The following is a 115343-nucleotide window of genomic DNA, read 5'->3' on the forward strand; positions in this document are numbered from 1 at the left end:
ATGAAAACGCCAAACCAAATGCACAGAAAAGCCCGCTGCCAAAAGCAACGGGCTTAACCTAAAACCGTCAACGTATTTTAGGACGGGTCAATTCGTCTTGTTCGGCCCCGTTGGGATAAAGCCGTTTCAGTTGTTTTATCCCGCCTTTATAGGAATAGGCCTCATATCCCGCTTTTTGCATGCGTTCGGCCAGAACAGCTGATTGTGTGCCATAGGGACAGTAGAGAACATAAGGCTGGGTTTTCTTCAGTTCTTTCAGCTTGTTCATCAAACGACCAGCGGAATAGTTTTCAGCACCGGGCACATGCCAGTCGTCATAAAGGCTTTCCGGCTGGCAATCGATGATGATGGCTTTCTCGGGGATTTCCTCGATAAAGACCGCGTGCTGGGCAACGTCTTCGTCGCGCACATCATACATGTCATAGATTTTGGCATTATCAACTGCATCAACCAGAATGGACATGTCCATTTTTTCTTCCTGCTTCTCAATCGTCTTGCGACCGGATTTGACAGCAGGGCGACGTTTGTTGAGTGCGCAATACTCAGGGATTTTTTCAGACAGTTTATCAGTGCCGATCATACGGGCATCAGAAATAATTTGTTCCTTATCAAACCCGATCAACGGGCGCAGAACAGGGATTTCAGCCACTGCATCGATGGTATTTAGGTTTGAAAGGGTCTGCGATGATACCTGACCCAGTGCTTCACCTGTCACCAAAGCGTCGCCACCAATACGCTTGGCGATCTCATCACCTGCACGATACATCTGGCGCTTCAGGATCACCTGCCACCATTCAGGCGCCGTGTTTTTGCGAAGGTCATTGATGACGCCTTCGAAATCTACACAATAAAGCTTCGGGCGCGTGCCTGTGGCCCAGCGATCACACAGCACTTTGGTGATCTCAACCACCATGCGCTCATAGGCGCCACCCGCCAGATTACAGAAGACAAATTCGTTGGTTGCGCCGCGTTTCATCAGATACCAGGCGGCAACTACGCTATCAAACCCACCGGAGATCAGTGTGACAGCTTTGCCCTGAATACCAAGCGGGAAACCGCCAGGACCTGTGATTTTTTTGGTGTAGAAATAAGCGAGATCACCTGCAACGTCAGCTTTAATCAGAATTTCCGGGTTGCTCAGGTCCACTTTTTTGGCGTGCTTATTCAGCATGCCACCGATCTGGCGTTCCATTTCAACCGAGTTGTACTTTTTCTTCTGTCCCAGACGTTTGATACGTACCGCATATGTCTTGCCAGCCACCAGGTCTTTATAGAGCTCTACTGCGGCTTCTTTATGCGCTTCCAGACCGCCATCAATGATTTTGTCGATGGGGGAGTAGGATGCAACGCCAAAGGTGCGTGAGATGACATCTAATGCCGTTTCCTGATCAGTTGTATGGACCTGCATGCGGCCTTCATGGTTAATCAGGTCAAATTCAATCCCGGCAACGCGCAGGCCTTCTGACAGATTGTCATAGAGCTGTTTCTGGAACTTACGGCGCGTAGACGGCGCTTTTAACAGCATTTCGGGGGCAAGACGCACGATAATGACATGCGGGTAACGTGTGGACACTTCCATGACGCACTCTTTCAAATATAATAAGTGTTGGGGTGTGCGCGCCTTGTACTCTTAACCCTTGTGAATGTCAACTGAACTGACTTTCGCAAAAAAACTGTGTTTTTATAAAGGGTCTGTCAGGTATAAAAAAATAAGGAGAGAATATAGCTAATCACGACAATAGGGTATCCAAACTTTGTGTATTTATTGGGTTTACCGCTTTTGTTTAAAAAGCTTTCAATCGCGAAAACGATAGCGATTAAAATCCCAAATACGATTTCAATTACAATTTCATTTACGATTTCGTTTTCTGTCATAGTGTGGATTAACTATTTTCAGTTAGTTTCTGAACATGTTTGGGGCCGTGAGGTCTATTAATCAACCAAACTGCCCCACAGGTCGTAGTCTTCAGCATGTTCCACCTTAACGCGGACGATCTGACCCGGTTCGAGGTCGCATTCGCCGTTGATATAGACTTCACCATCAATTTCCGGTGCATCACCCTTGGTGCGCCCAATAGAGCCTTGGTCGTCAACCTCGTCAATAATCACCTCAAGGGTTTTACCGATCTTGGCCTGCATGCGTTCTTCTGAAATCTGGCGTTGGAATTCCATCAGGCGGTTCCAGCGTTCTTCCTTTACGTCTTCCTCAACTGGGTCGGGCAGGTCGTTGGCGGCGGCACCTTCAACAGGTTCAAACTTGAAACAGCCAACGCGGTCCAGCTGGGCTTGTTCCAGCCAGTCCAACAGATATTCAAAATCTTCTTCAGTTTCCCCGGGGAAGCCGACAACGAAGGTAGAACGAAGCGTAATTTCCGGACAAATCTCGCGCCATTTTTTGATCCGTTCCAACAGTTCAATCTGATTGCCAGGACGTTTCATCAGCTTCAGGATTTTGGGGGAGGCATGCTGGAAAGGGATATCCAGATAAGGCAGCACTTTGCCTTCGGCCATCAAGGGGATGATGTCATCAATATGGGGGTAGGGGTAGACATAATGCAAGCGTGTCCAGACCTTCAAATCCCCCAATGCGTTACAGAGATCATACATCTTTGTGCGCACGGATTTGCCGTAGAAATCATCTTCGGCATACTTCAGATCGGACCCATATGCACCCGTGTCCTGGGAGACCAGCAAGATTTCGCGAACACCATTCAGCGCCAGACTTTCGGCTTCTTTCAACACCTCACCAGCGGGGCGGGAACGGAGTTTACCGCGCATGCTGGGGATAATGCAGAACGTGCACTTCTGATTGCAACCCTCTGATATCTTTAAATAAGCGTAGTGTCTTGGGGTCAGTTTAATGCCACCATCCGGCACCAGGTCCATGAAGGGATCATGGGCAGGCGGGGAAACTTCATGTACTGCTTTAAGAACGCTTTCATATTGGTGAGGTCCACTAACAGCAAGCACGCCGGGGTGGATTTCGCGAATGCCTTCTTCGTCCACACCGAGACAGCCCGTCACGATGACTTTTCCATTCTCGTTCAAGGCTTCGCCAATGGCATCGAATGATTCCTGTTTGGCGCTGTCGATAAAGCCACAGGTGTTCACGATGACCGCATCCGCGCCGTCATAGGTGGGGGAGATTTCATATCCTTCTGCACGCAATTGTGTGAGAATACGTTCTGAATCAACCAGTGCCTTTGGGCAACCCAGGCTGACAATACCAATCTGTGGAATGTGCTTGCTCATGGCCGCCTATATAATCATTCAGGCCTTACAAGTAAAGAACTGTGAACTAATTCTGTTCTTTCGCTGTGGCATGGTTAATATGGCTGATCAACTTTACAAATATGCGAAGGTTAAACGGATGAAGCTGGTTCGATTTGGTGATAAAGGGGTGGAGAAGCCTGGGATTATTGATGCTGTCGGAAATGTACGCAGCCTGGAAGGTCAAGTCCGTGACATTGATGGTGCGACTTTGTCAGAATCTGCTTTGAGCAAGATTTCTTCGATTGAGCTGGATAGTCTGCCCATCGTTGAAGGTGAAAGGCTTGGCGTGCCGATAGCAGGGATTGGTAAAATCATCTGCATCGGTCTTAATTATTCAGACCATGCGGCAGAGGCCGGGATGGAGGTCCCACCAGAACCTGTTATCTTTACCAAGGCGACAAGCGCGATTAATGGCCCTTACGATAATGTGTTGTTGCCCCGTGGGTCGGAAAAGACCGACTGGGAATGTGAACTGGCCGTCGTGATTGGTAAGGAAGCCAAATATGTCGCTGAAGAAGACAGCTTTGATTATATCGCTGGCTACACCATTTTGAATGACGTATCCGAACGAGCCTACCAGATTGAACGGGCAGGGCAGTGGGTCAAGGGAAAATCCTGTGATACCTTTGCACCCATCGGGCCATGGCTGGTCACCAAGGATGAAGTACCAGATCCGCAGAACCTGTCCATGTGGCTGGATGTAAATGGCACGCGTTTTCAAGAAGGTACAACAAAGACCATGGTCTATGGTGTGCGTCATCTGGTCAGCTATCTGTCGCAGTTTATGTCCTTGCAACCGGGCGATATTATTTCCACCGGGACCCCACCAGGTGTGGGCATGGGGCAAAAGCCACCTGTATATTTGAAGGCAGGGGATGAAATGACCTTGGGTATTCAGGGGTTAGGTGTGCAAAAACAACGGGTTATCGTAGACTAAAACCAAGGGACTAATCTAAAAAGATAGTTGATTGGGACCCAAGCCATCTATACTGTCAATATTTAACAAAAAACAACTGTTCTTTAGAATGATTGAAAGTTGCTAAATGGTGTCTCAGGTCCTTACAAACTTTATCAAAGAAATTGATATCGTTGATTTGCTTTTGTCGCGCAAACATGCGGCCTATTTGACGCGCCATCGCATGGACAATATCAATTCGCGCATCCGTATTGTCGCGGCAGCTTTTTCCGTTTTGACCCTGTTGTGGGCTGTGGTGGATTTTATCAGCCTGAGTGTCCAGGATTTTTATCTGCTGGGTCTATTCCGTTTGTTTGCCGCCGGCGTTTTTGCCTGGCTGGCTCTACGGCCACAGGGATATAATGAGAAATGGGAAACGCTGGCGCTTCTCGCCTTGCTGATGTCCATGCCCATGTTGCTGTTTATCGTCGCGAAATTTATTTTTAATGACGCTGATCTGAATACGATGGGGGAGATCAACGCCCTGTTGTATAAAGCGTTGCCCTATGTCGTTTTGGCAGGCTTAAGCATCTTTCCCCTTGTGTTCCTTGAAGGGATTACCTTCGGCTTTGGGATTTTGTTTTGGGCAGTGATGGGGGCCTGGGCGGGCGGCGGATCAACATGGCCGACTTTACTTTCTGACTTCTGGACTTTGTCTTTGGCCTTGGGCGTTTTTCTAATCGCCGAAATGATGCAGTTGACCTATATGAAGGCCTTGCTGGGTCATGCAAATCACGATCCATTGACCGATGCGTTGACGCGTCGTAGTGGTGGTGAAATGATCAGTTTTCATTTTCGGGTTTCTGCAGAAAAAGAAGGGCCACTGACCATTGTCTTTCTGGATATGGATAATTTTAAAAGTATCAATGACATTTACGGTCATGAGGCAGGAGATCAGGCGCTGATCAAATTGGTGGCAGCCTTGCGAGATCATTCCCGTCGCGGGGATGAGATTATCCGCTGGGGTGGCGAGGAATTCCTGATGCTTCTGCCTGAAACCAATGCGGAAGGGGCGGAAATCCTTCTGAAACGCTTGATGAAAGACTGGTTGGGGGACCGTCCGGATGGTGATCCGATGACGGCCAGTATCGGGTTTGCCGAACGTATTTCAGACAATGTGGAAGATTGGGAAGACCTGATCACGCTGGCTGATGAACGTATGTATGAAGCCAAGCAATCCGGCAAAGCCCGTTGCAAAGGCCCTGGTGAACAAACAATCTTGCCGCAAGTTGTTTAATCAATCCCGTCTTTTTTGCGCAGGTCTTTAATCTCTTTTTCCACCCGTTCTTTCAAAACCGGATTGGTTTCATATTCATATCCCAAATCTTCAAAACTTGGGACTTTATCCGGCGCATCGGCGCGTGGGTCATGTTTTTTGGCAAACTCATTTTCCACGTTGAATTTACCGAGGCCTTCTTCCAGCAGTTTTTTGATATGATCATCACCACTCATATTTTGAAAAACTCCTCTACAATGGAAATCTGCGCGGAATTGTTAAAGGCAGGGGCATGGCCGCAGCCCGGGATTTCCACCAGTTGTGCCTTTGGGCCAACCTCGGTCATTTTAACAGCCCATTCTGGCAACAATAAATCGGATATCGCACCGCGCAGGACAAGGGTAGGGCAGTCGATTTTTTCATATCGATCCCAAAGGTCATAGTCACTGGGGTGTTGAATAAACTGCTGCACGATCTTTGAGTCATAATGCAGTGTGGTCTTACCTTCGCCTGTGCGACGATAAGAGGTTTCCAGCATCAGGCGCCATTGATCGTCAGTCAGATGGCCAAAGGGCACATAGATGGTGCGTAGGTAATCTTCCAGCTCACTCATGGTGTCAAAGGTCGCTGGGCTTCCGGTATAAGTCAGGATACGATCCACCGCAGGCTGGGACAATTCCGGGGCGATATCATTAATGATCAGATGATTGATATTGGCTTTCAAAGGACCGGAGGCTAAACGCATTCCCAACGCCCCGCCCATGGAGGTACCGAGATAGTCAAAATTAAAGAAGCCAAAAATCTCACAGATTTTAAGGGCGATCTTTTCATAAAAATCGAAGCAATATTCTTTTTCTGGATCACTTGCCCATTGTGACAGGCCACGTCCCAATGTGTCGGGACATAGGATACGGTATTCCTTCGACAGTTCTTGGGCGATATGGTCAAAGTCCCGTCCGGTTCTGGCAAGCCCGTGCCACATCAGGATTGATTTTGGATTATCCACGCCCCATTCGGTCACATGAATTTCATAACCTTCTACATTGATGTAATGGGAGACGGGCTCTTTTTGTTCAAACATATACTTTTCCTGTCGGCTTGTTTGATTATATACATAACAAAGATAACAGAAGAGGCAAAGCAATGAGCGCGACAAAAATAATTTCGGCGGCAGGTTTGGAACATGTTCTGGAGAATACAGGAACGTTAGACGTCTACACTCCGATTAACGGATCAAAAATCGCATCGGTCAGCGAAACATCACCTGATGATATGAAGGATGTTATCGCGTGCTCTCAAGCTGCCTTTAGAGCCTGGCGCAATGTGCCTGCACCAAGGCGTGGTGAACTCGTGCGTTTGCTGGGTGATGAGCTGCGTGCCAATAAAGAGGTGTTAGGCAAATTGGTTACGCTGGAATGTGGCAAGATTTATCAGGAAGGCCTGGGTGAAGTTCAGGAAATGATTGATATCTGTGACTTTGCTGTTGGCTTATCGCGACAGCTTTATGGCCTGACCATCCATTCTGAACGTCCTGATCATAAGATGATTGAAATGTGGCACCCCATGGGGCCTTGTGGTGTGATCTCTGCCTTTAACTTCCCGGTCGCTGTTTGGGCATGGAACGCAGCGCTTGCCCTTGTCTGTGGTGACCCGGTGATTTGGAAACCTTCTGAGAAAACACCGCTTACGGCTCTTGCTTGCCAAAAGATATTTGAAAGCGCCCTTAAACGATTTGGGGATGCACCAGATGATCTGTTGCAGGTCGTTGTCGGTGGCCGTGAAGTGGGCGAAGCTTTGGTTGCTAGCGAAGATGTGCCGATCATAAGTGCGACGGGTAGTACGGCGATGGGACGTAAAGTCGGTCCTGTGGTGGCCGCAAGGTTTGGACGATCTATACTGGAGCTGGGTGGCAACAACGCGATGATTGTTACTCCATCGGCTGATCTGGATATGGCCGTGCGCGCCATTGTCTTTTCGGCAGTTGGAACCTGTGGTCAGCGATGCACGACCTTGCGTCGCCTGATCGTTCATAATGATATTCGCACAGAATTGGTCGATCGACTTAAGAAAGCCTATGACAGTATTCTTATTGGTGACCCGTTGGATCAATCCCATTTGGTTGGGCCGTTGATTGATGAAGATGCGTTCAATCAAATGCAAAAGACACTGGAGACTGCGAAATCGGAAGGTGGCGTGATCAATGGAGGCGATCGATTGGACCAGCCAGGTGCATATGTGCATCCCGCCCTTGTTGAAATGCCGGGCCAAACGGATGTGGTGAAAACTGAAACCTTCGCACCGATCCTCTATATTATGGGCTATGACACGCTGACAGAGGCAATCGAAATGCAGAACGGTGTGCCGCAAGGGTTATCATCCTGCATCTTTTCAACAGATGTTCGTGAAACGGAAAGCTTTATTTCTGCCATCGGGTCAGATTGTGGCATTGCCAATGTCAATATCGGACCCAGCGGGGCTGAAATCGGTGGGGCCTTTGGCGGCGAGAAAGAAACAGGCGGTGGACGGGAGTCCGGATCTGACGCCTGGAAATCTTATATGCGGCGTCAGACCAATACGATCAATTATTCAAGTGAACTGCCGCTTGCGCAAGGGATCAAGTTTGACCTTTAAGCGCAAAAAAGGCTTCTTGCCGGTTGAAGCAAGAAGCCTTCGTTTGGGGACGTTGCTTAAAGTCTAGGGAATGACAGCAATAATGAAAAATCCTGGGTGTGCAGAATGGGGAAGCGGAAATTTCTAAAGCAGCTGTCAATATTTAAACAACTTGGCTGCACTCTACCAACCTTCCTGCTGGTTGAAAATCGCCAGCAATGCGTACAGCCAATACGCAATAGTGGGTAGTAGGCAAATCGCCAAACCGTGTTATGGTATCAACAGGATGATTAATCGGTTGATTTCATGTTTCGTTTAAAGATCTTACTGCTTGCTGTCTTGCCGCTGTTTTTCGCGGTCAGTACGATTATATTTATTTTGTACTTTCAATCGGAAGATATGATTGAAGAACAGCTGCATCGCGTCGAAACCAATGTGATTTCCGCCAAGGCCGATGAATTAAAGGCCTATATGGATATGGCGCTGACAGCCGTTGACCATGTCTATAAAAATGCCAAAGGCGATGATGAAGCAGCAAAAGAACAGGTGAAAGCCATTCTCCATGACCTTACATATGGAAAGGATGGCTATTTCTTTGTTTATGCTGGTGATGGAACCGGGCTTGTCCATCCTGGTCAGCCAGAGATCGTCGGTCTGAACTGGTGGGGCCTGCAGGACAGTAAAGGCCGCATGGTTATTAAAGAACTTACAGAACGGGCGCGTAAAGGCGGCGGATATTACCGCTACCTTTGGGAAAAACGATCCAGCGATGTGGTTGCTGAAAAAATGAGCTATGCGGTTATGTTGGAAAAATGGGACTGGATGATCGGGTCTGGCATTTATCTGGACGATATCTATAAACAGATTGAAGCGCGAAAATCTGAAATCAAAGACCGCATCCGTAAAGCCTTCACCCTGATTTTCTGGATTGCGATTTTTGCCCTAACCAGCGTGTTCCTTTCCGGTCTGGTCATTCATTCCAACGAACGCAAGCTCGCCGATAGAAAACTGAAAGAATTGACCCAGCGGATCGTTGAGTTTCAGGAAGAAGAACGTGGTCGTGTTTCACGTGAACTTCATGACGGGATCAGCCAGATTTTGGTATCCGTTAAATATTCCATCGAACTGGCCATTGATAAAATCCATAAAGGATCGGATGACGCGATCACGCCCATGGAAAAGGGCGCAAAAGGGTTGGCAACTGCAATCGGCGAAGTCAGGCGCATTTCACGTGACTTGCGTCCCAGTGTTCTGGATGACATTGGTCTTTCAGCGGCCCTAGATAGTATGAGCCACGAATTTGGCGAACGCACAGGCATTAATGTGTCGTTCAGAAAACACCCCTTCACCAAATTGTTGGGGCAAGAAATCAAAACAACATTGTTCCGCATTGCGCAGGAAGCCCTGACCAATATCGAACGTCATTCCGGTGCCTCGCGCGTTACCATTGAGCTGGTCAAGCGCGTGGACGGCATTCGTATGATCATTTCTGATGACGGTGTCGGGTTTGATGTGCTTCGAATTGAAGGGCGTAAAAACGCTTTTCAGGGTATTGGCTTGCGAAACATGCAGGAACGGTTAGAATTCCATGGGGGCGAATTGACCGTGTGGTCGTCGCCCGATAAAGGAACGGTTGTTGAAGCCCGTCTACCAAACAGCGTACTAATGGCAGAATAGATAATGACGATTGATGATGTAACGAAAATTCGGGTTCTTCTTGTTGATGACCATCCTTTGGTTTTGGATGGTATTCGATCCCGTATCGAATTGGACGAAACCATCGAGGTAATCGGGGAGGGATCAAACGGAGAAGAAGCTTTGGCCCTGGCGGCGGAAAAGTCCCCCGACGTGGTCCTGATGGACATCAGCATGCCTATTTTAAACGGCATAGAGGCTGCTGAACGATTTTCCGTAGAACAACCGGGCGTGCGTTTATTGATGCTGACCATGCATGATAACCGCGAATATATCACCAAGGTCCTGAAGGCTGGAGCCAAGGGCTACATCCTGAAAGATGTTTCGTCCAACGAGATGATTTCAGCCATCAAGGCTGTCTTTGAAGGGAAAACCTATTACAGTTCTGGCGTGACTGATATTTTGCTGAATGAGGGTACCTCAAAGGAAGTGCCCTTGACGGATCGCGAAAAAACTATCCTGCGCCTGTTGGCTGAAGGCAACAGCAACAAACACGTGGCGCGCGAATTGGATATCAGCGTCAGAACCGTTGAGACCCATCGTCGTAACATCAAACGGAAATTGAACGTTAAAACATCTGCAGGTCTGGTTAAATACGCCATCGAAAATGGTATCGTTGAAATTTAATGCGCAGTATATTGTGTCAAGACTTTGGCGCACTGAAGTTGAAAACTGAGAATAAAGATCGAAAGATAGACGACGATGGTCACCAATATTCCTGATATGGAAGAAATTCTGGCGCAGATGAAAGACAAGTTTCTGGAAACGGCGCAGGAAAAGCTTGATCGCCTGAACGAGATTCTCCAGGAATTTGAAAGAGGGGCAGGTCAGGATCGGGCCTTGCAGGAAGAATATTTACGCGAAATCCATAGTCTGAAAGGGATGGGCGGCACCTTCCAGATGCCTCTCGTGACAAAGCTATGCCATAATTTTGAAGCCTTTTTGGAAGGTGAAACAAGCTATACGACAGACTTGGTCAATGCTTCCCAGCTTTATGTGGATCGCCTTTCTGACCTGATTGAAAGTGATGAAGGCGACAATGAAGGTGCGCTTGATCAATGGCTGCAGGGGCTGCCACAACGCGGTGATGCTTTGGGGAATAGTGAAGAGGCAATCGGCCTGTCTGCTTTAGTGGTGACAAATGATGATCATGAAATTGCGGTCATCAAAGAAAATTTTGAAAGCAATGGCATTCAGGTCCATGGGTTGAAAAATCCGTTTCATGCCTATGAAGTCGCCCTGACTAAAAAACCGTCTGTGATCATTGCCAGCCAGACTCTTCGGGAAATGGACGGGGCTGAACTTTTGCGTTCCCTCGGCGCGATGAAGACCTTGTCCAAGGTGCAGTTTGCGATGATTTGCCCGGATCGACGTCAAGCCCTTCAGGAAGAACTGAAAGGTGTTCATCTTCTCTCGCAGAAAAAACTGGATGTGGACGTAATGAATTTTCTCGCAATTGCTGTTACAGCCTAGAAATCATTTCAATTTTTGTAACTAGCCTGCTAGCATATCTGAAAATATAGTATGAAAATGCCTGCACAGATGAAATACAGGGTGCGCAGGCCTTTTCTGGCAGGAGAGAAACATGAGCGAAGCCTTTGAAATTAAGGTGGAAAATGATCAGGTGGTGTTGAAGTTACAGCCTATTTTGGATATGGCTGTGGCAGATGACTTTCTTGAATCCTTAAAGTCATGTCTTTCCAAACATAAAAATCTTACCCTCGATAGTTCTGACGTTGAACGTGTTTCAACACCTTGCATTCAGGTTTTGCTTGCTGCTGGTTTTAAAGTTGAAAAAGCAGGTGGGCGATTTTCAATTGAAAATGTGACCTCTGTTTTTGAACGGGGCATGACTGAATTGGGCGTGTCGGACTGTCTTAATAACTGGAGAAAAAATTAATGGGTTTGCGTGTATTGGCAGTCGATGATTCCAAGACCATGCGTGATATGGTCGGGTTCACTTTGCGTAACGCCGGACATGACGTTCTGGAAGCAGGCGATGGTGTGGATGCTTTGGACAAACTGGGCGATGACCGTGTGGATTTGATTATCACAGATGTCAATATGCCGAAAATGGATGGTATCACCTTGATTAAGGAACTGCGTAATCATGGTGTCCATAAATCAACGCCGATCCTGGTTCTGACAACAGAATCAGATTCCAGCAAAAAGAACGAAGGACGTGCGGCCGGGGCAACAGGGTGGATCGTAAAACCTTTTAGCCCGGAAAAACTTCTTCAAGTCGTTTCAAAAGTCTGTCCCTAAGCCAATCCCCGAGAAAGGTACGTAACGCCAGTGCCTCAAGATTTTAATCTGGATCAATTCAAAGTCACCTATTTTGAAGAATGTCACGAATTGCTGGCATCTGCAGAAGAGCATATGAGTGTTCTTCAGGCAGAGCTTGCAGACGTGGACGTTGAGGTCCTGCATGCAATTTTCCGCTGTGTACATTCCATTAAAGGCGGGGCAGGGGCGTTTAACTTTACTGATCTTGTCTCTTTCTCACATATCTTTGAAAGCTTGTTGGATAAGCTGCGCGAAGGTGATATCCAAATCACTGAACAATTGGGTGAAACCATCATTGCGGCCAACGATGTTTTGGCTATTCTCGTTCAGATGGCGGAAGACGACCTGGAAGTCGATCCGTCCATTTGGAAATCAGTTGCAAATGATCTGGAAGCCTTGGCAGAAAACAAACCTGTTGAAACGGTTGTTGAAAAAGCCACTGCTGCTGCCCCTAAAGTCACTGACTATAATCTGACGCCAGAGGAAGAAGAAGAACAGGGCTGGGGCCTTTTTATTGATGAAGATCCACCCGAGGCATTGGACACTGTCGCAGCACCTGAAGACGATTTCAGCCCAACCTATCGTATCAAATTTATCCCGGAATCCCATCTGCTTCGTTTTGCAAACGAACCCTTATTGCTGGCGCGAGAGCTTGGAACGCTTGGTAAGTGTGTATCCAAAGCCGATATATCGCGCCTGCCGGATCTGGATCAGATTAATTCCGATGAAGCCTATCTCAGCTGGACGTTTGAGTTGGAAAGTGACTGTTCCAAAAAAGACGTCGAAGAAGTCTTTGAATTTGTCGTCGATGATGCAGAGCTTGTGATCGAAAAAATAACGACAGGTGAGAAAGTGGCTGAAACATCTGTCGAGCCTGCCCCAAAAGAAAAGGCAAAACGTAAACCAAGGGCGAAAAAGAAAAAAGAAGAACCAATCGCTGCGCCCAAGGTGGAAGAAACCCCGCCTGTTCTTGCCATTGGAGAGGCAAAATCTGTCGAAGAACCCGCCAAAGCCCCTGTTGTTCAGCCCGAGCCCAAGAACGCTGTTGAAGCTAAACCAGCGGCAAAAGATGAACCCAAGGTTTCTTTGTCCGGTGCCGGCAAGATTTCATCTATTCGGGTTGAACTGGACCGGGTCGATCGTCTGGTCAACATGGTGGGAGAACTCGTGATCAGTCAGGCCATGCTTAAGCAACAGGTGGAAGATTTACAGCAGGGCGCAGGGGCCATGATGGCACAGCGATTTGACGACCTTAGTGCACATACTCGGGAACTGCAGGAAAGCGTGATGGCTATTCGCATGCAGCCCGTAAAATCGGTCTTTGCCCGTATTCCTCGGTTGGTGCGTGAACTTTCCGGTAAGCTGGATAAGAAGATCGATTTGATCACCCATGGAGAAATGACCGAAGTAGATAAAACGGTCATTGAGCAATTGATGGACCCCTTGATCCATATGATTCGAAATTCCGTCGATCATGGCATTGAAACGCAGGAAGAACGCGCCTTAACCGATAAGCCAGAACGCGCCAGTATTACCCTGAGTGCCGAACACCGCAGTGGCCGCATTCAGATTGAAATTGCCGATGATGGCAAGGGGATCAACCGGGAACGCGTGGTTCAAAAAGCAATTGAGAAAGGCTTGCTGCCTGAAGATCATGACCTTTCGGATGAAGAAATTGACAATCTGATTTTCGCCCCCGGCTTTTCAACGGCCGAAGAAGTCAGTGACGTTTCTGGTCGCGGTGTGGGCATGGATGTCGTACGGCGAAATATCGTCAGCTTGGGCGGGCGTATTTCTGTCTATTCTGAACCGGGCGTAGGCACACGTTTTTTGATGTCTCTGCCGCTGACATTGGCCGTACTCGACGGGATGATCGTTAAATGCGGGGATGAAAAATACATCATTCCGTTGACAGCAATCATTGAAAGTATTCATCCCACCGAAGAAGAACTGCAGCCCCTGATGAATGGCGGGGTGGTTGCCTCTGTACGCGGGGAATATATTCGGATCGTTAATCTTTATCGGCTTTTCAATGTGCGTAATGCCATCAAAAATCCGGCGGAAGCACTGGTCGTTATCGTGGAAACCGAACGATTTGGTTATGTCGGGATTATGGTGGATGAACTATTGGGTCAACAGCAGGTGGTGATTAAAAGCCTGGAAGAGAATTATGACCCGATTGCTGGAATTTCGGCCGCTACGATTTTGGGTAATGGCAAGGTTTCCCTGATTTTGGACGTAGATGGTCTGGCTGAGATGGAACATGGCGCGGAGCGACGCCGATCTTATAAAAAACTGGAACAACAGGTTTTATTGACTGGAGAACAACCTCATGGTTACGACTGATAACGGTCTGACACCGACACAGGGGCTGGGAAAGGATGTTGTTGAAACATCATCTGATCCCCTAAGCCAATATATTACCTTCACCATCGGTGAGGAAGAATATGGTGTTGATATCATGGCTGTACGCGAAATTAAGGCTTGGACAGAAACGACACACCTGCCAAATACGCCGGAATTTATGCGCGGCGTTTTGAATCTGCGTGGCCTGATCGTTCCGATTTTTGATCTGAGATGCCGATTTGGCAGAGGTCTGACCGAAGCGACCAAGATGCATGTTGTGATTATTGTTAAAGTCGAAGATCGGCTTGTTGGTATTCTGGTTGATACGGTTTCAGACATTATCAGTATTTCAAAACCACAAATTCAGCAGGTCCCGAAAATGGATCGCAATATTGATGACGAATTTTTAAGTGGCCTTGTAACGGTGGAAAGCCGCATGGTCGCCTTATTAGATGTAGAATTACTTTTTAAACCACAATCGATTGAAGCAGGGATCGCCTTGGGCGAAGCGGCAGTAGGGGATCAGGACAAATGAACGATATGAATTTACCAAAGACTTCTTTTTGGCAATTGTCACGCAAAATCCCCCTTGTGATTGTTGCAACGTCAGCTATCAGTGCGTTGTTGATTATTACATTCGCGCTGATCAAGGTTGAAAATATAGAAGAAGAAAATATCCATAATAATTTCGAGGTTCTGACCCAGCAACGCTTGGCGGAAATGGATAACTATTTCGACGGTATTCGAACAGACCTGACGATTGTGGCCAATGCGCCGATGACACAAAAGGCTCTGATGGCCTTTTCTCGTGCCTGGTCGATGTATGATGGCGATCCGATGGATGATCTGCCAAAACGCTACATAAATGAAAACCCGTTTCCCAAAGGGGATAAGCATAAGCTCGATTTGCCTGATGGCGACCAATCCGCTTATGGTCAGGTGCATAACACCTATCACCCGTGGTTTCGCCAATTTCTTGAAGAAAAAGGCTATTACGATATCTTTTTGGTGAATGAAGAAGGCAAACTTGTTTATTCCGTCCATAAAGAAAAAGACTTCGCTACAGATCTGGTGAACGGTCCCTGGAAAGAAACTGATCTGGCGTTGGCATATTCAAAAGGGATTTCTCTCGCCAAAAATGAGCAGATTTTTTTTGATATCAAACCTTACAAGCCAAGTGGCGAGCTTCCTGCCAGTTTCATTTCCCAGCCGATTGTCATTGATGGGAAAGCAAAAGGGGTCCTTGTTTTCCAAATGCCAATTAGTCGCTTGAGTGCAGTCGTCAGTAGATCATTCGGACTTGGTGAAACCGGTGAAGCTATGTTGGTGGGTACAGACGGGCTGGCACGCAATAAATCGCGTTTTCAGGAAAAGGGCGATAATGAACAACGAAAAGTTCGCGGCAGTTTTGTATCAGAAGCCTTGCTTGGCAGAACCGGTATTACGAAGGAAGAGTTTGACGGAAAATCCCGTTATGTCGGTTATGCGCCCTTTGACTTCTTGGGTGCAAAATATGCCCTGGTTGTCATGCAAGACTATGACGAAGTCTTTGAACAGGTCGAAAAAATCCGCACCAATCTGATCCTTGGGCTTGGTATCATTATCGCCGGTGTGGTTGTTATTGGCTGGTTGGTCGGGCGCAGCATTTCCCAACCCATCTCCCGTCTAAGTATCCTTGTCGGGGAGCTGGCCCGTGGTGGTGCACGTTCCATCGAAATGCAGGATCGCGGTGATGAACTTGGTGATATGGCGCGTTCGCTTAACCAGATTTATGGGATGAGCATTGAAAATAAACGTATTCGTGCCGCCCTTGATAATGCGACCACCAGCATCATGGTAGCAGATTCTGATCGCCGCGTGATCTATATGAACCCCGCCGTTGAGATGTTGTTTAGGAATGCGCAGTCTGAAATTCAGAAAAGTATTCCACACTTTAATGTTGATAATATTATTGGCCAGTCTATTGATTCTTATCATAAAAATCCGGGTGTTCAGGCTGAAATTCTTCAAAACCTGACAGGTGTGCACACAACCCGCATGAAGTTGGGTTCTCGTACGTTTGACCTGTCTGCTGCTGCTGTACGTGGCAGTGATGGGGAGCGTCTTGGCAGTGTTGTCGAATGGACGGATATGACGGAAACCCTCGCCAAGCAGGAAGAAGAGCGTCAGAGGTTTGAGGAAAACTACCGTATTCGTGTCGCCCTTGAAAATGCCAATACGAATGTGATGGTGGCAGATGCAGATCGTGACGTTATCTTTACCAACAAAGCGCTGCAGCGCATGATGTCGAAAGCAGAGACCGAAATCGCGAAAGATATTCCAGGCTTTAAAGCTGCAGATATTTTGTCTTCTTCTATTGATCGCTTCCACAAGAATGCTCATCATCAGGCAGACATTTTGGATAAACTGACCGACGAACATCCGTTCCAGCTGAAACTGGGCGCGCGAACATTTGATTGTGTGCTGAACCCGATTGTGGATGACCAGCAAAATCGTTTGGGGTCAGTAATCGAATGGCTGGATGTCACCGATGAACTTCTTGTTCAGCAAGAAGTGGACCGGGTGGTGCGTGCTGTTGTAAATGGTGATTTTTCCAAGAATATTTCCCTGGAAGATAAAGACGGCTTTATGCTGGGGCTGGCACAGAGCATTAACAATTTGAAAGATACCGTTAGTGGGGTCTTTGATGAAATGTCCACATCCCTGTCATCCCTTGCCAAAGGGGATCTGCAGTACCAGATTGAAACCGATTATGCCGGGACGTATGAGTCTCTGAAACAGGACACAAACCAAACGTCCAGCCGCTTAAAACAGATCGTGAGCGACATCATCATTGCCTCCAATGAAATTGCAGGGGCATCTACTGAAATTGCGTCCGGTTCGATTGATCTTTCACAACGTACGGAAAACCAGGCCTCCAGCCTTGAAGAAACAGCTGCGTCCATGGAAGAGATGTCAACGACTGTTAAACAAAACGCCGACAATGCCCAACAGGCCAATATGCTGGCCATGAAAGCCCGTGAAGTGGCAGAAGAGGGTGGCGGTGTTGTGGAACAGGCGGTGACCGCCATGTCATCTATTGAGAAATCTTCACAAAAAGTATCCGATATTATCGGTGTAATCGATGAAATTGCCTTCCAGACCAACCTGTTGGCCCTGAACGCAGCTGTGGAAGCTGCACGGGCTGGGGATGCGGGTAAAGGATTTGCGGTTGTGGCATCTGAAGTTCGCACCCTTGCACAACGTTCAAGTGAAGCGGCCAAGGATATCAAAGGATTGATCTTGGATAGTAATTCGCAAGTTCGTGATGGTGTGGAACTGGTGGGTGAAACAGGTGCTTCCCTTGCCAATATTGTTGAATCCATCAAACGCGTGGCTGACATTGTATCTGAAATCGCTGCGGCCAGTCAGGAACAGGCCTCTGGTGTGGGTGAGATCAATGCGGCTGTCACACAGATGGATGAAATGACCCAGCAGAACGCTGCCCTTGTGGAAGAAAGTTCGGCCAGTGCCCGCTCACTGGAGGAACAATCTGAAAAAATGATGCGTCTGATGTCTTTCTTCGATATCGGTGAAGAAGTGGTGAAAAATAAAGTGGTTGTAGATACGTCTGCATCCAGACAAGAAATTACCAAGACCATCGAAAAACGTATTGAAACCATCCAGGCACCGAAGAATAACTCCGATACACCGGACGATGCAGATTGGGAAGAATTCTAGGATTTTTGCCATGTCGGAAAACAAAGTTAAGCTTGTCGATAAGACCAAAAAGGCGAAGAAAGATAAACCGGAACGCAAAGTCCGGTTTATCATGAAGCCGCGTGAAAAAAAGCGCGAGTTTCCCTTTACCGATGATGATTTTTTGACGTTGTCTGATCTGGTGCACCAGAAAACCGGGATCGTTCTTAAAAATCATAAAAAGGACATGGTCTATGGACGCCTTGCGCGTCGATTGCGCAAACTTGGCATTCAGTCATTTTCCGACTATCTGCACTATTTGGGCGGGGCGAAAGGGGAAAGCGAGATTAGTGGTTTGATCAATGCGATCACGACTAATCTGACCCGTTTTTTCAGAGAACCGCATCATTTTGACCATCTTTCCGGTATGGTCCTGCCTGAAGCCTTAAATGCCATCAGATCAGGTCGCCAGGACCGCTTGCGTATCTGGTCTGCCGGATGTTCATCCGGGGAGGAACCCTACAGTATCGCCATGCAGTTGGATCGGGCGATTAAAGAACGGGGGCTGGATGGGATTGATGCAAAAATCCTGGCAACAGACCTTGACACCAATATGTTGGAGCGCGGAAGGAAAGGTGATTATCAGAAACGCCATTTCGAAAGCCTGCCGGAGGAATATCACAATTACCTGGAAGAGATACCTACCCAAGACGATAGGTTACATGTGGCGACAGAATTGCGTCGTTATATATCATATAAGCAATTGAATTTATTGGGTGAATGGCCGATGAAAGGGCCCTTTGATGCGATTTTTTGCAGAAATGTAATGATCTATTTCGATAATAAAGATAAATTGGCTCTTACGAACCGATTGGTCGATTTACTAAAGCCCGGTGGCTGGCTGTTTATTGGTCATTCCGAAACCATTTTGACGGCGGAGCATTCACTGGAACTTTATGGACGAACCATCTATCGCAAGAAGTCTTAGGGTCTTTTTTGATGAACGAAAACACAGAAGTATCAAGAAAATACTGGGACCCGACGTTTAAGCATTTTGCCGTGAAGGTTGGGCCGGGTGATCATTATGTCACCAAAAAAGAAGATGAAATGTTGGTGACAACTCTGGGGTCCTGTATTTCTGCATGTGTACGTGATACGGCCTTGGGCATCGGAGGCATGAACCATTTCATGCTGCCTTCAAGCGATACGGGGAATTGGAGCGGTGTAAGCGCTTCCATGCGTTATGGCAACTATGCCATGGAAGTGTTGATCAACGATATCCTGCGCATGGGCGGGGCGCGCAATAGACTGGAAATCAAGGTTTTTGGCGGGGCCAATATGTTTGAGTCGTCCATGCTGGTGGGGACCAAGAATATTGAATTTGTCGAAACCTATTTGCGAATTGAACATATGGCGGTGTCTGCACAGCATCTTGGGGGCGAACAGGGACGCAGGATCATCTTCTTCCCGCAAACAGGGAAAGTGAAGATGAAACTGCTGGATCAACAGGATAATGCCGCAGTCATTGCCGAAGAACAGACATTCAAGTCTGAGATTGAGAAGACGGAGATTGAAGGTTCGATTGAACTCTTCTGACGGGAGAAACAAAAAGCATGTCCAAACACATTAAAGTGTTGGTGGTTGATGACAGCGCGCTTATGCGCCAGCTGTTGAGTACCATTTTGGAAAATGACCCCGACATTGAGGTTGTCGGTACTGCGCCTGACGCCCATAAGGCACGTGAACTCATCAAGAAAACCAATCCAGATGTAATTACGCTAGACGTCGAAATGCCGAAAATGAATGGCATTGATTTTCTGAAGAAGATCATGAAATTGCGTCCAATGCCTGTCATTATGATCTCAACCCTGACGCAACAAGGTGCCGACGTTACCTTTGAAGCGCTTGAAATCGGTGCAGTTGATTTTGTCAGCAAGCCGCAGAATGACTTGCAACAGGGCATGGTTGAAATCTCCGGTGAGATTATCAGCAAAGTAAAAACGGCTGCTATCGCCAACGTTATCTCAAGTCTGCATGATGTAGTGACACCGCCAAGCCTGTCTGTAAGTGGTCCTAAATCCACTACTGAGAAAGAGTTGATCGTCATTGGGGCGTCTACGGGTGGGGTAGAGGCTTTGCGCACTATCCTGCAGCCATTGCCCGAAGATATGCCGCCCATCTTCGTGGTGCAGCATATGCCGAAGCAATTTACAGGGACTTTTTCCAATCGGCTGAATAATCAATGCCAGCTAACGGTTCATGAAGCCGCTGACGGGATAATTGCTGAACGCGGCAATGTCTATATTGCACCTGGGGATAGCCATCTACAGGTGACAAGTGTTCATGGGAAATTGATGTGCTGCCTGGATAAAAGTGAACCCGTTGGCGGGCATCAGCCATCAGTTGGTGTGCTGTTTGATTCCGCACTCAACGTGATACCATCCAAAACCATTGGTGTGATGCTCAGCGGCATGGGCCGTGATGGCGCAGATGCCATGTTACGCCTTAAGATGGCTGGGGCAACCAATATCGGGCAAAATGAAAGAAGTTGTGTGGTTTATGGTATGCCGAAAGCAGCTTTTGAACGAGGTGCCGTGGATTATGTTGCTGACTTGAACGATATTGCAGAAATGCTTGTCAAACTAAGCCGTGGTGCATAATGAGAGATAAATCAAACAACAGCGCCGTGGATTTTCTTGCGCATTGGTGCCGACTGTCAGAAGTTCAGCAACGTGCACTTTTGGCTCTTGCACGGGAGATGGAAACGGCTTCGTCACTGGTCGAAAACAGTATGGAAGGTTTAAGTAGCCGTTTTCTCGAACTAGCACAGATCGCACAAAACCAGTCCAATCGCATCCAAGCTTTTTCTGAAGAACATGCTGATAGTGGGATAGCGGCAACGACCGTACCTTTGTCCGTTTTTATGACCAGTTTGCTGGATGATTTCGACAGCGCTGTAGCAAAAGGGGATATTGATCGGGTTCGCACAAAAATGCAGGAAATGATCGCAAAAAGTCATAAAGTTGAAACGGCATTGGCGCAATCTGAAAATGAATGTACAGAACTAACAAAGGCGATTGAAGATATCGTCACGAAAATCCAGTTTCAAGATCGCACCAGTCAGCGTCTTTCCACCATCGGCGATGCGATAAAATCGGTCAGCGCCATGATGAAGGAAATGGAAGACGAAACACTGGAAAATGTGGAAATCTCCCCACAAAAAGATGAAGAAGATATCTGGATTAAAGAATTAGTTGCAAAAATACAATTAGGCGAAGTTCGTGAACGTTTTATCAAGCATGCATTGTTCGATAAATGTGACGACCTTTTTACCGACACCGAAGAAAATTCTTCTGAAGTGGACCATTCAGAAGCGTCCGATGACATAGAGTTGTTCTAAAAAATAGTTTGAAAAAGAATGGTTTCGTCTATTGCCTAACGCCTCTCAATAGATAATAATCACAGTCACATGAGAGGGAGAAAACATGGAAGAAGTCGTCAAATTTGATGAAATTGCGGATTGTAAAATCCTTATTGTTGACGACGTTGCCGTTCTCCGCACTTTGATCAAAACATGCTTGCAAAAAGCTGGATATATGAACCTTCATACCGCAGAAAGTGGTGATGATGCGCTTGCTATGCTGGAAGAGCTGAATCCAGATCTGATTATTCTGGATATCGTGATGCCGGGGACTGACGGCTTTGAAGTCTGTCGCCAAATTCGCAATAATCCAACTTATGCCCATATGCCGATTTTGATCCAGACCGGAATGGAAGCTACACAAGAACGTGCAGAAGTTTTTGAGGTTGGCGCAAACGATCTGATTTCCAAGCCTATCAATGTCTATGAGCTTGTCGCCCGGGTAAAACTGCAGTTACAAAACCTGATTCTGCAACGCAAGGAAAAAGCCTATCAGACGCGCATGGAAGCAGAGTTAAATTCAGCGCGTGTGATCCAGGAAAGTTTGTTGCCTAATGCCGACCTGATTGCCCAGGTTGAAGAACAATCGGGCCTGATGATCCAAAATCATTGGAAAGCATCTTCTGAACTTGGGGGGGACCTTTGGGGCCTGCAGCAGATTGATGACAATCGGGTAGGGTTCTTTATTATTGATTTCTCCGGTCATGGTGTTGTTTCCGCGCTGAATACATTCCGCCTTCACACGTTGATCAACGAAAGCAATCTGGATTGGGGCAATCCCAAAGAATGTTTACATGCGGTGAATGCTCACCTGGCAAAAGTCTTATCACCTGAACAGTTTGCAACGCTTTTCTGGGCGGTGATTGATCAGTCCGAAAATACGCTGACTTATTCCTCTGCTGCTGCACCACCTGTGTTGATCGGCATCAACAATGATGTAGACGGCATTCGTTTTCTTGATACGGCTGGGCTGCCCGTGGGGATTATTACCACTTATGACTATGAAAACCATGTGGTCGATTTTCCGGAAAACAGCTTTATTTACGTTTATTCTGATGCACTGATTGAATCCCCGGATGCTGATGGCGCCATGTGGGAAGAAGTAGGTTTGATGGAACGCGCAAAGAAATATGCCAAGGACGGATTTGAAAATATCCAGCCAGCCACACTCGCGGAATTTCTGGAAACAGCCGTGCGACCAATCCCGGACGATTTAACCACTGTCAGCTTTGTCAGAAAGTAGGGAATCTTAAAGATTTACGCTGGCCGTAACTTGATTGCCTTTTTCATTATAGATCACTGAATCAAAACCCATATTGATGGCAATAGCGATGCCGCGACCATGTTTTTCACTATGGTTTGACGGATCTTTTTCAACATATTTGCGCCAGTCAAATCCGTCACCCTGGTCTGTGACGATAATGTCGATACGTGTTTCTGTGCGATCAAAGCGGATTTCAACAAATCTGTCTTTATAGTCATCCGAAGCAAGTCGCTTATCGATTTCTTCGTTCCAGGTGCCTTTTTCCAATAAGGTGGATTTCAACTGATAAGAAATTCCCAGATTGCCATGTTCAATTGCATTGACAAGAATTTCAGAAAGACCAAGGGCAATTATGCCGGGTTCAGGACAGGCCAGCGACAACATGGTTGTTAAGGCTTCAGCCTGTTGCAGGGTTTGTAGACGAAATTTACCGGATTTAATCAATCCAATTGCAGATGTGCGTGATTTAACGTCAGATAACAATGCCTTATAACGTTTGAAATCGGCAAGGGCGGCATCAACCGTATGGCAAAGGGTCCTCTGGTCCAATGGCATTTCCAGAACGTGAAAGAAAGGTTGCCGCGAAAACTGATCAGCCATGGAAACGTCTTCAAGGATACCGATAAAAGGGACGTATTTTGCCTTTTCTTTTCTTTTAAGTTTTCGGAGGTCGCGATCAAAATCGGGATTGTCCGGTGATATGGAAAAGATGACAGTATTGACACTAAATGTGTCATCTTCCAGCAATACCTGTGCATCATCTAAACTGCATACATGCCGGATGGCGTAATTTTCCGGATCGAGATAATCCAGAACATCTTCTTTGACAGCGTCCCTATCCGCCACCAGAACTGTAACCAGTTCACCCATAAACCTAAGTTCCCTAATTTTTTCTTATCGTTACCTTTTTTAGCCTGCCTGATCAAAGGCCAATTCGCAATGATTTTTTGTGTGATCACGTGTTGTTCTGACGTCCGGTTCGTGCTTATATCAAATTATTGATTCTCAAATCGGCTTTGACATCTCAACAATGGGCAAAATGAGACAGGATACTGAAATTAAGACGACTTTTTATATCACGGCCGTTGCTGTCTCTGCACGTCTTGCTTCCGTCTTAAAAGAAGCCAAGAATATCTCCCTCGAAGCAATGAACGCCAAAGCCCTTGTTGCAAGGGCTGGGGAGAATGTCCGCACTTTCAAGCCCATTACCGACTTTATGGTGGAACTGGCCAGTGACACCATCCGTTTGGTGGAAGATATCAATAGAGAAGCTCTGATGATCTCCAAAGCTTCCCTTATCGCCTTGCGCGGATATGAAGCAGTTAATCATTTTTCTGTTGCCAAAGTGCGCGCCAAAAATGCCCTTTACCGCGATAGTTTTGAAGGCCCCTTGCAGGAATCTGAGCGGGATCTAATTGTTTTTAAACAGAATTTATTGCGCAATATACGCCGATTAAATGAATTGCTGGAAGAAATCGAAACCCGCATGCTCGCCGCTAATGTTGTAACCTCAACATCACGGCTGGAAGCAGCGACGGTTTCCACCCTTTATCGATCAAACTTTGAAGCGATTGTCGAAAAGTTTGAAAATGCCGCCAAGAATATCCGCACGACCGTCCGCGACTGTCGCAAAGTGCTGAATGAACGATAAGAATTTTTAGCTAAGGTATTATAAATGCAAACGATTAAGCTTTATGAAGGCGCATCCCATGAATGGATTGTATTTGGCCGTGATCCTGAAAAAATCGACAAAATCGTAGATACCAACCAATATTTGATTAAAACCCCGCGTGAAGCCATTCTGCTTGACCCCGGTGGGATTGAACTGTTTTCGTCTATGCTGGCCGCTGTGGTTCATTATATCCCGGTGGAACAAATCACCCATTTGTTTGCCTCTCATCAGGACCCTGACATTATTTCTTCCCTGGGGCTGTGGGACAAAACGCTACCCACAGCCACATTGCATGCACCTTGGGTGTGGGAAGGCTTCTTGCGTCATTATGGCTGCAACAACATCACTTATGATCCCATTGCCGATGAAGGTGGGACCTTGAAATTTGACGGGTTGGAAATCCAGTTTATTCCGGCTCATTACATGCATGCCTCCGGGAATTTCAGTGTCTATGATGAAAAAGCAAAAATTCTCTTTAGTGGTGACATTGGCGGCGGGCTGAATGGCCCGGATGACCCGCTGTTTGTTGAAGACTTTGACGCCCATATTCGCCAGATCAAAACCTTCCATCAACGCTGGATGCCATCTGAGAAAGCCAAGCAGGCCTGGATCAGCCGTGTGCGCAAATTGGATATCGATCTTTTGTGCCCACAACATGGGGCAATATATCAGGGAGAAGACATAAACCGCTTCCTGAATTGGCTAGAAGATATCGAAGTGGGAACGGCCCTAAGAATTTCATAAATCAGGTCGATTTTTTGTATACAGGTACCTTGGGGACAGGGTAAGCTATTGAAACTTAGACCCATCTGGATGACGTTTATGGACAAACAACTGCGTAAAATAATGTATGTCGAGGATGAACCCGACATTCGTGATATTGCGAAACTGGTTTTGGAAAATGTCGGCGGATTTGAGGTCTGCGTCGTAGAAGGCGGTCAGCAAGCCCTGGATACGATCGAAAGTTTTGCCCCTGATATGGTGCTTCTGGATGCCATGATGCCCGGTATGGATGGGCCAGCCACTTATGCCGAGATTAGAAAGCTGGATCGTTTCAAAAATACACCCGTCGCCTTTTTAACGGCCAAGCTGATGCAAAGTGATATCGACAGCTTTCATGCGATGGGGGCGGTTGGTGTGATTGCAAAACCGTTTAATCCAATGGAATTGTCACAGGAAGTCAGTGCGCTTTGGGAAAAAGCCTAAACTTCGGTTGCGATTAAACGAGCCGCTTCTTGATAAAGGACACGTGCTTCCTCGTCCGTTTTTGGTGGTTCCATCATTTTGAGCTTTTGTTCAAACGCCTTTAGAACGCGACTGGTTTCGTCAAAGCCAAATGTACCGGAACTGCCTGCAAGCTTGTGACAAACGGCCATTAATTGCTCAAATCTATCCGCGCTCTCCCAGCCTGAAATGTCTGCGGCTGTTTGCTGAAGGCGTATCTGGAAGTCTTTTTCCATTTTCTTTAGCAGTTGACGCGTCTTTTCATCCATATGTCGATGTCCCTTTGCTTCTGGGGATGTTTGTTATTTTCATTTTCCCGAAAGGTTGGATATTTTAGCTGTCAATTCGCTTTCGGTAAATGGAAATGACGCTATAAGGTATTAAAAATTAATAATATTTCCCTTAAAGCCTGATTTTGGAAAAAACAATTGCGCATTTCTCAATTTTCTATGCTAGCATCTTTCTAAAGAAAGCTCTATGCGAGCGCATAACAAAGGTTAGGGGGCAAACATGTCTGATGCAACTTCTCTAGAACCGGGTGCCATCTTTGAAGCAAATAAAGTCCATATCGAAGCACCTTCGAACTGGCTAAAACAAGGCTGGCATGACTTTAAGGAAGCGCCCGGGGTCGGGCTGACTTATGGTCTGATTTTTGTCCTGTCCGGTTATGCACTGTTTTGGGGGCTGCAAGCGCTTAAACTTACCTATCTTATTTTGCCTTTTTCCGGCAGTTTTATACTGTTTGCACCCTGGTTGGCCCTTGGTCTCTATGAAGTATCGCGCCAGAGGGAAAAAGGTGAAAATCCAACTTTTATGAGCACGTGCAACGCCTGGCGTCAAAGTCCGCGTCGTTTGGGTATCATGGCTTTTGTGCTGTTGATGTTTATGCTGATCTGGACGCAGGTCGCGGTCGTACTTTACGCCCTGATGATGGGAGATGCATCGCTTTCTCTGGAAACCATTAGCGCCGATATCTTTACGCGCACAGACGGACTTGTTTTCCTGGCAGTTGGTTCCATGGTTGGTCTGATCTTTGCGGCTATCGTGTTCCTGCTGACAGCCGTGTCTGTACCTATGATTTTGGATCGCCAGACGGGCGCTTTTGAAGCCATGCAATTCAGCTTTCAAACCGTGATGAAGAACAGCCATGTAATGTGGAGCTGGGCTTTCACCATCGGGATTATCGCCTGGTTTGCGATTGCGACGTTTTTTATTGGTTTGATCGTTGCCATGCCTGTCCTGGGATATGCCAGCTGGCATGCATACCGCGATCTTGTTCCAGCAGAATAACAGGTTTTAACCGCAGTGCCTTTTTCTAAAGAAAGTAACAAAGTCGTTGCACTTTGGTTGTTTGCTGTTGCCGGGATGGTCTTGGTGATGGTCGTTTTGGGTGGATTGACCCGATTGACAGGGTCTGGTCTGTCCATGGTGGATTGGCGTCCCATTACCGGGTGGTTGCCGCCCTTTACGACTGAAAGCTGGCAGGCGGTGTTTGATCTTTACAAGCAGTCCCCGCAGTACCAAAAGATCAATTACGGCATGAGCCTGGCGGAATTTCAGAATATTTTCTGGCTGGAGTTTTTCCACCGTTTATGGGGTCGTATCATTGGCTTGGCTTTTGGTTTGCCGCTTGTGTATTTTCTGATGCGCGGCTGGATCACGAAATCCATGCGTCTCCCTTTGATTGGGCTGTTTTTCTTAGGCGGCGCGCAAGGCCTGCTCGGCTGGTACATGGTCAAAAGCGGGCTTGTGGACCACCCAGAGGTCAGCCAGTACCGATTGATGGCGCATCTGGGGTTTGCGTTCGTTCTTTATGCAGCGCTGATCTGGACAGCTCTGTGTTTTTATAGAAAACAATATAAACACAATTTTAACCTGAAAGCCGTCGGGTTGTGGGGCGTTAGCTACATCACTGTATTGGCAGGCGCTTTGGTGGCTGGACTGGACGCAGGCTTGACCTATAACACCTTCCCGCTGATGGACGGCGAATTGATCCCAACCGGTTTGTATGAACAGGTTCCTGCTTACCTGAATCACTTTGAAAATATTACCACGGTCCAGTTTCAGCATCGTGTACTGGCAATCCTGACCTTTATTTTAATGACGGCTTATTTCCTGCGCCATAAACAGGAAAGGATCGTGCAAATCAGTTTTGCATTGATCACTGTGCAAGTCATTCTCGGGATATCAACACTGTTGTTGGTGGTTCCGCTTTCGCTTGCTTCCCTTCATCAGACCTTTGGTCTTTTGTTCTTTACTGCCGTAACCTGGCTTAACTTTGAAATGCGACATAATGGAAATTCTTGACATTCTTCCCCACTTTCAAGCGTCTCTAAATGCGATCTCCCTGATCCTAATCACACTGGCTTTTCTGGCTGTGAAATCAGGGGATAAAGAACGTCATAAAAAATTGATGATTTCAGCCTTGGCGGTTTCGACGATCTTTCTCATCTCCTACCTCTATTACCACGCCCATATCGGTCACGTGCCGTTTAATGGGGAAGGGGGCATTCGCTCTGTCTATTTCACCATTTTGTTTACCCATATTGCCTTTGCTGCACTCGCGCTTGTGATGATCATCATGACCGTGCTTCGCGCAATCAAAGGGGATTTTATCCGTCATAAAGCTATCGCCAGATATACTTTTCCTGTCTGGGCCTTTGTTTGCGCGTCTGGCATTGTGGTCTATGTGATGGCCTTTCACATCTATGGGGCCGCATGACTTTAAAGCAGGAATGTAAAGCCTGGACGGTTTTGGCCACCGGTGCGCTAGCAATCGCCGGTGTCTTTGCCTTGCTGCTTGTGTTTTCAAGAACACCCGGTGTTCAGGATATTTTGCCCTGGCCGTGGAAAAGCTTTTTCCATAAAGGGCTGGTCACCCATGTGATCTTTTCATTCGTTGTCTGGTTTCTTGCAACCATGGGCGCACTTTGGAGTTACCGTTTAAGCGATCAAAAAAGTTCAGGCCTTGGAAAAATTGCTATTGGTCTTGCCCACCTTGGTTGTATCGGATTAATCCTGCCCGCCTTGCTTGATTTAGGCACGGCAGAACTGAATAATTATGTCCCTGTGATGAACCATTGGCTCTATTACACAGGGTTAGTCCTGTTGTTCATTGCTTTGGCTCTTATTGCCCTTCGTCAGATTGTCACCACGACAGGTCTTGACGGCTACAAAGTCTGCGCCGTTCTTTATCTGATTGCACTTGCCTGCTTTGGTCTGGCGTATTTCTACCTACCAGAAGGTTTAACCGATCCGACCTACAATGAACGTCTGTTCTGGGGTGGGGGACATGTGCTGCAATTTGTCAATACAGCACTGTTGTTCCTGACGTGGAAGGTGGTGGTAAAAAATGTTGAATTGCCTGCACGCTATCTAAACACCTCTCTCATTCTCCTGCTGATTTTTGCGCTGCCAGCCCCCGTGATTTATCCATTCTTTGATATCCTCGGGCAAATCCATCGTGATTTCTATACAGAGATGTTGCGCTATGGCTTAATCCTGCCATCTCTGATCGTTTCTTTCTGCCTTTTTCAGGTTCTTTTGTCTAAAGAAGCGGGAAAACTGGATCGATTAACGCAGCAGGCACTTTGGTTATCCCTTGTGACCTACAATCTGGGTGGGCTTTATGGGCTGATGCTGGATGGCACGGATACGCGCGTTCCTGCGCACTATCATGCGGTGATTGGCGGGATCAATCTGTCCTTTATGATTTTCTATCACCGTATCATTTTACCTTTTATCGATATCCAGACGAAAGAAGGCAAAATCTTTAAATCCCAATATTGGTTCTACGGTCTTGGTCAAATCATGCATGCAAGCGGGATGTTTCTGGCGGGCAGCCAGGGTGTGCCACGTAAAACCGCAGGCGATGCGCAATCCCTTGATAGTATAGAAAAAATCCTCAGCATGGGACTGATGGGTGTGGGCGGAATTGTGGCCGTGATCGGTGGCGTTTTATTCGTCGTGTTGACCATTCGCGCGATGTTGAAAGGAGGGCATAAGCATGAAACGATATGACGCTCTTTTCCTCACTATTATTGTGGTCGCAGCCGCCATCATGGGATGGAAACTCGTAGGCAGTTTGTCCGCTGACCAAATGGGGTTGGAAGTCCGTGCGCTGACATCTCTGGAATCTTTTGAAGACCGGGCTGAAAAAAATAAGCCGGATCAAAAAGATATCTATCTTCTGGCCCGTCAGTGGGAATGGAGTTCAGAAATCACCGTACAATTCGGTCAGGAATATGTTTTACACCTGGCGACGGGGGATATTCAGCATGCCTTCCACCTACCCAAAGAAGCGACCGGAAGTTCCATCGACATATTGATCCAGCCGGGTCGGGAATATCTTTTAAAACTGCCAAAAATGAAGCCCGGCGCATATGCCATTGGCTGCACGGAATATTGTGGGATTGAACACAATAAAATGCGTAGTAAATTGATCGTAAACGAATAACCGAGCAAAAAGATCAAATTTCCCTTTGGACTTATTCTAATTTAAGGCTATCATCCCCTTAATAAAATTATAATAAACCGTAATAACAAGGGGTTTATTCCATGGGAGGATACATTCAGCTCGCCAAACCACGTATTGGTGTGATGATTGCTCTAACCGCTGTAACCGGATATCTGGCGACAGTACAACAAGGCCAAATCGACTGGGGTCATTTGGGGTTGCTGGTTGTTGCCATGATGATGGGTTCAGCGTCATCAAGTATTTTTAACCATTTCTATGATCGTGACATTGATCGGCTGATGACACGGACCAGTTCGCGTCCGTTTGCACAGCGTCGTGTCAGCCGTCCGAATCTTGTCTTGTGGGTGGCCGCAAGTCTTTTGATTGTCGGCTGTGGCATTGCGACTTACGTGTTTAATCCTGTAGTGGCAACGCACCTGTTCCTGGGGGCGTTTTTTTATGGGGTTGTCTATACGATCTGGCTAAAACGCCGCAACTGGCTGAACATCGTTATCGGTGGTTTGGCCGGAAGCTTTGCTGTTATGGCAGGTGCGGCAGCGGTCAATCCAGATCAATGGTTATTGCCGACGCTGTTGGCGTTGGTTTTGTTTTTCTGGACACCATCACATTTTTGGGCGTTGGCAATTCGCCTGAAAGATCAATATGCCGCAGCCGGGGTACCCATGTTGCCCGTGGTTGTCGGTAATGTGGTTACCGCACGATATATTCTGATCAACACCATCTTGTTGGTCGCTTCAAGTTTATTGCCTTGGTTCCTTGGTGAACTCGGCAATATCTACGGGATTGGGGCACTGTGCCTCGGTGCCTATTTTCTGAAATGCAATTGGGATTTGATCAAGTCGTCAGATGAGATGACCGCAATGACCAACTTTTTTGCATCGATGAAATATTTAGGAGGTCTTTTCCTCGTCGTCATTATGGACGTGCATCTGCCCATTTAGGCAGATGGTTCGAATGACAGCATAAAGGCGAAAAAGGCTTTTATATATTTATCTTTAACGACATGAGGGAGGGGAAAACTGAATGTCGGGTGAAAGTTCACACGCTCACGAGCACCATTGGGAATGGAGTCAAGCTCCGTTCTGGGTTGTAACTGGCGTCTTCTTTCTGGTTCCTTTAACATTTGCCGCCTATTTCCAATATGAAGATCCGCTGCTGGCAGCGATCTTTGCCGGAATTGGGACGCCTATGTTGCTTGCTGGTATTTCCATGTGGGTTAACGAAGGTCTGACGGTCAAGCCGTTGATTGCAGATGTTGCCGGGGTCGGACTTCCGATCTTTATTGTTTCGGAAATTTTTATCTTTCTGTCTTTCTTTGCAACCTATTGGATGATGCGCCTTGGCGCTGAGTCCTGGCCGCCAGCAGATACACCGGAATTTCCGGTGGTTTTGCCGTTGATTATGACGGTTGTTCTTGTCGGTTCTTCCGTGACCATTCATGTTGCTGAAGAAAAATACGCACATGACGACCAGGCAGGTTTTCGTAAATGGTTGATGATCACGATTGCACTGGGACTGGTGTTTGTAGGGATGACTTTCTACGAATATAACCACCTGTTCTCAGTTGGTTTCTATCCGGACACCAACGCTTTCGGGACAATCTTCTTTAGCTTGACGGGCTTCCATGCTTCCCACGTTATCGGTGGCTTAGGTATTTTCATCTGTGTTTTAATCCCTGCCTTTAAAGGGATGACAAACAAGACGTTTATTACCTGTGCTTCGGTTTATTGGCACTTTGTCGATGTGGTGTGGTTCTTCGTCGTGTCACAGATTTATTTCTGGTAAGCGAAAGAGAAAGCAATCATATGCGTATTTCGATCTTTGCGATGATGGTATCTGCTTTGCTGTTGGGGACATTTGCCCCGGCGCAGGCAACACAGACTTTTAAGGTACCTGAGTCAGAAATCGACCCTGAATCTTTACGGATCAATGAAGCAAAAGTCTTGGGGTTAAAACCCAAACGTGACTTTTCATTTATTGATCAGAATGGCGATACTTTCACGTTTCAAGATCGTGCAGGTAAGCCATTGGTTTTGGTAATGTCCTATTTCACCTGTGATGGTGTTTGTTCCAATGTCAATATTGACCTGGGCGAACGTTTGTCAGAGCTGGAAAAAACAGGGCGTCTAAAACCGGGTCGTGACTTTGATGTGGTAACAGCCTCGTTTGATAAAAACGATACCCCTGAAACCCTGAAAAAATTTCGCAAATATGTGGGATTGGAACAAAATGTAGCTGATGGATGGACCTTTGCTGTGGCAAGCCCAGGCCAGAACATCAAGGATTTTACGGATCGATTTGATTACCGTTTTTTCTGGTCCGCACAGGACCGTACATTCTTCCATCCCACGGTTTATTTGGTCCTGTCGCCGGAAATGCGACTGGCCCGGATATTATACGCACATGACATTGACGTTAGCGATATTGAGCTGGCCGTCTTGGAATCACGCGAAGGCAATTTCAAACCCAGCGAGATCATCAATTATGCCGTCTCCTTATGCTACAGCTATAGCTACAAGGAAGGCAAATATGTTTTTAACATCCCCATGTTCGTCGGAATAGGCTCACTTATCCTTGGGGTAAGTGCCTTTGGAACAACAGTTCTGGTCTATAAACGGCGACAAAAGAAAAGGGAGGAGATCACATGAGAACGTATTTAAGGAAAGCCCTGCTGAGCGCCATTGGCGTTGGTGTGGCTATGCCTGCGTTCGCAGATGAAGAGGGGTCCGTTCGGAACCCCGCCGTCGATTGGGACATACTGTGGGCTGACATTATCAGCAGTATTACCTTTATTGGCGTTGTATTCAGTATTGCCGCGATTTGGATGTTGTTCAAATATCGCGCAAAAAGCGAAGATGAAGTTGGCCATGCGCCAAAACTTTCCAAAGCAGCAGCTTTGGGCTGGGTATTAATCCCCGCAGCCCTGTTTATGGCAGAAGATTTCTATCTGTCAGCAAAAGGCTGGGTACTGTGGAATGATTACCGTCGTATCCCGGATGAAGCACAGGAAATCCGCGTAACAGCGTATCAGTGGTACTGGGAATTCGATTACGGCGATGACATCGTGAGTGAAGAGCTGGTTCTTCCACAAGGTAAACCTGTTGTCTTGCGTATGACCTCTGAAGATGTGCTGCATTCATTCTATATTCCTGAATATCGCGTTAAGGAAGACGTGATGCCAGGCCGCGTGACCTATGTATGGTTCAACCCGGTGAATAAGGGTGAACATATCTACACCTGTACCGAATATTGCGGGACAGCACATGCGGAAATGGCAGCAAACATCCGTATCGTTGATCAGGAAGAATATGACGCCTGGTTTGCACAAACCAAGGAAGAAGCCAAGGCTGCTTCCGTTCAATCAAACACTCAAGGTTAGGAAAGGACGCGAAAGATAATGACAATGCAGACTTTCAAAGAGTGGTTTTTCACAACAGACCATAAGCGGATCGGGATCATGTATCTGGTCGGTTCCATGGCAGCCTTTGTGGTTGCCGGGCTTATGGCCCTGTTGATCCGTCTGGAACAGTCCAATCTTGGCCCGACCATTACGGATAACCCTAATGACTATAACGAATGGCTCTATTTCCATGGTGCGGCCATGGTACTGGCCTTCCTGATCCCAGGATTGACCGGATTTTTTGCCAACTACTTCCTGCCTTTGATGATCGGTGCACAAGACGTGGCTTTCCCACGGATTAACGCCTTTTCAATCTGGCTGTTTTACGGTGCGATTATTCTGGCGCTGTTAAGCTTTGTGATCCCTGATCCGCCAGACGTCATGTGGACGGGCTATCCGCCTTATTCCGTTGCGACGACGGGGAACACGGCCTTCTATGTCTTTACCGTGCACTTGCTGGGCTTTAGCTCAGTCCTTGGCGCAGTGAACTTCCTGGTGACTGTGATCTATATGCGCGCACCTGGCATGGGCTGGAACCAACTGAACGTCTTTACATGGACAACTGTTGCAGCTTTTGTTCTACAACTGGTCTTCATTCCTGTACTGGCTTCGGCTGTGACTATGTTGCTGTTTGACAAATATCTCGGCACCAGCTTCTTTAATCCGGAAGCGGGTGGGGATGTGCTGTTGTATCAGAACTTGTTCTGGTTCTACTCGCACCCGGCCGTATACGTTATCTTCCTGCCTGCTTGCGGTATCCTGTTTGAGATTTTCGCAACCATGTGTAAGAACCGTGTCTTTAACTATAAGGCATGTGTCTATGGCGGTATCTGGGGCATTGTTGGCATTTCCGGCTTTGTGTGGGTTCACCACCTTTATGTATCCGGTATGCCAGACTGGCTGCGGATCGGTCAAATGGTGACGACGCTGCTGATCTCGGTGCCTGTGGGGCTTATGGTGATGTCCATGTGGGGGACTCTCTATCGTGGTGCAATTACCTACAATACGGGCATGCTTTATGCGGCTTCCTGTCTCTTTCTGGTTCTGTCCGGTGGTTTGACAGGTATTCCGCTTGCCTTGACAGCGATTACCGTTCACCTGTCTGAAACATCCTTTGTGCATGCGCATTTCCACTTCATTATGGCGATGTTCTCTGCCTTTGCGATGTTTGCCGGGATTTATTATTGGTTCCCGAAAATGTTTGGCCGTTATGCTGATGGCCCGTGGGCGACAACAGGCTTTATCCTGAATATCGTCGGGGTACATGTGACCTTTATTCCGCTGTTTATCATCGGGGTTGAAGGTATGCCACGCCGTTATTGGGATTATCAGATGTTCCCGCAGTTTGAACCTTATCATCAGGTTGCAACAGTGGGTGCGTTTATGGTAGCTGCTGGTATGGCTGTTACGATCCTGAACTGGGTTGGCAGCGCGCTTAAAGGAAAGGTTGCACCGGAAAATCCATGGAAATCCTGTTCTATGGAATGGACCCACGCACCAAACTGCCCGCAGGCTGGTAATTTCCCGAACCCACCATCGGTTACGGACGAATGGTCCCCATATGGCTATGAAGACCGTGATGCCAATATGGCAGCAACAACTGATCCCGGGTTTCCCACAAATGCAAAGCCGGCTGAATGATTATGAATGAAGCAATGAGTGAAAAACCAAAACTTCCCTCTAAAGGTAAAATCGGCCTCATTCTGGCTGCGATTGCCCTGACGGCTTATGTCGGTGTTTATGTCCGGGTCTATTTCTTCGGACCATAAATATCTGCATTTAAACAAAGAAAAGCCTCTGTGTTCAAAAGGATACAGGGGCTTTTTGTATAGTGTCATTCCTGCGAAGGCAGGAATCTTTTAGTGAAACGAGATCCCTGCCTTCGCAGGGATGACGCAATCAATTCAGTCAAAATGACTTTCTTCTTTCTTCGGCATGAAGTTCTTTTTCTTCGCAACTTCCTCAGCTAGCAATTCCTTCTTGGATAATTTCCCAATCATAGTTTTTGGCAACTCATCCCTGAATTCGATTTCAGAAGGGCGTTCGATGGGAGAGAGATATTCATGCAGGAAAGCCTTTAATTCAGCTTCGCGTAATTTGCATCCCTCTTTCAGCTTCACAAAAGCTTTTGGCGCCTGACCTCGGTATTCATCTTCAATGCCAATCACGGTGACTTCTGCCACGTCGCGGTGCTGCATGATGGCTTCTTCTACATGACGGGGATAGACGTTATAGCCCCCACATAAAATTAAATCCTTGGCGCGATCGACTAAAAAAATATAACCATCGCCATCCATATAACCGATATCCCCGGTCTTCAGGCTTTTGTGATGAAAGGTTGCTTCGGTTGCACCTATACGGTGATAATACCCCTTCATTACTTGTGGCCCAATGATGCAAATCTCACCTTTTTTGCCCGGTTCAACCGCTTCATAAGGCGGCATCATGTCGCGCACAATAATTTGGGTGGAGGGCAGAGGGATACCGATGGATCCTTCCTTTGAAACCCCGCCAATAGGATTGCAGGTGGCAACAGGGGAACATTCGCTTAGGCCATATCCTTCCACAAGGCTACATCCTGTCAGTTCTTCAAACTCTGTGCGTGTTTTAAGGGGTAGGGGAGCACCGCCTGAAATACAGTAGCGGATGGAGGTCAGATCATAGTCCCTGATCTTTGGATGTTGGGAAATGGCGTTATAGATCGTTGGGACAGCAGGAAACAGTGTTGGTTTTTTCTCATTAATCAGGTCCAGCACTTCATCCAGTTCAAATCTGGGCACCATGATCAGTTCCATCCCTGATGCTATCCCCAAGTTAAGCACAACTGTCATGGCAAACACATGGAAGAAAGGCAGAACACACAGCATACGTTCCTGGCCTGGTGTCAGATCACACAACCAACCGCGCACCTGACGCAAGTTGGCAACAAGATTGGCATGGGTTAAGACGGCCCCTTTTGGGACGCCGGTTGTCCCGCCTGTATATTGAATGACCGCGATGTCATGGTCCGGATCAATCTCTACCGGGTCCGGCAAGCCGTCATTCTGAATAAGCTGATCGAAGGAATAATGTTGCAGGTCATGATCAAATTTGGTCAGTTCACTACGCTTAAAGATATTGAACAACACGCTTTTGACGGGGGGTAGAATATCGGTCATGGAACAGACAACAACCTTCTTAACGTCCGCCGCTTCCATCAGATGGGTCACCTTCGGATAAAGCTGTTTCAAATCCAGTGTGACCATGATTTCGGTCTCGCTATCCTGTGCTTGAAACTCCAGTTCTTTGCGCACATAAAGCGGATTGTAATTCACCACTGTCCCACCAGCTGTGAGGATGGCGTAATAGCAGATGACATAATAAGGACAATTGGGCAGGCACAGGCCGACCTTTACCCCCGCCTTTACCCCCAATAACTGAAAACCTTTAGCCGCACGCCCCACAAGGTCGCCAATTTCGGCGTAGGTATATTTCTTATCCAGAAAATCCAGACAGCCATGGTCTCCAAAATTGATCACTGCGTCTTCGAAAAAGGCGTGCAAGGGGCGGGGATCGACATTGATTTCATGAGGCACATTATCGGCGTAAGATGATAACCATGGTTTAGTCATTGTTCAGGCGCTCCTCTATCAAATCGATGAAATCAAAGATGTGCTGGCGGGTTTGTCCGATATTTTCAGTAATGATCCCATGGCGGGTGGAAGGTACCATATGAACCTTCGGCGTTGTCCCCACCATCTGTTCACGGATCAGATTAGCACTTTCAGGATTGACCACTTTTTCTTCATCGCCCTGGATCAGCCAGCTTGGGCAATTGATCCGTTGTAGGTTGTCTTCCATTTCTGCCACAAGCAGGCGCAGTTCATGAAGCGCACGTACCGGGATATGTTTGTAATTGATGTTGGGATGTTCTGACTCATTGATGATATAGGGCAATATACCTTCTTGGGCCGCAAGCCACTTTGCCAGGCGGTTGGCGTGATGGATCAAGGGCACAAACACCAGATTTGGATTACTGAATTTAAGCGGCGTGCTGACGGCGCAGATACCCGCCAACTTTTCGGGACGGTCTGCGGCAAAGCGAAGGGTCAGGGCACCACCTGTTGAAAATCCAACGATGGCGATATGGTCGGAACAACTGGATAGAATTTCATAGCCCCGTTTAACCGAACGCATCCAGTCCTGCCAGCTTCGATCGCGTAAATCACAGGGCGAGGTGCCATGACCTTCCAGTCGTGCACCATAGACCGTATGGCCCCGGTCCAGAAAATCATCACCCAGACCGCGCATTTCTGCGGGAGAAGCCAGAAAACCATGAAGCAACAAGACGGCTGTGCGTTTGGCCCGTGCTGGATCAGGTTGCAGGAAAAAGGGTCTCCCATCCTGCGTTGCCGTTTCTTGCTGGTTTATCTCATCAAATTCAGCTTTTGAAAACTGTTCTTTCGCCTGTTGATGGGCATGGAGTTCATCTTCATGGAAATAACGTGCCCATTGTTGCGGCTTCAGCGTTAACTGGTTACTGAGTGCACGTTCAAGGGCCGTATGCACGCCTTGAATGGAGGCACATTCATTGGCATAAACGCAGATTGGATTTTCCATACGGACAGAATGAAAGTCATGTTCTTCACGTAGCTTGGCCAGGAAAATGATCTGTTTATTTTCCACATTTAACAAGCCAGCTTTTTGTGAAGATTTCAGGAATTGCTTGAATTCAGGACAGCTTCCATCATGTATGCCGCGATAGGTGTCTGCCTTTAAGAGGGAGCGATGCAGGTAGATCCGGTTTTCATGACTGACATAACGCGCCATTAAATAGAGGATGCGCAGAAATTCTGACTGCACCATCCGCTCAATCCCCTGATCAATCAGATGGAGGATCAGAATAGACGCTAAATGAGATAGATTGATGGTCACCAGCCCATACATTTGATGCATGGATTGATCGCGCAAAGCTTCGGTTTTTTGTCGTAATGCCCGCGCGATGAATTTGTCGCGCAGGCTTTCTGTTACTGTCCCGATGTTGAAAAGTTCAGCCAGACTGCACATCCCGTTGGTGCATCTGGTGAGTATCAGTTTTTCCAGCCAGGAAAGATAAGTACCTGATTGAATAGGGTGCCCCATCCGGATATCCATATCAGTGTGTTTTAAAACGATATTTCCTTCGATTAATAGCTCTTCAGCATATTTGGGGGAAAGGTTGCCATTTAAGCGTTCCACACTGTCTTTCAGGAAATTATCGGTGATCCGGATCGGATAAAAAGTAATATTGCTGGGCACCAGTTGGGTGGGTTCTGAACATCGCTGGATCAGGGTATCAATGCTGTTTAACCCCAATTCTCTTGTGAAGTTTTCCAAAAGTTTATGATCCGTGGTGTTCAGGACGGCCTGTTTATAGATATCCAGCATTAAAGCAAGACGGGCTGCCCCTGTGTGATGTTTTCTGCGTTCTTCTGCACTGGGGGAGTAGACCGAATAATCCCCGGATGACGACATGATCTTCTTGTCTTTCACCATTCCACCTTCTGGGAAAATGATGATCTTGCGACCCTTTAGGATATCACGCGCAAGGAAGCTTAAAAGCCCCGGCATATCGTTGGGCACAGCGCCCACAGCATAGAGATAGTCGGTAAAACGATCGTTACCACCAAAGAATTCACTGGCAGCCACAGATCGGCAATAGGCCTTTTGTTCTTGATAAATCAGGTATTGGGGAATAAACGTTTCAAAACGTGCAAAATGATTGAACAGGAAGATATGGCCGCGTTCAACCTGATTGTCATCGGCATGGAGTTTGATATTAACGCCCAACATCCGTTTGACTGTCGAAAAGGCCCGAACAGACCAAGCGTATGTTTTTCTGTTTATTTTGGGCGGGCTGAAATGGTTCATCTCGCTCACCTTGCAATGGTTCCCCATAAATCTGATGTGGGGGCTGTTGGTAGAAAAACAACATATTTTTGAAAGAGATAGCCGTGAGTAAGCTTGCCTCACCCGAATTGAATTGGAAAGACGGAAAAACACCTGTTTCCGGGCGTTTTGATGACGTTTATTTCTCCGTTGATGATGGGATGGCGGAAACAGATTATGTCTTCGTCAAAGGCTGTGGCTTGCCAGAAGGGTTTGAAGGCAAGGATCACTTCGTTGTGGCCGAAACGGGCTTTGGCACTGGGTTGAACTTTCTTTCAACGTTAAAGGCCTGGCGCGAGAGTGGAACTGACTGCCAACTGCATTTTTACTCAGTTGAAGCTTATCCGCTAACCAAAGGTCAATTGAAACAGGCCTATCAGAATTTCAAAGGCCTTGAAGATGAAGCAGAACAGTTGATCTCGGTCTACCCGCAAATCACCCCCGGCTTTCACCACGTTCTGCTTGAAGGCGGCAAAGTTAAACTGACCCTGATGTTTGGCGAAGCTGCTGAGATGTTTTCACAGATGAATGGCAAGGTCGATGCCTGGTATCTGGACGGTTTCGCCCCTGCCAAAAACCCGGAAATGTGGCGCGCTGAAGTCTTTGAACAGATGGGGCGCCTGTCTGATAAAGGCACCGTTCTTTCAACCTTTACCGCAGCTGGCTTTGTGAAACGCGGGTTGATTGAAGTCGGTTTTGAGATGTGGAAACGCCCCGGCTATGGTCGCAAGCGTGAAAGCCTGCAAGGAAGTTTTCAAGGCGACTATACCAGATCTAAATTAGCTTGGTACGAGCGTTCTTATAAACCAAGTGGTAAAAAGAAAATCGCTGTCATCGGGGCAGGGGCTGCGGGCTGTATTGCGGCACAACGACTTGTGGCGGACGGCCATGAGGTCATCGTGTTTGAGAGAAACAGCCATGCAGGATCAGAAGGATCAGGCAATAAAATCGGCCTGTTAAATCCCAAGCTGTTTCTGTCGCAGGAAGGGGCGGATCGGTTTAATACGGTTGCCTATCTGCATGCGGTTCGGTTCTATGAACAGTTTGTCCAAACTCCCTGGCATGGTAAACGCGGCCTGTTTCAGATGGCCAAGGATGATGGGCAGGATGAAAAATTCAGAAAGCTGGTTGAGCTTGAAGTCCTCCCGAGCAACGAGATTTCTTATCTGGAAGCTGATGAGGCCTCAGAACGGCTGAAGATGAAAGTCGAACGCGGCGGAATCTGGTTTGAAAACAGTGGCTGTATCGAACCTTCCAAACTCTGCCAGATCGTGGCGGATACATTGAACGTCCGATATGATTGCGCCATCACCAAGATGGAACAATCGGATGATGGCTGGACACTTTATTCTGATGAAGAAATCGTTTTTGAAGGCGATTGCGTTATCATCACTACGGCCGGGGAAAACCAAGCGCTGAACACATATAGCGAGCTTCCCATGCAACCGCGTCGCGGTCAGGTCAGTTATGTAAAGGCCACAGAAGAAACAGAAAAACTGGAACATGCGCTGTCTTACGGTGGCTACATGCTGCCTGCTAAAGACGGTGTGCACGTGGTCGGTGCGAGCTTTGATTATTGGACCGATTTCTTTGATCACTCCTACAAGGATGTGAAAGAAGAAAGCCATGACTTTAACCTGCAGACTCTTTCCATCATCCGCAATATCGATGAGGTGGAAATCGTTGGGGGCAGGGCGAACGTTCGGGCCATGACGGCAGACCATTATCCGATGGTCGGGCCTGTTTTCTCGCAGGATTGGTACATCCAGGAATATCAAGGGATGAGCCACGGGCCCAAATATAAACAGTTTGCACCTGCTGAATATATCGACGGACTTTACACCATCTGTGGGCTTGGGGCACGTGGGGTGCAGACAGCGCCCTTGCTGGCCGATATCCTTTCATCCTATATTTCAGGAACACCGTGTCCGGTCGAAAATGCGGTTCGTGAATCTTTGCATCCGGCTCGTTTTCTGATGCGCAAAATTATCAAGGGAAAGCTATGACGCTGAAACCAACCGTTGTCTCACCCGCCACCATCAAAAGCCGTCGCCCTTTAAAGGACCGCAACATGCCTGCAAAGATGATGGTGATTGATTGCAAAAACGATACGCAGTGGAACGCCATTCACGCACTGGAAGTCAACGGTGTGGTTCTACGCCGACGTCCCATCCGTGCGATTGAAAGCTTTCTGGACGGGGCAACGGGTGAAGTTTTTGCAGAACATGAATTCGTCTGTGTCCAAAGCCGTCTACGCTCTGAGCTGAACAAACGATTGGTGCTGGCGAATGAAGAAGATGAGATGCGCCGCAAATTTTTGGTCAATGACATTACAAGCTGGGTGCGTGTCCTGATCCGTCAATCACGCTCACGCGATTTTCTCTTTAAGCTGAATTCACACCTGCCATCGGATTTCCATGCTGACCCTAACCAGTTAAAAATGCTGGTGACTTATCGCGCACAAAAAATCACATTTCGCCAACCCAAAGATAAGGACGAACGCGATTTTAGCCCCTATGGTGTGGCGTTATTTAGGGGGCAGGCCTATCCGACGCCTGTTGAATGGCGTGCAGAAACATCGTCAGATAAAGCCTTTTACCTGACGATTGAACCTGCCAGCCGACGCATGCGCCGCTGATTATTTCTTTTTGTAAAGCTCGTCCGGGGAAACGATTACATCTTCCACGACTTCAACCTTGCCATCACGTGCGGCCCATGAAAAACAGCTGCGACGGCCAGTGTGACAGGCAACGCCCGTCTGATTGACTTTGACAACCACGGTATCCAGGTCACAGTCGGTACGGAAATCAATCAGTTCCTGCTGCTGGCCGGAGCTTTCGCCCTTGCGCCACAATTGCGCGCGGGAACGGGAATAATAGCAGACACGACCTGTTGTCAGGGTTTCTGCCACGGCTTCCTTGTTCATCCAGGCCATCATAAGGATTTCACCCGTGTCATGCTGCTGTGCAATCGCCGGAATGAGGCCATCGCTATTGTATTGCAGCGCTTCAACGATATCTTGTGGGGTATCTGTCTTGGAACACATGGTAAAATCCATTAAAAAAGTGACTTATCGGGGGAACTGTTCTAATAGGACAAGAATGTTTTTGAAACAAGGTAAAAGACCATGGAACTTGCTTTTCAGGATATGGGCGATGGTGAACCCGTTGTCATCCTTCACGGACTGTTTGGTGCAGCAAAAAACTGGAATTCAATTGCCAAGCAAATGGCGCGCAGCTATCGCATATTGACAGTTGATTTGCGCAATCACGGATCAAGCCCGTGGACAGATTCCATGACCTACGTGGAAATGGCAGAGGATCTTGTTGCATTTCTGGATCAACGCGGATTGGACAAAGCCCATATCGTCGGCCATTCCATGGGCGGCAAAGCAGCCATGACCCTGGCGTTAAAAGCACCAGAACGGGTTAAAAGCCTGGTGGTTGCAGATATTGCGCCTGTTAAATACCCCAACATGGTCTTTAAATCTTATGTTGATAAACTTTTGTCGGTAGACCTTTCATCTGTGTCGCGTCGCGCCGAGGTCGATCCGTTGATTTCGGATGTGATTGATAATCCGGGCGTGCGTGCGTTTTTGTTAGGGAACCTTGAAACAACATCAGAAGGTTTGCGATGGCAGGTAAACCTTGAAACGCTGGGGAACGAGATGGATAAGATCGCAGGCGTCCCAGCTTTGCGTGTTGATGCAAAATACGAAGGCGAAACCTTGTTCATCAATGGCGCAAATTCTGATTATATTCAACGCAGCCACCATCAATTAATCAAGCATCTCTTCCCGAATGTGGACTTTCATGAAATCGCTGATGCAGGCCACTGGGTTCATGCCGAAAAGCCCCATGATTTCATGAATGCATTAAAAGACTTTCTGCCATGAGTGATGATCTGAACACCCTCTATAGACAGTATGTATCCGGCCTTGAAGGGAAGGGCTTGAAGCGATCTTTGCGTACCGTTGGTCCGTCCAAAGATGGACGCACTGTCCTTGAGGGACGCGAGATTATCAATTTTTCGTCCAACAATTATATGGGGCTGGCGCAACATCCGTTTTTGATGGAACGCGCCAAACAATGGACGCAAGATTGGGGCACAGGCTCCATGGCGTCACGTCTTGTTTGTGGGACGATGGAACTGCATGAACGGGTGGAACAGCGCTTGATTGAAGCAAAGGGTGGAGAAGCAGCCCTGATCTTTAATTCTGGCTTTCAAGCGAATTCCGCCATTCTCGCCAGCCTGTTTGATAAAGAGGTCTTGGGTGAAGAAGCACTCGTTTTCTGTGACCGCCTAAATCATGCCAGCATGCATCATGGGCTGAAAGCAGGCGGCATCCGCCAGATCCGCTATCGCCATAATGATCTTGATCACCTTTGTGACTTGCTGGAAAAAAACAAGGATAAACCCGGGCAGCGGTTCATCCTGACAGAAAGTGTCTTCAGCATGGATGGTGACCGTAGTGATGTCGATGCGTTGATTGAGATAGCTCAACGTTACAACGCTAAACTTTATATCGACGAAGCCCATGCCACAGGTGTGTTGGGCGAACATGGCTATGGGCTATGCGCAGGCAAAAATGTTTCGTTTAAGATGGGGACCTTTTCCAAGGCGCTTGGTGGGTTCGGTGCTTATCTGGTCTGTTCAAAAGCAGCCAAGGATTATCTGATCAACCGATGTGCAGGGATGATTTATTCTACATCCTTGCCACCTGCTGTTCTAGGCGCAATGGATGCAGCGCTTGAATTGGTGCCTAGTCTGGATGAGGTGCGCGAAAGGTTGCTTGCGAATGCCGAAAGGGCGAGGGCAAGCTTTATCCAAAGTGGGTTTGATGTGGGTGATTCATCCACACAGATTATCCCGTTGATGGTTGGGGAAGAGGAAAAGACATTGCAAATGGCAAAGGCGCTTGAGGCGGAAAACATCCTCGGCATCGCCATTCGCCCGCCGACCGTTCCCAAAGGGACGAGCCGCATTCGCTTTGCGCTAACAGCTGCGCACCATGATGAAGATATTGATCACCTGTGCGATGTAATTCGGACGTTCGGCAATGGCTAAGCTTGTTTTTGTGCATGGCTGGGGGTTCGATCCCTCCTTCTGGGACGAAATAATCCCTGCTTTTTGCGATCATGATGTCCAATGCATTGATCTTGGTTTTTATGGCAATGAAAAAACAGATTTACCCGATGAAGCGGTCTATATCACTCATTCTATGGGGCTTGCCTGGGTATTGCAAAATGCCAATCAGATCAATGGGCTGATTGCAATCAACGGATTCACCAAATTTTGTCAGGCTGATGATTGGCCCGCTGGTGTACCAGAGCGCATGCTGACCCGTATGATCCGACAATTTGACAAAGCACCGGATGCGGTCTGGGCGCAATTTATGACAAACAGTGGTGTTAATGATCCGGTCTGGTCGGACACAGCTGATATCCAGGGCATGAAGGAAGGCCTGGCATGCCTTTTGAACTGGGATGTTCGTGATCTCTATACCTCATTGCAGTGCCCCAAAATGATCCTGTCATCAAGAAATGATCAGATTGTGCCGGAAAAATTATCACTTGCGGCTTTCCCTGAAGACATCATCTGGTATAAAGAGGCAAATCACGTGCTTGTGCTAAATCAGGCCGGGGAAACGATCCGTCATATTCAAAGATTTCTGGATAGCTTGTAAGTGAACAAATCCTACATAAAACATTCCTTTGGGAATGCGGCGCAGACCTATGACCAGCAGGCACCTGTCCAAAAATGGACAGCGGGTTTTTTGGCCGATTACGTGCGCGACTTGAATTTAGGCGTTGATATCGACTGCCTTGAAATCGGTTGTGGCACGGGGTTTCTGACACAGGAAATGGTCGATCTGTTCCCCAAAGCCAAATGGATGATAACTGATCTTTCCGATCAAATGATTGCAACCTGCCGTGATCGCATTGGTGATGGGGTGACTTATCAGCAAATGGATGGCGAATTCCCAAACATTGAAGGCAAGTTTGACCTGATCGTCACCAGCCTGGCTGTACAGTGGTTTAGTGATTTGGAGGCTGGCCTTGGCCGACTTGCAGGGCTTCTAAAACCGGGCGGGCATCTGGTCTTTACCACCCTGGGCAAAGACAGTTTCTGTGAATGGCGTGATCTGCTTGTAAAAGAGGGGCAGCCTGTGGGTTTACATGACTACCCAGATTTGAACACAATTTTATCTTATCAGTTCAATGACTGTGCTGCGGTGATGCAGTCGCATGCGAAAAAACAGAATTATGAAAATGGTCTGGCTTTTTTGCGTGCCTTGAAACTGATCGGTGCACAGGCACCACGCAAAGGCTACAGCCCTATGGGACCTGCGGCCCTAAAGAAGGTGCTGGCAAAGCTGGAAGATAAGACGGACTGTTCGATGACATATGAAATTCTGATCGGTGACGTCCATAAAGGAATGAATATATGACCACCTATTTCGTAACCGGGACAGATACGGACGTTGGAAAGACCGTCGTTTCCACACTTCTTGTACGTCAGTTGAATGCCTATTACTGGAAACCGGTGCAAAGTGGCACAAACGATATTGAAGATAAAAATGAAGTTCAGCGCTTGGGCGGAATTTCAGATGATCGCATTCTGCCTTGTGGGTATGAACTGACAGAGCCATTATCTCCGCACGAGGCTGCCCGTATCGATGGTGTGGAAATCGATCTAAACAAGATCGAAAAACCATCCGTAGATGGTGACTTGGTGATCGAAGGGGCAGGGGGTGTTCTTGTTCCCTTAAATGACGATACTATGATCATTGACTTGATTGAAAAGATGGATTGCGAAGCCATTGTAGTAGCCCGCAGTGGTCTTGGTACGATCAATCACACCTTGCTGACCCTTAAGGCTTTGCGTGATCGCAATATTGCCATCAAAGGTGTTGTCTTGAATGGTCCTTTGAATGAGAAAAACAAAAAGGCCATTGAACAATTCGGTCAGGTGCGTATTGTAGGGGAAATCCCGTATATAGAAGACGGGGACTTTAAAAAGTTAGAACATGCTATTTTTGATTTATAGTCAGATTTAGTGTTAAATTGTCGATACCGAATAAAGCTACGTAAGGGATAAGGGTAAATGAAATTTCTGTTGGCAGATGACCATGGTCTTTTCCGCGAAGGGATCAAGCTCATTTTCAATAAACTTCAACCCGATATTGAAGTTGTGGAAACAGAAAACCTGCCTGATACCGAAAAGCTGCTAAACAGCGACGTAGCCTTCGACATCATTCTGCTGGACCTGAAAATGCCGGGTGTGCATGGTCTGGATAGCGTCGAAAAAGTCGTCAAGCTAGCTAAAAATCAGCCTGTCGTGGTTATGTCTGGCGCATATCGTCGTGCCGATGTTTTGTCCTGCATTGAAAAAGGTGCTTCCGGCTTTATCCCGAAAACCCTTGGGGGACAGGCCATGATTAACGCGATTAATCTGGTTTTGAACGGTGAAAAGTTCATCCCGTCTGTGATCTGTTCTACTGACGCAGAAGAAGAACAGGCTGATGAAACCGATATGTCCCTGTTCAATGATCTGACAGCGCGCGAACGCGAAGTGTTGAAATATCTTGTTGAAGGTCATTCCAACAAGGTGATCGCGAATATTCTGGAACTACAGGAAGTGACCGTGCGTGCGCACTTAAAAGGCGTTTTTCGCAAACTGGGTGTTTCCAGCCGAACGCAAGCTGTTGGTTTGTCTCTAAGACGCGGCTTTAAAGGCTAAGTGCCTGATTAATTGCTTCCAGAATCTGATTTTTATTTACAGGCTTTCTCAGTGCGAGAAGGGCACCCGCTTCCAGGGCTTCTTCTGACATATTCTGCTGACCAACGCGCGCCCCACCGGTTAGAGAAATGATAGGTGTTTCAATACCTGCATTTCGGATGTTGCGAATAAAGAGAACACCATCCATTTCCGGCATGACCAGATCAGTCAGGATAATGTCGAATGTTTCATTTTGACAAATTGCCAATGCTTTGATCGCTGACGGAGATTCCATAACGTTAAACCCGCTTCTCTCCAACACCATTACCAAAGCGTCACGCACCAGGTCTTCATCATCAATAATCAATACTTTTGTGTTCGTCATGATTTAATCTCTACCTCCAGCGGAAGATAAATTGAGATGCACGCGCCACTGTCTTTGATATTTTTCGCTTCGACAAAACCACCATGTTGAGTGGCGATCCGTTCCACAACTGATAAGCCAAGGCCAGAGCCATCGGTTTGAGTTTTGGTTGTAAAGAACGGGTCAAAAATTTCATCGATATACCTCATATCAATGCCGGGGCCGTCGTCTGTTACACTTATTCTTACATAGCGACCTTCCGGGATTTCATGACGCCGGATCAATGATGACTTTTCATCAATATCAAATGCTTCGGTTTTAAAGACAATCTTACCATTTTGCTCACCAATGGCCTGTGCGGCATTGGTTCCCACGTTCATAACAATCTGGTGAATTTGATCAGGGTCAGCCATACATCGAAAGGTGTCATCACTATAGATTTCATCAATCACAATCGTATGAGGGACGGATGAACGCAAAAGCTCCAGTGTTTCATTGATCTCATGACGCAAATCCAACAGAAGAAAGCTGCTTTCTTCCGGTTTTGTATAGTCCAGAATACGCCCGACCAGACGACGTGCGCGTTGAGCTGCCTGATTGATGTTGTTCAGGTTCTTTTTTAGAAACGGGTCATCTTCTGCATCTTCCATCAAAACTTCACTGACGAGAAGAATAGGGGAGAGCAGATTGTTAAAATCATGGGCAAGACTGCCCGCCAACTGGCCCATCAATTCCCGCTTCTGAGCCTGATAGAGCTGCTTTTGCAGTTGAAGACGATCTTCTTCACCTTCACGCACATCCGTTAAATCATAAGCCGTGACGATATAGCGTAGATTATTTTGTTCTTCATATCGTGCCACGTTAAACCCGGTGGGATGAAGCTGACCATCCTTGGCCGTCAGATATCCCTCCATATGCATGGAAGAACGCTTGGGCGTCTTGTTTAGAAGATCAATCGGGCTGACATCCAGGTCAAAATCCGCCACATCTAGAAATGTCGCATTTAAAATTTCTGATCTTTTCATCTGCAGGGTTTCACAGATTTTTGGATTTGCGGCCAGAATGACATTCTGTTCATCCACCAACAAAATACCTTCGCGGGCTTCGTCCACCAGACTGCGATAACGTTGTTCACTGCGTTTAAGGGCATTTTGCGCCTTATGCTGGATACTGACATCATGCAGAATAACCACAAGCATTTGTTCTGAGGCAATATCGACCGGACGGCCTGTGACTTCCACGATTGTACATTTATTGTTTTTACCGACGACGGTGCTTTCAACCAATTCAGTCTGACCCCACAACATAGCCTGATAATGCCCCATCATGGCTTCCAGCATGCCGGGTTCGTGAATGTTATCAACGCTCAGTTGGGAAATTTCATCCTCTGTCGTTTCCAAAATCTCTGCTGCTTTTGCGTTGCCTTCCAGGATTTGTCCTTCCTGAGAAATCAGAATGATGGCGTCCCCCGCACTGGCCATAACGCCCCGGTATTTCGCCAGTGTATCCAGCAGAGATTCCCGTTCTGCGGAATCAATTGAAATATCCTGGATATATCCTTTGATTTTCCCGGTATTATCCATCGCATTGGCCATCAACAGGATGGGGATTTCACGACCGCGCGCTGAAAGGATTTTACATCGCGTTCGGATAGACGGACCGTCCCGGGTGAGGTCGTCAATTAACGAATTAATGCGGCCTTGATCAACTGGATGAATAAAGCTGATCAGTTTCTGAAAAGTAATTGGCTTACCAAATTCCTTGATTTCAAATATTTTTAAAATCTGATCTGACCACCAAAATTCGCCATTCTCAACATCCCATTCAAAGCTGCCAATCTGTGCGTACTCTTCAAGATGCGCATGACGTCGTTGAAGAAGGGAAAGCGCATAGTCATCTCGTAAATCAGAGGTAGTGTGATTGTTTGGCTTCTTATTCATATGAATGATTTTTTGGGACAATTAAAAATAAACACAATTATTTTGCAGAAATACGTATCTCTTACTTGGCGGTCTTGAATTCACAGTGTAGCTTATAGAAAAAGGTCACGAAAGGGCACTTATATGATTTTCCGGTTTACTCCGGTTGTTTTATTCTTCTTCTTAGGCGCGTTGATAAGCGTTGGCAGTTTTTTGCTTTGGACGTCTTATCGAAATGCAGACAATGCCCTTCAGTTTGAGCAACTCCTTCTTCTCGAACAAACCCACGAATTAGCAGAACAACACTTTAATTATCGGCTGCGTGAAAGCCAACGCATGCTGGAGATTTTGGCTTCCTCAAAGAATGGGGAAGATCAGCTTTTCTCCAATGATACTTTGCAAGATATGGCTTGGGATTTCGTCGTTACCCTTAAAAAGCCGATCAATGAAGACCCCACAGTAACAAACACTTATGGCTTCATCACGGATCAGATTGAAGTCCTCCTTCCGCTCAATAAACGCTGGGTATTGGAAGAAACCAAGCGTGGTCCAAGCCTGAGCTATCAGTTCCAGACCACCTACGAAGAAAATGGGTCGGTCAAAGGTGTGCAGATATTCAAGGCTGGTATCTATCTAAAAAACAACAGCCCACTTTTAAGCGAGATGCGCACAGCCAGCCGGGCGAATTCACATCAGTTGGTTCTTAACAAAAAGTCAATTGGTGCTTCTACTTCCCTGGAACCAGGCGTCAAAAAAGTTAATGAACAGACGCTAAAGTCATTAAGCCCGGTCTTTTCGAGCGATGAGCATCCTTACAGTGGGGACGCACGCCCACTTCGAATTAAAAATGGCCCAAAAGAGCTGATGCTGATTTCTGTGATCAATTCCCAAGGGGTTGAGAGCTTTGGAGAATCTTTTGAAGATTCGATCTTGTTTGGTACCCAGTTTGTTTTGTTTATCGGTTTGGTTGGCACCCTGATATTTCGTCAAATCACACAACGTTCCCTGAATAACCTTTTGAGCTTTGCCAAATCCGTCCGTTCGGGGGAAAGGCAGGTAGATTACAAAGCAGGCGCAATAGAAGAATTTAATGATGTTGGCAATGTCATGACAGACATGATCGATCATTTGTCTGAGCAGGCCAAATATATCACTGATCTGGTGGAATCAACAAATACGCCAACCTTCGCCTGGAATGAACGCGACGAAATTACGCTTTATAATAAGCGGGCAGCAGAGATATTTGGCGACAATGCGACTCTGTTACAAATTCATGCCTTTTTTAGAAAGCAGAATAACCTTCAGGTCATTCAGGCCATTGAACAAACAAAGTCCGGTAAGAATGTCAGTTCGCTTGAAACTATCCTGACTATTTCCGGGCGTTCCAAACATATCATTTGGAACATGTCAGCTTTGCATGATCGCAGTGGTAGACTCATTGGCGGTATCGCACAAGGGCAAGACGTTACAGACCGTCGCCTGGCTGAACGTCGCCTGCGTCTTTCTACAAAAGTGTTCGACAGCACGGTTGAAGCCATCATGATCACGGACGATAAAGGCGACATCATTGATGTGAACACCGCCTTTAGTGACATCACCGGGTATGCTCGCGAAGAAGTGATCGGGCAAAATCCACGCATGATGAAGTCCGGTCGCCATTCGACTGAGTTTTATCAGAACATGTGGCGTGATCTGAATGAAAACGGCCTGTGGCGGGGCGAAATTTGGGATCGTCGTAAAAACGGTGATGAATTTCCCAAGATGCTTTCCATTAGTGCATCCAGAAATGAGAGTGGCCGCGTAACCAACTATGTTGCTGTTTTCTCTGACATCACCAGCACCAAAGAGAATGAACATAAGCTGGAACAGTTGGCTCATTTTGACCCGTTGACTGGCTTGCCGAACCGCGTTCTGTTTCAGGATCGTCTTTATACATCACTCGCCAGATCAAAACGCGACAAGGAACATATGGCCGTCCTGTTTGTTGATCTGGATCGCTTTAAGCAGGTGAATGACTCCCTTGGGCATAGGGTAGGGGACTTGTTGTTAAAAGAAGTTTCCAAACGCCTGCAAACCAGCGTGCGTGAAATTGATACGGTTGCTCGTCTTTCCGGGGATGAATTCACTGTTATTCTAACTGACATTACATCAGGCGAGGATATTGAGATCGTCGCATCACGGATCGTGAAATCTGTTGGTGCACCTTATTTCTTTGAAGGGCATGAACTGTTTATTTCTGCCAGTGTAGGGATTGCGGTTTATCCAACAGATGGCGACAGCAGTGCCGATTTACTGCGAAATGCCGATGTAGCCATGTATCACGCCAAGGAAAAAGGCCGCAATAATTATCAGTTCTTCGACGTAGCGATGAACGATCAGGTTCAAAACCAACTGTCGCTGGCGAATCAACTGCGTATGGCATTGAACAAAAATATGATTACGCCCCATTATCAGTTGAAAGTCGATTGTTCGACCGGAAAACCTGTTGGGTTGGAAGCGCTTGCCCGTTGGACTGATGATTTTGGTAAACAGATTTCACCTGTCGAATTTATTGCCTGTGCAGAAGAAAATGGACTGATTGTTCGTCTTGGGACCTCCATCATCCGTCAAACCTGCGTGCAGGCGCGGATGTGGCAGGATATGCAGTTTGACTTTGGCTCCGTTGCCATCAACCTGTCGGCACAGCAATTCCGTGATCGCAACCTGATCAACGATATTCGTGAAGCCATGAGTGATAATCGCGTCTCACCTGACTTACTGGAAGTGGAAGTCACCGAAAATATGATGATGGAAGATGTGGAAGGTGCCATTCAAATCTTGAATGACCTAAAAGAAATGGGCTTGAAGATCTCTATTGATGATTTCGGGACAGGCTATTCGTCGTTGAACTATTTGAAACGCTTCCCTGTTGATACATTGAAGATTGACCGCTCCTTTGTGCGTGATCTTAAGCCGGGTAATGACGATGCCGCGATTGTTTCTGCTATCGTGTCCATGGCGCATGAACTTGGTATCGATATTGTGGCAGAAGGGGTGGAGAATATGGAGCAGGTGGAATTCCTCAAATCCATTGATTGTACCATTGTGCAGGGCTTCCTATATGCAAAACCATGTCATGGCGGAAAAGTGCCTTTGATGTGGACACACGTGGAAGACAACTTTTCATAATTCTTGCGCATCAGCGTCACAAAACTGTAACGAAAGTGACATATAGTGCCGCACCATCGCAAAATTAAAGCTTAAGAGTATTCACAGTGTTGTTTCGCAAGAAAAAAACCGTTCCTCTTCAAAGGGTTCAGGAAAAAAAGGAGTCTTCTGCCATTGATGACAGTGGGGCCGTCATCGCCGCTTTGGCAGATCCAACCCTGATCCTGAATAACGAAAGAGTTGTAAAGCATGCAAATCAGGCTGCCTTAAATCTGTTTGGGCGCGTTCTGATTGGAAGAAATATCGTTCAATGTCTGCGACAACCCCATGTGATTGATGCAGTGGAAAAAGTTTTTGCGAGCAAAATGGACTGGGTTGGCGAAGTCAAATTCCCGGCACCCGTTCAACGTCATCTCAGCCTACATGTCGCGTTGATCGGCGACGGGGAAGGGGTGGTTTTAACAGTGCGTGATACAACGATCGTAAAACGTACAGAAGAAATGCATTCTGACTTTGTGGCGAACGTCAGCCATGAACTTCGCTCTCCCTTATCCGCCCTGATGGGCTTCATTGAAACACTGCAGGGTCCGGCACAGGATGACCGTGAAGCACGGGAACGTTTCCTTGGGATTATGATCCAGGAAGCCAACCGGATGGCGCGTCTTATTGATGACCTGCTTTCCCTGTCACGCGTTCAGATACAGGAACATGTCGCCCCAGATGATGATGTGAACCTGACCGTCGTATTGCAAAACATCGTAGACATTTTGTCCTTAAAGGCTGAAAATCGTCAGATGAAGCTGCATCTGAATGTGACAAATAATCAGGAATATTGGGTGCAGGGTGATACAGACCAAATCACACAGGTCTTTCAAAACCTGATAGACAACGCGATTAAATACGGCAAAAAAGACACGGTTGTTGAAATTGATGTCAAAACGCTGGATCGTATGCCGGACCGCAACGTGCCTGCCATCGCAGTTGATGTACGCGATTACGGCGAAGGGATCGAGGAAGAACACATCCCGCGTCTGACTGAACGCTTTTACCGTATTGATAAAGCCCGTTCGCGCACATTGGGCGGGACCGGACTTGGTTTAGCAATTGTGAAACATATTATTGCACGTCACCGTGGCCGCCTGCATGTAGAAAGTAAAGTGGGGCTGGGGTCTATCTTTACTGTGATCCTGCCTGCAAAAAATTAGGTTAAAATCAGTCGCTGTCATCAAACTGTAACACTTCCGTCATAAAACTGTTTTGGACAAAAACTAGGTTGTTCGCACAGGAAAGAGGCAAAACGTCATTTCCTAACGAAACACCGTTTCACGTTTTTATTTATTTTGGAGATACTCCTTATGAGCATTAAGAAGACGCTTGCTGTAGCAGCTTTCGCTTCTGTTGTAGCCGCTGGCGCTGCTGAAGCACGCGATCAAATTCGTATCGTTGGTTCTTCTACTGTATATCCTTTCGCAACTTCTGTTGCTGAAACTTTCGGTAAAAGCACCAGCTTCAAAACGCCTGTTATCGAATCTACTGGTTCTGGCGGCGGTTTTAAGCTGTTCTGTGCTGGTGTTGGTGAAGAACACCCAGATATCACAAATGCCTCTCGCGCTGTGAAAAAATCTGAAATCGAACGTTGTGCTAAAAACGGCGTAGACAAAATCACTGAAGTAAAAGTTGGTTACGACGGTATCGTTCTTGCAAACTCTAAAAAAGGCAAGCAACTGACTATCACTCGTAAGCAGATTTTCCTGGCTCTGGCTAAAGACGTGCCAAACGCTGAAGGCAAACTGGTTCCAAACCCTAACCAGAAATGGTCTGACATTGATCCTTCTCTGCCAGCAACTAAAATCGAAGTTCTCGGCCCACCACCAACCTCTGGTACACGTGATGCATTCGCTGAACTGGCTCTCGAAGGTGGTTGTAAGAAATTCCCAGCAATCAAAGCTCTGAAAAAGGGCGATGAGAAAATGGGCATCAAAAAAGACAAGAAACGCTACAAAGCGATCTGTCACTCTGTTCGTGAAGACGGCGCATACATCGACGCTGGTGAGAACGACAACCTGATCATCCAGAAACTGAACGCTAACCCTAACGCTTTCGGCGTGTTCGGTTTCTCCTTCCTAGACCAAAACTCTGACTCAGTTCAAGGTTCTGTAATCGACGGCAAACTGCCTGAGTTCGAACTGATCGCTGATGGTTCTTACCCTGTATCTCGTCCTCTGTTCTTCTACGTGAAGAACGCTCACATCGGTCAAGTACCAGGCATCCTGGAATACCTGGCTGAGTTCACAGCTGACAAAGCTTGGGGCGACGAAGGTTACCTGACAGACAAAGGTCTGATCCCAATGCCACAAGAAGAACGCGCTAAATACAAAGCGTCTGTAAAAGCACTGGGTGCTGGCAGCTAAGCCAATTGTTGAGGAAGCGGCGGTCTTCAAAAGCCGCCGCTTTTTCGCGTTTAAATCCTTTTTTTTAAGAAGTTGTGACAGCATACATGCAAACCACGATTTTTACATTTACCGTCCTGCTTTTAGCCCTGATCGGCTATTATATGGGACGTTCGCGCGCTGTAAGTACAGTGGGCGGAGATATTCGTAAATTACACTCTCTTCCACGCCACTATGGATATTTTGTTGCCATCTGGTGTGGCGTTCCAGCCTTGGTTCTTTGTATCCTTTGGCTGGCGTTTGAGCCACAAATTGTAAACTCACTTGTCCTAAGCGGCGTGCCGAATATTCCGGCTGACGCATCAAGTGCAAAGATCGCCCGTATCTTAAGCGATATTAAGTTCCTCGCCATCAATGGCACAGGCGCTGCTGCGAGTGATCCGGCGATGGTTGCTGCTGCTGAACATTATAATCATCTAAAAAATGTCGGAACGGCGTCTTTGGCTGTTGCGATCATCGCATTCTCCATTCTGGGGCTTGTTATTGGTAACCGTCGCGTTGGCCAAGACTTAAAAGCGCGTAACCAAGTGGAAAGCATGATCCGCTACGTGTTACTGGCGTGCTCAATCGTTGCTATTTTGACAACGATCGGCATTGTAGCTTCCTTGCTATTCGAAGCCATTCGGTTCTTCGGCAAAGTTCCTTTCACCGACTTCCTGTTCGGTCTGGAATGGAGCCCACAAATCGCGCTGCGTAAAGACCAGGTAGCAAGCCAAGGGTCCTTCGGTGCGGTGCCAATTTTTGCGGGTACCATGCTGATCTCTTTCATTGCCATGTGTGTGGCGGTGCCAATCGGTTTGCTGTCAGCCATTTACATGTCGGAATACGCAAGCCCGAAGGTTCGCGCGTTTGGTAAGCCAATGCTGGAAATTCTGGCGGGTATCCCAACCGTGGTATATGGCTTCTTCGCTGCATTGGTTGTGGCACCAACGATTCGAAATTTGGGGGATAGCTGGGGTCTGGAAGTTTCTTCTGAAAGTGCACTGGCAGCCGGTCTGGTTATGGGAATCATGATCATCCCATTCGTGTCTTCCCTTTCTGATGACGTTATCCGTGCGGTGCCACAGGCCCTGCGTGATGGATCATATGCCTTGGGTGGGACGAAATCTGAAACCGTGACACAGGTTATCCTGCCTGCCGCACTGCCCGGTATTGTCGGTGGTGTGATGCTGGCGATTTCGCGTGCCATCGGTGAAACCATGATTGTGGTGATGGCTGCAGGTTTGACCGCAAACCTGACCGCAAACCCATTGCAGGCTGTAACCACTGCGACTGTACAAATGGTAACCTTGTTGGTTGGTGACCAGGAATTTGACAGCCCCAAAACACTGGCGGCCTTCGCCCTTGGTCTGGTGCTGTTCTGCGTAACTTTGTGTTTAAACGTTGTCGCCCTGCGCGTCGTTGCAAAATACCGAGAAAAATATGACTGAGTTAAAAGAATCAATGAAAAAGGCGCATGCCCGTTTGAAAAAACGCCATGCTGCAGAAGCCCGCTTCAAAGCCCTTGGGATCGGTGCGCTTTGCTTCGCCTTCATGTGTGTGGTGATGCTTTTCTCAAGCATTATTTCCAACGGGTATACGGGTTTTCGTCAAACCTACGTTCAGATGGATTTCTATCTGGATGAGTCTGTCATCGACCCGGAAGGCAAGCGTGAAGAGACCGCTTTGCGTCATGCAAACTATTCTGCCATCGTAAAAGCGTCCCTTCGTGAAATGTTCCCGGATGTAAAGAAACGCCGTGACAAACGTACACTTTATGGTCTGGTGAGTTCCAGTGCTGGCTATGACCTGCGTGACCTGGTTGTTTCAAATCCGAGCCTGATCGGTACCAAACAGACCGTTTGGGTGATGACTTCTGATGAAGTGGATATGCTGGTCAAAGACGTATTTAAACGTGACGAAGATGAAAGCACACGTCCGATTTCCAATATGGAAATTGCCTGGGTTGAAAAGTTTGAAAACGAAAACCGTGTTGAAACACGCTTTAATACAAACTTCTTCACAGCAGGGGACTCACGGGAACCAGAACAAGCGGGTATTCGTGGTGCTCTGGTTGGTTCTGCCTTAACCATGCTGGTGACGCTGGTTCTGTCCTTCCCGGTTGGGGTGGCTGCGGCCATCTATCTGGAAGAGTTTGCACCAAAAAACAAATTTACCCATATCGTTGAAGTCAACATCAACAACTTGGCCGCTGTTCCATCGATTGTATTTGGTCTGTTGGGGCTGGCGATCTTCCTGAACTTGTTCGGGATGCCGCGATCAGCACCTGTTGCCGGGGGCTTTGTACTCGCCCTGATGACTTTGCCGACAATTATTATTGCATCACGCGCTGCCCTTAAATCCATCCCGCCTTCCATCATGGAAGCAGCGATCGGGGTAGGGGCATCAAAGATGCAGGCTGTATTCCACCACCAGCTGCCACTGGCACTGCCAGGCATCCTTACAGGTACCATCATTGGTATGGCGCAGGCCCTTGGTGAAACAGCACCCCTTCTTATGATTGGTATGGTGGCTTTTATCGCCGACGTACCAGGCACGCCGTTTGACCCTGCAACAGTGTTACCGGTTCAGGTTTATCTTTGGGCAGATAGCCCAGAACGTGCCTTTGTAGAAAAGACTTCTGCTGCTATTATGGTGTTGCTGGGCTTCCTCATCACTATGAACGCCTTGGCGGTCCTTCTGCGTAAAAAGTTAGAACGACGTTGGTAATAATGGAAACGAAAGCTATGAAACCAATGACTAAAGAGAATGCAATTGATATCGACAACACTGTTAATATCAATAACGAGATGACTAAGCCTGAAGTAACTTCCCTGGAAATTCCAGCAGACGAAGTCAAAATCAAAGCAGAAGACGTCCGCGTTAAATATGGTGAAAAAGAAGCTTTGTTCGGGATCAACCTTGATATTCCGAAAAGTAAAGTAACCTCCTTCATCGGCCCGTCTGGTTGTGGTAAGTCAACCTTCCTGCGTTGCCTGAACCGTATGAATGACACAATCGATGGCTGTTCTGTTTCTGGTCAAATTCACATGGACGGTGTTGATATCCTGTCCAAACAAGTTGACACAGTTTTGCTGCGCGCTCAGATCGGTATGGTTTTCCAAAAGCCAAACCCGTTCCCGAAATCCATTTATGACAACGTAGCTTACGGACCGCGTTTGCATGGGATCGGCAATTCTAAATCCGAAATGGATGAAATTGTTGAAACCAGCCTGGAAAAAGTTGGTCTTCTTAAAGAGGTCAAAGACCGCTTGCTGGAGCCTGGTACAGGCCTTTCCGGTGGTCAGCAACAGCGTCTGTGTATCGCACGCGCTATTGCCGTTGACCCGGAAGTTCTGCTGATGGATGAACCCTGTTCTGCCCTTGATCCGATTGCGACAGCAAAGATTGAGGAACTGATCGACGAACTGCGTGGGTCTTACACCATCGTCATCGTGACGCACTCCATGCAGCAAGCTGCCCGTGTTTCTCAACAAACTGCTTTCTTCCACCTGGGTAACCTCGTGGAATATGGCGAAACAGAACAAATCTTTACTTCACCACAGGATGAGCGCACCAAAGGCTACATCACTGGTCGTTTCGGATAAGGTTGATAAATGAATACCGTAGAACATACAGTTAAATCTTACGATTCTGAACTGACACACCTGGATAATGCAATTGCCCGTATGGGCGGTTTGTCTGAATCTCTACTTGGTCGTTCTTCAGAAGCACTGGTAAAACGCGATACAGCATTGGCGGCTGATGTCATCCACGATGACATTAAGGTCGATGAGCTGGAAATGGAAATTAATTCAGAAGTCACTCGTATCCTGGCCCTGCGCCAACCAGTGGCAGATGACCTTCGTGCTGTAATCGCTGCACTTAAGACATCATCTGATCTGGAACGTATTGGTGACTTGTCCAAAAATATCGCCAAACGCACCATCACGTTGTCAAACGCCACGCCAATCGGTGCGGTACATACGATTGCGCGTATGGCGTCCCTCGTTCAATCCATGATCCACAATGTGCTGGATGCTTACATTGAACGTGACGAACGCAAGGCCATGGATATCCGTCAGCAGGATGAAGTTGTTGATCAGCTGCACACCAGTCTGTTCCGTGAACTTCTGACATACATGATGGAAGACCCGCGTAACATCACCCCTTGTACACACCTTCTGTTCATCGCCAAAAACGTTGAACGTGCAGGTGATCACGCAACAAACATTGCTGAAAACGTGCACTTTCTTGTGACAGGTGAGCATCCGGAAGAAGAACGTCCAAAAGACGATGATGCCAGTTTTGAAGGCCTGGAGGGTTAAGAGCTATGAACCCTCTCGTACTGGTCGTTGAAGACGAACCACCCTTGGCTGAACTTGTTCGCTATAATCTCGAAAAAGAAAATTTCCGCGCCATGTGCGTTGGGGATGGCGAAGAAGCCATGCTGTTGGTGGAAGAAGAAGAACCTGATCTGGTTATTCTGGACTGGATGCTGCCGGGCTTAAGCGGTATCGAAGTTTGCCGTCGCCTGCGTGATCGCAAAACAACCAAGTCCCTGCCGATCATCATGCTGACAGCACGCGGTGAAGAAAGTGATCGCATCCGTGGTCTGGACAGTGGCGCTGATGATTATATCGTCAAGCCGTTCTCCCCCAATGAACTGGTGGCACGTGCAAAAGCGGTTCTGCGTCGTTCCAGCCCGGCTTTAAGTGAAGACAAGCTTACCTATGAAGATATTTCCATGGATTTGTCTGAACATAAAGTCCTGCGTGATGAAACACCGATCCATTTGGGCCCAACAGAATATCGCTTGCTGCGTGTTCTGATGGAACGTCCCGGTCGGGTATTCTCTCGCGAACAGCTGCTGGATAAGGTCTGGGGCCGCGACATTCATGTTGAGGTCCGCACCGTTGATGTTCACATCCGTCGCTTGCGCAAAGCCCTTGGCGTTGACGACAAACCGGATTTCATCCGTACGGTCCGTGCCGCTGGATATTCATTGGACTCCACTGTCTAATCCATGCATAGTCTGCGCATGATCAGCACAGGCAAAAAAATATGAACCCCCGTGATTTCCTGCAGGCGCTCTGTGTCGTGGTGATCTGGGGGTTTAATTTTGCGGCCATCAAATTGACGGTCACAGAAATTCCACCGCTTACTCTGACGGTTATCCGCTTTGGGGTAACAGCCTTAATCCTGCTGCCGTTTTTCCGGTTATCCCTAAGTCAGATTAAACAGGTCATTCCGGTCGCCCTTGTTTTAGGCGTGGGTCACTTTGGATTGTTCTTTGTCGGACTGCGTGGTGCAGATGCCGCAACCGTCGCCTTGCTGTTGCAGTTGGGGGTGCCCTTCAGCTCTATCCTTGCCGCCATTTTCTTTGCAGATAAGCTCGGTTTTAAACGCTCCGTCGGGATGGCCTTGGCCTTTGGTGGTGCAGGCTTTTTGGCAGGCGAACCCCAGGGTGGCACCATCATCGCGATCATCAGTGTAATCGTCTGTGCCTTCTGCTGGGCCTGGGCGAACATCTTGATTAAAAGGCTAAAAGATATTCCACCATTGGCTATTATGGGATGGATGGGGTTGCTGGCGATCCCTTTCATCGCAGCCATGTCTTATGCGTGGGAGACAGACCAGATTCAGGCTATCGAAAATGCTTCGCTGCGTGCATGGGTATTGCTAGGTTATACCATCCTTGGCTCATCGGTCTTTGCTTATCATCTTTGGTACAGCCTGATTGATCGCCTGGATGTAAACCAGATTGTTCCCTTTACCTTGCTTGCCCCCATGATTGGCGTAGGGGCAGGGGTATTGTTGCTGGGTGAACCCTTTACCATCTATAAAATTCTAGGGGCCCTGATGACAATTTCCGGTGTTGGCATTATTCTCTTTAGAGAGACTTTGAAAAAGAAACAAACAAAGGCAGGATAAACCGTTGGACGCCATACTGGATCACGAAAGTACCATCAGATTATCTGTTTTCGGCATACTCTTTGTCGTTATGGCCTTGCTGGAAACTTTCAAGCCACGGCGTAAACGCAATCATAAACGCGTAGAACGCTGGTTCTCAAACCTTGGCATTCTGGTCCTGGGCGCGATCTTTGCCCGTATTCTTTTGCCCTGGGTTCCGGTAAGTGTTGCTATTTATGCTCAGGCCAACGGCATAGGTCTATTGCAAGCTATCAATGTCCCGGACTTGCCTTTCATTCTGATAGGTGTTCTATTGCTGGACTTCATGATCTATGTGCAGCATGTGTTGATGCATAAGGTGCCAATCTTGTGGCGGCTGCATCGCTTGCATCATGCTGATCTGGATTATGACGTCACAACGGGCATTCGCTTTCACCCGATCGAGATTATTCTGTCCCTGCTTTATAAAATGGGGTTGATCCTGGTGTTGGGTGTTGATCCTATTTCAGTGGTATTGTTTGAGGTCATTCTGAACGGCATGGCCATGTTCAATCATGCAAATTTCAGATTGCCACTTGGCCTGGATCGTATTTTGCGTCTGGTCTTTGTGACACCGGATATGCACCGGGTTCACCATTCCAGCATTCAGCGTGAAACCGACAGCAATTATGGTTTTAACATCAGCCTGTGGGATCGAATTTGCCGTACCTATGTCGCCCAACCGGAAAAAGGTCATGACGATATGACCATCGGGCTGGACTATTTCCGTGACAATTCCCAACTGCGCCTTGACCAGATGTTGCTACAGCCATTTAAGCGGGCAGATAAATGATTTATCTCTTTACTGATTTTGGTGTTACTGGTCCTTACATGGGCCAAATGCGCGCTCATATTCAGGCCAACGCACCAGACGAGACCATTGTTGATCTAATGGTCGATGTCCCGGCGTTCAACATTACCACTGCTGCGGGATTATTGGCCGGTTTGGTCGAAAACATGCCTGCTGGCGGCGTTTATGTCTGCGTCGTAGACCCCGGTGTGGGTAGCAATCGAAAGCCGATTTGCATCCACACCCAAGGGCGTTGGTTTGTGGGGCCGGACAACGGCCTGTTTTCAACCCTAATGCAAGTGGACACCGCTGCGGTAGTTTACGAAATCACATGGCGACCCGAAAAGCTTTCACGCTCCTTCCATGGCCGTGATTTATTTGGCCCTGTCGCCGCCCGCATTGCACAAGGACACACTCAGGACATTCAGCCCATCGCGCGCACAGAATTAATTCTGCTCCCTTTAACCAAACAGAAACCCCATATCAGTTATATTGATGTTTATGGAAATTGTTGGACCACGTTGCGTAAAAATGATGTCACGACGGATCAAACATTTTCGTTAAATGGATTGATGGTTTCTTATGGGCGTGTGTTCGCTGACACAGCAGTGGGGGAAACCTTTTGGTACTATAACTCGTCAGGATTTGTTGAGTTTGCGATCAATCAAGGAAATTGCGCTGATCTTAATAAGGTCAAACTTGGCGATAAAGTCCTGATAAACCAAGGTATAGATGCACATAATTAAAAAACGGGCTTGTTAGGATGTGTTAAATCTGTACTAATAGAATATATACATAAGAATAATAAAGGCTGGTTTTTAAAACTTGGATTTAGAATGACTTTTGCTGTTAAATTTTGGGGCGTTCGCGGATCGATTGCCTGCCCATCCCCAGAGCATGTAGAATATGGCGGCAATACAAGCTGCATTGAAGTGATTGCGGGTACGCAACGCTTTATTCTTGATGCAGGTACGGGCATTCGCAATCTCGGTCAGGAACTCCTTAAAAACGGCCATAAACACTCTCACCTTTTACTGACCCATACCCATTGGGATCACATCAACGGTTTTCCATTTTTTACACCTGCCTATGTGCCGGGGAACAGTTTTCACGTGATGGCGGGGCATTTGATGGATATTGGTGGTATTCGCCAGGTTCTGGCCAGTCAGATGGCAAACCCAACCTTTCCGGTTCCTATGGAAGTCATGCAGGCAGATCTGACCTTTGAAGATTTCCGGGCAGGAGACAATTTCTCTGTGGAAGGCGTTAAAGTTAAAACGGCCCCCCTGCATCACCCCAATGGTGCGACGGGTTATCGCATTGAACATGAAGGCAAGGCTGTGTGTTATGTGACCGATACCGAACATGTTATTGGCAAGCCGGACCAGAATGTATTGGGCCTGATTGATGGGGCTGATCTGGTCATTTATGATACGACTTACAGTGACGAAACCTTTGAGCCGAAAATCGGCTGGGGCCATTCCACATGGCAGGAAGGCATTCGTTTATGTAAAGCGGCCAATGTAAAACGCCTGGCGCTCTTCCATCATGATCCGGAACATACCGATGACATCATGAAAGAGATTGAAGCAAAAGCAGTGGCCGAGTGGCCAAACTGCTTTGCCGCAAAAGACTTTATGGAAGTCGACGTTTAATTTTCAAATATTCTTACTGATTTTGAACCGGGGCAGGGGCTTGCTGCGGCTGACCTTGCTGATCTGTTGGGGCAGGGGTCTGCGCAGGTTGAACCTGTTGGGCTTCATTTGAACGCCCTGCATCTGCTTCGGGATCATAATCACGCGCAATCGATGTGGTTGGCACATATTTCGGCGGTGAATATTCAAACGGTTTTTGATGAATACGTAGCACGACACGGCGGTTCTGAGCTTTGTTTTCCGGCAAAGGCGTACCGTCATCTAAACGATTTGGTACTTTGGGACGGGTAGAAGCGTAAGACAAAACGCGCATGCGTTTGATCTCTACACCGTATTCGTTAAGAACCTGCAAAACGGAGGCAGCACGCGCTGCACCCAACACCCAGTTTGACGGGAATTGAATGGTGCTGATGGGGTCGTCATCCGTATGACCTTCAACATCCATGTTAAATACGAGATACTGTGGGCTATTTACCAATTCCGCCAATGAAGAAATGACAGGGTAGGCTTCTTCGATAAGCTGCGCGGTTCCTGGTCTAAAGAAAGTCTCACTATCAAATTCAAGAACGATCCCGCTGTCGTCAACACCGACTTTCAGAACCTTACCATCCGTCAATTCCTGAACGATTTCAGTGGTCTCTTCTTTCAGTTCCTGAACCGGGGCTTTGCGTTCTTTTTTGTTTACTTTCTCGTTGATGCCTTCAGCTACTTCTTCATAAAGGGCCAGATCGACTTTAGATACCGCAACAAGCAGCACAAAGAATGCCATCAAAAGGGTAATGGCATCGGCATAGGTGGCCAACCATGACTCGTCTTCTGGTTCTTCTTTGGGAGCGGGAGGGGGCATCGTAACCTCAGATCAAATAACTGGACTTATTTACGTTTCATCATCTTATCAAGATTGTAGTGAATAGCCGGATCAAGGAAGCTGTTCATACGGTCCTGAATGTAACGGGGGCTTTTGCGGTCAGCCAAAAGGCACAGACCTTCAGCGACCAGATAATTTCTAAAACGAACGATTTCTTCGCGTTGCTGGATTTTATTAGCAGCCGGCAGAAAGATCATACGGGCAAACAACACCCCATAAAGTGTTGTCAAAAGGGCAACGGCCAGACCAGCACCAAGTTGACTTGGATCACCACCCATGCCATCCAACATAATGATCAGACCGATCAGAGTCCCGATCATACCGAAAGCAGGGCAGGTTGCGGCAATTGCACGCAGAATATTGGCTTGAATGGTATTACGGACAAAAGTGGTTTCAATTGTGTTTGTCAAGATTTCACGAACTTCAGTACCTGTATAGCCACTGATCACCATTTCAATACCAAACCCTAAGAAACGATCAGCACGCGCTGCTTTTTTGGATTCTGCTTCCAGGGCAGGGATACCATTCTTTTGAACAGTGTACCCCCACTTGATGATACGGCCGACTTCAGCAGTCAGGATGTTACGGGCAACTTTGGGGGCAAAAACCAATCGACCAATCAGTTTAATCGCCATAAAAACATAACGGGGTTCATAAGAGACAAAAGTGGCAGAGAAAGTTCCGCCGATCACCATAATAAAACTTGGCAAATCCAGGAACATCAGGAAATTGTCAGTACTTAAAAGAATAGCACCCACAAAAAGTGCGATACCGCCGAGAATCCCAATAATTGTTGCAAACGACATGTCTTTGCCTTTATCCCAAACATCTAAACGCGTACTAAACGCTTTTACAATAAGCTATTAGTTACCATTATGCATTTAAAAAGCTAACAGAATGATAACGTATTCATCATTATCGTTCCCGAAATGCTTCGTGTTTCATTTTAAGAACTGGTTTAATCAAATATTCGATAACTGATTTCTCGCCTGTGTGAATATCCACGGTCGCTTCCATCCCCGGCGTGATCTCATAAGTTCCTTCCTTATCACCAAGATAGGTTTTTTCCGTCTGCACGATCACGCGAAAATAGGTCTCACCTTCCTGTGATGTTGTAGAATCGGGTGCCACATGAATAACCTTGCCTTCCAGACTACCGTAACGCACAAAGTCATAGGTATTGATCTTCACAACCGCATCCTGATTTTCTTCCACATAACCACGGTCAATCGGGTTGAGACGGGCTTCGATCACAAGGTTTTCGCCAATAGGGACGATTTCCATAATCGGTTCTCCCGCGCTGACCACATTTCCGATGGTGTTGTAGGTCATATTCTTCACCACCCCATCAATTGGGCTTTTGATCAGGGCACGAATACCTTGATCCGTGGCTTTTGAAAGAAGCTCCAACGTCTGTGCAATAGATTGCTCTACGGTACCCAGTTCTTCCAGGGCTTCACGCTGGAAGGCAGTTTTCTCTTCATCAATCTTCGACATTTCTTCCGCCACACTTGCCTTGGCCTTTGGAATTGAAGTCTTGAGTGTGCGTAATTCACCTTCCAGCTTTTGAACTTCTGATTCCAGCTTCAGGTGATCCATTTTAGACGTCAGCTTATCATTCAACAGGTCGCTGGACATATTAAAGCGACGTTTGCTGAGATTCAGATTTCGTCGCGTGTTATCCATTTTCTTTTCGAGTTCTTCAACGGCCAGTTCGCGCTGACGCATCTTGTCTTTCAACACCTTCAGGCGGGAATTCAGGTCACGCAAGCGCGCCTGATAAGAACGTTCCGTCGCAACAGCCATACCAGGGCGTGCTTCTACGATCTCCTCTGGCAAGTTTAAGTCACCGTCTGTGGCTTCGGCTTCCAGGCGTGCACGGTTTAACAAAAGGCCGTCCAGACGAACTTCCAATTCTTCCTTGTTCACCCCGCCTGTCCCCAGATCCAGCTGCACAAGTTCGGCACCTTTGCGCACCACATCGCCTTGTTGAACATGGATATCCGTAATGATACCGCCTTCCAAATGTTGAATGACTTTGATTTTGCCCTGCGGGACAACTTCCCCCATGGCGACGGAGACTTCTTCCAGATATGCAAAAAAGCTCCAGACTGCAAAGCCAACCAGGCCGCCGATAATCGCCAGCACCAACGGGCTTCTTCGGTTTACGGAATTTTCCTGAACAAGTGTATCAAGGCGAGACATTATTTTTCTCCCTTCACATTGTAAGGCTGGACGCCGGTCTTTATGGTCTTTTGCTGCACAGGGGCCTGTGTTGGTTTGGGTGAAGGTTTTGCAGTTGTTGTTGGTTTAACGGCCTGCTTGGGTTGTTCTGCAACGGGCTTGGGTGCAGTAGTCTTTGCCTTCGACGCAGGTGCCCCCTTAATCGGTTTGGACGCAACTTTAGGCATTGGCGTTTGTGTCGGCGAAGGCACTGTTTTCGGCTCTTCCTGCTTTTTCTGCTGCGCACTAGCCGCCAGTTTTGGCAAGACGTCCTTGGTTTGTCCGGCCAAAGCGATCCGACCATGGTCCATCACGATCATGTTCGCGCATGCCCCCAACAAAACCGGGCTATGCGTGACAAGAATAATAGTGTGATCTTCAGCAAGTTTCGCCAGTAAATCACGGAGTTCTTCTTCCGCCTGACGATCCAGACTACCAGACGGTTCATCCAGCAGAAGGACAGGGGGATTCCCCAACAGCGCACGTGAAATGGTCAATCGCTGTTTCTGCCCGCCGGATAAACGACGGCCTGCTTCACCGATATCACTGCCATAACCTTCGGGCAGATCAATGATCGTATCATGCACACCTGTTGCCTGACAGGCCGCGATAATTTCTTCATCTGTTGCTTCAGGGCGTGAAAAGACCAGGTTTTCACGAACCGTGCCATGTAACAATGCGCATTCCTGCGGCACATAGCCAATCCAGCTAGCGAGTTCATAACGCGTAAATTGCTTGATATCTGCTTTATCCAGCAGCACTCGGCCACTTTCCGGGACATAGAGGCCCTGCAGCAGTTTAATCAAAGTTGTTTTGCCACTGCCATTTCGCCCAACAAGTGCCGTCAAGGCTCCCGGTTTCAGATTAAAACTGACGCCATCAACGACAGGTTCCAGTTCCTCGCTATATTTAAAGGTCACTTTATCCAGGGAAATATGGCCTTCTGGTCGGCTCATTTTCACTTCGCTTTCCTGACGTTCAATCGGCATTGCAAAGAGAACACCCAGGCGTTCAACCGATTGCTTGAAGCCGGAAAAAGATCGCCAGGACCCGACCAATTGGTTCATAGGGCCGAGCAAACGACCAGAAAGCATGTTGGTCGCAATCAAGGACCCCATGGTCAGTTCCTGATTAATGATCGCAATCGCACCGACCGTTGTCAGGGAAATTGTGGTCATCAGTGTTAAGGTCATACCAAGATTGGTGTAAGCATCTGCCTTGCCGCCCCGAATGATTGAATTTTCAATATTATCTGCGTGACGTTCTTCCCATGTACCTTCAAGGGTACGGTCCATGGCAAGCGCCTTGACGGTTGTCCGCCCGGCAATAACGCCAGCGATCAAATCATCGCGACTAAGCGTGGTTTTCTTTTCTTCCTGATTGGCGGAATTCATCACATTCCCGGATCGCCAGGCGACAAACAGGAAACAGGGCAAGATGATGAGAAAGACCCACGCGATGGGCAGCGCTAGCATCAGAATGAGACCAAGAAACAAAAATACAAACGGCAGATCGACCAGCAAAATGGCAGTCCCGCCACTTAATGTGTTGCGAACCGTATCCACATCACGAAACAGCGTTTGCCAGTAGGCCGCTGGCTTACTTTCCAATGTCTGCAAAGGTACAGATGTAAATTGACGAAAGAGCTTGCGCCCGACTTCGACATCAATACGCAGGGCGACGCGTTGCATAATTTTGGAACGGGCTTGTCGCAAAGAATAGTCAAACACCAAAACCAGCAAGACGCCGATCACAAGGCCCTGCAGAGTTTCTATCCCGGCATGGAAAACGACGCGGTCATACACCTGCAATACGAAGACCGGGACAACCAGGGCCAACATATTGACAAAGAAAGACATCCCCATAATTTCCCGGAACGTCTTAATCAAGGGCTTCACAATTGGCTTTAACCAATCAAAACTCGGTGGCAGCATTACGATTCCAATGCAGTTTCTTTCTATCTTATTGAAATGTAGCGCAAAATGATTCAAAAAACGACACTATAAGTTTGTTTTTCCCCTCATTTTTTCCATTTTTTTATATGTTTTCTTGACCTTGCATAGATGAACTGTTGTCATAGGTGAAAGTTTCTCCATGGATAAAGGGGCAAAGGCCGTGGCTGATAGTGCAAATAAGGACAAAAAGAAACCGGGAAGAATTCGTAAATTCTTTTCTATGACCCGCCTTACCGGGCTATTGTTTCTGATTGTGATGCTGGCCATTCAAACACAGGATCCATATCCTGTTGAATTCTTGCGAAACAAGACATTTGATACCTATCAACGCATGCAGCCGCGTGAAGTAAAAACGCGACCTGTAACCATCGTTGATTTGGATGAAGAAAGTCTGTCCGAGGTCGGCCAATGGCCATGGCCAAGATCCACGGTTGGCGATATGGTTGCCAACCTTTTTAGAATGGGTGCTGCTGTGGTGGCATTCGATATGGCGTTTCCTGAACCGGATCGGCTGTCCCCCAGCATGATTGCGGATAATGTCACAGGCCTTGATCCTGCACTGGAAGAAGAACTGCGACAGTTGCCAAGCAATGACCAATATTTTGCAAATATCATCAAGCAAACTCGTGTTGTCTTGGGTCAGGCTGGTTTTGACAGAGAAATTGAAGATCAGGAATATCGCCCCCCAGTAAAGAAATCCATCGCATTCCTAGGGCAGAAACCCCATGCTTTTGTCCCCGTGCTACCTTCATTGGTGCGCAACGTCCCGGAGATCGAAGCAGTGGCTGCTGGTCATGGTTTCTTTTCTCTCTTCCCGGAGACAGACGGGATTGTACGACGGGTTCCAACGCTTTTTCAATTTGATGAAAATATATACACAGGTCTTTCCATCGAAATGCTGCGTGTTGTGACAGGCCGTAAAACCATTCTGGCTAAAAGTAACCAGGGTGGCGTGGAAAGTGTTAAAATCACCAAAGGGCTGACACTTCCGACGGATCAGAAGGGCCGCGTCTGGCCGCATTTCTCAAAACACGACAAAGCCAAATATGTCTCAGCACGTGATGTGCTGTCAGGTGTTGTTGACCCAGCGATGATCAAAGGGAAATTGATCATTGTCGGCACATCAGCTGTTGGCCTTCTTGATATCCGGGCAACCCCGGTCGAAGGTACATTGCCCGGGGTAGAAGTCCACGCAAATGTGATTGAATCGGTTGTCGACAAAGCTTTCCTAAGCCGCCCGAACAATATGAACGGTGCAGAATTCCTGCTGACCCTGTTTGCCGGGCTGATCATGATCATCCTAGTGCCGATGATCGGCGCAAAATGGACATTAATCCTGTTCGTGGTCATCGCAGGTGGATCAGGGGCCACATCCTGGTATCTCTTTACCGAGGAACGATTATTGTTCGACGCAGGCTTTGCCATGGTTGCGACATTGGGGATTTATGTTCAGCTGACCTATATGGGATATGCCGCAGAAGAGGCGCAGAAGAAACAAGTGCGTTCTGCCTTTTCTCACTACATGTCACCGGCTCTTGTGGAACGTCTGGCCGAAGACCCATCCGGGCTTAAACTTGGCGGTGAAAACCGACCGATGACTTTGTTGTTCTGTGACGTACGGGGCTTTACTTCAATCTCCGAATTATTTGACGCAGAAGGCCTGACCAAGCTGATCAACAAATTCCTGACACCATTGACCAACGTAATCCTGAACCGCCAGGGAACCATCGATAAATATATGGGTGACTGTATCATGGCATTCTGGAATGCACCGCTTGATGTCGAAAATCATGAAAGAGAAGGGTGCATTTCTGCCCTTGAAATGATCGACTCTCTGGTAGAAGTAAACGACAGACTGGAAAAAGAAGCCAAGGAAGAAGGGCGTAAACACATCCCGCTTCGCATTGGTATTGGCCTGAATACCGGTGTTTGTTGTGTGGGGAACATGGGATCGGACCAACGTTTCGACTATTCCGTTCTCGGTGACCCGGTAAACCTGGCATCACGTCTTGAAGGACAGTCTAAAACATACGGTGTAACCATCGTTATTGGTGAATCGACCTATCAGAATGTTCAAGACTTGGCTTGTATCGAACTGGATCTCATTCAGGTGAAAGGGAAAACAGAAGCCGTTCGTATCTTCTCCGTTCTCGGAGATGATAAAGTCGCACAGAAACCTGACTTCATCGAATATGCCAAACATCATGCAGAGCTTCTGCTTGCCTATCGTGACCAGCAATGGGCTAAGGTTCGTGAGATGATCAAGGTCGGCAATCAAATGATTGATGGACTGAAAATGGAACACCATGGCCTTTATGACCTTTATGAAGAACGCATGCAGGATTATGAGAAAAACCCGCCAGGACCAGATTGGGACGGTGTGTTTATCGCAACAACCAAATAACAACAAAAAGGCCGCTGGAAAATTCCAGCGGCCTTTTTAAATAATTGATTTTGAACTTTTACTGAAGGGCAAGGGTATCAGCAGACAGTTGTCCCGTTGCCAACATCACGGAATAAATCGCACGTTTATGATCAAAGAAAAGCTCAGCATATTTAATCTTGGCTTCGTAAACTTCTTTTTCCCGATCCAGAACATTCAACACATCAACGCCTTCAGCACCATTTTCACGTTGCTTTTGCGTCGAGAGGAAGATCTCGTCTTTCAGGATAACATCATTCTCAACCAGGGAAAGCCGCTCCTCAATAGTCTCCAGGTCATGCCATGCAATACGCGTGGCTTCCACCATCTTGCGCGACACATAGCTATGTGTATCTTTACTGGCTGCATAGTTGTAGACGGCTTTCTTCATGGAATACTCCGTCGAAAAACCGCTGAACAAATCCCATTCCGCCTCTACAAGAACGGAGTAATCGCGACGTTTACCATCCACGCCATTTTTATGGTCCTCATAGTTCATGGTGCCGGTCAAATCGACTGTTGGATAATATTCTGCTCGCACGGTGCGTTTATTTTCAGCCGCGCTTTCAGCATCAAATTCTGCTTTGTGAATGTTTGGATTATTGCGAATGGATTGTTCAATTGCATCATCCAAGCTCAATGGCAGAATATCCAGAGGTGGGGCAGGGGCAATCATCGCAGCCAAATCTGGTGCATGACCAAAGACCTGAATATACTGGTCCGTGGCTTTAGACAGCTCACCTTCATATTCGACACGTTTTTCAATTGCTGTCTGCAAGCGCGATTTTGCATTCAAAACATCAATACCAATACCGGAACCTCGACGCACACGTTCGTTTTCCAGTTCCATTTGTTTCTTGATATTTGCCTCGTTTTCACGGGCATGTTTAATTCGCCGTGACTGTTTCAGCACATTGAGATAAGCTGTAATACCTTCCAGAATAAGGTTTTGTTCAGTTACAAGTTCCGTTGATTCTGTCGCTGCCTTATTCAGGCGCGCTGTACGAACTGCGGATGTTTTGGCATATCCGTCAAAAAGGTTTTGAGTAACTGTCACACCTGCCACCTGACGCATCTTGCCTGTGGAAGATTTACCGGCATCAGAACGGGTCGTAGGTGTCGAAATATGTTCGTAACCATAATCCGCGTTTAGCGACACAGTTGGCAGATTTGCTGCACTTTGAACGTCGATTTCCCTGTCTGCACCCAGTGTGGTTTTCTGGGCGGCCTGCAATTGGGGGTGTTCCAATAGCATCTGGCTGAGTTCTGTTTCCAAACTCGCGCCTTTTGACTGACTGCTGACGGATGCAACCATCAAAGCGCCAAGACATGTAGTTATTAAATAACGAGCCCGCACGGGTTCGACCTCCAAAAATTCAGTGCACTTGCTTCGGATTTTAGTGACATTACGTAGAAAGGTCAAATCCAAAGCTTCCATTTATAATCATAACAACAAAGGATTATCCGAAGGTTAACTGGAAATATAGTAATTTTTTAAAGCTTGAGCTTAACTTCGACGATATCTTCTTCCATGATTGTACGGACTTCAAACCCCATGGCCTTGACCATATCAATCATCGTTCTGTTTTCACGCAGGATTTGTCCGGTAAAATATGTCGTCCCGCGAGAGCGGCAATATTCAATCATCTTGTTCAATAACTTCCACCCCAATTTCTGTCCCTTGAGGTCAGAACGCACCAGAATGGCATATTCCGCATCTTCATTGTTGGGATCCGTCCCAGTTCGCACTACGCCCAGAGTTTCCAAATGACCATCCTCTTCATTTGGTGCCTGGGCAACAAACGCCATTTCACGATCGTAATCCAGTTGAGTCAGGCGCGCCATTTCTGAATGAGGCAACTCCCGAACAGAGCCAAAGAAGCGAAAACGAATGTCTTCTGGTGTAACTTTACTCAGGAATTCGTTATGCGCAGGCTCATCTTCCGGGCGAATGGGGCGGATCAAGACCTTTCGACCATCACGCAATGTAAATTCTTCTTCCAAATCAGCGGGGTAGGGGCGAATAGCCAGGCGACGGTTGGGGAATTGTGTGCTTACTTCCTGCACCCTTATGCGCGCGTCAACAGCCAGTGCGCCCTTATCGGAGCTGAAAATCGGATTGATATCCATTTCCTGAATTTCTGGAAAGTCGATACAGATTTCTGAAATCTCGATCAAAAGTTGACACAAGGCATCCATATCCACAGCCGGGATGTCGCGATACCCCTTTAACAATTTACTGATCTTGGTTCTGGAAATCAGGTCTTTAGCAAGCCGCATGTTTAGCGGTGGCAACGCAATTGCATGATCAGCTATGATTTCAGTGGCAGTACCGCCCTGACCAAATAAAATCACCGGACCAAACACCGGATCATGTGTCATCCCGGCAATTAATTCATGAGTGTTCTGACGGTCATGCATTTTCTGAATGATAAAACCATCGATTCTGGCGTCTGGGTCAAAGTTCTGCACCCGATCCGTAATATCTTTGATCGCTTGCTCAACACGGTCTTCATTTTGTAAAGATAAAACAACGCCCCCCACATCCGATTTATGTACAATATCAGGCGACATGATTTTTACGACGACGGGAAAGCCAATTTTATGGGCAACTTCTATTGCCTCATCCGCATTTTGCACGATATATGGAGCAACAATTTCAATGCCGTAAGCTTTCAGGATAGCTTTGGTATCTGCTTCTTTTAACCAACGCTCTCCCTGATCCACTGCCTGCCGAATAAGATTTTTCACCACCGACCGTGCCGGTTTAATTTCTGCCGGAACACGTTCCGGGGTTTCCATCAAAGCGACCTGGTTTTTACGATACTGCACGATATGCATAAAAGCGCTGACGGCCATTCGTGGGGACGTAAAGCTTGGAATGTCATTTTCTTCAAAAAGATGACGTGCATCAGCCACTGTTTCTTCCCCAAGCCAGCATGTGATCAGGCTTTTGCGAACCTTTTTGTGCGCCTCGACCAGGGCTTGTGCTGCCTTGGTTGTATCTTCCAGGATAGATGGCGCATGCAGGAAAAGAACGCAATCGGCTTGCCCGCTTTGCGCAATAATTTCATAGGCTTTCGCATATTGTTCCGGACTGGTCGCGCCCCCCAGAACAAGGGGATTTTGAATAACAGAATCAGCAGGAAGAGTTGATTTCAATTTCGTACATATCTCATCCGAAAAAGCGGAGAGTGTACCGCCCGCATCCAGTAAATGATCCTGTGCCAGAACATTCAACCCGGCACCATTTCCTATAATGACAAGACGATCCCCATTAAACGGCTTGTTCATTGACAAGGTTTCGGCACCTGCGAAAAGTTCCGCTATACTATTAACCCGAAGCATACCCGCCCGGGCAAAAGCCGCATCATAGACCAGATCCTTCTGCGCCATCGCCCCAGTATGGGATTGGGTAATGGTGGGCATTTCTTCATATTTCCCGGTTTTCATCACCAGTATGGGTTTATTACGCGCAGAAGCCCGTGCAGCAGACATGAAATTGCGCTTTTCATGGATCGTTTCCATATAAATCAGGATGGCGCGAGTAAATGGATCACTGCCCAGATAATCAATTACATCCCCGATATCTATATCATGACAATCACCCAAAGTGATAAAATGTGAAAAGCCGATCCCATGCGCATTGGCCCAATCCAACACACTGGAGGCCATTTCACCACTTTGAGAAATAAACGCAATTTTCCCTTTTGAAACAGGTAGGTGCAACGTACTGGCATTGAGCTTATTACCAGGTATAATCGCGCCCATGCTGTTTGGCCCAAGAATGCGCATTTTATATCGTCTTGCGACATCCTGAACGTCATAAGCAATCTTATCATCATGCTTATGCACTGCAGACAAAATCATGACCGCCTTAACACCGAGATTCCCCAAGCTTTCGATTAAATCAAGGGCGACAGGTGCATCTGAACACAAGACGCATAAATCAGGCAGAACCGGCAGGGACTTAATATCTGGGTAAGCCAAGATACCCGCAATAGCTTTGTCAGTAGGATTGACAGGCATAACGGGACCGTCAAATCCAGCTGTCATCAAATTCCGGATGACCCGATAACCTATATTCAGTGGTTTGGGAGACGCCCCGATAATCGCTATTGAAGCGGGTGAAAACATTTTCTGTAAATGTCTAATAGTCATAATCTCGCCCCTTAGCCTATTCTGCAAATGCTGCACCGCATCTAAAAGGGAGAATGATCCTTTTCATTCAGAAAATCAAGACTATAGCGTTGGGGAAGAATCAGGAAAGAAGGCTCATTTAAATCAGACGTCTGATTCGATGTCTTCCAACAGGTTTTCAAGGCATGGAATGGTCACCAAGCGACCTTTAAAGATTGCGAGATTGTCTTCTTCAAGTTTCTTGATGGTACGCGCAATTGTTTCGGGTCGCGTTCCGATTGCAGCGGCCAGTTCCTGACGCGACAGGGGCAACTCAAGATGGATCTCATCTTCTGCTTTATCTTCCTGCGCATAGCGCGTGCGCAGTCCTAACAACAAGTGCGCAAGACGTTTTCTCACCGGTTGCGTTGTAGTTAAAAGATAAAGTTCTTCAATTTCGCGCAGGTCTTTTGCAACTCTGCGGGTAAAACGAACAGCAACATCAGGGGACTGGGACAGTAGGTGATCGAGGCTGGATTTTGGAATAAAACAAAGCTTGGCATCCATCAGCACTTCAGCCGTACCAGCGTGTTTTTCATTTGCCAGGAAAGAACGATGGCCAAAGGCTTCTCCCGGTTGCACCAGACGAACAACCGCTGAATTGCCGTTTACATCTGTTTTGCGAATGGCAATCAGGCCTTTCTTAAGACAGTAAACGCCTTCGCTGCTGTCACCTTCAAGATAGACATTTTGACCAACCACATAAGAGCTGCTGGCACGTTGCAATTCCTGAGATTGAAGACCAGAGCGTGCAAGTGCGCAGAGAGACGAATCAGCATCGCCCCCACCACAGGTCCCACACTTATTAAAACTGACTGGTTTCCCTTCGATACCCATCTTGGCTTCAGCTTCCAATTATTACTTTGAAACAGATACTTATAAAGTTGTTTTTATTTGTTCTTTATAATCGTTTTAATATCTTACAGAGTTTTTTCTCAAATGAAACAAAAAAACGGCAATTTAAAACGAAAGGTGGGGAAAGGGATTCTCCCATAAAAAAAGGACCTCCCTAACCAGGAGATCCCTTTTTCAAACCATAATGTGATTTATGCGTTTACAGTTTCACTTTCCGCAATTGCACGAACCACATCAATGACACGCTTGCGAATCACCGGGTCCTGCAGACGTGAGAACGTACGAACCAGTTCCAGTGTTTGACGTCGGTGCAACGTGAGGTGCTCTTCCGGAATATCACTTTCGGCGGTTTCACCTTCGTAACCAGGGAAGGATTCGCGTACGCTTTCCGGCATATCTTCAAAGAAGAAAGACACCGGAACGTCCAGAACATTACCAAGCTGCCAAAGCTTGCTTGCACTCACACGGTTTGCACCACGTTCGTATTTCTGAATTTGCTGGAAAGTCAAACCGATGCTTTCGCCCAGCTTGCCTTGTGTCATACCCATAAGGGTTCTGCGAAGTTTGACGCGTTGCCCCACATGTACATCAACAGGGTGGGGGGTGTCGCTACCTCTCGTACCAGGGAGGATTTCTTTTTCGGCTGTTTTTGCCATTTCATATACCTTCTGTTTTTCTCGGCTAGAATTTCTTTGGTTGAGACCTAACACTACCTTTACGGCTTTTTTTCAATCCATAAGTAGAACTATAAGGGTTTCTTGTTCGCTTGTCTTGAAAAAAACACAAAAATTTGTGTGTTGCTATATTTTTTTATGTTTTTGGTCAAAAAAAAACGCCCCCAGGTTACTGGGGACGTTCTTTTTAAATTGGCTCCGACTGCAGGGCTCGAACCTGCGACAGGGTGATTAACAGTCACCTGCTCTACCAACTGAGCTAAGTCGGATCAAAAGATCAAAAACCGATGGATGCACTCAAAGCCTAAAAATTGNCAGGGCTCGAACCTGCGACAGGGTGATTAACAGTCACCTGCTCTACCAACTGAGCTAAGTCGGATCAAAAGATCAAAAACCGATGGATGCACTCAAAGCCTAAAAATTGGCTCCGACTGCAGGGCTCGAACCTGCGACAGGGTGATTAACAGTCACCTGCTCTACCAACTGAGCTAAGTCGGATTAGTGGAGGCGCGAAGCGGATTCGAACCGCTGTTCACGGATTTGCAATCCGCTGCATAACCACTCTACCACCGCGCCTTATTTCTGTCCAAAAAGTTTGGCCAGTCCAAGACGACTTAGGTGCATCCATCGGCGGACCGGAAACTAGTCGTATGACTTGTCCGGGTCAATGGCTTTTTTCATTTTTTTTACGTTTTTTTTGCCAAAGCCCAAAAAACTTGCATTTTCAGACGTCTCTACCATTGTCACAACCCGAATTGAGGATTATAAATTCCACATGCAAAAAACGGATTTTATGGTTTTGCAGTGAGTCTATTGATTTAAATCTTTATATACGGTGTTCGTTATGGATTATGCACTTTCTCGCTTCAACATGATTGAGGGTCAAATCAAAACCAACCGGGTCACCGACCCATATGTGTTAGATGCCATGACTGACATCCCACGCGAAGCTTTTGTTCCAACTGCCAAAAAAGGCATTGCCTATATCGATGACGCGATCGAAATCGCAAACGGGCGCACACTGATGGAGCCCATGGTTCTGGCGCGCATGCTTGAAGCTGCTCAATTGAATGAAGATGATATTGTTCTGGATATTGCCTGCGGCAGCGGTTATAGCACCGCCGTTCTTGCTAAAATCGCAAGCACCGTCGTTGCCCTGGAATCCGATGAAGAACTGGCAAATACGGCGACCAAGACCCTGGAAGGCCTTGGCATTGACAATGCAGTTGTCGTGCAGGGGGAATTAAAAGAGGGGGTCGTTAAACAGGCCCCTTACAACGTCATCACCATGAATGGCGCAGTGAATGAAGTCCCTGATTCTATTAAGAATCAACTGGCTGATGGCGGTCGTTTGGTCTGCATCACCACCGGACGTTCCACAATGGCGACGGTTTCTGTCTATACACGCAACAACGAAACCTTCTCCAAAATCGACATTCTTGAAGCAGGTGTGGACTTGCTGCCTGGCTTTGAAAGCAACAAAGGCTTTAGCTTTTAAGTTTTTGAAAAACAATATAAAAGCGCCTCAACTTAGCAATTGTAAGTGAGGCGCTTTTTATTAACCGAAGTGTGAAATATGTCACGAAGCAATATTATGATTTACCTGTAAACACTTAATTTAGGTTTTTATGTGTAAAAAACATTAGGTAACAAGTGTCTGAATCCTTTGCCTTTCGTGTTGCAGATGGTTAGACTGTGCAAAATTTGTGTGAGTGTCATGAGAAATAAAATGAATTTTCGAAAATCCTTCTTTTTCGGTGCGGCTGCGAGCGCCCTGTTATTTGCTTCACAGGCGAATGCTGAAACATTGAATGAAGCACTCATCAAAGCCTATATGAACAACCCGACACTGAAATCTGAACGCGCGGCAGTACGGGCGACAGATGAAGGGGTTTCCCAGGCTTTGGCAAACTGGCGACCGGACGTCTCCTGGACCGGTTCTGCTGGTCGTGCGATTAACGACAACAACGGCCGTACCGGGTCACAGCGTGAACAGATTATCACACCTGTTTCCAGTGCTTTCACTATCACACAACCAGTTTTTCGTGGCTTTCAGACTGTAGCAGCTACCGCAGAAGCAGAAGCGAACGTTAAAGCAGACCGCTGGCGCTTGATCGAAACAGAGCAAACGGTATTTCTGGACACGATCACTGCTTATTCAAACGTCATTCGCGACGTTGCCGTTCTGGAACTAAACCAAAACAACGAAGCCGTTCTGAAACGCCAGCTGGAGGCGACCAAAGATCGCTTTGAAGTGGGTGAATTGACACGTACCGACGTTTCTCAAGCCGAAGCCCGTTATGCAAAATCAACTGCGGATCGTATTCAATCCCAAGGGGATTTGGAATCGTCTCGTGCTAATTACCAAAACCTGATTGGTGATCTGCCTACGGATCTGCAGGTCCCGACACTGCCAACCGATTTGCCAACAAGTGCTGATGAAGCCATTGATCGCGCGACAAAGAATAACCCGACATTCCTCGCAAGCTTGTTTGATGAAGAAGCTGCAATAGAAAATGTCGATGAAGTTGCAGGCCAATTGCTGCCGGAACTGGACCTGATTACAACACAGACGACGAACCTGGAATCGTCTTCACGTGGGTCGCGTGTTGATGAAACAAAAGTCAGCCTGTCGCTGACCATCCCCTTCTACCAGCAGGGCAGTGTATATTCCCAGGTTCGTGAAGCCAAACAAACAGCCGCACAACGCCGCATGGATATGGAACAGTCGCGCCGGGATGCGATTGAAGCTGCTCATGCTGGTTGGGAAGGTTTTGTAACCTCTCAGGCACGTATCCAATCGTTCCTTGCTCAAATCCGCGCCGCAGAAGTTGCGTTGGACGGCGTACAGCGTGAAGCAGCCGTTGGTTCGCGTACCGTACTTGATGTGCTGGATGCTGAACAGGAACTGCTGGATGCCAAAGTAAGCTTGGTGCGTGCGCAACGTGACGAACTGGTTGCCGTTTTTGAACTGAAACAGGCCATCGGTGATCTGACGGCAGATAAACTTGGTTTGGATACAGGGATTTATGATCCGGACGTCCACTATGATGAAGTACGTGATGCCTGGGTCGGCACATCATCGGTCGGCGACATTGACGAAATGAAATAAGCTGATAATAATTAATTAAGACAAGGGTGCGTATAATTTTAGAAATCGGTTAAATCCGCTTTTTATCCATACGCTTAAATAATTCGGGTGATAGAAGATGAGTGAAGAAAACACAGAAGCCACGGAAGACGGTGCTGAACCGTCGATGGAGGACATCCTAGCCTCTATCCGCCGTATTCTTTCTGAAGATGAGGAAGAAGGTGGTGAAGGTGGCGAACCGGAAGCGGAGGCTGCACCCGAGCCAGAACCGGAGCCTGAACCCGAACCGGAGCCAGAGCCGGAACCGGAGCCTGAACCCGAACCGGAACCTGAACCAGAGCCCGAGCCGGAACCAGAGCCCGAGCCGGAACCAGAGCCCGAGCCGGAACCTGAACCAGAGCCTGAGCCAGAACCCATTATTGAAATGGAAGAGCCTGAGCCTGAGCCAGAACCTGAGCCGGAACCAATCATTGATGAATTAGACATTGATGACGATATCCTTGATCTGACATCAGATATGATGATTGAAGAGGAAGAACCGGAGCCAGCATTCGTGCCGGAACCAATTTCTGCCTCAGACGTTGCAGACCGAATCGTATCGCCACCAACTGTGGATGCCTCTACAGATGTTCTTTCTGAACTGGCAAAAGCGATTCTGGATCAACGCGACATCGCAGTTGGTACACGTGACATCACGCTGGAAGGTCTAACACGCGAAATCCTGCGCCCAATGCTCAAAGAATGGCTGGATCGCAACCTGCCATACCTCATTGAACGTCTGGTGAAGAAAGAAATCGACATCATGATTAACCGCGCAGAACGTCTTGAAGACTAAATAAGCGATTAATCTGCGAAAACCGAAGCGCCCGGGGTTGTCCTCGGGCGTTTTCGCGTTTATTAAATGCATTAAATTTGTCAAATTATATAGAAGGCCTTCTCAGTCATGTTGGACAAGAAATTCAATCCCGCAGCCGTTGAGGAAAAGCACTACAAGCTTTGGGAAGAAAATAACGCATTTGCCGCAAACCATGAATCCGGCAAAGACCCTTACACCATCATGATGCCGCCACCCAACGTGACAGGCAGCCTTCACATGGGTCATGCACTAACATTTACCCTGCAAGATATCCTGATCCGCTATAACCGGATGAAAGGCAAAGACAGCCTGTGGCAACCCGGTACCGACCACGCTGGTATCGCAACCCAGATGGTTGTTGAACGCCGCCTCGAAGGTGAAGGCGTAACCCGCCATGATCTGGGTCGTGACAAGTTCATCGACAAAATCTGGGAATGGAAAGAAGAATCCGGTGGTACCATCGTTCAGCAGCTGCGTCGCCTGGGTGCGTCTGCTGACTGGGCGAAAGAACGCTTTACCATGGATGAAGGCCTGTCTGAAGCCGTTCGTAAAGTCTTCGTCGAACTTTATAAAGACGACCTGATCTATCGCGACAAGAAACTGGTTAACTGGGATCCGAAACTGCACACAGCTATTTCTGATCTGGAAGTTGAACAGCGCGAAACCAATGGTAAAATGTGGTACTTCAATTATCCGATTGAAGGCGAAAACGGCAAATACATTATGGTTGGTACAACCCGTCCAGAAACCATGCTGGGCGATACAGGTGTTGCTGTTCACCCCGATGATGAACGTTATAAAGACCTGGTTGGCAAGAACGTAATTCTGCCAATCGTAAACCGTGCGATTCCAATCGTTGCTGATGAATATGCTGATCCTGAAAAAGGTTCCGGTGCAGTGAAAATTACCCCTGGTCATGACTTTAATGATTATGACGTGGGTAAGCGCTGCAATCTGGAAATCATCAACGTTCTGGACCTGAACGCCAATCTGAACGAAAACGTGCCTGAAAAATACCAGGGCATGGAACGTTTTGAAGCGCGTAAACAGATCGTCGCTGAAATGGAAGAACTCGGCCTGCTGGTCAAGATCGAAGAAAACCCAATGACCGTTCCTTATGGCGATCGTTCTGGCGTTGTGATCGAACCGTGGCTGACAGATCAGTGGTTTGTAAAAGCGGATGTTCTGGCAAAACCGGCATTAGAAGCCGTTGAAACAGGCAAGACGCGCTTTGTGCCCAAGCAATGGGAAAATACCTATTACGAATGGATGCGCAACATTCAGCCGTGGTGTATTTCCCGCCAAATCTGGTGGGGTCATCAAATCCCGGCATGGTTTGACGAAGACGGCAATGTCTATGTTGAATTGACCGAAGAAGATGCCCAAAAAGCAGCGGGCGAGGGCGTTAAGCTGACCCGTGAGACCGACGTACTTGATACCTGGTTTTCATCAGCACTTTGGCCGTTCTCTACATTGGGCTGGCCGGAAAAAACGCCGGAGCTTGAGAATTATTACACCACCGATGTGCTGGTCACAGGCTTTGACATTATCTTCTTCTGGGTTGCCCGGATGATGATGATGGGCATTCACTTTATGGGTGAAGTACCGTTTAAAGACGTTTACATCCATGCGCTTGTTCGTGATGAACAGGGCGCCAAGATGTCCAAATCGAAAGGCAACGTCATTGATCCGCTCGAAATGATTGACGAATTCGGCGCGGATGCCATGCGTTTCACCCTGACAGCTATGGCGGCACAGGGCCGTGACATCAAATTGGCGAAAAGTCGTGTTGAAGGTTACCGTAATTTCGCAACCAAGCTTTGGAATGCCGCACGCTTCTGCCAAATGAACGGCTGTAAACCCGTTGCTGGTTTCGATGCAGCAAGCGTTAAGCACCCAGTTAACCGCTGGATCGTGGGTAAAGTTGGCGATGTGGCTGCCGAAGTTGGCCAACAGATTGATGATTATCGTTTCAACGAGTCAGCAAATGCGATCTATGGCTTTGCCTGGGGGACCTTCTGTGACTGGTATCTGGAATTCACCAAACCAATCCTGAATGGGTCCGATGAAGCTGCGATTGAAGAAACCAAAGCAACAACCGCTTGGGTTCTGGATCAGATCCTGCACATCCTGCACCCATCCATGCCATACATCACCGAAGAACTTTGGGAATCTATGGCTGATGAACGTGCAAACCAGCTGATCAGTGGTGCATGGCCAACAAAAGTGCTGGATGACGCTGACGCCAACGACGAAATGGACTGGCTGGTCAATCTGATTTCAACCATCCGTACAACCCGTTCGGAACTGAATGTGCCTGGCAGTGTGAAGCTGGATGTGTATCTGCACGGTGCGTCTGAAGTCACAGGTCAACGTCTGGAACGCAACATGGATCTGATCCTGCGTATGGCGCGTCTGGAAAAAATTGAACTGGTCGATGAAGCCATGGCAACAGGCTGTGTTCAGGAAGTTGTCAATGAATCCACTGTCTTCATTAACGTGGTTGACCATATGGACGTTGCGGCAGAAAAAGCCCGTCTGGAAAAAGAAATTGCCAATCTGGACAAGATCATCGGCGGGAAAGAGAAAAAGCTGTCGAACGAAAAATTCGTCAACAATGCACCTGCTGAAGTCGTTGCGACCGAACGCACAAAGGTTGCGGAACTGACAGAAAAGAACAACAAGTTCAAAGAAGCATTGGAACGCCTGGTGAGCGCGCTTTAACACATTCTTTGTATCTTTCTTTTACAGTAAAAAGCCTTACCTCTATCGGGGTAGGGCTTTTTCTATATGAGACTTGAAACGATGGCCAACGAACCCACACCAGAAGAACGCGCAGAATATATTGTTAAGCGTCTTGAACTGTTTATCCGCGAAAACCGCGAACCTTTTAAGGGAATGAATTTTTCCAAGTGGCAGACCCTTGCCCGCGTGGAAATTGCCAATTCCATGAAGGATATCGAAAAAATGCATAAGACGGACGACCAGGTCAGTCGCCGTATGTTGTTTATTATCGGTTCATCCATCGCAACCATTGGCTTTTGGGGCGTAGCTGCTGCTTTTGGCAAGCTGGATTACATGCTGGCAGGTATGATCTGCCTGATCGCAGGGATCGTGGTTTTGGCCCATGCGGGCGAATGGGCGACACGTAAAATGTGGAAAAAGGCAGCTGCGGCCAAAAGACAGCGATCTTATAACAACGCTGTCTCCCTTGATCGCCAGATTAAGCAAATGGAAAAAGACTTGAAAAACAAGGCGAAAGAGCTGGAAAAAACCATCAACGCCGTGGGCAAAGCCATCCCGCCAAAATAAATTTAAAAAGACTATTTGAAATATCATTTTGCCTCCCTACTTATATACAAATTTATAAAAACGAAGGCACAAAACTAGGGAGAAAAACATGGGGCTTAACACGCTGATCAATCCACCCGCGATGACCAATGGCAAGGTACCGGGGCTTTGTAAAGCACATCCACTGGAATCGATCAGAGTTGGCGGCGTGATGGACATCGTGCGTGACTTTGATGTGGTTTTATTCAGTGCAGAAGATACACTCACTATCGACGGAAAAACCCATCCGGCAGGCGCCGTGATGGTGCCAAGTCTGCGCAGGCTTGAAAAGAAACTTGCCGTCTTTTCTCTGGATGAACTCGTCTCAAGAGAAGAACTGACATCCAAGGTCAATTTCTTGGGTATGTCCTTTGCGCCAGAACGCATTTTGATGCGCGAAGACTTTGCAAACCTGAACAAAAAATTCCCCTTTGCGCCGAATCATCGGATTTTGATGGTCTGTTCGGACGTGATAAACGAGGTTGCGTTGGGACGCGCACACGATTTAACCACCATGCTGATCACCAATCAGCGTGATGATCTTTCAAGTAAGCTGGGTATTGGATCACATTATGTAGCTTCCAGCGTATAAGACTTTCCAAAGCTTACTTAGACCGTTATGTTAATCGCCCTGCTTGAAACGAGCAGGGCTTTATTTTGTGAAAGACCGTAAGGAAAAAGAAGATGCCTGAATACCGTTCCCGCACGACGACACATGGACGTAATATGGCTGGTGCACGTGCCCTTTGGCGTGCAACTGGTATGAAAGATGGTGATTTTGACAAACCGATCATCGCCGTCGTCAACTCGTTCACACAATTTGTGCCGGGCCATGTGCATCTGAAAGACCTGGGTCAGTTGGTCGCTGCTGAAATTGAAAAAGCAGGCGGCATTGCCAAAGAATTTAACACCATCGCCGTTGACGACGGTATCGCCATGGGCCATGACGGCATGCTTTACAGCCTGCCATCGCGTGACCTGATCGCGGACAGCGTTGAATATATGGTCAACGCCCACTGTGCTGATGCGATGGTTTGTATTTCCAACTGTGACAAGATCACACCAGGTATGTTGATGGCTGCCATGCGCCTGAATATCCCTTGTGTCTTTGTTTCCGGTGGTCCAATGGAAGCGGGTAAAGTCACCATAGATGATGTGGAACATTCCCTTGATCTGGTTGATGCCATGGTAAAAGCGGCAGATCCAAACGTTTCTGACGAAGAAGTCAATGAAATCGAACGTTCAGCCTGCCCAACATGTGGCTCTTGCTCTGGTATGTTTACGGCAAACTCCATGAACTGTCTGACCGAAGCCCTTGGGCTTTCTCTGCCAGGCAATGGTACAGTCGTTGCAACCCACGAAGACCGCAAGGACCTGTTCTTGCGTGCGGGGCGTCTGGTTGTCGATCTGTGTAAGCAATATTATGAAGAAGATGATGCAAGCGTTCTGCCACGCGGAATTGCGACCTTCGAAGCATTTGAAAACGCCATGACACTGGATATCGCCATGGGCGGGTCCACCAACACGGTTCTTCATATTCTAGCGATTGCACAGGAAGCAGGCGTGGATTTCACCATGAAAGACATGGATCGTTTGTCCCGCAAAGTTCCCTGCCTGTGTAAGGTTGCGCCAAACATTGCAGATGTTCATATCGAAGATGTCCACCGTGCAGGTGGCATCGTTTCCATCCTTGGTCAGCTGGAGGCGGGCGGCCTGTTACATCGTGATGTATCAACCGTACATGAAAAGACGCTGGGTGAAGCACTTGATAAGTGGGATATCTCGCGCACATCTGATGAGGATGTTCACAAATTCTACAAGGCCGCACCGGGTGGCATTCCTACCCAGGTCGCTTTCTCCCAAGGGGCGCGTTATCGCGAACTGTGTGACGACCGCAAGGGCGGCATCATCCGCAGTGTTGAAGATGCCTTCACCAAAGATGGTGGCCTGGCTGTTCTTTACGGCAACATTGCTGAAGATGGTTGTGTTGTAAAAACAGCAGGTGTGGATGAAAGCATCTGGAAGTTCACAGGCAACGTTAAAATCTGTGAAAGCCAGGATGAAGGTATCGCACGTATCCTGGGCGGTGAGATCAAAGCAGGTGACATTGTTGTCATCCGCTACGAAGGTCCAAAAGGTGGACCGGGCATGCAGGAAATGCTCTATCCAACCAGCTATCTGAAATCCATGGGCTTGGGTAAAGAATGCGCACTTCTGACCGATGGTCGTTTCTCTGGTGGCACATCCGGTCTGTCTATCGGCCATGCTTCGCCTGAAGCTGCCAATGGCGGGGCAATTGGTCTGGCAGAAGAAGGTGATACCATCGTCATCGATATCCAGAACCGTTCCATCAATCTGGAAATTTCTGATGAAGAACTCGCCAAACGCCGTGCTGCAATGGAAGCCAAAGGCAAAGACGCCTGGAAACCGGTCAAGCCACGCGAACGTTACGTCAGTCAGGCCCTTAAAGCCTATGCCGCCATGGCGACAAGTGCGGATAAAGGAGCGGTACGTGACGTATCGAAGCTTGAAGGTTAAGTTCTAAGCTTAATTGGAAGAAACCTGTGCCCCGGCAAAGGCCGGGGCCTTTTTTATGCGTCATCCCTGCGAAGGCAGGGATCTCTTGGTCGTAGATTCCTGCCTTCGCAGGAATGACAGAGTGTATCACCCACCCAGATACTTCTTGGGGTTCACCGGGTTCATACCTTTGCGGATTTCAAAATGCAGCTGTGGGGTCGTCACACCGCCTGAACTGCCAACGCGCGCAATCAACTGGCCTTTTTTGATCTTCTGACCGCGCTTGACCAGAATTTTATCGGTATGGGCGTAGGCCGTTATCCAGCCCCCTGAATGTTTCAGCAGGATCATATTGCCAAAGCCGCGCAATTCATTGCCGCTATAGGCCACAACACCGTTTTCAGCCGCTTTTACAGGTGTACCGCGCTTGGCCGCTATATTGATCCCGTCATTGCGCAAGCCGTCCTTCTTCGCCCCAAAACCTGATATCAGCTTACCTTGCGTTGGCCAGGAAAAACGACTGCTGGAACGCGGTGGTGGTTTGGGGATGGCTTTTTTGCTGATCCGTGGCGCTGCCTTGGTGACCTTAATTGGTTTTGACTGAGGGGTCGCTGCTACGCGGGCCGCAGGCTTAAGGTCCGTGGTACGCGAAGCCAAGTTAGTCATGCGCGGCAATTTCAGCTTTTGTCCGGGTATCAACGTAAAGGGTGATTTGAGATTGTTGATTTTTGCGAGATTATAGACATCCGTATTATAACCGCGTGAAACGGAATAAAGGGTATCGCCTTCACGAACGATATGAAAAGGCGATTGCGGCAGGCGTAAGCGTTGCCCCGCTTTCAAGTGAAACGGCGCTTTCAGATTGTTGGTATCGATAATATCGCGCACCGACGCTCCGGTTCTGCGCGCAACACCATAAACCGTATCGCCTTTTTGAACGATGATGGTCCCCGGAATTACACGTGCGCCCGTTGATGTCGGTTTTGATGCTTTGGCCGACGGGCTGCGGCTATAACTCCCGCCATTAGACGGCACTTCCACCCATCCACAAGACGACAGGGTCAGACAAACAGCCATAGACAGGGCGATATATTTCCAACGTAACATCATGTTGCGGATTATGCCTAAGGGGCGATCAGCTTTCAATTTTATTCTGGCAAACCGGGGATTAACGGGACAAACCTAACCTGTTCCAATTCTTCTACATCAAACCCGCTTTCAGTGCGCGTCACACGGATCAGCCATTGCGACGTTTTATCTTCCCCAATGGGGGCAACCATAATCCCGCCGACAGCCAATTGATCAGCAAGGGCAGGGGGCACATCTTCGGCAGCCGCGGTGATCATGATCCGATCAAAAGGCGCTTGTTCCTGCCAGCCCATGGTGCCATCACCTGCACGCGCCACAATGTTGGTTTGACCGAATTTATGGAATCGATCCTGTGCCTGATCCAGCAATGGCTTGTGACGTTCAATCGTATAAAGGCGACGACACAGCTTTGCGAGAACCAGAGCCTGATAGCCGGACCCCGTGCCGATTTCCAACACCTTCATGCGGTCGCCGACTTTCAGGGCTTCCGTCATCAACGCAACGATATAAGGTTGGCTTAAGGTTTGGTTGTAGCCAATGGGCAGGGCGATATCTTCATAGGCCTGGTCATAGAACGTATCGGTGACAAACTTTTCCCGCGCGATAGTTTCAAGCGCGGCTAAAACAGCCGTATCGGTGATCCCTTTTCGGCGCAGTTCCATCAGCAGGCGGATTTTGGAGGATTCGATACTCAAGGTACCATCTCCTGCAGTTTCTTAAGCGTCGCCATATCGGTAAAATCCAAAGAGATGGGCGAGACCGAGATTGATCCATGCACCACGGCATATAAATCCGTTCCATCCTTAAAAGTCTCTTCTGAACGAAGGGCACCGATCCAGAAATACTCTTCACCGCGCGGATCATGAATTTTCGCCAAATCATCACCGATTTTGCGGCGGCCCTGACGAGTATATTCAATGCCTTTAACGTCAGCTGTGGCAACATCGGGGAAGTTTACATTCATCAATGTATTTTCCGGCCAACCATTACGGACCAGTTGTTTAATCACATCCGCGCCATGGTCTTCAGCCGTTGACCATTTAACCGCGTCACCGTCTTCGTAATATTGAGATAGCGCAATTGCGGGCACACCCAGCAAAGTTGCTTCCATAGCCGCTGCGATAGTCCCTGAATAAGTCACATCTTCACCCAGATTGCCGCCACGATTGACACCTGACAGCACTAGGTTGGGCTTGGCCTCTTTCATGATCTCATTCATGGCCAGCAGCACGCAATCGGTCGGTGTGCCGTCCACGCTATAACGTTTTTCGCCATGTTTATGGATACGAAGGGGACGACGCAGGGTGAGGGAATGGCCTGTCGCGCTTTGTTCCGTTTCCGGTGCGACAACCCACACATCCTCACAAATCGTGCGTGCAATTTCTTCCAGTACCTTCAAGCCCGGCGCATGAATACCATCATCATTGGAAATCAGAATACGGGCTTGGGACAGGTCGATCATTTGTTTGGCTCAATCACCTCAAGGCCACCCATGTAAGGGCGCAGAACTTCAGGAACAATGACAGTTCCATCTGCTTGCTGATAGTTTTCAAGCACAGCCACCAGACAACGACCAACCGCAAGGCCGGAGCCATTAAGGGTATGCACATGCACAGGCTTTTTCTCGCCCTCTTTGCGATAACGTGCCTTCATGCGCCGTGCCTGGAAATCACCTGTCGTGGAACAGGATGAAATTTCACGATACTGGTTCTGACCTGGCAGCCAGACTTCGATATCAAAGGTGCGACGCGCAGAAAAGCCCATGTCACCAGTACACAGCGTAATGACGCGATACGGCAGCTTGAGGCCTTGCAGAACGGCTTCGGCACATCCCGTCATACGTTCCAGTTCGGCATCAGAATCTTCCGGCTTCACAACGCTGACCATTTCAACTTTAGTGAACTGGTGCTGGCGGATCATACCGCGTGTGTCACGCCCTGCAGACCCGGCTTCAGAACGGAAACACCACGTCATTGCCGTATAACGACGCGGCAGGTAATCTTCAGACAGAATTTCACCATTGACGATATTGGTCAGCGGCACTTCCGCTGTCGGGATCATCCAGAACCCTTCTTCGGTGCGGAACAAGTCTTCAGAAAACTTAGGTAACTGACCTGTACCGTAAAGGGCAGCATCTTTCACCAGGGCAGGTGGGTTTACTTCAGTGTAGCCATGCTTCATGGTGTGCAGGTCAAGCATGTAAGCTGCCAACGCACGTTCCATGCGCGCCAAAGGCCCGGACAACAAAACAAAACGCGACCCAGACAGTTTTGCCGCTGTTTCAAAGTCCATCTGCCCCAAGGCTTCACCGATGTCGTAATGTTCTTTGGCTTCAAATTCAAAGGACGGAACTTCGCCCCATTTGCGTACTTCAACGTTATCGTCTTCATCTTCCCCGTCCGGCACATCATCTGCCGGAATGTTGGGAAGGGACATCAACGCATTTTCAAGTTCAACATCTTTAGCTTTTGCCTGTTCTTCAAGCTCTGCCTGTGATGCTTTGGATTTGGAAACCTGTTCCATAATTTCAGATGCATCACGGCCTTCACGCTTGGCAATGCCGATCTCTTTAGACAGTTTATTGCGTTCCGCCTGAACTTCCTGCGCTTTGGTCAGAAGGTCGCGGCGTTCTGTATCCAGTGCGATCAAAGCATCACTTTGACCATCCAAGCCTCTACGAGCCATGCCTTTATCAAAATCGGCAGGGTTATCACGGATCCATTTAATGTCGAACATAGGTTTTGGCCTTAAGTCATGTTGAAATCGGTTTCTTCAAATTCGTCGTCATCGTCTTCTTCTTCGATGTCACCGCGTTTTTTCTCAACGCCACGAACTGCGATAATTGAGACTTCATACAGAAAGAGAATAGGAATTGCCAGCCCAACCTGAGAAATCAGATCAGGTGGTGTCATAAAGGCAGCAAACGCAAAAGTAATCACGACCGCATACTTACGTTTTGCCGCCAGTCCACGGGATGTACACACCCCGATGCGTGCCAGCAACGTCAGAATAAGTGGCAGCTGAAAACTGATGCCGAATGCAAAAATCAACTTCATCACAAGGGAGAGATATTCATTCACCTTGGCTTCAAGCTGAATAGGAAGTGATCCATCAACACCCAGTGTTTCAAAGCTCAGGAAGAACTTCCACGCCATGGGCATGATGAAATAATAAACAAGCGCTGCCCCCAGCAAAAACAGGATAGGGGACAACACCAGATAAGGTGCTAACGCAGCCTTTTCGTTTTTATAAAGACCAGGAGCCAAAAAACGCCAGAACTGTGTGGCAATCACCGGGAAAGCCACAAGGAAGGCTGCAAAGAAGGAAACTTTCAACTGGGTGAAAAAAGCTTCATGCAACGCCGTATAGATCATCCGGCGGTTACCGCCCAATTCATGCAGCAACTGCGCAAGCGGTTCCACCAGAAAGGCGTAAATATCGCCAGCAAAATAAAAACAGCCCGTAAAAGCGATCAGCAGCGCGGCCATCGCTACGGTCAGTCTGTTTTTCAGTTCAATCAAATGCTCCATCAAGGGCATTGTATTTGCAGCAGATTCCGGATGGCTCACGGCTTAACTCTTTTTATCTGTTGGGGCTTCAGGCGCAGAGTCAGAGGAGGCGATTTCCTTCGGTTCCTCTTTCTTGTCTCTGTCCTGCATGGATTGATTGAACTCAGCCGCTTCTTTTGAGAAATCCATGGCTTTGCTTAACTCGCCGTCTTTATCAACGGTTTCGGAAATTTTATTATCCCAATCCATTGTTCTCGCCGAACTGATCTGGTTTTTCACCTCTTCCAGTTCGGTTTCTTTAATCATCTCGTCAATGTTACCTTGGAATTCGCGCATCATTGCTTTGACCTTGCCAACGATTTTGGCAACGCTTCGCATAGCTTTGGGCAGGTCTTTGGGGCCTACAACCAAAATAGCAATGACGATGATGACGGCGATTTCGGTCCAACCGATATCAAGCATAGTTTAAGTCCAGAGTTCTAAAGTGAAATTATGCGTCTTTTTTATCAGAGGCAGGGGCAGCTGTATCGGCCGCGGCTTCTTCACTCTTGGAAATTGAAGGTTTCTCTTCGTCCTTGGAAACTTCAGCTTCGTCGTCTTTCATGCCTTTTTTGAAGCTTTTGATCCCTTTAGCGAGATCACCGGCAATTTTAGGAAATTTACCCAGACCGAAAATAACAACTACGATAAGAAGAACTACAAGTAGCTGTGGAAGACTTGGCATCATGGGAAGGTTTCTCCGTGTTATAGGTATTTAATAAATTTGTTTTGCGGATAATGGCAGATTGAAACGCCGCCCGCAATGCCCAATAACACTTAATTTTAATATCTTTGAAACAGATCAACCTGCGCGGAAAACAAAGGCCTGCTCATGATCCATTGTCGCCATGATAGACTCATTTTCTTCCGGCAGCAGACGACCTTCAACGCGGGCATGTAAATGCGTGGTTTCGCCCAGATCATCTTCAACGCAGATATGCAACAGACTTTCACGCCCCAGATAACGTGCTGCCATAATATTGGCTTTTTCAGTGGCACTAATCTCATCCATAATGCGTTGAATTTTAATATTTTGCGGACGTACCAGCACGTCTACCTTTTCCCCGTCCTTAAAACCGGACGTGGGAACATAGCCCAAAACAGTTTCTGCCTGATTATTGCGCACCACACCTTTGATGATATTCACTTCCCCAAAGAAGGAAGCCGCAAAGTGGTCCACCGGCTTTGAATAAAGTTCCGTCGGTGTGCCGTCCTGAACGATATTGCCGTCTTTCATCAAAACGATACGATCCGCCATAAACATGGCTTCTTCGGGGTCGTGGGTCACCATGACAGCCGCAACGTTGGAACTTTTCAGCACATGCAGGGTTTCGTCGCGAATTTCTGCACGCAATCCCGAATCCAGCCCGGAAAAAGGCTCATCTAGCAAAATGATCCGTGGTTTGGGTGCCATAGCACGCGCCAACGCCACACGTTGTTGCTGACCACCTGACAGCATATGGGGCAGGGATTTTGCAAATTTATCCATGCGCACCTGTTTCAGGACTTCCATCACCCGGTCCTTCACTTGGCTTTTCGGATAGCCCTTCAGTCCAAAGGCAACGTTGTCAAAAACATTCAAGTGGGGGAAAAGGGCGAAATCCTGGAAAAGAAATCCAATATTGCGCTTTTCTGGTGGAAGAACATGGGTACCATCGGTCATCACCTGATCATCCACCAGCACACGACCTGTCACAGGTGTTTCAAGCCCGGCACAGACACGCAGGGTAGAGGTTTTACCGCAACCCGAAGGACCAAGCAGGCAGACGAATTCTCCGGTATCCACCCGCAAGTTCATGCGGTTGAGGACACAAAAACCATCAAACGAGAGTTCGACATTTTCCAGAAGTAACGTCATGCCATAAGATCCTATTTTTCTTGTCCGCTCATATGCGGTTGAAAATGACTTGCATTTACTTTTAAACAGGTCTTTGGGAAAAATCAAATAGCCTTATGTCTAAACCGACAAAAAGTTTATGGATTAATCTTCTTCCAATGGTTCCGGCAGTTCATCTTCTTCCGGCTGATCCGGGTGATCCAGCGGCAGTTCCATTTCACCACGCACCGTATAGGCATTGATGGCAGGGCGCGCATCCAGCAAACCTGCCGATTTCAATTCTTCAACACCCGGCAAATCATCGATTTTTTCCAGACCAAATTGATCGAGAAAAGCAACCGTTGTGCCCCATGTCATGGGCCGACCAGGTGTGCGTCGCCGCCCGCGCGGCTTGATCCATCCAGCCTCAAACAGCACATCCAATGTCCCCTTGGACAGTGACACACCGCGAATTTCTTCAATTTCCGCACGGGTCACAGGCTGGTGATAAGCGCAGATGGATAGGGTTTCAATGGCCGCACGTGACAGGGTTTTCACATTTTCACGATGTTCGCTTAAGTGTTCCGCCATGTCCGGTGCTGTTCTAAAGGCCCAGGCATTGCCAATGCGCACAAGATTGACGCCACGCTGCGCATAATCTTCCTGCAATTGGCGCAGAAGGGGTTTTACCTCAACTTCTTCCTGAAAATAGTTTGAGAGTTTTTTCTCACCCAAAGGCTCTTTGGTGGCAAACAGGACCGCTTCCAGCAGGCGCAGGTTTTCAGGGGAAATCTCACTCATTTTTCTAGCTCCGGATCGGGGCTTTGAACGTAGATTGCCCCAAAGGTTTCCGATTGTCTGATTTTTACTTTGCCATCACGCGCCATTTCAAGGGCGGCTGCGAATGTGGATGCCACAGCAGAGCGGGTATGAAGGGTGTTTTTCAGATCATCCGGCAGGAATTTCATCAATTGCGTCCATTCCGGGATTTTGCCCAGAAAAGTCTTTAACCGATCAATCGCCATATCCATGGAATAGAGATCCATCGGTTCGATATGAAGCGTCTGATCAGTATGTTTATTCATCTGATCGCCATAAGCCTTCATCAAATCATAAAGGGTGATGTCATAAGAAACCTCATCCACCTTGCCAAAGCTTTCCGGCTCCCCCCGTTTAAAGACCTTGCTGCCCAGAATGCTTCGATCCATAAGCTGTTCACCCGCATTGCGCATGGCTTCCAGTCGTTGCAGCTGGAAGGCGAGGGCTGCGGCCATTTCTTCCGCGCTCGGTTCTTCTTCATCGGCTTGTTCAGGGATCAGCAGGCGGCTTTTAAGGTACGCAAGCCAGGCGGCCATCACCAGATAATCAGCGGCCAGTTCCAGGTTCTTACGCCTGGCTTCACTTACCCAAAGCAGATATTGATCCGCCAGATGCAAAATAGAGATATGGATCAAGTCTACTTTTTGATCACGTGCCAGTTCCAGAAGGATATCCAGCGGACCTTCAAACCCTTCCAGGTCAATGATCAGGGCAGTTTTCTTTTTCGGCCGTAGGTCATCATCTTCATGCTGGTCAAGATCAATGAGCTTTTCCACGTCCGACCTACCTTGAAATGCCCACGATGTTCAGGATCAAATCCATCAAAATGTCAGAAGGGATACCGACCAGATACATAAAGATATTCAGGTTAAATCCGAACATACCACCAACGTAAGGCACAAGGAAAATCATCCCGAGCAAGATCAACATGCCGTAGCGTTCCAACCCAGCCAGACGGATCGCGAGCGGACGTGGAAGAAGGCCAACAGCGATGCGTCCGCCGTCTAATGGCGGTAAAGGTAAAAGATTAAAGACGCACAATATAATATTGATTCTAATAGAGTTTGCCAGATTGTGCGCAACCCACACATCGACATCTGTCGGTAGGAGTGGCAGGGCATAAAAGGCAATAGCGGATATAAACGCAATGAGAATATTAGCCGCAGGACCCGCCGCCGCAATGATCACCATCGCCTTTCTGGGGTTCAGGGTATTATGCACATTGACCGGAACGGGCTTGGCATAGCCAAACATCATATTACCCGCTGACACCAACAGCATCAGGCCCGGCATAATCAGCGTGCCAAAGGGGTCCACATGTTTGACTGGATTAAAAGTAACACGCCCCAGCATATAAGCCGTATGATCCCCCAACCGATACGCGACCCAGCCGTGCGCAGCCTCGTGCAATGTTACCGCAATAATAACGGGCAATATCCAGACAGAGATCAGAAAGGGAACGTTGGAGAAATCCATCAGGTCACCAGTTCCATCAGCGTATTAAAGCGGTTTTCCGCCTGATCGAAATCGATCTCTTCCAGATTTTCACGGGTCATCTTCCAACCCGCTTCGAGGCGATCATCGGTTCCATCACTAATCGGGCGTAGGCCATCGGCTACAGCCAGCATTTCTTCTTTATTGCCGTTGCAGTGAAGCACCAAGTCACAGCCGGCTTCTAATGCCGTTTCGGCGCGTGCACTGAAATCACCTTCAAGGGCATGCATGGAAAGATCGTCAGAAATCAGGATACCGTTAAACCCGATATGATGACGGATCACATCTTCAATCAGGCGAGGGGACATAGTCGCAGGCGCAAACTGGTCAATATCACTATAAACAATATGGGCCGTCATCGCCCAGGGCATATCCGCCAATTCAACAAAGGGACGAAAATCCACGCTATCCAGAATATCAAAGGCCGTATCCACAACCGGCAAAGCCTTGTGGCTATCCACCAATGCACGGCCATGGCCCGGGATATGCTTAATTACGGGCAGAACACCGCCTGCCATAAAGCCACGACACGCCGCACGGCCCATCACAGCCGCAAGTTCAGGATGTGGCGCATAGGCGCGATCAGAAATAATCGGGTCGGCATCTTCCACCGGAATATCCAAAACGGGCGCGCAATCAACGTTGATCCCCAAATCCATCAGTTCAGAGGCAAACAAACGTGCATTCAGATGTGCGGCTTCCAGACCCATTTCAAGGTTAAAGACGGCCAATTCACCAATTTTTGCCGCTGTTGGGGCTTCGCGCCAATGGGGTGGACGAAGACGGGCGACACGGCCACCTTCCTGATCAATCAGGATCGGTACATCAGGGTGCGTTACACAGCTGCGCAAATCATCGGTCAGGGCCTGAACCTGATACGGGTCTTCGATATTACGGGCAAACAGAATGAAACCTAAAGGATTGAGGTCACGAAAGAAATCACGTTCCCAATCGGTAAGTTCCAGGCCTCCACAGCCGAAAATAGCAGCGGCTGGATTTGAATTATCGTACGCGGACAATGAAGCACCCCACATTGCGTTTCTTTAACTGATTACAGATTTTTTTAGCTTCATCGCCTGTTGCAACAGGTCCGAGGCGCAAACGGTAATAAATTCCTTTTTCGCCCAAATTTGCTTTTACGATGTTGGAGCTCAGCCCGTTGACCACATCGCCATTTTTCGATTTGATCTTATCCCATGTCTTTTTGACACCGCTTTCACTTTTAGAAGATAAAAGCTGCATGACGTAACCTGATTTCACAGCCTCTTTCACCGCTGGCGCTTTAGGCGCTGCTGGTTTTGCTGTTGGTTTCGGCGCAGGTGGTGGGGTTACGTTGGCGATTTCAGCAGGCTTTTCAGCTTGTTTCGGTTCTTCTTTCAAAGCTTCCGCGATCTTGGCGACAAGTTCATCCTTGTCTTGTTTATCTGGACCTGCTGGTTGTTCAGAACGTTTGACCAACGCGCGTGGTGCATTGTCATCCTTAATCGAGGCCGGAGCCGGGGGTTCAATTTTTTCAGCCAGTTCTGCTGGTGGAACGGCAGGCAGCACAGGAGCGGGCGCAACCTTTTCAACAGGTTTGGCGGCTTCTTTAATTTCCGGTGCTTTTTCAACAACGGGCATCGGTGGCAATTCTTTAGACATCGCTGCCCCGGTGCCACTTTCAGGCATCGGCGGTAAGGCAATGCCTTTCTCAGGTTTCGCCATCGGTTTTTCCGGACGCGGCAGAAGACGTTCCAGCTTTGGTTCAGTATTTTCGCCACTTACGCGGTTATAAACTGTTTTATCCCGGTTTGGCACATCCATGCCTCCGGGATCAGATGGTTTTTCTTTCATCGGGGCGACTTCAGCACGAACGACAGGCACATTATCAGCGTCGGTTGGACCGCCACCAACAAAATACCAGGCCCCGCCACCAAGTCCGGCAACAACAGTTACGGCCAGGAAAAGCTTAATCGCCTTGCCACCACCACCTTCATCACTGGAGACAGGCTTATAATCAAAAGCGTCTTCTGACGGGTCCATCAAATCGTCGTCGAAATCATCGCGATGCGGCATTAACGCAACTCCTCACGGGGTTCTACGCCCAAAACAAGCAGGCCGGATGCAATCACCAGAGAAACGGATTTCAACAGGGCCAGACGCGCTTTGGTCAGTTCCAGATTATCGGCATGCAGGAAACGCAGAGAAACATCACCTGTGCCTTTGTTCCATAATGAATGGAATTCTGACGCCAAATCGTAAAGAAAATATGTAATTCGATGCGGTTCATGTTCTTTTGCTGCCGCTTCAACCAGTCGCGGCCATTCTGCCATCAGGCGCATAACCTTCAATTCTGCCTCATCCGACAGGTGCGACAGGTCAGCCGTTGCCAGGTTTTCTGCAGACAGATCAATATCAGAAAATTCTTCTTCAGCTTTGCGGAAGACAGAATGACAACGCGCATGGGCATATTGTACGTAAAAGACAGGATTGTCTTTGGACTGTTCCGTCACCTTGGCGAAGTCAAATTCCAGCTGCGCATCGTTTTTACGCGTCAGCATGATGAAACGCACAACGTCCTTTCCAACCTTGTCGATCACTTCGCGAAGGGTAATGAAGGTCCCGGCACGTTTGGACATTTTAACAGGTTCGCCGTTTTCCAGCAGATTCACCATCTGGGCGAGCTTGATATCCAGCTCCGCCTTGCCTTCAGACATGGCTTTTACGGCCGCTTTCATGCGTTTAACATAACCACCGTGGTCAGCCCCCATCACGTCGATCAGTTGATCAGACCCACGCTGGAACTTATCGAAATGATAGGCAATGTCGGATGCAAAGTAAGTTCCGGATCCATCGGATTTTTTCAAGGGGCGATCCACATCGTCACCATATTCCGATGCCTTGAACAGCAATTGCGGACGCGGTTCCCAATCTTCGGGCTTTTTGCCTTTCGGTGGCTCCAGCACGCCTGTGTAGATCAGGTCGCGACCTTCAAGGAAGGCAATCGCTTTATCCACACCGCCGTTATCCACCAGTTCTTTTTCCGAAGAAAAGACATCATGCACAACGCCAAGGGCTGCCAGATCATCACGGATCAGGTCCATCATGGCATCGATGGAGAATTTTTTGATTTCTTCCAGATAGTCCGCTTCTTCTGCAGTCAGCCATTTATCGCCAAACGTTTCTTTCAGCTTTTCACCGACACCAACGAGATAATCACCAGGATACAGGCCTTCTGGAATTTCAATCGTTTCACCGAAAGCTTCGCGGTAACGCAGATAAGCAGAGCGTGCCAATACATCCACCTGCGCACCCGCATCGTTGATGTAATATTCTTTAGTGACCTTGTAGCCAGCCTTGGAAAGCAAAAGGGCGAGGGCATCACCAACAACCGCACCACGTCCATGGCCAACATGCATCGGGCCTGTCGGGTTGGCAGAAACATATTCCACATTGATGGTCTGACCTGCGCCCATATCTGAGTCGCCCCAGTTGGTGCCTGCATTCAAAACATCTTTCAGACGAGCATGCCAGAAATCATCAGCCAGTTTCACATTGATAAAACCGGGGCCTGCCACATCAACAGAAACCACATGGTCGATCTTTTCCATTTCAGGGGCGAGTTTCTCCGCCAGATCACGTGGCTTCATCTTGGCTTGCTTACACAGAACCATAGCTGCGTTGGTGGCAACATCGCCGTGGGAAGCATCACGTGGGGGTTCACATGTAATGCGGGATGTGTCCATCCCTTCAGGGAGATCACCCGCAGCACCAAGTTTGGCAACGATTTCGGAAATATTCTGGTGGAATGCTTTAAAAAAATTCATGAGTTTCTGGCCTGTACATCGAACAAACGGGCATGTTCGTCCAACGCGTATCGATCTGTAATGCCGGCAATATAATCAGCAACCACTTTTGCCGTGGTTTCAGAAGGCTTGCCGTCGGTGAGTTTGAACCATTCGGTTGGCAGGCAGTTTGGTTCCTCCATAAACAGGGCAAATAAGTCCTGTAATACGCGGCGGGCCTTACTGGTCATCCGATTGATTTTGTAATGGCGATAGACGTTTTCAAACATGAAGGCTTTCAGTTGACGGTCACATTCCTGAATGCGATCGGAAAAAGAAGCAATCGGATGGTTTGAATTTCGAATATCCCCGATGTCTTTTGGTGCCGCATCTTTAATGCGTGCTTGAGTTTCCTGCAAGAGATCGTTGACCATATCACCAATCAAACGGCGTACAGCCTCGTAAATCAGGCGGGATTTGTCCAAATCCGGGTATTGTTTGGCCACAGCGCGGAAGGTTTCGCCCACAACAGGGACATCACTCAGGTCTTCGATTCGGATCAAACGGGCACGAAGCGCATCGTCAATATCGTGGTTGTTATAGGCGATATCGTCGCTTAAGGCCGCGATTTGCGCTTCCAGCGAGGAATAATTCTCCAGATCCAGATCCATGACATTTTCATTGTAATCCAGGATCGCCTGATGCACGGGCTTTGCATGATTTGCCTTGAGGCCGAGGAGGGGGCCATTATGCTTCACCACACCTTCGACCGTTTCCCACGTCAGGTTAAGCCCATCGAAATCGGCATAACGCTGTTCAAGTTCGGTTACAACCCGCAAAGACTGGGCGTTATGATCAAAGCCGCCATAAGGGTCCAGGGCAGCATCCAACGCATCTTCCCCCGCGTGCCCAAAAGGCGGGTGTCCGAGATCGTGAGCGAGGGCTAATGATTCCGCCAGTTCCTGATTTAACTGCAAAAAGCGACAGGCCGTCCGGGCGATTTGGGCTACTTCCAGACTATGGGTCAGGCGTGTTCTGAAAAAGTCACCTTCATGGTTTACGAACACTTGCGTCTTATATTGCAGACGTCGAAAAGCAGCCGAATGAATAATCCGGTCACGGTCGCGCTGATGACAGCTGCGTGTGGCACTTTCAGGTTCATAAAAATGACGACCCCGGCTGTCTTCAGGCAGGCAAGCATATGGGGCAAATTTGATAAAATCACTCATGGGCAGGAAGGTACCCTTGTGCGGCTTTTGATGCAATGGGTTTGACAAACGAAAAAGATAGCTTACATATGTTTCAACAGACGAATTAATCCCCCCAAGGAGAGAAAGAATGAGCCAGGTTGGTTTAACTGAAAGTGCAAATAAGCAGGTCCAAAAGCTTATCGCCATGGAAGGCAACCCAAATATGAAGCTCCGCATCATGATTTCAAGCGGCGGCTGTTCCGGCTTTTCCTATAATTTCAGCCTGGATGATCAGGTGAAAGACGACGATCAGGTCTTTACCTTTGGCGAAGTCGATGTGCTGGTTGACGAAGCGTCCCTCCCGTTCGTTGAAGGCGCACAGCTGGATTATGTCACCGACCTGATGGGCTCATCCTTCCAGATGACCAATCCGAATGCGACATCTGAATGCGGCTGCGGGTCTTCTTTCTCAGTTTAATCGACGATTGTTATCTGAAACTGTTGGCTTGATTTTGATGGATCGAAATCATCAGGCTTAACAGTGCTTAATACATTCGTGTGGAATTGTTTCGTTGTACTAAAACCGTACTTATAGAAACCACTATCCGCGCTAACAGGTTGTTGTGGACTTGTAAAAAAGCAGCGATACCAGCGAAAGGAAAATGTACCACTGCCTTTCCCGTCAGGGAGGAAGTACAAATAAAATCTAGCAGGTAACGCACCTTTCTGCTTATCGACCTTGTCCGGGTCCCAGCTTGTCATCATGTTGACGGCCTCATACTCGCCAGACGTTCCATCTGTTCCAGACAGGCCAGCAAATACCGGGCAACCTTTATAAGGCGGTTTGATACCAGATACGCTATTGCAGAAGAGGGCGAAATGGATGTCTTGCGTTGGTGACCCGTTTAAGGGTGGGTTGATCGGGACCAGTTGAAAAGTTGTCGCAGAAGATTTGGATGCATTGGCAGCTAAAGTCAGCCAGTACCCACTTTGAAAGTCAGTTTCGACCTTTACATATCCACTATCCCCAAGGTTTGGGGCTGAAATGTTTATATTTACACCTTGCGGTGACGTTGGCCAGGCGCCGTCTTGGTCGTATGTCGCATGTGGCGGCGTACCTGTATAGTTGAACGCACACATGTCTTGAAACAGATTTTGCAATGTTGTGGGAACATACGTCGTGTAGGTATCATTGAGATTTGTAAAAAAGCCGTTGATTTCACCCAGGGAGAAATTGGTTAGTTCAAACTTATAAATTTGGGCATTGCTGATCATTGTAAGCCAATTTACACAAACCAAAGCCTTATAATAGGCAAGACCATAATCAATTGTAATTGATTTCACGGATTGCAAATATGAAAATGCAGTTCCATTGTTATTGTTTTCTGACACATATTGGATGACGCCTTTGCCATCAATTGCGTTGCTTGTAATAAAGGTATTGAGTTCAGCACATATTTCTACGATGCCTGATGTAGGATCCGCTAAAGATTTTGCCATGTCAGCCAGGGACTGATCTAGAGAAGACTCATCCAGATCCTTCGTGGAAAGTGCCATAATGGTGTTATAAGCGGTAATGATTTTCGTATATTGATTTGCCGCTTCCACTTTTTTAACTTCTTCCTGAAGCGCTTCAATTTCTTTTTCCAGCTCCTCAATCCCAGCTATAATCTCCAATACCTGACTTTCAATTTCTTTGAGATACCCTAACATTTTTTTCTGGTTCTCTGCGGGTGTTCCTGGAATTGGGGAAAAAGCAGTAAATAGGGCGCCAAGGCCGACAAGACCAGACTCCTTGCCGAGATTATCCAAGCCAACGGCAATAATTGTGTTAGTCGAACCCATCGCATACCTCACAGGTGTCACGTAATAATCAAATTACGCTGACGATACACGATCTACTTTTAGATGTAAAATTCAATCTTAATAATAATAATTTAGTAATTTTTACAGCTTAAAAGAGTTTATCTTCAAGCTTACCAGTTCGAACACATGGCTTGCTCGCGTCGATAGTTTTCTCTGGTATCGATGCGGGCATTTTTGCGTGAGATATCCGCACTCATCCGTTTAAAGAGCGGCCGAATTTGCGCATCCAGCAGCTTCTGCACCTTATTGGCTGCCGCATCGGCAGAACGCAGATAAACGGGTCCAATTCGCTTGGCACGTTTGCGGATTGTTTTTTCAATGCCGAACGCATGCTTATAAAGCGTATCGCGGAAAATCTGCACATGGATATTTTCATGGTTCATGATCGATTCATGCTCGCAAGAACCGGGCTGGTACTTGTTGCTGACATAAACGTCAATATTGCGATAACCGATAAACAGATTGGCTGATACTAAAACAGCGCAATAGCGATCGCGCCCCAGTGAATAAATCTTCGTATTTGTTTTTAAATGATAATTTTCATCTGCGACCGTCAATCCGGTTGGAATCCACATGGGACCAAGACGGCTGCCTGCATTGCCACGCAATCGTGAAAGCTGGGCAGAACTGAAATTGGAATGATAGCGCAAGTCCCCCATGGAACGTTCCATATAGACTTCCACATAGCGGCCATCTTCGGGGCAGGCGGGCCATCCGTTTTTGGCATGCGCAGACGAAATGGCTGTCAAAGCAATTAAAATCAAAAAAACAAAAAGGAATACTGGCAACTTCATCTCTACAGTATATGTTATCACCACAGAAAAGCTCAATGGAGAATCCTTCGTGAAAATCGTTACATGGAACGTAAATGGCATCAATGCGCGCACAGAACATCTTTTGCGCTGGCTGAAAGAATTTAACCCCGATGTCGTCCTGTTACAGGAATTGAAAACACCGGGCGATGCGGTGCCTACCATGGAATTAAAAGACCTTGGCTATAACGTTGAATTTGTAGGACAAAAATCCTTTAACGGTGTTGCGATTCTTTCAAAAGAACCCATTGACCTTGTTCTGGATAGATTGCCCGGTGACGAAGAAGATATCCAATCACGATATATTGAAGCCAATGTCGGCGGCGTGCGTGTTGCCTCGATCTATTTCCCGAACGGAAATCCGGTCGATAGCGAGAAATTCACCTATAAGCTTGGCTTTATGAAGCGGGTGATCCAACGCACGAAAGAGCTATTGGCAGAAGATATTCCGTTTGTTCTGGGTGGGGACTATAACGTCGCCCCTGATAATGGTGACGTTTATGATATCCAGAAAATGGGCGGGGATGCAATTTGTCGGGAAGAAGGACGTGAGCTTTACCGCGAACATCTTTTTCTTGGCCTTACCAATGCATTCAAACTTTATCACCCGGAACCCGGGCAGTTTTCCTGGTGGGATTACAGAGGTGGGGGATGGGCCAAGGACCACGGTGTCTTGATCGATCATCTGCTTCTATCCCCTCAGGCAGCCGATATACTTGTAGATTCCAACATTGATAAAACACCACGCGGTTGGGAAAAAGCATCCGACCATACGCCAGTGTGGTGTGAATTGAAGGTGTAACATGACATTGCCAGCCACAGACAAATGTATCAACTATATCGAATTCATCGTTTCAGACATTCAGAAGACGAAGGACTTCTACGCAAAAGCCTTTGGCTGGACCTACACAGATTACGGTCCGACTTACACAGAATTCACCGACGGCCAAATGAAAGGCGGCTTTGAAGAGGGAGAACCCCGCACAGGCGGTCCACTCATCGTTCTTTACGGCACAGATCTTGATGCTTTGGCTAAAGCAGTTGAAGAAGCAGGCGGTACCATCACCAAACCAAACTTCGAATTCCCCGGCGGTCGCCGTTTTGAATTCAAAGATCCGGATGGATATGATTTGGCTGTCTGGTGTGAAAATTAAGTCAGCTTTTGCCCCAAGCGACCTGCCAGATCCTGAATATACTGCCAGGCAACACGACCGGACCTTCCTCCGCGTGTGACGGTCCACTCAATCGCCTCAGCTTTCCAGGTTTCCTCTTCGATTTTAAGGCTGTAGTTGGCGATATAGCCCCGAATAGCCGCAAAATAGGTTTCCTGATCCATATTATGAAACCCAAGCCACAAGCCGAAACGATCAGACAGCGATACCTTTTCTTCCACCGCTTCGGATGCATGAATGGCGGTTGATCGTTCGTTTTCGATCATATCGCGTGGCATCAGGTGTCGGCGGTTGGATGTGGCATAGAAAATCACATTTTCGGGACGGCCTTCAATGCCGCCCTCAAGAACAGCTTTCAACGATTTATAGCTGGTGTCACCGCCATCAAAAGACAAGTCATCACAATAGAGAACACAGCGACGATCCGTTGTTTTTAACACCTTCAAAAGGGCGGGCAGAGTTTCCAGATCTTCACGGTGAATTTCTACCAACATCAGGCTGTGGGCCTTGTCTTCATTCAGCTTGGCATGGATGGCTTTGACGATGGAACTTTTCCCGGTGCCACGCGCGCCCCACAAAAGAGCGTTGTTGGCAGAAAAGCCACCTGCAAACTGCTGGGTATTTTTAAGCAGGATTTCCTTTTGCAGATCAATCCCTTCCAGCATATCCAGCGGTACGCAACTGACCTGTAAAACAGGATCAAGATAGCCCGTTTCCGGGGACCAAACATAAGCATCAGCGAGACTTAGATCGTTGTTTGGAACTTTCGCAGGTGATTGACGTTCCAGTGCATCGGCAATGCGGGTTAAGACCGATAGATATTCCTGATCGCTCATGCCATCCTCTTGTTTGTAAAAAAGTCCATTGACCCTACGAATTCCTATAGAAAATGTAAACATCCCATTGTATAGTCCCGCGCAAGTTTGGGACTGTCCCAACGACTGTTATTCTAACCTTTAGGAGTTATCTATGCTCATTTCTCCGGCTTATGCTCAAGCTGCTGGTGGTGCAGGGGGCGGTATCGAAGCGTTTCTGCCGCTGATTCTCATCTTTGTTGTGTTCTATTTCCTCATGATCCGTCCACAACAAAAACGCGCTAAAGAACATAAAGTCATGTTGTCTCAGCTGCGTCGTGGCGACAATATCCTGACAAGCGGTGGTATCCTTGGCAAAATCACCAAGGTAGATAGCGACACAGAAGTTTCTGTTGAAGTTGCCAAAGACACGGTTGTTAAAGTGCGTCGCGAAATGATCGCTTCTGTTATCGATAAAACAGAACCAGCACCTGAAGAAGCAAAAGAAGCTGCAAACGACACAGCTGAAAAAACCGAAGAAGCTGGCGGCTTGAAAAAGCTTTTCGGCGGTAAAAAAGACTAATCACAGTTAAAGGAAGGGACCGAGAAAATGGTCTACTTCGCCAAATGGAAAATAGCCCTTGTGATTGCGGTTTGTTTGTTGGGCGTGGCGTTTGCTGCGCCCAACATGTTTGACCGTAAGACAACGGCTGAACTCCCGGGATGGCTTCCCAATCAACAAATCAGTCTTGGCCTTGACCTTCAGGGTGGTTCCCACCTTCTGTTGGAGGTAGAAGCCCAAACAGTCATCAATGAACGTCTTGTTTCCATCATGGATACCATCCGCACCACATTACGTGCGGAACGTATCCGTTACACCGGTCTGCGTGTTAGAGGAGACAGTGTTCAGGTTCAGATCAAGAAGCCGGAACAAATGGATCAGGCTTATGATCTGTTACGCGTTCTTGACCAAGGCTCTGAAACCAATGTTGAAAACAGCACCATCAGCATCAATCTGACAGAACAGGCTGTTCTCGATGCCAAACGATCTGCCGTTGAACAATCGATTGAGATCGTTCGCCGCCGTATCGATGAGACAGGCACAAAAGAACCAACCATTCAGCGTCAGGGTGATGAACGTATTCTCATTCAACTGCCCGGTATTGACGATCCAGAAGAAGTGAAACGTTTGCTCGGTAAAACCGCAAAAATGAACTTCCATCTAGTCAACCACAATGTTAGCCCGGAAGATATTCTGGCCGGACGCATTCCACCGGGAACACTGGCTCTGCCGGATGCGGAAAATGAGCAACGCAAGATCGCTGTTTTGCGCAAGGTTGAAGTTCGTGGCGAAATGTTGATCGACAGCCAGCCAACCTTCCAGGATGGCCAGCCGGTCGTTTCCTTTACCTTTAACTCCCTTGGTGCGAAGAAATTCGGTAAAGTTACCTCCAACAACGTTAACCGCAGTCTGGCGGTCGTTCTGGATGGTAAGGTTATCAGTGCGCCAAACATCAATAGCCCGATCTTGGGTGGTAGCGGGATTATCACAGGCCGCTTCAGCGTGCAGGAAGCCAACGACCTGGCCCTGTTGCTGCGCGCAGGTGCATTGCCTGCACCGCTGGTGATCCTTGAAGAACGTTCTGTTGGTCCTGGCCTTGGGGCAGATTCAATTGCCGCTGGCAAGATCGCATCCATCGTTGGTCTGGTCGGGGTTATCGCCTTTATGATCGTAACATACGGTCGCTTCGGGATTTATGCCGATATTGCTCTGATGTTTAACATCATCCTGATCACAGCTGCGCTTTCCTTGTTGCAGGCAACATTGACCTTGCCCGGGATTGCGGGGATCGTGCTGACCATCGGGATGGCGGTAGATGCCAACGTTTTGATTTTTGAACGTATCCGTGAAGAACTTCGAAACGGTCTAGGTCCCATCGCTGCGGTGGATTCAGGCTATAAACGTGCGATCAAAACCATTATTGATGCGAACGTCACCACCTTGATTGCTGCTGTTCTGCTGTTTGAATTCGGCTCCGGCCCGGTTCGTGGTTTTGCAGTGACCTTGGCAATCGGGATCATAACCTCCATGTTTACGGCCATTATGGTTACACGCCTGCAGGTCGTCATGTGGCTGCGTAAAAACAAGCCAAAGAAACTGGTTTTATAAGAGGGATTAACATGAAACATTTACATTTGATCCCGGCTGATATCAGTCTAGATTTCATCGGCAAGAAGCTTATCTTCTTTGCTTTTTCCGTTATTTTGATCGCTTCTTCCATCGGTCTTTTCTCTGTAAACGGACTGAACTACGGTATCGACTTTAAAGGCGGTATCATGATGGAAGTTCGTACCAAGGACGGCCCAGCTGACATTGCGCAGTTCAGAAGTCAACTTTCCGGGCTTGGATTGGGCGAAGTTTCCATTCAGGAATTTGGTGAACCCGAAGAAGTTTTGATCCGCATCCAGCGTCAGGACGGCGGAGAACAGGCGCAACAAACGGCTGTCGAAGCAGTTAAAAGCGTTCTAAAGGACACGGTTGAATATCGCCGGACCGAATTTGTGGGTCCAAAGGTTTCCGAAGAATTGTTCATGGACGGCCTGATGGCTGTCAGTCTGGCCATTGGCGCCATTCTGATCTACATCTGGTTCCGTTTTGAATGGCAGTTTGGTATGGGTGCAGTCATTGCTCTTGTGCATGACGTGATCTCGACCATCGGTATCTTCGCCTTGCTGGGAATGGAATTTAACTTGTCTACCGTGGCTGCGGTTCTGACCATTGCCGGTTATTCGATCAACGATACGGTTGTTGTTTATGACCGTGTGCGTGAAAACCTGCGTAAGTACAAAAAAATGGATCTTGCAGAAGTGTTAAACAATTCTGTCAATGAAACCCTGTCACGTACGATCATGACCTCTGTCACCACCATGCTGGCCTTGCTTGCCCTTTATATCCTGGGCGGCGAAGTCATCCGTGGCTTCAGCTTTGCCATGATCTGGGGCATCCTGATCGGTACTTATTCCTCCATCTGTCTGGCGGTTCCAATCCTGACATACTTCACGCTGCGTCGTTCTGACGATGAAGATGAAGAGTCAGACATTGAAAAAATCGTCGAAGAAGAAGGTGCTGTTTAATGTCATTAGACATCACGCCGATTGTTAACGATGACCGCCTGATGATCTCATCTTATGGGGACGGTCGCTTTACGGTGAACGGCAAAACCGTGACCGGATCGATCCTGCTTTATGAAAATAAGGTGGAACCCTGGGAGATCACTAAGGCCAAGGATATCACCCTTGAAAGCATCCAACCTTTGTTGGATGTAGCCGACGAGTACGATATTCTGGTCATCGGCATTGGAGAGCTATCGAAAATGCCCCCGAAAGATCTGCGTGAAGCCGTAAAGGGAAAGGGCCTGGTGCTGGAATGGATGAATTCTGGCGCTGCGGCACGTACCTTTACCGTCTTGCAGACAGAAGACAGACGGACACTGGCCGCCATCATCGCGGTTTAAACCGAACGAACAAAAAAGGCCCGCTTCTTTTTAAGAGGCGGGCCTTTTTGCTTTAAGAAACAGGTGACTTACGCATTTGCAAGCTGTGCGTTCACAAAGTCCCAGTTCACCAATTCATTCAGGAATGTTTCCACGTACTTTGGACGCAGGTTCTGATAGTCCAGATAATAGGCATGTTCCCACACATCACAAGTCAGCAATGCTGTCTGACCATGAGCAAGTGGGGTATCGGCACCGATTGTCTTGGTGATTTTCAGTTCGCCATTTTCCAGGACCAGCCAGCCCCAGCCAGAACCAAAGGCAGTGATACAGGCTTGGGAGAATTCTTCCTTGAACTTGTCGTATGACCCAAAAGCCGCATCGATTTTGGCTGCAATTTCACCTGTTGGAGCACCGCCACCATTTGGCGCCATACAGTTCCAATAGAAAGTATGGTTCCAGATTTGGGCTGCGTTGTTAAACAGGCCAGCTTTGGATGCATCACCTGCCGCGTCTTTGATCACAGCTTCCAGGTCAGCATCCGTACTTCCGGCATCATCACCCAGAAGATTATTCAGGTTCACAACATAGGTATTGTGGTGTTTACCATAGTGAAAGCTCAGGGTATTAGCAGAAATGTGGGGCTCCAACGCATCTTGTGCATAGGGCAGGGCAGGAAGTTCGAATGCCATTTTGTTACCTCTTACAGAACAGTTGTTTTGAACACTTCTAAAAAATAGGTTTGCTCTTTGGAAAAAAGAAGGGGGGCAAACCAAAAAAATGTAACTTTTTTCAATATTTTATCAAAAAATGGTCTGAGCTGCCACCTTTCCAGATCGAATTGCACTTTCAATCGTTGCGGGTAAAGCAGTATCAATCCAGTCCCCGGCCAGTCGCAAATTTGGGAATTGTGTTTCAGTTTTTAACCTGTTTTCAACAAAGTTTTTATCCTGTAAAGGCGTTGCTGTTTTTTCACAGATCACTTTAAAAGGTGGCATCTGCGCTTCTGCCTTATCAAAATGAAAACAAAGTTCGCGCCACACCCGTTCGGCCAGATCGTCGCCTTGCGGTTTGAAATTGCTAATGGTCACAGAAATCAGGTTATCGTTAGCATAGACCCACTGGCTCAGCGTGTTAACCAAACCAAAGAATTGATTGCGTACGGGATGGTCCAGATAAAAGTGAATATTGGTAATAGGCGCCGTTTCCATCACTTTAATCTGAAAAGGATTCTCCACTTGAGCATAAGCATGCTGGGGCAGGGCGAGGATAGCTTTGTTATTCTCATCCAGCTCAATCTGATGATCTTTAAAACTCAATCGATCATTGCTCACGGTCAACAAACGCATATTGGTTTTAATATCCAACTGCTTCAGCGCAGGTCCAACAAAAGCATCATGCAGGGTTGTTCTGGCAAAATAGGGGATAAGAGCTTCAGCGCCCTGTTTCAGAACTTCCCGAAAGGTCTGCCACAATAATTTCCCTGAAACCTGATCAGGTCTTGCATTAAAAATTGCCAGAACCAATGGCTCCCAAACCCGTCGATAGGCTGTCTTCCCTTTTAGATTAAACAAGCCCACACCCGGAACAGCTCCAGTCATGATCGCCTTTAAGAATCCCCTGGCTGGAACTTGCCAGTGAAGGGGGCCTTCGCGCATTTCAAAAACACCACCTGGATAAGCCGCCACCTGATCACGCGCCCCAATCATGTCCAGATATTCGAAACTGTCACGATAGCCTTTAATCAGCAAGTGCGTGCCGTTGTCGTGATGACCCACACGTTTTATCCGCCCACCCAGCGTGCTCGAGGCTTCATAAATAATAACCTTGTGACCACGGTTTTTCGCATGAATGGCCCCAGACAATCCAGCCAGCCCTGCGCCAACGATATGAACCGTCTTTTGGCTCATCCAAAGGCCAGCATTTTAGTGACGGTCATGGCTTTCTCCATGGTGGACAGGCGAACGCGTGGTTCAATCTGATGCCATCCACGGCGTTTCATCTTTTCAAACAATTGCTTATAGACCGCCATCATCATCATGGCCGGACGCAGATTTTCCTGCCCACAGGATTTCAAAATTTGCTCCGCCTTCTCATAATGCGCATCAATCTTGATGGAGACATCCTTTAGAACTTTATGCAGAGAAGAGGACGCAATGCCATCAACCTGATGCTCATCCAGACTTTCAGCAGGCAGATACAGCCGTTCAATTTCCCAGTCTTCCGCCACATCGCGCAAGATATTCGTCAATTGCAGGGCGAAGCCCAGCTCTATGGCAAAGGCTTGTGCTTCTTCATCATCGCGTCCAAAGATGGGAAGGGACAGCAGCCCAACACTTACGGCCACACAACGGCAATAGTCATAAAGCTCATCCCACGACGGTTTCTGGATCGGCCCACGTGCATCTGCTTCCATACCGTCTATCAATTTATAGAGTTCAATCGTCGGAATTGAAAACTTCGAAACCGCATCACATAGAATGCGGGTAATGGAACAATCCGGTTTGCCTTCAAGGGTTTGGTCTATCTTGTTTCGCCAATTTGCAAGCTCGCCCAGCTTACTTTCTTCGCTGCCTTCTTCATCCGCGATATCATCCAACACACGGCAATAGGCATAGATCGCAAACAGATAGCCGCGACGACCTGCAGGCAAGGCCTTCATCCCCAAAGAAAAAGAACTATGCGCGTTCTGCACAATCTCTTCCACCAACTGAAAGTCACTTTGTGTAGCATGCGTCATAGGGGATAAAATCCTCGGTAGGCGATCAATAATTTATCCATCTTAGTGAGTTCCACCCGCGTTGCAAGTGGGTCCTGCTTTTTCAATTTCCCGGCCAGGGCAAGGGCGCAAAGGATGGTGACTTTCACCTGATAACGAAGACGCCTGTTTTTTACCTGCTGGGCCAAGGGCAGGGCCGTTTTAATCAGCTTATCGGTGCGTTCGAGACAGATATTCAGAATTTTGCGCAATCGATCAGAACATGATTTTTCTGAAAGCAGGGTTTCATACCCCTCATCAGCTTCCAAAAACTCTGTCGGCAGATAAATACGGTCAATCGCCTGAAAATCTTTCTGGCAGTCCTGCAAATGATTGAGGATTTGCAACGCTGTACACAGCACATCACTGGCCGTGGGGTCAATCTTTTCCCCATGTACGTCAAGCAAAAAGCGCCCAACCGGGTTCGCGGAATATCGGCAATAACTCAGCAAGTCATCCCAAGTCTCATATCTATTTTGGGTGGCGTCCTGTCGAAAAGCAATCAGAAGGTCAGCCAGAAACGGATTGTCCGTTTCCATATCCAATTGCTTGAGCTTTTCTTCTGGTGCCAGATCAGGAGAATCAGCAATGTCATCCGCACAGCGGGCAAACTGATAGAAATCCAGTACCTGCGTGCGCACTTCTTTCGCCAACAACAAGCTTGCGACCGGAAAATTCTCGCTCTTATGTGTTTTTGTCACTTGGCTTTCCCCCTGACTTACCCCTATATGACACACGTCTATCATTTACCAAAGCGTTTATCATGACTTCTGCCTTAAGCCTGTGCGCTCAGGAAATCCAAAAAACGGATCACGACCAGTTTCTCTGCGGGCTTTATGCCTCTGACGATACCCGTGATGCCTTTTATGCCCTACAGCTTTTCGCCATAGAAACGACCCGGATCCGTGACATGGTGAATGAACCCCAGCTGGGCCATATGCGCATACAATGGTGGCGAGACTTGATCGACGGGGTCTATGCAGATCAGGAAGCGCATTCCGAAAACGGCACGCACCGGGAATTTATTGAAGCCATCCGTCCCAAGAAAATCGATAAAGCCCTGTTTGAACGTTATCTGAACGCCCGCAGCTTTGACCTGGAAGATCAGGCCCATGACGATCTGCCCGCATTAATGCGCTATCTGGAAGCCACAGGTGGATCCATCGCACAGATGAAGGCCAATGTTCTGGGCGCTGATAATCTGGAAACCGCAGCACGGATCGGTACCGCCCAAGGTTTATGCGACTTGATGAAAACACTGCCATATCAGGCAAGAACAGGGCGTTGCAAAATCCCGAAATCGCTTTTGAAGAAACACGATTTTACGCTGAAAGACTTCATGGATTTCAAACCAAATCCGGCCATCAATGCCTGCGTCAAAGAACTGGCGAGCGAGGTTCAAAAGCTCATCACACAGGCGCGTACCGACAAAGCGCCCAGCAATGCTGTTCTGCTCAGTACCATTGCCATGGAAGACTATCTAAAACGTCTGAACAAAGTCGATTACGACCCGTTTAACCCCAACATTGGTGGCGGACGTCTATCACGTCAACTTAAACTGATGTTCAAGGCCTGGCGTGGAAGCTATTAAACGCTTCCACTTTCCGCGAGCCACGCATCCAAGGCATCCAAAGCCCGCTTTGTAACAGCGGCTTTCTTTTCCTTTCCCTTGACCCGCTTGCCGCGCTCATTTCGAACGTCCATTGGCGGCATGAGGCCGAAGTTGATGTTCATAGGCTGGAAGGTCAAAGCATTTGCCCCACCTGTAATATGGGCGAGAATTCCGCCCATTGCTGTCACATCAGGTGGGCAGGACGTATCTTCACCTTTCAGGTCAGCTGCTGCAAAACGACCAGCCATCAAACCAACCGCCGTACTTTCAACATAGCCTTCACAACCCGTCACTTGCCCAGCAAAACGAATGTTGCTGCGCCCTTTAAGTTTCAGGCTGCCATCCAGCAGGCGAGGGGAGTTAATGAAGGTGTTACGGTGAATACCGCCCAGACGCGCGAAACTTGCGTTTTCAAGGCCGGGGATCGTTTTGAAGATACGAACCTGTTCACCATGTTTCAGCTTGGTCTGGAAACCCACCATATTATAGAGCGTCCCCAGCTTGTTATCCTGACGCAATTGCACAACAGCGGCCAATTGGGTATCCGGATCATTCGGGTTCGTCAGCCCCACAGGCTTCATTGGACCAAAGGCTAGGGTTTCGCGCCCACGTTCAGCCATCACTTCGATCGGCAGACAGGCTTCAAAGTAGGGTGTATTTTTCTCCCACTCTTTGAATTCCATTTTATCGCCTTCGATCAGGTCATCGATAAACTGGTCATATTGTTCGCGCGTCATGCCCAGATTAATGTAATCGCTGCCATCGCCTTTGTCATAACGTGACTGGAACCAGGCTTTGGAAAAATCAATACTGTCTTTATGGATGATCGGTGCAATCGCATCAAAGAAATGAAGGGATTCTTCATCGGTCAACGCTTTGATCGATTTTGCCAGCGGCTCAGACGTCAAAGGTCCGGTAGCAATAATCACCTGATCCCATTCATCGCCCGGGATTTCTGTAATTTCTTCACGCACAACCGTTACATTTTCATGGCCCATAAGGGCTGCTTGCACAGCTTCGGCAAACCCGTCGCGATCCACAGCCAAAGCCCCACCTGCAGGCACAGCATTTTCATCCGCGCAGCGCATGATCAGCGACCCACAGCGGCGCATTTCTTCATGCATCAGGCCAACTGCATTATGTTCAGCATCATCTGAGCGCAGGGAATTGGAACATACCAGTTCTGCCAGCGTGTCAGTCTGGTGTGCTTCTGTAGAGCGAACGGGGCGCATTTCGTGGATCACAACCTGAATACCACGTTCTGCTGCCTGCCAAGCTGCCTCGCTACCTGCAAGGCCGCCACCGATAATATGTAATGTCTGTGTCATAAGATGTGACATATAGCTTGTCGCAGCGTTTAGCAAGCCCCTTGCATTATTATCTTAAATCAGATTAAACAGGACGGTCCGAAATTTCATGATAAAGGAAGCCTTAGATGGATTCTCCAATGGTAACTGCCGTCCTTGTTGTCGTCATTGCATTTGCCTCCTTCCGCCTGTTGCCGCGTCTTTTGGCTGGCGTTCCTTTTGTCTCTCCCGATGCGGTCAAGGCACGGATGGAAGATGATGAAAATGCGGTCATGATTGATGTGCGCACACCAGAAGAATTTGCAACCGAACATGTGCCAGACAGCCTGAACGTCCAGCCTTATGAGCTGGGCGAAGATATTGAAGCCAAAAGACCTTATATGGATCACAAGGTTTACGTCATGTGTCTGACGGCCCAACGTTCCGCTATGGCCGCAAAAACATTAAAGAATTTGGGCTTTAAGAATGTCTCCGTCGTGAAAGGTGGTTTGAAACTTTGGAAGAAACAGGGCTTGCCAACAACAACGAGTTAAGACAAATCTTGTCCCGTACGTGTTCTCTCTGTACAGTAGACCAAAATTGCGCGTCAAACGTTGCAAATTCAATGGACTAAGGTAAAAAATGCTTCACCTCGAAGGTTTAAGTTTCTCCTGGATTAAATCCAAAATCATCACGATTATTGGCTTTATCCTCGTTGTGCTTATAGCCACACCTTTTTTTCTGCCGTCCAGCGTCTATCAGGGACTGATTGAAAAGCGCCTTGAAAAATCTACAGGCCTTGATTTTCAATTTCGCGGGCCTTTCACTTTTAAGCTTTTCCCAAGTATCCTGCTTGAAGCGGACAACGTGGATTTCTACGGCACCGTCGTTGGGGAGGTGGAAACCCTTGGCTCTTTTCAGGAATTGCGCCTGGAAATGGACGGACTGAGCTTTCTGGCAGGCGATATCCATATTGATGAATTTTTCCTCCATAACCCCAAAGTCACCATCAATGGCGACTTCACACCGTTTTTGCCAGAAATCATCCGTTCCAACCTGAGCGCATCACGCAAGGAAGATATCCGTTATCTGGAAATCATGCTGCATTTCATCGAAGATTCCGTCTTTGATATGGCAAAAATCAGCGATGGCACCCTGCAATGGAACAAGTCCGAACATAATGTGATTTCCGCACAGAAAATCGAAGCCATTGTCAAAAAACCCGAAGCAGGCAAAGACTTTACGGTCAAAAGCAACGCCTATATCAATAACCGCAGCATCGATTTGAACATGCGCCTGCAACGCCCGGATGATTTCCTGCGCGGTTTTAGAAGCAAACTGTCCATGCAGGTTGATTCCGCGCCCATCAAAATTGATTTTCAGGGGAATGCCGCCCACAGGCAATCCTTTGTTGCGCAAGGCGATGTACGTCTGGACATTCCATCGGTTTATGATTT

Annotated in this window: 109 protein-coding genes, 4 tRNA genes and 2 pseudogenes (1 of these 115 running past the window's edge); 68 read left to right on the top strand and 47 right to left on the bottom strand. The window is 47.7% G+C overall.

The features are described from left to right. Positions 1-67: 67 nt before the first annotated feature. Together thiI and rimO are read right to left on the bottom strand one after the other, a co-directional pair. On the bottom strand, positions 68-1579 hold the full coding sequence (thiI, locus tag RYZ26_RS03660; RefSeq protein WP_317681805.1) for a tRNA uracil 4-sulfurtransferase ThiI: 1512 nt from the start codon (positions 1577-1579) through the stop codon (positions 68-70). Positions 1580-1932: 353 nt separating this feature from the next. Next, positions 1933-3252, bottom strand: coding sequence for a 30S ribosomal protein S12 methylthiotransferase RimO (rimO, locus tag RYZ26_RS03665; protein ID WP_317681806.1), 1320 nt, complete (start codon positions 3250-3252; stop codon positions 1933-1935). A 118-nt stretch (positions 3253-3370) separates the two neighbouring features. Between rimO and RYZ26_RS03670 the strand changes: the two genes are divergently transcribed. Both RYZ26_RS03670 and RYZ26_RS03675 read left to right on the top strand, forming a co-directional pair. Beyond that, entirely contained in the window at positions 3371-4210 is an 840-nt protein-coding gene (locus RYZ26_RS03670) for a fumarylacetoacetate hydrolase family protein (protein WP_317682023.1), read from the top strand. 106 nt (positions 4211-4316) lie between these two features. Further along, on the top strand, positions 4317-5465 hold the full coding sequence (locus RYZ26_RS03675; protein WP_317681807.1) for a GGDEF domain-containing protein: 1149 nt from the start codon (positions 4317-4319) through the stop codon (positions 5463-5465). Here RYZ26_RS03675 and RYZ26_RS03680 read toward each other — a convergent pair. Beyond that, positions 5462-5680 carry a hypothetical protein gene (locus RYZ26_RS03680; RefSeq protein WP_317681808.1) on the bottom strand — a complete coding sequence of 73 codons (219 nt, stop codon included), beginning with the start codon at positions 5678-5680 and terminating at the stop codon, positions 5462-5464. The genes RYZ26_RS03675 and RYZ26_RS03680 overlap by 4 nt on opposite strands. After that, positions 5677-6525 carry an alpha/beta fold hydrolase gene (locus RYZ26_RS03685; RefSeq protein WP_317681809.1) on the bottom strand — a complete coding sequence of 283 codons (849 nt, stop codon included), beginning with the start codon at positions 6523-6525 and terminating at the stop codon, positions 5677-5679. The genes RYZ26_RS03680 and RYZ26_RS03685 overlap by 4 nt, the downstream gene beginning before the upstream one ends. A gap of 62 nt (positions 6526-6587) precedes the next feature. On the opposite strand from RYZ26_RS03685, the gene amaB reads away from it, so the two are divergent. The 14 genes from amaB to RYZ26_RS03755 all read left to right on the top strand — a co-directional run bounded on the left by amaB (position 6588) and on the right by RYZ26_RS03755 (position 22723). Continuing rightward, a complete protein-coding gene (amaB, locus tag RYZ26_RS03690; protein WP_317681810.1) occupies positions 6588-8075 on the top strand; it encodes an L-piperidine-6-carboxylate dehydrogenase in 1488 nt (495 codons plus the stop codon). Positions 8076-8360: 285 nt separating this feature from the next. Further along, positions 8361-9731, top strand: coding sequence for a cache domain-containing protein (locus RYZ26_RS03695; RefSeq protein ID WP_317681811.1), 1371 nt, complete (start codon positions 8361-8363; stop codon positions 9729-9731). Between the two features lie 3 nt (positions 9732-9734). Next, positions 9735-10376: a response regulator transcription factor gene (locus RYZ26_RS03700; RefSeq protein ID WP_317681812.1), complete on the top strand. Its 642-nt coding sequence runs from the start codon at positions 9735-9737 to the stop codon at positions 10374-10376. A 75-nt stretch (positions 10377-10451) separates the two neighbouring features. Next, positions 10452-11222, top strand: coding sequence for an Hpt domain-containing protein (locus tag RYZ26_RS03705; protein WP_317681813.1), 771 nt, complete (start codon positions 10452-10454; stop codon positions 11220-11222). Between the two features lie 112 nt (positions 11223-11334). Next, positions 11335-11649: an STAS domain-containing protein gene (locus RYZ26_RS03710; RefSeq protein ID WP_317681814.1), complete on the top strand. Its 315-nt coding sequence runs from the start codon at positions 11335-11337 to the stop codon at positions 11647-11649. Continuing rightward, positions 11649-12014 carry a response regulator gene (locus tag RYZ26_RS03715; protein WP_317681815.1) on the top strand — a complete coding sequence of 122 codons (366 nt, stop codon included), beginning with the start codon at positions 11649-11651 and terminating at the stop codon, positions 12012-12014. The genes RYZ26_RS03710 and RYZ26_RS03715 overlap by 1 nt, the downstream gene beginning before the upstream one ends. 30 nt (positions 12015-12044) lie before the next feature. Then, positions 12045-14381, top strand: a complete 2337-nt coding sequence (locus RYZ26_RS03720; protein ID WP_317681816.1) for a chemotaxis protein CheA — start codon at positions 12045-12047, stop codon at positions 14379-14381. Continuing rightward, complete coding sequence (locus tag RYZ26_RS03725) at positions 14368-14916, top strand: chemotaxis protein CheW (protein ID WP_317681817.1); 549 nt, start codon at positions 14368-14370, stop codon at positions 14914-14916. Before RYZ26_RS03720 ends, RYZ26_RS03725 begins: the two co-directional genes overlap by 14 nt. Beyond that, complete coding sequence (locus tag RYZ26_RS03730; RefSeq protein ID WP_317681818.1) at positions 14913-18101, top strand: methyl-accepting chemotaxis protein; 3189 nt, start codon at positions 14913-14915, stop codon at positions 18099-18101. Before RYZ26_RS03725 ends, RYZ26_RS03730 begins: the two co-directional genes overlap by 4 nt. A 10-nt stretch (positions 18102-18111) precedes the next feature. Continuing rightward, a complete protein-coding gene (locus RYZ26_RS03735) occupies positions 18112-19047 on the top strand; it encodes a CheR family methyltransferase (RefSeq protein WP_317681819.1) in 936 nt (311 codons plus the stop codon). Between the two features lie 11 nt (positions 19048-19058). After that, positions 19059-19655: a chemoreceptor glutamine deamidase CheD gene (cheD, locus tag RYZ26_RS03740; RefSeq protein WP_317681820.1), complete on the top strand. Its 597-nt coding sequence runs from the start codon at positions 19059-19061 to the stop codon at positions 19653-19655. Between the two features lie 17 nt (positions 19656-19672). Next, positions 19673-20719: a protein-glutamate methylesterase/protein-glutamine glutaminase gene (locus RYZ26_RS03745; RefSeq protein WP_317681821.1), complete on the top strand. Its 1047-nt coding sequence runs from the start codon at positions 19673-19675 to the stop codon at positions 20717-20719. Then, positions 20719-21459 (top strand): hypothetical protein, encoded by a 741-nt coding sequence (locus RYZ26_RS03750; protein ID WP_317681822.1) that lies wholly within the window; start codon positions 20719-20721, stop codon positions 21457-21459. The genes RYZ26_RS03745 and RYZ26_RS03750 overlap by 1 nt, the downstream gene beginning before the upstream one ends. Positions 21460-21544: 85 nt before the next feature. Next, positions 21545-22723 (top strand): fused response regulator/phosphatase, encoded by a 1179-nt coding sequence (locus tag RYZ26_RS03755; protein WP_317681823.1) that lies wholly within the window; start codon positions 21545-21547, stop codon positions 22721-22723. A 6-nt stretch (positions 22724-22729) separates the two neighbouring features. Here the strand turns inward: RYZ26_RS03755 and RYZ26_RS03760 are convergent, their stop codons facing one another. Further along, the gene (locus tag RYZ26_RS03760) at positions 22730-23614 is read right to left on the bottom strand and encodes an ATP-binding protein (RefSeq protein ID WP_317681824.1); all 885 of its coding nucleotides are present in this window, start codon (positions 23612-23614) and stop codon (positions 22730-22732) included. A gap of 169 nt (positions 23615-23783) precedes the next feature. On the opposite strand from RYZ26_RS03760, the gene RYZ26_RS03765 reads away from it, so the two are divergent. The 3 genes from RYZ26_RS03765 (at position 23784) to RYZ26_RS03775 (ending at position 25622) form a co-directional block, all read left to right on the top strand. After that, positions 23784-24395, top strand: coding sequence for a hypothetical protein (locus RYZ26_RS03765; RefSeq protein ID WP_317681825.1), 612 nt, complete (start codon positions 23784-23786; stop codon positions 24393-24395). A gap of 24 nt (positions 24396-24419) precedes the next feature. Then, complete coding sequence (locus tag RYZ26_RS03770) at positions 24420-25160, top strand: oxygen-binding di-iron domain-containing protein (protein WP_317681826.1); 741 nt, start codon at positions 24420-24422, stop codon at positions 25158-25160. A gap of 78 nt (positions 25161-25238) precedes the next feature. Further along, positions 25239-25622 (top strand): response regulator, encoded by a 384-nt coding sequence (locus RYZ26_RS03775; protein WP_317681827.1) that lies wholly within the window; start codon positions 25239-25241, stop codon positions 25620-25622. Here RYZ26_RS03775 and RYZ26_RS03780 read toward each other — a convergent pair. Beyond that, positions 25619-25909, bottom strand: a complete 291-nt coding sequence (locus RYZ26_RS03780) for an Hpt domain-containing protein (protein ID WP_317681828.1) — start codon at positions 25907-25909, stop codon at positions 25619-25621. The two genes, RYZ26_RS03775 and RYZ26_RS03780, sit on opposite strands and share 4 nt — an antisense overlap. 241 nt (positions 25910-26150) lie before the next feature. Between RYZ26_RS03780 and RYZ26_RS03785 the strand changes: the two genes are divergently transcribed. The 10 genes from RYZ26_RS03785 to RYZ26_RS03830 all read left to right on the top strand — a co-directional run bounded on the left by RYZ26_RS03785 (position 26151) and on the right by RYZ26_RS03830 (position 35158). After that, entirely contained in the window at positions 26151-26930 is a 780-nt protein-coding gene (locus RYZ26_RS03785; RefSeq protein ID WP_317681829.1) for a DUF2189 domain-containing protein, read from the top strand. Positions 26931-26945: 15 nt separating this feature from the next. After that, a complete protein-coding gene (locus tag RYZ26_RS03790) occupies positions 26946-27947 on the top strand; it encodes a COX15/CtaA family protein (protein WP_317681830.1) in 1002 nt (333 codons plus the stop codon). Then, positions 27934-28362: a DUF420 domain-containing protein gene (locus tag RYZ26_RS03795; protein ID WP_317681831.1), complete on the top strand. Its 429-nt coding sequence runs from the start codon at positions 27934-27936 to the stop codon at positions 28360-28362. Before RYZ26_RS03790 ends, RYZ26_RS03795 begins: the two co-directional genes overlap by 14 nt. Then, positions 28359-29660, top strand: a complete 1302-nt coding sequence (locus RYZ26_RS03800; RefSeq protein ID WP_317681832.1) for a cbb3-type cytochrome c oxidase subunit I — start codon at positions 28359-28361, stop codon at positions 29658-29660. The genes RYZ26_RS03795 and RYZ26_RS03800 overlap by 4 nt, the downstream gene beginning before the upstream one ends. After that, positions 29647-30096 (top strand): cupredoxin domain-containing protein, encoded by a 450-nt coding sequence (locus RYZ26_RS03805; protein WP_317681833.1) that lies wholly within the window; start codon positions 29647-29649, stop codon positions 30094-30096. The genes RYZ26_RS03800 and RYZ26_RS03805 overlap by 14 nt, the downstream gene beginning before the upstream one ends. Before the next feature lie 101 nt (positions 30097-30197). Beyond that, complete coding sequence (gene cyoE, locus RYZ26_RS03810; protein WP_317681834.1) at positions 30198-31058, top strand: heme o synthase; 861 nt, start codon at positions 30198-30200, stop codon at positions 31056-31058. An 82-nt stretch (positions 31059-31140) separates the two neighbouring features. Then, complete coding sequence (locus RYZ26_RS03815) at positions 31141-31902, top strand: cytochrome c oxidase subunit 3 (RefSeq protein ID WP_317681835.1); 762 nt, start codon at positions 31141-31143, stop codon at positions 31900-31902. A gap of 20 nt (positions 31903-31922) precedes the next feature. Next, a complete protein-coding gene (locus RYZ26_RS03820; protein WP_317681836.1) occupies positions 31923-32765 on the top strand; it encodes an SCO family protein in 843 nt (280 codons plus the stop codon). Continuing rightward, positions 32762-33496, top strand: a complete 735-nt coding sequence (gene coxB, locus RYZ26_RS03825) for a cytochrome c oxidase subunit II (RefSeq protein WP_317681837.1) — start codon at positions 32762-32764, stop codon at positions 33494-33496. Before RYZ26_RS03820 ends, coxB begins: the two co-directional genes overlap by 4 nt. A gap of 18 nt (positions 33497-33514) precedes the next feature. Beyond that, on the top strand, positions 33515-35158 hold the full coding sequence (locus tag RYZ26_RS03830) for a cytochrome c oxidase subunit I (protein WP_317681838.1): 1644 nt from the start codon (positions 33515-33517) through the stop codon (positions 35156-35158). A gap of 263 nt (positions 35159-35421) precedes the next feature. On the opposite strand, the gene RYZ26_RS03835 is transcribed toward RYZ26_RS03830, so the two are convergent. Together RYZ26_RS03835 and RYZ26_RS03840 are read right to left on the bottom strand one after the other, a co-directional pair. Then, the gene (locus RYZ26_RS03835) at positions 35422-37128 is read right to left on the bottom strand and encodes a long-chain-fatty-acid--CoA ligase (RefSeq protein WP_317681839.1); all 1707 of its coding nucleotides are present in this window, start codon (positions 37126-37128) and stop codon (positions 35422-35424) included. Beyond that, positions 37121-39406, bottom strand: a complete 2286-nt coding sequence (locus RYZ26_RS03840) for an alpha/beta fold hydrolase (protein WP_317681840.1) — start codon at positions 39404-39406, stop codon at positions 37121-37123. Before RYZ26_RS03840 ends, RYZ26_RS03835 begins: the two co-directional genes overlap by 8 nt. An 83-nt stretch (positions 39407-39489) precedes the next feature. On the opposite strand from RYZ26_RS03840, the gene mnmC reads away from it, so the two are divergent. Beyond that, positions 39490-41430, top strand: a complete 1941-nt coding sequence (mnmC, locus tag RYZ26_RS03845) for a bifunctional tRNA (5-methylaminomethyl-2-thiouridine)(34)-methyltransferase MnmC2/FAD-dependent 5-carboxymethylaminomethyl-2-thiouridine(34) oxidoreductase MnmC1 (protein WP_317681841.1) — start codon at positions 39490-39492, stop codon at positions 41428-41430. Continuing rightward, positions 41427-42062, top strand: a complete 636-nt coding sequence (locus tag RYZ26_RS03850; protein ID WP_317681842.1) for a DUF1826 domain-containing protein — start codon at positions 41427-41429, stop codon at positions 42060-42062. The genes mnmC and RYZ26_RS03850 overlap by 4 nt, the downstream gene beginning before the upstream one ends. Here the strand turns inward: RYZ26_RS03850 and hisI are convergent, their stop codons facing one another. Further along, complete coding sequence (gene hisI, locus RYZ26_RS03855) at positions 42063-42470, bottom strand: phosphoribosyl-AMP cyclohydrolase (RefSeq protein ID WP_317681843.1); 408 nt, start codon at positions 42468-42470, stop codon at positions 42063-42065. Between the two features lie 81 nt (positions 42471-42551). Here hisI and RYZ26_RS03860 point away from each other — a divergent pair, with 81 nt between their 5' ends. From RYZ26_RS03860 to RYZ26_RS03885, 6 genes are read left to right on the top strand one after another with little or no spacing between them, the layout of a single operon-like run. Next, positions 42552-43319, top strand: coding sequence for an alpha/beta fold hydrolase (locus RYZ26_RS03860; RefSeq protein ID WP_317681844.1), 768 nt, complete (start codon positions 42552-42554; stop codon positions 43317-43319). Next, on the top strand, positions 43316-44491 hold the full coding sequence (gene bioF, locus RYZ26_RS03865) for an 8-amino-7-oxononanoate synthase (RefSeq protein WP_317681845.1): 1176 nt from the start codon (positions 43316-43318) through the stop codon (positions 44489-44491). The genes RYZ26_RS03860 and bioF overlap by 4 nt, the downstream gene beginning before the upstream one ends. Further along, entirely contained in the window at positions 44484-45110 is a 627-nt protein-coding gene (locus tag RYZ26_RS03870) for an alpha/beta fold hydrolase (RefSeq protein ID WP_317681846.1), read from the top strand. Before bioF ends, RYZ26_RS03870 begins: the two co-directional genes overlap by 8 nt. Beyond that, positions 45111-45875 (top strand): methyltransferase domain-containing protein, encoded by a 765-nt coding sequence (locus RYZ26_RS03875; protein ID WP_317681847.1) that lies wholly within the window; start codon positions 45111-45113, stop codon positions 45873-45875. Continuing rightward, positions 45872-46474 carry a dethiobiotin synthase gene (bioD, locus tag RYZ26_RS03880; RefSeq protein WP_317681848.1) on the top strand — a complete coding sequence of 201 codons (603 nt, stop codon included), beginning with the start codon at positions 45872-45874 and terminating at the stop codon, positions 46472-46474. Before RYZ26_RS03875 ends, bioD begins: the two co-directional genes overlap by 4 nt. Before the next feature lie 57 nt (positions 46475-46531). Then, positions 46532-47167, top strand: a complete 636-nt coding sequence (locus RYZ26_RS03885; protein ID WP_317681849.1) for a response regulator — start codon at positions 46532-46534, stop codon at positions 47165-47167. Here the strand turns inward: RYZ26_RS03885 and RYZ26_RS03890 are convergent. Both RYZ26_RS03890 and RYZ26_RS03895 read right to left on the bottom strand, forming a co-directional pair. Next, on the bottom strand, positions 47157-47531 hold the full coding sequence (locus tag RYZ26_RS03890) for a response regulator (protein WP_317681850.1): 375 nt from the start codon (positions 47529-47531) through the stop codon (positions 47157-47159). The genes RYZ26_RS03885 and RYZ26_RS03890 overlap by 11 nt on opposite strands. Then, on the bottom strand, positions 47528-49450 hold the full coding sequence (locus RYZ26_RS03895) for a PAS domain S-box protein (RefSeq protein WP_317681851.1): 1923 nt from the start codon (positions 49448-49450) through the stop codon (positions 47528-47530). The genes RYZ26_RS03890 and RYZ26_RS03895 overlap by 4 nt, the downstream gene beginning before the upstream one ends. Before the next feature lie 123 nt (positions 49451-49573). Here RYZ26_RS03895 and RYZ26_RS03900 point away from each other — a divergent pair, with 123 nt between their 5' ends. The 13 genes and pseudogenes from RYZ26_RS03900 (at position 49574) to RYZ26_RS03955 (ending at position 63402) form a co-directional block, all read left to right on the top strand. Then, a complete protein-coding gene (locus tag RYZ26_RS03900) occupies positions 49574-52597 on the top strand; it encodes an EAL domain-containing protein (RefSeq protein WP_317681852.1) in 3024 nt (1007 codons plus the stop codon). A 539-nt stretch (positions 52598-53136) separates the two neighbouring features. Then, positions 53137-53211: pseudogene (locus tag RYZ26_RS20000) on the top strand (hypothetical protein); the annotation flags it as partial. An 18-nt stretch (positions 53212-53229) separates the two neighbouring features. After that, positions 53230-53781: a sensor histidine kinase gene (locus RYZ26_RS19920; protein WP_465245931.1), complete on the top strand. Its 552-nt coding sequence runs from the start codon at positions 53230-53232 to the stop codon at positions 53779-53781. 150 nt (positions 53782-53931) lie between these two features. Next, the gene (locus RYZ26_RS03910) at positions 53932-54987 is read left to right on the top strand and encodes a PstS family phosphate ABC transporter substrate-binding protein (protein ID WP_317681854.1); all 1056 of its coding nucleotides are present in this window, start codon (positions 53932-53934) and stop codon (positions 54985-54987) included. A gap of 86 nt (positions 54988-55073) precedes the next feature. Further along, positions 55074-56456, top strand: coding sequence for a phosphate ABC transporter permease subunit PstC (gene pstC / locus RYZ26_RS03915; RefSeq protein WP_317681855.1), 1383 nt, complete (start codon positions 55074-55076; stop codon positions 56454-56456). Beyond that, positions 56449-57735 carry a phosphate ABC transporter permease PstA gene (pstA, locus tag RYZ26_RS03920; protein WP_317681856.1) on the top strand — a complete coding sequence of 429 codons (1287 nt, stop codon included), beginning with the start codon at positions 56449-56451 and terminating at the stop codon, positions 57733-57735. Before pstC ends, pstA begins: the two co-directional genes overlap by 8 nt. Positions 57736-57815: 80 nt before the next feature. After that, the gene (gene pstB / locus RYZ26_RS03925) at positions 57816-58613 is read left to right on the top strand and encodes a phosphate ABC transporter ATP-binding protein PstB (protein WP_317682024.1); all 798 of its coding nucleotides are present in this window, start codon (positions 57816-57818) and stop codon (positions 58611-58613) included. A 9-nt stretch (positions 58614-58622) separates the two neighbouring features. Beyond that, complete coding sequence (gene phoU / locus RYZ26_RS03930; RefSeq protein ID WP_317681857.1) at positions 58623-59333, top strand: phosphate signaling complex protein PhoU; 711 nt, start codon at positions 58623-58625, stop codon at positions 59331-59333. Positions 59334-59338: 5 nt separating this feature from the next. Then, entirely contained in the window at positions 59339-60028 is a 690-nt protein-coding gene (gene phoB, locus RYZ26_RS03935; protein WP_317681858.1) for a phosphate regulon transcriptional regulator PhoB, read from the top strand. Between the two features lie 41 nt (positions 60029-60069). Next, on the top strand, positions 60070-60939 hold the full coding sequence (locus RYZ26_RS03940; RefSeq protein WP_317681859.1) for a DMT family transporter: 870 nt from the start codon (positions 60070-60072) through the stop codon (positions 60937-60939). Positions 60940-60943: 4 nt separating this feature from the next. Then, the gene (locus RYZ26_RS03945) at positions 60944-61750 is read left to right on the top strand and encodes a sterol desaturase family protein (protein WP_317681860.1); all 807 of its coding nucleotides are present in this window, start codon (positions 60944-60946) and stop codon (positions 61748-61750) included. Further along, positions 61747-62493 carry an SAM hydrolase/SAM-dependent halogenase family protein gene (locus tag RYZ26_RS03950; protein WP_317681861.1) on the top strand — a complete coding sequence of 249 codons (747 nt, stop codon included), beginning with the start codon at positions 61747-61749 and terminating at the stop codon, positions 62491-62493. The genes RYZ26_RS03945 and RYZ26_RS03950 overlap by 4 nt, the downstream gene beginning before the upstream one ends. Before the next feature lie 90 nt (positions 62494-62583). Then, positions 62584-63402: an MBL fold metallo-hydrolase gene (locus RYZ26_RS03955; RefSeq protein WP_317681862.1), complete on the top strand. Its 819-nt coding sequence runs from the start codon at positions 62584-62586 to the stop codon at positions 63400-63402. Between the two features lie 13 nt (positions 63403-63415). Here RYZ26_RS03955 and RYZ26_RS03960 read toward each other — a convergent pair whose 3' ends face one another. The 4 genes from RYZ26_RS03960 to RYZ26_RS03975 form a co-directional block, all read right to left on the bottom strand. Next, positions 63416-64249 carry an OmpA/MotB family protein gene (locus tag RYZ26_RS03960; protein ID WP_317681863.1) on the bottom strand — a complete coding sequence of 278 codons (834 nt, stop codon included), beginning with the start codon at positions 64247-64249 and terminating at the stop codon, positions 63416-63418. Positions 64250-64275: 26 nt separating this feature from the next. After that, entirely contained in the window at positions 64276-65076 is an 801-nt protein-coding gene (locus tag RYZ26_RS03965) for a motility protein A (RefSeq protein ID WP_317681864.1), read from the bottom strand. A gap of 109 nt (positions 65077-65185) precedes the next feature. Continuing rightward, the gene (locus tag RYZ26_RS03970; RefSeq protein ID WP_317681865.1) at positions 65186-66475 is read right to left on the bottom strand and encodes an HlyD family type I secretion periplasmic adaptor subunit; all 1290 of its coding nucleotides are present in this window, start codon (positions 66473-66475) and stop codon (positions 65186-65188) included. Then, a complete protein-coding gene (locus tag RYZ26_RS03975; RefSeq protein WP_317681866.1) occupies positions 66475-68352 on the bottom strand; it encodes a peptidase domain-containing ABC transporter in 1878 nt (625 codons plus the stop codon). Before RYZ26_RS03975 ends, RYZ26_RS03970 begins: the two co-directional genes overlap by 1 nt. Before the next feature lie 235 nt (positions 68353-68587). Between RYZ26_RS03975 and RYZ26_RS03980 the strand changes: the two genes are divergently transcribed. Then, positions 68588-70852, top strand: coding sequence for a CHASE2 domain-containing protein (locus RYZ26_RS03980; protein WP_317681867.1), 2265 nt, complete (start codon positions 68588-68590; stop codon positions 70850-70852). 58 nt (positions 70853-70910) lie between these two features. On the opposite strand, the gene RYZ26_RS03985 is transcribed toward RYZ26_RS03980, so the two are convergent. The 8 genes from RYZ26_RS03985 to RYZ26_RS04020 all read right to left on the bottom strand — a co-directional run bounded on the left by RYZ26_RS03985 (position 70911) and on the right by RYZ26_RS04020 (position 77154). Beyond that, positions 70911-72185 carry a TolC family outer membrane protein gene (locus RYZ26_RS03985; protein ID WP_317681868.1) on the bottom strand — a complete coding sequence of 425 codons (1275 nt, stop codon included), beginning with the start codon at positions 72183-72185 and terminating at the stop codon, positions 70911-70913. A 179-nt stretch (positions 72186-72364) separates the two neighbouring features. Beyond that, positions 72365-75031, bottom strand: a complete 2667-nt coding sequence (locus RYZ26_RS03990; RefSeq protein WP_317681869.1) for a bifunctional acetate--CoA ligase family protein/GNAT family N-acetyltransferase — start codon at positions 75029-75031, stop codon at positions 72365-72367. 123 nt (positions 75032-75154) lie between these two features. After that, positions 75155-75886 carry a Crp/Fnr family transcriptional regulator gene (locus tag RYZ26_RS03995; protein WP_317681870.1) on the bottom strand — a complete coding sequence of 244 codons (732 nt, stop codon included), beginning with the start codon at positions 75884-75886 and terminating at the stop codon, positions 75155-75157. A gap of 209 nt (positions 75887-76095) precedes the next feature. Next, positions 76096-76560, bottom strand: a complete 465-nt coding sequence (locus tag RYZ26_RS04000; protein WP_317681871.1) for a helix-turn-helix domain-containing protein — start codon at positions 76558-76560, stop codon at positions 76096-76098. A 211-nt stretch (positions 76561-76771) separates the two neighbouring features. Then, positions 76772-76847, bottom strand: a tRNA-Asn gene (locus RYZ26_RS04005). A gap of 44 nt (positions 76848-76891) precedes the next feature. Beyond that, a tRNA-Asn gene (locus RYZ26_RS04010) sits at positions 76892-76949 on the bottom strand. Between the two features lie 51 nt (positions 76950-77000). Beyond that, positions 77001-77076: transfer RNA gene (locus tag RYZ26_RS04015), tRNA-Asn, on the bottom strand. 4 nt (positions 77077-77080) lie between these two features. After that, positions 77081-77154: transfer RNA gene (locus tag RYZ26_RS04020), tRNA-Cys, on the bottom strand. Between the two features lie 268 nt (positions 77155-77422). Here RYZ26_RS04020 and RYZ26_RS04025 point away from each other — a divergent pair. From RYZ26_RS04025 to ilvD, 7 genes are all read left to right on the top strand, one after another. Then, a complete protein-coding gene (locus RYZ26_RS04025; RefSeq protein ID WP_317681872.1) occupies positions 77423-78076 on the top strand; it encodes a protein-L-isoaspartate O-methyltransferase family protein in 654 nt (217 codons plus the stop codon). A gap of 231 nt (positions 78077-78307) precedes the next feature. Beyond that, on the top strand, positions 78308-79690 hold the full coding sequence (locus RYZ26_RS04030) for a TolC family outer membrane protein (protein ID WP_317681873.1): 1383 nt from the start codon (positions 78308-78310) through the stop codon (positions 79688-79690). A 97-nt stretch (positions 79691-79787) separates the two neighbouring features. Beyond that, a complete protein-coding gene (locus RYZ26_RS04035; RefSeq protein WP_317681874.1) occupies positions 79788-80504 on the top strand; it encodes a DUF2497 domain-containing protein in 717 nt (238 codons plus the stop codon). A 108-nt stretch (positions 80505-80612) separates the two neighbouring features. Beyond that, entirely contained in the window at positions 80613-83249 is a 2637-nt protein-coding gene (locus RYZ26_RS04040; RefSeq protein ID WP_317681875.1) for a valine--tRNA ligase, read from the top strand. A gap of 66 nt (positions 83250-83315) precedes the next feature. Further along, positions 83316-83837: a hypothetical protein gene (locus RYZ26_RS04045; RefSeq protein WP_317681876.1), complete on the top strand. Its 522-nt coding sequence runs from the start codon at positions 83316-83318 to the stop codon at positions 83835-83837. An 88-nt stretch (positions 83838-83925) separates the two neighbouring features. Next, positions 83926-84447 (top strand): hypothetical protein, encoded by a 522-nt coding sequence (locus RYZ26_RS04050; protein ID WP_317681877.1) that lies wholly within the window; start codon positions 83926-83928, stop codon positions 84445-84447. Between the two features lie 92 nt (positions 84448-84539). Then, positions 84540-86393: a dihydroxy-acid dehydratase gene (gene ilvD / locus RYZ26_RS04055; RefSeq protein WP_317681878.1), complete on the top strand. Its 1854-nt coding sequence runs from the start codon at positions 84540-84542 to the stop codon at positions 86391-86393. A gap of 126 nt (positions 86394-86519) precedes the next feature. Here the strand turns inward: ilvD and RYZ26_RS04060 are convergent, their stop codons facing one another. The 15 genes from RYZ26_RS04060 to RYZ26_RS04130 all read right to left on the bottom strand — a co-directional run bounded on the left by RYZ26_RS04060 (position 86520) and on the right by RYZ26_RS04130 (position 100131). Then, positions 86520-87482: a peptidoglycan DD-metalloendopeptidase family protein gene (locus tag RYZ26_RS04060; RefSeq protein ID WP_317681879.1), complete on the bottom strand. Its 963-nt coding sequence runs from the start codon at positions 87480-87482 to the stop codon at positions 86520-86522. Between the two features lie 38 nt (positions 87483-87520). Next, positions 87521-88156 carry a protein-L-isoaspartate(D-aspartate) O-methyltransferase gene (locus RYZ26_RS04065; protein ID WP_317681880.1) on the bottom strand — a complete coding sequence of 212 codons (636 nt, stop codon included), beginning with the start codon at positions 88154-88156 and terminating at the stop codon, positions 87521-87523. Continuing rightward, complete coding sequence (gene surE, locus RYZ26_RS04070; protein ID WP_317681881.1) at positions 88153-88923, bottom strand: 5'/3'-nucleotidase SurE; 771 nt, start codon at positions 88921-88923, stop codon at positions 88153-88155. Before surE ends, RYZ26_RS04065 begins: the two co-directional genes overlap by 4 nt. Then, positions 88920-90197: a serine--tRNA ligase gene (gene serS, locus RYZ26_RS04075; protein WP_317681882.1), complete on the bottom strand. Its 1278-nt coding sequence runs from the start codon at positions 90195-90197 to the stop codon at positions 88920-88922. Before serS ends, surE begins: the two co-directional genes overlap by 4 nt. 11 nt (positions 90198-90208) lie before the next feature. Then, positions 90209-91030: a twin-arginine translocase subunit TatC gene (tatC, locus tag RYZ26_RS04080; RefSeq protein WP_317681883.1), complete on the bottom strand. Its 822-nt coding sequence runs from the start codon at positions 91028-91030 to the stop codon at positions 90209-90211. 3 nt (positions 91031-91033) lie between these two features. Then, on the bottom strand, positions 91034-91432 hold the full coding sequence (gene tatB, locus RYZ26_RS04085) for a Sec-independent protein translocase protein TatB (protein ID WP_317681884.1): 399 nt from the start codon (positions 91430-91432) through the stop codon (positions 91034-91036). 28 nt (positions 91433-91460) lie between these two features. Next, entirely contained in the window at positions 91461-91697 is a 237-nt protein-coding gene (tatA, locus tag RYZ26_RS04090; protein ID WP_317681885.1) for a twin-arginine translocase TatA/TatE family subunit, read from the bottom strand. A 114-nt stretch (positions 91698-91811) separates the two neighbouring features. Further along, a complete protein-coding gene (locus RYZ26_RS04095) occupies positions 91812-92867 on the bottom strand; it encodes an ABC transporter ATP-binding protein (RefSeq protein ID WP_317681886.1) in 1056 nt (351 codons plus the stop codon). A gap of 123 nt (positions 92868-92990) precedes the next feature. Next, positions 92991-93626: an SMC-Scp complex subunit ScpB gene (scpB, locus tag RYZ26_RS04100; protein ID WP_317681887.1), complete on the bottom strand. Its 636-nt coding sequence runs from the start codon at positions 93624-93626 to the stop codon at positions 92991-92993. After that, positions 93623-94420, bottom strand: a complete 798-nt coding sequence (locus tag RYZ26_RS04105) for a segregation and condensation protein A (protein ID WP_317681888.1) — start codon at positions 94418-94420, stop codon at positions 93623-93625. The genes scpB and RYZ26_RS04105 overlap by 4 nt, the downstream gene beginning before the upstream one ends. A 7-nt stretch (positions 94421-94427) precedes the next feature. Next, positions 94428-95120: a site-2 protease family protein gene (locus RYZ26_RS04110; protein ID WP_317681889.1), complete on the bottom strand. Its 693-nt coding sequence runs from the start codon at positions 95118-95120 to the stop codon at positions 94428-94430. Next, positions 95120-96172: a beta-N-acetylhexosaminidase gene (nagZ, locus tag RYZ26_RS04115; RefSeq protein WP_317681890.1), complete on the bottom strand. Its 1053-nt coding sequence runs from the start codon at positions 96170-96172 to the stop codon at positions 95120-95122. Before nagZ ends, RYZ26_RS04110 begins: the two co-directional genes overlap by 1 nt. Continuing rightward, entirely contained in the window at positions 96141-97193 is a 1053-nt protein-coding gene (locus tag RYZ26_RS04120; RefSeq protein ID WP_317681891.1) for an SPOR domain-containing protein, read from the bottom strand. Before RYZ26_RS04120 ends, nagZ begins: the two co-directional genes overlap by 32 nt. Beyond that, positions 97193-98944: an arginine--tRNA ligase gene (gene argS, locus RYZ26_RS04125; protein WP_317681892.1), complete on the bottom strand. Its 1752-nt coding sequence runs from the start codon at positions 98942-98944 to the stop codon at positions 97193-97195. The genes RYZ26_RS04120 and argS overlap by 1 nt, the downstream gene beginning before the upstream one ends. Then, positions 98941-100131, bottom strand: a complete 1191-nt coding sequence (locus tag RYZ26_RS04130) for a deoxyguanosinetriphosphate triphosphohydrolase (protein WP_317681893.1) — start codon at positions 100129-100131, stop codon at positions 98941-98943. Before RYZ26_RS04130 ends, argS begins: the two co-directional genes overlap by 4 nt. A gap of 109 nt (positions 100132-100240) precedes the next feature. Between RYZ26_RS04130 and erpA the strand changes: the two genes are divergently transcribed. Continuing rightward, on the top strand, positions 100241-100570 hold the full coding sequence (erpA, locus tag RYZ26_RS04135; RefSeq protein ID WP_317681894.1) for an iron-sulfur cluster insertion protein ErpA: 330 nt from the start codon (positions 100241-100243) through the stop codon (positions 100568-100570). Here erpA and RYZ26_RS04140 read toward each other — a convergent pair. Beyond that, positions 100567-101937 carry a hypothetical protein gene (locus RYZ26_RS04140; RefSeq protein WP_317681895.1) on the bottom strand — a complete coding sequence of 457 codons (1371 nt, stop codon included), beginning with the start codon at positions 101935-101937 and terminating at the stop codon, positions 100567-100569. The genes erpA and RYZ26_RS04140 overlap by 4 nt on opposite strands. Before the next feature lie 131 nt (positions 101938-102068). Continuing rightward, a complete protein-coding gene (locus tag RYZ26_RS04145; RefSeq protein ID WP_317681896.1) occupies positions 102069-102707 on the bottom strand; it encodes a hypothetical protein in 639 nt (212 codons plus the stop codon). A 94-nt stretch (positions 102708-102801) separates the two neighbouring features. Between RYZ26_RS04145 and xth the strand changes: the two genes are divergently transcribed. After that, complete coding sequence (xth, locus tag RYZ26_RS04150; RefSeq protein ID WP_317681897.1) at positions 102802-103572, top strand: exodeoxyribonuclease III; 771 nt, start codon at positions 102802-102804, stop codon at positions 103570-103572. A gap of 1 nt (position 103573) precedes the next feature. Then, a complete protein-coding gene (locus RYZ26_RS04155; RefSeq protein WP_317681898.1) occupies positions 103574-103924 on the top strand; it encodes a VOC family protein in 351 nt (116 codons plus the stop codon). Here RYZ26_RS04155 and RYZ26_RS04160 read toward each other — a convergent pair. Beyond that, positions 103921-104778: an ATP-binding protein gene (locus RYZ26_RS04160; protein ID WP_317681899.1), complete on the bottom strand. Its 858-nt coding sequence runs from the start codon at positions 104776-104778 to the stop codon at positions 103921-103923. The two genes, RYZ26_RS04155 and RYZ26_RS04160, sit on opposite strands and share 4 nt — an antisense overlap. A gap of 133 nt (positions 104779-104911) precedes the next feature. On the opposite strand from RYZ26_RS04160, the gene yajC reads away from it, so the two are divergent. The 4 genes from yajC to RYZ26_RS04180 are packed head-to-tail and all read left to right on the top strand — an operon-like array spanning position 104912 to position 108251. Next, entirely contained in the window at positions 104912-105319 is a 408-nt protein-coding gene (gene yajC, locus RYZ26_RS04165) for a preprotein translocase subunit YajC (RefSeq protein ID WP_317681900.1), read from the top strand. A gap of 27 nt (positions 105320-105346) precedes the next feature. Further along, positions 105347-106906 (top strand): protein translocase subunit SecD, encoded by a 1560-nt coding sequence (gene secD, locus RYZ26_RS04170; protein ID WP_317681901.1) that lies wholly within the window; start codon positions 105347-105349, stop codon positions 106904-106906. A gap of 11 nt (positions 106907-106917) precedes the next feature. Continuing rightward, positions 106918-107871, top strand: coding sequence for a protein translocase subunit SecF (gene secF, locus RYZ26_RS04175; protein WP_317681902.1), 954 nt, complete (start codon positions 106918-106920; stop codon positions 107869-107871). Beyond that, a complete protein-coding gene (locus tag RYZ26_RS04180) occupies positions 107871-108251 on the top strand; it encodes an Mth938-like domain-containing protein (RefSeq protein ID WP_317681903.1) in 381 nt (126 codons plus the stop codon). The genes secF and RYZ26_RS04180 overlap by 1 nt, the downstream gene beginning before the upstream one ends. A gap of 68 nt (positions 108252-108319) precedes the next feature. Here the strand turns inward: RYZ26_RS04180 and RYZ26_RS04185 are convergent, their stop codons facing one another. The 5 genes and pseudogenes from RYZ26_RS04185 to RYZ26_RS04200 form a co-directional block, all read right to left on the bottom strand. Next, positions 108320-108922 carry a superoxide dismutase gene (locus RYZ26_RS04185; RefSeq protein ID WP_317681904.1) on the bottom strand — a complete coding sequence of 201 codons (603 nt, stop codon included), beginning with the start codon at positions 108920-108922 and terminating at the stop codon, positions 108320-108322. Between the two features lie 111 nt (positions 108923-109033). Then, positions 109034-109981, bottom strand: a complete 948-nt coding sequence (locus tag RYZ26_RS04190) for an FAD-dependent oxidoreductase (protein ID WP_317681905.1) — start codon at positions 109979-109981, stop codon at positions 109034-109036. Continuing rightward, positions 109982-110140: pseudogene (locus tag RYZ26_RS19925) on the bottom strand (oleate hydratase); the annotation flags it as partial. Further along, positions 110137-110970 (bottom strand): phytoene/squalene synthase family protein, encoded by an 834-nt coding sequence (locus tag RYZ26_RS04195; protein WP_317681906.1) that lies wholly within the window; start codon positions 110968-110970, stop codon positions 110137-110139. The pseudogene RYZ26_RS19925 and the gene RYZ26_RS04195, both read right to left, overlap by 4 nt. Further along, positions 110967-111689 carry a squalene/phytoene synthase family protein gene (locus tag RYZ26_RS04200; protein ID WP_317681907.1) on the bottom strand — a complete coding sequence of 241 codons (723 nt, stop codon included), beginning with the start codon at positions 111687-111689 and terminating at the stop codon, positions 110967-110969. The genes RYZ26_RS04195 and RYZ26_RS04200 overlap by 4 nt, the downstream gene beginning before the upstream one ends. Before the next feature lie 62 nt (positions 111690-111751). Between RYZ26_RS04200 and RYZ26_RS04205 the strand changes: the two genes are divergently transcribed. Beyond that, positions 111752-112579 carry a squalene/phytoene synthase family protein gene (locus RYZ26_RS04205; RefSeq protein ID WP_317681908.1) on the top strand — a complete coding sequence of 276 codons (828 nt, stop codon included), beginning with the start codon at positions 111752-111754 and terminating at the stop codon, positions 112577-112579. Here the strand turns inward: RYZ26_RS04205 and trmFO are convergent. Then, a complete protein-coding gene (gene trmFO, locus RYZ26_RS04210; RefSeq protein WP_317681909.1) occupies positions 112576-113928 on the bottom strand; it encodes a methylenetetrahydrofolate--tRNA-(uracil(54)-C(5))-methyltransferase (FADH(2)-oxidizing) TrmFO in 1353 nt (450 codons plus the stop codon). The two genes, RYZ26_RS04205 and trmFO, sit on opposite strands and share 4 nt — an antisense overlap. 107 nt (positions 113929-114035) lie before the next feature. On the opposite strand from trmFO, the gene RYZ26_RS04215 reads away from it, so the two are divergent. Continuing rightward, positions 114036-114440, top strand: coding sequence for a rhodanese-like domain-containing protein (locus RYZ26_RS04215; protein WP_317681910.1), 405 nt, complete (start codon positions 114036-114038; stop codon positions 114438-114440). A gap of 88 nt (positions 114441-114528) precedes the next feature. Beyond that, on the top strand, positions 114529-115343 hold the 5' portion of the coding sequence (locus RYZ26_RS04220) for an AsmA family protein (RefSeq protein WP_317681911.1). The gene runs 1054 nt beyond the window's last position; 815 of the gene's 1869 nt are visible here — the first part of the coding sequence; the start codon lies at positions 114529-114531; its stop codon lies beyond the right edge, outside the window.

The organism is Terasakiella sediminum (assembly GCF_033100395.1).
In the GTDB taxonomy this organism is placed as follows: Bacteria; Pseudomonadota; Alphaproteobacteria; order Rhodospirillales; family Terasakiellaceae; genus Terasakiella.

Excerpts from the sequence above, each read along its gene's own strand:
- thiI (WP_317681805.1), bottom strand. The coding sequence starts at position 1,579 with ATGGAAGTGTCCACACGTTACCCGCATGTCATTATCGTGCGTCTTGCC.
- rimO (WP_317681806.1), bottom strand. The coding sequence starts at position 3,252 with ATGAGCAAGCACATTCCACAGATTGGTATTGTCAGCCTGGGTTGCCCA.
- RYZ26_RS03670 (WP_317682023.1), top strand. The coding sequence starts at position 3,371 with ATGAAGCTGGTTCGATTTGGTGATAAAGGGGTGGAGAAGCCTGGGATT.
- RYZ26_RS03675 (WP_317681807.1), top strand. The coding sequence starts at position 4,317 with ATGGTGTCTCAGGTCCTTACAAACTTTATCAAAGAAATTGATATCGTT.
- RYZ26_RS03680 (WP_317681808.1), bottom strand. The coding sequence starts at position 5,680 with ATGAGTGGTGATGATCATATCAAAAAACTGCTGGAAGAAGGCCTCGGT.
- RYZ26_RS03685 (WP_317681809.1), bottom strand. The coding sequence starts at position 6,525 with ATGTTTGAACAAAAAGAGCCCGTCTCCCATTACATCAATGTAGAAGGT.
- amaB (WP_317681810.1), top strand. The coding sequence starts at position 6,588 with ATGAGCGCGACAAAAATAATTTCGGCGGCAGGTTTGGAACATGTTCTG.
- RYZ26_RS03695 (WP_317681811.1), top strand. The coding sequence starts at position 8,361 with ATGTTTCGTTTAAAGATCTTACTGCTTGCTGTCTTGCCGCTGTTTTTC.
- RYZ26_RS03700 (WP_317681812.1), top strand. The coding sequence starts at position 9,735 with ATGACGATTGATGATGTAACGAAAATTCGGGTTCTTCTTGTTGATGAC.
- RYZ26_RS03705 (WP_317681813.1), top strand. The coding sequence starts at position 10,452 with ATGGTCACCAATATTCCTGATATGGAAGAAATTCTGGCGCAGATGAAA.
- RYZ26_RS03710 (WP_317681814.1), top strand. The coding sequence starts at position 11,335 with ATGAGCGAAGCCTTTGAAATTAAGGTGGAAAATGATCAGGTGGTGTTG.
- RYZ26_RS03715 (WP_317681815.1), top strand. The coding sequence starts at position 11,649 with ATGGGTTTGCGTGTATTGGCAGTCGATGATTCCAAGACCATGCGTGAT.
- RYZ26_RS03725 (WP_317681817.1), top strand. The coding sequence starts at position 14,368 with ATGGTTACGACTGATAACGGTCTGACACCGACACAGGGGCTGGGAAAG.
- RYZ26_RS03730 (WP_317681818.1), top strand. The coding sequence starts at position 14,913 with ATGAACGATATGAATTTACCAAAGACTTCTTTTTGGCAATTGTCACGC.
- RYZ26_RS03735 (WP_317681819.1), top strand. The coding sequence starts at position 18,112 with ATGTCGGAAAACAAAGTTAAGCTTGTCGATAAGACCAAAAAGGCGAAG.
- cheD (WP_317681820.1), top strand. The coding sequence starts at position 19,059 with ATGAACGAAAACACAGAAGTATCAAGAAAATACTGGGACCCGACGTTT.
- RYZ26_RS03745 (WP_317681821.1), top strand. The coding sequence starts at position 19,673 with ATGTCCAAACACATTAAAGTGTTGGTGGTTGATGACAGCGCGCTTATG.
- RYZ26_RS03750 (WP_317681822.1), top strand. The coding sequence starts at position 20,719 with ATGAGAGATAAATCAAACAACAGCGCCGTGGATTTTCTTGCGCATTGG.
- RYZ26_RS03755 (WP_317681823.1), top strand. The coding sequence starts at position 21,545 with ATGGAAGAAGTCGTCAAATTTGATGAAATTGCGGATTGTAAAATCCTT.
- RYZ26_RS03760 (WP_317681824.1), bottom strand. The coding sequence starts at position 23,614 with ATGGGTGAACTGGTTACAGTTCTGGTGGCGGATAGGGACGCTGTCAAA.
- RYZ26_RS03765 (WP_317681825.1), top strand. The coding sequence starts at position 23,784 with ATGAGACAGGATACTGAAATTAAGACGACTTTTTATATCACGGCCGTT.
- RYZ26_RS03770 (WP_317681826.1), top strand. The coding sequence starts at position 24,420 with ATGCAAACGATTAAGCTTTATGAAGGCGCATCCCATGAATGGATTGTA.
- RYZ26_RS03775 (WP_317681827.1), top strand. The coding sequence starts at position 25,239 with ATGGACAAACAACTGCGTAAAATAATGTATGTCGAGGATGAACCCGAC.
- RYZ26_RS03780 (WP_317681828.1), bottom strand. The coding sequence starts at position 25,909 with ATGGATGAAAAGACGCGTCAACTGCTAAAGAAAATGGAAAAAGACTTC.
- RYZ26_RS03785 (WP_317681829.1), top strand. The coding sequence starts at position 26,151 with ATGTCTGATGCAACTTCTCTAGAACCGGGTGCCATCTTTGAAGCAAAT.
- RYZ26_RS03795 (WP_317681831.1), top strand. The coding sequence starts at position 27,934 with ATGGAAATTCTTGACATTCTTCCCCACTTTCAAGCGTCTCTAAATGCG.
- RYZ26_RS03800 (WP_317681832.1), top strand. The coding sequence starts at position 28,359 with ATGACTTTAAAGCAGGAATGTAAAGCCTGGACGGTTTTGGCCACCGGT.
- RYZ26_RS03805 (WP_317681833.1), top strand. The coding sequence starts at position 29,647 with ATGAAACGATATGACGCTCTTTTCCTCACTATTATTGTGGTCGCAGCC.
- cyoE (WP_317681834.1), top strand. The coding sequence starts at position 30,198 with ATGGGAGGATACATTCAGCTCGCCAAACCACGTATTGGTGTGATGATT.
- RYZ26_RS03815 (WP_317681835.1), top strand. The coding sequence starts at position 31,141 with ATGTCGGGTGAAAGTTCACACGCTCACGAGCACCATTGGGAATGGAGT.
- RYZ26_RS03820 (WP_317681836.1), top strand. The coding sequence starts at position 31,923 with ATGCGTATTTCGATCTTTGCGATGATGGTATCTGCTTTGCTGTTGGGG.
- coxB (WP_317681837.1), top strand. The coding sequence starts at position 32,762 with ATGAGAACGTATTTAAGGAAAGCCCTGCTGAGCGCCATTGGCGTTGGT.
- RYZ26_RS03830 (WP_317681838.1), top strand. The coding sequence starts at position 33,515 with ATGACAATGCAGACTTTCAAAGAGTGGTTTTTCACAACAGACCATAAG.
- RYZ26_RS03835 (WP_317681839.1), bottom strand. The coding sequence starts at position 37,128 with ATGACTAAACCATGGTTATCATCTTACGCCGATAATGTGCCTCATGAA.
- RYZ26_RS03840 (WP_317681840.1), bottom strand. The coding sequence starts at position 39,406 with ATGAACCATTTCAGCCCGCCCAAAATAAACAGAAAAACATACGCTTGG.
- RYZ26_RS03850 (WP_317681842.1), top strand. The coding sequence starts at position 41,427 with ATGACGCTGAAACCAACCGTTGTCTCACCCGCCACCATCAAAAGCCGT.
- hisI (WP_317681843.1), bottom strand. The coding sequence starts at position 42,470 with ATGTGTTCCAAGACAGATACCCCACAAGATATCGTTGAAGCGCTGCAA.
- RYZ26_RS03860 (WP_317681844.1), top strand. The coding sequence starts at position 42,552 with ATGGAACTTGCTTTTCAGGATATGGGCGATGGTGAACCCGTTGTCATC.
- bioF (WP_317681845.1), top strand. The coding sequence starts at position 43,316 with ATGAGTGATGATCTGAACACCCTCTATAGACAGTATGTATCCGGCCTT.
- RYZ26_RS03870 (WP_317681846.1), top strand. The coding sequence starts at position 44,484 with ATGGCTAAGCTTGTTTTTGTGCATGGCTGGGGGTTCGATCCCTCCTTC.
- bioD (WP_317681848.1), top strand. The coding sequence starts at position 45,872 with ATGACCACCTATTTCGTAACCGGGACAGATACGGACGTTGGAAAGACC.
- RYZ26_RS03885 (WP_317681849.1), top strand. The coding sequence starts at position 46,532 with ATGAAATTTCTGTTGGCAGATGACCATGGTCTTTTCCGCGAAGGGATC.
- RYZ26_RS03890 (WP_317681850.1), bottom strand. The coding sequence starts at position 47,531 with ATGACGAACACAAAAGTATTGATTATTGATGATGAAGACCTGGTGCGT.
- RYZ26_RS03895 (WP_317681851.1), bottom strand. The coding sequence starts at position 49,450 with ATGAATAAGAAGCCAAACAATCACACTACCTCTGATTTACGAGATGAC.
- RYZ26_RS03900 (WP_317681852.1), top strand. The coding sequence starts at position 49,574 with ATGATTTTCCGGTTTACTCCGGTTGTTTTATTCTTCTTCTTAGGCGCG.
- RYZ26_RS19920 (WP_465245931.1), top strand. The coding sequence starts at position 53,230 with ATGGCGCGTCTTATTGATGACCTGCTTTCCCTGTCACGCGTTCAGATA.
- RYZ26_RS03910 (WP_317681854.1), top strand. The coding sequence starts at position 53,932 with ATGAGCATTAAGAAGACGCTTGCTGTAGCAGCTTTCGCTTCTGTTGTA.
- pstC (WP_317681855.1), top strand. The coding sequence starts at position 55,074 with ATGCAAACCACGATTTTTACATTTACCGTCCTGCTTTTAGCCCTGATC.
- pstA (WP_317681856.1), top strand. The coding sequence starts at position 56,449 with ATGACTGAGTTAAAAGAATCAATGAAAAAGGCGCATGCCCGTTTGAAA.
- pstB (WP_317682024.1), top strand. The coding sequence starts at position 57,816 with ATGACTAAGCCTGAAGTAACTTCCCTGGAAATTCCAGCAGACGAAGTC.
- phoU (WP_317681857.1), top strand. The coding sequence starts at position 58,623 with ATGAATACCGTAGAACATACAGTTAAATCTTACGATTCTGAACTGACA.
- phoB (WP_317681858.1), top strand. The coding sequence starts at position 59,339 with ATGAACCCTCTCGTACTGGTCGTTGAAGACGAACCACCCTTGGCTGAA.
- RYZ26_RS03940 (WP_317681859.1), top strand. The coding sequence starts at position 60,070 with ATGAACCCCCGTGATTTCCTGCAGGCGCTCTGTGTCGTGGTGATCTGG.
- RYZ26_RS03950 (WP_317681861.1), top strand. The coding sequence starts at position 61,747 with ATGATTTATCTCTTTACTGATTTTGGTGTTACTGGTCCTTACATGGGC.
- RYZ26_RS03955 (WP_317681862.1), top strand. The coding sequence starts at position 62,584 with ATGACTTTTGCTGTTAAATTTTGGGGCGTTCGCGGATCGATTGCCTGC.
- RYZ26_RS03960 (WP_317681863.1), bottom strand. The coding sequence starts at position 64,249 with ATGCCCCCTCCCGCTCCCAAAGAAGAACCAGAAGACGAGTCATGGTTG.
- RYZ26_RS03965 (WP_317681864.1), bottom strand. The coding sequence starts at position 65,076 with ATGTCGTTTGCAACAATTATTGGGATTCTCGGCGGTATCGCACTTTTT.
- RYZ26_RS03970 (WP_317681865.1), bottom strand. The coding sequence starts at position 66,475 with ATGTCTCGCCTTGATACACTTGTTCAGGAAAATTCCGTAAACCGAAGA.
- RYZ26_RS03975 (WP_317681866.1), bottom strand. The coding sequence starts at position 68,352 with ATGTCTTTCTTTGTCAATATGTTGGCCCTGGTTGTCCCGGTCTTCGTA.
- RYZ26_RS03980 (WP_317681867.1), top strand. The coding sequence starts at position 68,588 with ATGGATAAAGGGGCAAAGGCCGTGGCTGATAGTGCAAATAAGGACAAA.
- RYZ26_RS03985 (WP_317681868.1), bottom strand. The coding sequence starts at position 72,185 with ATGGTTGCATCCGTCAGCAGTCAGTCAAAAGGCGCGAGTTTGGAAACA.
- RYZ26_RS03990 (WP_317681869.1), bottom strand. The coding sequence starts at position 75,031 with ATGACTATTAGACATTTACAGAAAATGTTTTCACCCGCTTCAATAGCG.
- RYZ26_RS03995 (WP_317681870.1), bottom strand. The coding sequence starts at position 75,886 with ATGGGTATCGAAGGGAAACCAGTCAGTTTTAATAAGTGTGGGACCTGT.
- RYZ26_RS04000 (WP_317681871.1), bottom strand. The coding sequence starts at position 76,560 with ATGGCAAAAACAGCCGAAAAAGAAATCCTCCCTGGTACGAGAGGTAGC.
- RYZ26_RS04025 (WP_317681872.1), top strand. The coding sequence starts at position 77,423 with ATGGATTATGCACTTTCTCGCTTCAACATGATTGAGGGTCAAATCAAA.
- RYZ26_RS04030 (WP_317681873.1), top strand. The coding sequence starts at position 78,308 with ATGAATTTTCGAAAATCCTTCTTTTTCGGTGCGGCTGCGAGCGCCCTG.
- RYZ26_RS04035 (WP_317681874.1), top strand. The coding sequence starts at position 79,788 with ATGAGTGAAGAAAACACAGAAGCCACGGAAGACGGTGCTGAACCGTCG.
- RYZ26_RS04040 (WP_317681875.1), top strand. The coding sequence starts at position 80,613 with ATGTTGGACAAGAAATTCAATCCCGCAGCCGTTGAGGAAAAGCACTAC.
- RYZ26_RS04045 (WP_317681876.1), top strand. The coding sequence starts at position 83,316 with ATGAGACTTGAAACGATGGCCAACGAACCCACACCAGAAGAACGCGCA.
- RYZ26_RS04050 (WP_317681877.1), top strand. The coding sequence starts at position 83,926 with ATGGGGCTTAACACGCTGATCAATCCACCCGCGATGACCAATGGCAAG.
- ilvD (WP_317681878.1), top strand. The coding sequence starts at position 84,540 with ATGCCTGAATACCGTTCCCGCACGACGACACATGGACGTAATATGGCT.
- RYZ26_RS04060 (WP_317681879.1), bottom strand. The coding sequence starts at position 87,482 with ATGATGTTACGTTGGAAATATATCGCCCTGTCTATGGCTGTTTGTCTG.
- surE (WP_317681881.1), bottom strand. The coding sequence starts at position 88,923 with ATGATCGACCTGTCCCAAGCCCGTATTCTGATTTCCAATGATGATGGT.
- serS (WP_317681882.1), bottom strand. The coding sequence starts at position 90,197 with ATGTTCGACATTAAATGGATCCGTGATAACCCTGCCGATTTTGATAAA.
- tatB (WP_317681884.1), bottom strand. The coding sequence starts at position 91,432 with ATGCTTGATATCGGTTGGACCGAAATCGCCGTCATCATCGTCATTGCT.
- tatA (WP_317681885.1), bottom strand. The coding sequence starts at position 91,697 with ATGATGCCAAGTCTTCCACAGCTACTTGTAGTTCTTCTTATCGTAGTT.
- RYZ26_RS04095 (WP_317681886.1), bottom strand. The coding sequence starts at position 92,867 with ATGACGTTACTTCTGGAAAATGTCGAACTCTCGTTTGATGGTTTTTGT.
- scpB (WP_317681887.1), bottom strand. The coding sequence starts at position 93,626 with ATGAGTGAGATTTCCCCTGAAAACCTGCGCCTGCTGGAAGCGGTCCTG.
- RYZ26_RS04110 (WP_317681889.1), bottom strand. The coding sequence starts at position 95,120 with ATGGATTTCTCCAACGTTCCCTTTCTGATCTCTGTCTGGATATTGCCC.
- nagZ (WP_317681890.1), bottom strand. The coding sequence starts at position 96,172 with ATGTGGGGTGCTTCATTGTCCGCGTACGATAATTCAAATCCAGCCGCT.
- RYZ26_RS04120 (WP_317681891.1), bottom strand. The coding sequence starts at position 97,193 with ATGCCGCATCGCGATGATTTCGACGACGATTTGATGGACCCGTCAGAA.
- argS (WP_317681892.1), bottom strand. The coding sequence starts at position 98,944 with ATGAATTTTTTTAAAGCATTCCACCAGAATATTTCCGAAATCGTTGCC.
- RYZ26_RS04130 (WP_317681893.1), bottom strand. The coding sequence starts at position 100,131 with ATGAGTGATTTTATCAAATTTGCCCCATATGCTTGCCTGCCTGAAGAC.
- erpA (WP_317681894.1), top strand. The coding sequence starts at position 100,241 with ATGAGCCAGGTTGGTTTAACTGAAAGTGCAAATAAGCAGGTCCAAAAG.
- RYZ26_RS04140 (WP_317681895.1), bottom strand. The coding sequence starts at position 101,937 with ATGGGTTCGACTAACACAATTATTGCCGTTGGCTTGGATAATCTCGGC.
- RYZ26_RS04155 (WP_317681898.1), top strand. The coding sequence starts at position 103,574 with ATGACATTGCCAGCCACAGACAAATGTATCAACTATATCGAATTCATC.
- RYZ26_RS04160 (WP_317681899.1), bottom strand. The coding sequence starts at position 104,778 with ATGAGCGATCAGGAATATCTATCGGTCTTAACCCGCATTGCCGATGCA.
- yajC (WP_317681900.1), top strand. The coding sequence starts at position 104,912 with ATGCTCATTTCTCCGGCTTATGCTCAAGCTGCTGGTGGTGCAGGGGGC.
- secD (WP_317681901.1), top strand. The coding sequence starts at position 105,347 with ATGGTCTACTTCGCCAAATGGAAAATAGCCCTTGTGATTGCGGTTTGT.
- secF (WP_317681902.1), top strand. The coding sequence starts at position 106,918 with ATGAAACATTTACATTTGATCCCGGCTGATATCAGTCTAGATTTCATC.
- RYZ26_RS04180 (WP_317681903.1), top strand. The coding sequence starts at position 107,871 with ATGTCATTAGACATCACGCCGATTGTTAACGATGACCGCCTGATGATC.
- RYZ26_RS04185 (WP_317681904.1), bottom strand. The coding sequence starts at position 108,922 with ATGGCATTCGAACTTCCTGCCCTGCCCTATGCACAAGATGCGTTGGAG.
- RYZ26_RS04195 (WP_317681906.1), bottom strand. The coding sequence starts at position 110,970 with ATGACGCATGCTACACAAAGTGACTTTCAGTTGGTGGAAGAGATTGTG.
- RYZ26_RS04205 (WP_317681908.1), top strand. The coding sequence starts at position 111,752 with ATGACTTCTGCCTTAAGCCTGTGCGCTCAGGAAATCCAAAAAACGGAT.
- trmFO (WP_317681909.1), bottom strand. The coding sequence starts at position 113,928 with ATGACACAGACATTACATATTATCGGTGGCGGCCTTGCAGGTAGCGAG.
- RYZ26_RS04215 (WP_317681910.1), top strand. The coding sequence starts at position 114,036 with ATGGATTCTCCAATGGTAACTGCCGTCCTTGTTGTCGTCATTGCATTT.